This is a genomic window from Streptomyces sp. R35, assembly GCF_041053035.1.
Lineage (GTDB): Bacteria > Actinomycetota > Actinomycetes > Streptomycetales > Streptomycetaceae > Streptomyces > Streptomyces lutosisoli.
Genome location: NZ_CP163440.1, coordinates 4,384,296 through 4,499,638, shown reverse-complemented (window position 1 = coordinate 4,499,638; position 115,343 = coordinate 4,384,296). Strand labels below are relative to the sequence as shown.

82 protein-coding genes, 3 rRNA genes, 1 other RNA gene and 1 pseudogene (2 of these 87 cut by a window edge) are annotated in these 115,343 nt (G+C 69.1%); 47 read left to right on the top strand and 40 right to left on the bottom strand.

Features of this window, described 5'->3' with window-relative positions:
- The 4 genes from AB5J50_RS20540 to rrf form a co-directional block, all read left to right on the top strand.
- Nucleotides 1-177 carry the end of a stage II sporulation protein M gene (locus tag AB5J50_RS20540; protein WP_327429195.1) on the top strand. Its footprint begins 831 nt before the window's first position, so only the last 177 of its 1,008 coding nucleotides appear in the window; the start codon falls outside the window, past its left edge; its stop codon occupies nucleotides 175-177.
- A 608-nt stretch (nucleotides 178-785) separates the two neighbouring features.
- A 16S ribosomal RNA gene (locus AB5J50_RS20535) occupies nucleotides 786-2,311 on the top strand.
- Nucleotides 2,312-2,626: 315 nt separating this feature from the next.
- Nucleotides 2,627-5,746, top strand: a 23S ribosomal RNA gene (locus AB5J50_RS20530).
- An 86-nt stretch (nucleotides 5,747-5,832) separates the two neighbouring features.
- Nucleotides 5,833-5,949: ribosomal RNA gene (gene rrf, locus AB5J50_RS20525) — 5S ribosomal RNA — on the top strand.
- Together the 16S, 23S and 5S rRNA genes form the textbook arrangement of a ribosomal RNA operon.
- Nucleotides 5,950-6,060: 111 nt before the next feature.
- Here the strand turns inward: rrf and AB5J50_RS20520 are convergent.
- From AB5J50_RS20520 to AB5J50_RS20500, 5 genes are read right to left on the bottom strand one after another with little or no spacing between them, the layout of a single operon-like run.
- Complete coding sequence (locus tag AB5J50_RS20520; protein ID WP_369259902.1) at nucleotides 6,061-7,371, bottom strand: DUF58 domain-containing protein; 1,311 nt, start codon at nucleotides 7,369-7,371, stop codon at nucleotides 6,061-6,063.
- Nucleotides 7,371-8,360, bottom strand: a complete 990-nt coding sequence (locus AB5J50_RS20515; protein ID WP_327429193.1) for a MoxR family ATPase — start codon at nucleotides 8,358-8,360, stop codon at nucleotides 7,371-7,373. Before AB5J50_RS20515 ends, AB5J50_RS20520 begins: the two co-directional genes overlap by 1 nt.
- The gene (locus AB5J50_RS20510) at nucleotides 8,360-9,583 is read right to left on the bottom strand and encodes a DUF4350 domain-containing protein (RefSeq protein ID WP_369259901.1); all 1,224 of its coding nucleotides are present in this window, start codon (nucleotides 9,581-9,583) and stop codon (nucleotides 8,360-8,362) included. The genes AB5J50_RS20515 and AB5J50_RS20510 overlap by 1 nt, the downstream gene beginning before the upstream one ends.
- Nucleotides 9,580-10,326, bottom strand: a complete 747-nt coding sequence (locus AB5J50_RS20505) for a DUF4129 domain-containing protein (protein ID WP_369259900.1) — start codon at nucleotides 10,324-10,326, stop codon at nucleotides 9,580-9,582. Before AB5J50_RS20505 ends, AB5J50_RS20510 begins: the two co-directional genes overlap by 4 nt.
- Before the next feature lie 4 nt (nucleotides 10,327-10,330).
- Nucleotides 10,331-11,695 carry a glycerophosphoryl diester phosphodiesterase membrane domain-containing protein gene (locus tag AB5J50_RS20500; RefSeq protein WP_369259899.1) on the bottom strand — a complete coding sequence of 455 codons (1,365 nt, stop codon included), beginning with the start codon at nucleotides 11,693-11,695 and terminating at the stop codon, nucleotides 10,331-10,333.
- A gap of 140 nt (nucleotides 11,696-11,835) precedes the next feature.
- Here AB5J50_RS20500 and mtnA point away from each other — a divergent pair, with 140 nt between their 5' ends.
- The 7 genes from mtnA to AB5J50_RS20465 all read left to right on the top strand — a co-directional run bounded on the left by mtnA (nucleotide 11,836) and on the right by AB5J50_RS20465 (nucleotide 20,769).
- Nucleotides 11,836-12,975, top strand: a complete 1,140-nt coding sequence (gene mtnA, locus AB5J50_RS20495; RefSeq protein WP_369259898.1) for an S-methyl-5-thioribose-1-phosphate isomerase — start codon at nucleotides 11,836-11,838, stop codon at nucleotides 12,973-12,975.
- An 8-nt stretch (nucleotides 12,976-12,983) separates the two neighbouring features.
- A complete protein-coding gene (gene mtrA / locus AB5J50_RS20490) occupies nucleotides 12,984-13,673 on the top strand; it encodes a two-component system response regulator MtrA (protein ID WP_150136091.1) in 690 nt (229 codons plus the stop codon).
- 1 nt (nucleotide 13,674) lies between these two features.
- Nucleotides 13,675-15,765 (top strand): MtrAB system histidine kinase MtrB, encoded by a 2,091-nt coding sequence (gene mtrB, locus AB5J50_RS20485; protein ID WP_369259897.1) that lies wholly within the window; start codon nucleotides 13,675-13,677, stop codon nucleotides 15,763-15,765.
- Complete coding sequence (locus tag AB5J50_RS20480; protein WP_369259896.1) at nucleotides 15,755-17,599, top strand: LpqB family beta-propeller domain-containing protein; 1,845 nt, start codon at nucleotides 15,755-15,757, stop codon at nucleotides 17,597-17,599. Before mtrB ends, AB5J50_RS20480 begins: the two co-directional genes overlap by 11 nt.
- A 233-nt stretch (nucleotides 17,600-17,832) precedes the next feature.
- Entirely contained in the window at nucleotides 17,833-18,807 is a 975-nt protein-coding gene (locus AB5J50_RS20475) for a ComF family protein (protein ID WP_369259895.1), read from the top strand.
- Between the two features lie 283 nt (nucleotides 18,808-19,090).
- Nucleotides 19,091-19,816 (top strand): ribosome-associated translation inhibitor RaiA, encoded by a 726-nt coding sequence (gene raiA, locus AB5J50_RS20470; RefSeq protein WP_327429185.1) that lies wholly within the window; start codon nucleotides 19,091-19,093, stop codon nucleotides 19,814-19,816.
- A 206-nt stretch (nucleotides 19,817-20,022) separates the two neighbouring features.
- On the top strand, nucleotides 20,023-20,769 hold the full coding sequence (locus tag AB5J50_RS20465; RefSeq protein WP_327429184.1) for a response regulator transcription factor: 747 nt from the start codon (nucleotides 20,023-20,025) through the stop codon (nucleotides 20,767-20,769).
- 100 nt (nucleotides 20,770-20,869) lie between these two features.
- On the opposite strand, the gene AB5J50_RS20460 is transcribed toward AB5J50_RS20465, so the two are convergent.
- Together AB5J50_RS20460 and AB5J50_RS20455 are read right to left on the bottom strand one after the other, a co-directional pair.
- Nucleotides 20,870-22,045, bottom strand: a complete 1,176-nt coding sequence (locus tag AB5J50_RS20460; protein WP_369259894.1) for a winged helix-turn-helix domain-containing protein — start codon at nucleotides 22,043-22,045, stop codon at nucleotides 20,870-20,872.
- Between the two features lie 353 nt (nucleotides 22,046-22,398).
- Nucleotides 22,399-22,983 carry a GNAT family N-acetyltransferase gene (locus AB5J50_RS20455; protein WP_369259893.1) on the bottom strand — a complete coding sequence of 195 codons (585 nt, stop codon included), beginning with the start codon at nucleotides 22,981-22,983 and terminating at the stop codon, nucleotides 22,399-22,401.
- Between the two features lie 242 nt (nucleotides 22,984-23,225).
- On the opposite strand from AB5J50_RS20455, the gene secA reads away from it, so the two are divergent.
- The gene (gene secA / locus AB5J50_RS20450) at nucleotides 23,226-26,066 is read left to right on the top strand and encodes a preprotein translocase subunit SecA (protein WP_369259892.1); all 2,841 of its coding nucleotides are present in this window, start codon (nucleotides 23,226-23,228) and stop codon (nucleotides 26,064-26,066) included.
- A 257-nt stretch (nucleotides 26,067-26,323) separates the two neighbouring features.
- On the opposite strand, the gene AB5J50_RS20445 is transcribed toward secA, so the two are convergent.
- Nucleotides 26,324-26,974 (bottom strand): Rv3235 family protein, encoded by a 651-nt coding sequence (locus AB5J50_RS20445; protein ID WP_369259891.1) that lies wholly within the window; start codon nucleotides 26,972-26,974, stop codon nucleotides 26,324-26,326.
- 622 nt (nucleotides 26,975-27,596) lie between these two features.
- Between AB5J50_RS20445 and AB5J50_RS20440 the strand changes: the two genes are divergently transcribed.
- Together AB5J50_RS20440 and AB5J50_RS20435 are read left to right on the top strand one after the other, a co-directional pair.
- Nucleotides 27,597-28,112, top strand: a complete 516-nt coding sequence (locus AB5J50_RS20440; protein WP_369259890.1) for a hypothetical protein — start codon at nucleotides 27,597-27,599, stop codon at nucleotides 28,110-28,112.
- 137 nt (nucleotides 28,113-28,249) lie between these two features.
- A complete protein-coding gene (locus AB5J50_RS20435) occupies nucleotides 28,250-28,915 on the top strand; it encodes an HAD family hydrolase (RefSeq protein WP_369259889.1) in 666 nt (221 codons plus the stop codon).
- A gap of 169 nt (nucleotides 28,916-29,084) precedes the next feature.
- Here AB5J50_RS20435 and AB5J50_RS20430 read toward each other — a convergent pair whose 3' ends face one another.
- On the bottom strand, nucleotides 29,085-29,651 hold the full coding sequence (locus tag AB5J50_RS20430; protein WP_327429176.1) for a DJ-1/PfpI family protein: 567 nt from the start codon (nucleotides 29,649-29,651) through the stop codon (nucleotides 29,085-29,087).
- A 757-nt stretch (nucleotides 29,652-30,408) separates the two neighbouring features.
- Between AB5J50_RS20430 and AB5J50_RS20425 the strand changes: the two genes are divergently transcribed.
- The 4 genes from AB5J50_RS20425 (at nucleotide 30,409) to AB5J50_RS20410 (ending at nucleotide 40,185) form a co-directional block, all read left to right on the top strand.
- Complete coding sequence (locus tag AB5J50_RS20425; RefSeq protein ID WP_369259888.1) at nucleotides 30,409-35,349, top strand: NAD-glutamate dehydrogenase; 4,941 nt, start codon at nucleotides 30,409-30,411, stop codon at nucleotides 35,347-35,349.
- A 177-nt stretch (nucleotides 35,350-35,526) separates the two neighbouring features.
- Entirely contained in the window at nucleotides 35,527-36,066 is a 540-nt protein-coding gene (locus AB5J50_RS20420) for a GtrA family protein (protein ID WP_369259887.1), read from the top strand.
- Between the two features lie 37 nt (nucleotides 36,067-36,103).
- Nucleotides 36,104-39,031 carry a CDP-glycerol glycerophosphotransferase family protein gene (locus tag AB5J50_RS20415; protein WP_369259886.1) on the top strand — a complete coding sequence of 976 codons (2,928 nt, stop codon included), beginning with the start codon at nucleotides 36,104-36,106 and terminating at the stop codon, nucleotides 39,029-39,031.
- A complete protein-coding gene (locus AB5J50_RS20410; protein ID WP_369259885.1) occupies nucleotides 39,028-40,185 on the top strand; it encodes a glycosyltransferase in 1,158 nt (385 codons plus the stop codon). Before AB5J50_RS20415 ends, AB5J50_RS20410 begins: the two co-directional genes overlap by 4 nt.
- 166 nt (nucleotides 40,186-40,351) lie before the next feature.
- Here AB5J50_RS20410 and AB5J50_RS20405 read toward each other — a convergent pair whose 3' ends face one another.
- A complete protein-coding gene (locus AB5J50_RS20405) occupies nucleotides 40,352-41,173 on the bottom strand; it encodes an ABC transporter ATP-binding protein (protein ID WP_327435048.1) in 822 nt (273 codons plus the stop codon).
- A 4-nt stretch (nucleotides 41,174-41,177) separates the two neighbouring features.
- Nucleotides 41,178-42,098, bottom strand: coding sequence for an ABC transporter permease (locus tag AB5J50_RS20400; RefSeq protein ID WP_327429171.1), 921 nt, complete (start codon nucleotides 42,096-42,098; stop codon nucleotides 41,178-41,180).
- Nucleotides 42,099-42,258: 160 nt separating this feature from the next.
- Here AB5J50_RS20400 and AB5J50_RS20395 point away from each other — a divergent pair, with 160 nt between their 5' ends.
- Nucleotides 42,259-42,909: a TetR/AcrR family transcriptional regulator gene (locus tag AB5J50_RS20395; RefSeq protein WP_369259884.1), complete on the top strand. Its 651-nt coding sequence runs from the start codon at nucleotides 42,259-42,261 to the stop codon at nucleotides 42,907-42,909.
- 76 nt (nucleotides 42,910-42,985) lie between these two features.
- Here the strand turns inward: AB5J50_RS20395 and AB5J50_RS20390 are convergent, their stop codons facing one another.
- Entirely contained in the window at nucleotides 42,986-43,177 is a 192-nt protein-coding gene (locus AB5J50_RS20390) for a hypothetical protein (protein ID WP_369259883.1), read from the bottom strand.
- Nucleotides 43,178-43,371: 194 nt separating this feature from the next.
- Between AB5J50_RS20390 and AB5J50_RS20385 the strand changes: the two genes are divergently transcribed.
- Together AB5J50_RS20385 and AB5J50_RS20380 are read left to right on the top strand one after the other, a co-directional pair.
- Nucleotides 43,372-44,550 (top strand): histidine kinase, encoded by a 1,179-nt coding sequence (locus AB5J50_RS20385; RefSeq protein ID WP_369259882.1) that lies wholly within the window; start codon nucleotides 43,372-43,374, stop codon nucleotides 44,548-44,550.
- A 46-nt stretch (nucleotides 44,551-44,596) separates the two neighbouring features.
- Nucleotides 44,597-45,244, top strand: coding sequence for a response regulator (locus AB5J50_RS20380; protein WP_369259881.1), 648 nt, complete (start codon nucleotides 44,597-44,599; stop codon nucleotides 45,242-45,244).
- Nucleotides 45,245-45,263: 19 nt separating this feature from the next.
- On the opposite strand, the gene AB5J50_RS20375 is transcribed toward AB5J50_RS20380, so the two are convergent.
- Genes AB5J50_RS20375 through AB5J50_RS20365 form a run of 3 tightly spaced genes read right to left on the bottom strand, consistent with a single transcriptional unit; the run spans nucleotide 45,264 to nucleotide 47,619 of the window.
- The gene (locus AB5J50_RS20375; RefSeq protein WP_369259880.1) at nucleotides 45,264-45,953 is read right to left on the bottom strand and encodes a class I SAM-dependent methyltransferase; all 690 of its coding nucleotides are present in this window, start codon (nucleotides 45,951-45,953) and stop codon (nucleotides 45,264-45,266) included.
- Nucleotides 45,954-46,011: 58 nt separating this feature from the next.
- Nucleotides 46,012-46,953 (bottom strand): ADP-ribosylglycohydrolase family protein, encoded by a 942-nt coding sequence (locus tag AB5J50_RS20370; protein ID WP_369259879.1) that lies wholly within the window; start codon nucleotides 46,951-46,953, stop codon nucleotides 46,012-46,014.
- Nucleotides 46,954-47,001: 48 nt separating this feature from the next.
- Nucleotides 47,002-47,619, bottom strand: a complete 618-nt coding sequence (locus AB5J50_RS20365) for a TetR/AcrR family transcriptional regulator (protein WP_369259878.1) — start codon at nucleotides 47,617-47,619, stop codon at nucleotides 47,002-47,004.
- 118 nt (nucleotides 47,620-47,737) lie between these two features.
- Between AB5J50_RS20365 and AB5J50_RS20360 the strand changes: the two genes are divergently transcribed.
- Nucleotides 47,738-48,667: an oxidoreductase gene (locus tag AB5J50_RS20360; protein WP_369259877.1), complete on the top strand. Its 930-nt coding sequence runs from the start codon at nucleotides 47,738-47,740 to the stop codon at nucleotides 48,665-48,667.
- A gap of 38 nt (nucleotides 48,668-48,705) precedes the next feature.
- On the opposite strand, the gene galE is transcribed toward AB5J50_RS20360, so the two are convergent.
- The 3 genes from galE to AB5J50_RS20345 all read right to left on the bottom strand — a co-directional run bounded on the left by galE (nucleotide 48,706) and on the right by AB5J50_RS20345 (nucleotide 52,693).
- A complete protein-coding gene (galE, locus tag AB5J50_RS20355; protein ID WP_369259876.1) occupies nucleotides 48,706-49,686 on the bottom strand; it encodes a UDP-glucose 4-epimerase GalE in 981 nt (326 codons plus the stop codon).
- Nucleotides 49,687-49,767: 81 nt separating this feature from the next.
- Nucleotides 49,768-51,363, bottom strand: a complete 1,596-nt coding sequence (locus AB5J50_RS20350) for a glycosyltransferase family 2 protein (protein WP_369259875.1) — start codon at nucleotides 51,361-51,363, stop codon at nucleotides 49,768-49,770.
- A gap of 55 nt (nucleotides 51,364-51,418) precedes the next feature.
- On the bottom strand, nucleotides 51,419-52,693 hold the full coding sequence (locus AB5J50_RS20345) for a glycosyltransferase 87 family protein (RefSeq protein ID WP_369259874.1): 1,275 nt from the start codon (nucleotides 52,691-52,693) through the stop codon (nucleotides 51,419-51,421).
- A gap of 173 nt (nucleotides 52,694-52,866) precedes the next feature.
- On the opposite strand from AB5J50_RS20345, the gene AB5J50_RS20340 reads away from it, so the two are divergent.
- Nucleotides 52,867-54,444, top strand: a complete 1,578-nt coding sequence (locus AB5J50_RS20340; RefSeq protein ID WP_369259873.1) for a glycosyltransferase family 39 protein — start codon at nucleotides 52,867-52,869, stop codon at nucleotides 54,442-54,444.
- A gap of 90 nt (nucleotides 54,445-54,534) precedes the next feature.
- On the opposite strand, the gene AB5J50_RS20335 is transcribed toward AB5J50_RS20340, so the two are convergent.
- Nucleotides 54,535-55,062 (bottom strand): MarR family winged helix-turn-helix transcriptional regulator, encoded by a 528-nt coding sequence (locus tag AB5J50_RS20335; RefSeq protein WP_369259872.1) that lies wholly within the window; start codon nucleotides 55,060-55,062, stop codon nucleotides 54,535-54,537.
- 124 nt (nucleotides 55,063-55,186) lie between these two features.
- Between AB5J50_RS20335 and AB5J50_RS20330 the strand changes: the two genes are divergently transcribed.
- Nucleotides 55,187-55,600 (top strand): organic hydroperoxide resistance protein, encoded by a 414-nt coding sequence (locus tag AB5J50_RS20330; RefSeq protein WP_327429158.1) that lies wholly within the window; start codon nucleotides 55,187-55,189, stop codon nucleotides 55,598-55,600.
- 100 nt (nucleotides 55,601-55,700) lie between these two features.
- Here AB5J50_RS20330 and AB5J50_RS20325 read toward each other — a convergent pair whose 3' ends face one another.
- The 9 genes from AB5J50_RS20325 to AB5J50_RS20285 all read right to left on the bottom strand — a co-directional run bounded on the left by AB5J50_RS20325 (nucleotide 55,701) and on the right by AB5J50_RS20285 (nucleotide 73,708).
- Nucleotides 55,701-57,293, bottom strand: a complete 1,593-nt coding sequence (locus AB5J50_RS20325) for a hypothetical protein (RefSeq protein ID WP_369259871.1) — start codon at nucleotides 57,291-57,293, stop codon at nucleotides 55,701-55,703.
- Nucleotides 57,294-57,443: 150 nt separating this feature from the next.
- Nucleotides 57,444-58,781: a hypothetical protein gene (locus AB5J50_RS20320; protein ID WP_369259870.1), complete on the bottom strand. Its 1,338-nt coding sequence runs from the start codon at nucleotides 58,779-58,781 to the stop codon at nucleotides 57,444-57,446.
- 80 nt (nucleotides 58,782-58,861) lie between these two features.
- Entirely contained in the window at nucleotides 58,862-61,072 is a 2,211-nt protein-coding gene (locus AB5J50_RS20315) for a CDP-glycerol glycerophosphotransferase family protein (RefSeq protein WP_369259869.1), read from the bottom strand.
- A 1-nt stretch (nucleotide 61,073) separates the two neighbouring features.
- Nucleotides 61,074-63,263, bottom strand: a complete 2,190-nt coding sequence (locus AB5J50_RS20310) for a CDP-glycerol glycerophosphotransferase family protein (protein WP_369259868.1) — start codon at nucleotides 63,261-63,263, stop codon at nucleotides 61,074-61,076.
- Between the two features lie 163 nt (nucleotides 63,264-63,426).
- Nucleotides 63,427-65,694, bottom strand: a complete 2,268-nt coding sequence (locus AB5J50_RS20305) for a CDP-glycerol glycerophosphotransferase family protein (protein ID WP_369259867.1) — start codon at nucleotides 65,692-65,694, stop codon at nucleotides 63,427-63,429.
- 174 nt (nucleotides 65,695-65,868) lie between these two features.
- On the bottom strand, nucleotides 65,869-66,777 hold the full coding sequence (locus AB5J50_RS20300) for a carbohydrate ABC transporter permease (RefSeq protein ID WP_369259866.1): 909 nt from the start codon (nucleotides 66,775-66,777) through the stop codon (nucleotides 65,869-65,871).
- A complete protein-coding gene (locus AB5J50_RS20295; RefSeq protein ID WP_369259865.1) occupies nucleotides 66,774-68,117 on the bottom strand; it encodes a carbohydrate ABC transporter permease in 1,344 nt (447 codons plus the stop codon). Before AB5J50_RS20295 ends, AB5J50_RS20300 begins: the two co-directional genes overlap by 4 nt.
- A gap of 7 nt (nucleotides 68,118-68,124) precedes the next feature.
- Nucleotides 68,125-69,549, bottom strand: a complete 1,425-nt coding sequence (locus tag AB5J50_RS20290; protein ID WP_369259864.1) for an ABC transporter substrate-binding protein — start codon at nucleotides 69,547-69,549, stop codon at nucleotides 68,125-68,127.
- A 361-nt stretch (nucleotides 69,550-69,910) separates the two neighbouring features.
- Entirely contained in the window at nucleotides 69,911-73,708 is a 3,798-nt protein-coding gene (locus AB5J50_RS20285; RefSeq protein ID WP_369259863.1) for an FHA domain-containing protein, read from the bottom strand.
- Between the two features lie 465 nt (nucleotides 73,709-74,173).
- Here AB5J50_RS20285 and AB5J50_RS20280 point away from each other — a divergent pair, with 465 nt between their 5' ends.
- The 4 genes from AB5J50_RS20280 (at nucleotide 74,174) to AB5J50_RS20265 (ending at nucleotide 79,811) form a co-directional block, all read left to right on the top strand.
- Nucleotides 74,174-75,919: a serine/threonine-protein kinase gene (locus tag AB5J50_RS20280; protein WP_369259862.1), complete on the top strand. Its 1,746-nt coding sequence runs from the start codon at nucleotides 74,174-74,176 to the stop codon at nucleotides 75,917-75,919.
- 223 nt (nucleotides 75,920-76,142) lie between these two features.
- A complete protein-coding gene (locus AB5J50_RS20275; protein ID WP_369259861.1) occupies nucleotides 76,143-77,387 on the top strand; it encodes a serine/threonine-protein kinase in 1,245 nt (414 codons plus the stop codon).
- Between the two features lie 364 nt (nucleotides 77,388-77,751).
- On the top strand, nucleotides 77,752-78,858 hold the full coding sequence (prfB, locus tag AB5J50_RS20270; protein WP_369259860.1) for a peptide chain release factor 2: 1,107 nt from the start codon (nucleotides 77,752-77,754) through the stop codon (nucleotides 78,856-78,858).
- 326 nt (nucleotides 78,859-79,184) lie between these two features.
- Entirely contained in the window at nucleotides 79,185-79,811 is a 627-nt protein-coding gene (locus tag AB5J50_RS20265) for a hypothetical protein (RefSeq protein WP_369259859.1), read from the top strand.
- A 102-nt stretch (nucleotides 79,812-79,913) separates the two neighbouring features.
- Here AB5J50_RS20265 and AB5J50_RS20260 read toward each other — a convergent pair whose 3' ends face one another.
- Nucleotides 79,914-80,105, bottom strand: a complete 192-nt coding sequence (locus AB5J50_RS20260) for a hypothetical protein (protein WP_028805018.1) — start codon at nucleotides 80,103-80,105, stop codon at nucleotides 79,914-79,916.
- Between the two features lie 414 nt (nucleotides 80,106-80,519).
- On the opposite strand from AB5J50_RS20260, the gene ftsE reads away from it, so the two are divergent.
- From ftsE to ssrA, 5 genes are all read left to right on the top strand, one after another.
- Nucleotides 80,520-81,209 (top strand): cell division ATP-binding protein FtsE, encoded by a 690-nt coding sequence (gene ftsE / locus AB5J50_RS20255; RefSeq protein ID WP_081217588.1) that lies wholly within the window; start codon nucleotides 80,520-80,522, stop codon nucleotides 81,207-81,209.
- Nucleotides 81,210-81,242: 33 nt separating this feature from the next.
- Nucleotides 81,243-82,163 carry a permease-like cell division protein FtsX gene (gene ftsX, locus AB5J50_RS20250; protein ID WP_369259858.1) on the top strand — a complete coding sequence of 307 codons (921 nt, stop codon included), beginning with the start codon at nucleotides 81,243-81,245 and terminating at the stop codon, nucleotides 82,161-82,163.
- A gap of 67 nt (nucleotides 82,164-82,230) precedes the next feature.
- A complete protein-coding gene (locus AB5J50_RS20245) occupies nucleotides 82,231-83,430 on the top strand; it encodes a S41 family peptidase (RefSeq protein WP_369259857.1) in 1,200 nt (399 codons plus the stop codon).
- Nucleotides 83,431-83,513: 83 nt separating this feature from the next.
- Entirely contained in the window at nucleotides 83,514-84,047 is a 534-nt protein-coding gene (smpB, locus tag AB5J50_RS20240; RefSeq protein ID WP_369265455.1) for an SsrA-binding protein SmpB, read from the top strand.
- 112 nt (nucleotides 84,048-84,159) lie between these two features.
- Nucleotides 84,160-84,547: a transfer-messenger RNA gene (gene ssrA, locus AB5J50_RS20235) on the top strand.
- 79 nt (nucleotides 84,548-84,626) lie between these two features.
- Here ssrA and AB5J50_RS20230 read toward each other — a convergent pair.
- The 6 genes from AB5J50_RS20230 to AB5J50_RS20205 form a co-directional block, all read right to left on the bottom strand.
- Nucleotides 84,627-87,509, bottom strand: coding sequence for a glycoside hydrolase family 3 C-terminal domain-containing protein (locus AB5J50_RS20230; protein ID WP_369259856.1), 2,883 nt, complete (start codon nucleotides 87,507-87,509; stop codon nucleotides 84,627-84,629).
- Between the two features lie 119 nt (nucleotides 87,510-87,628).
- Nucleotides 87,629-88,642 carry a LacI family DNA-binding transcriptional regulator gene (locus tag AB5J50_RS20225; protein WP_327429140.1) on the bottom strand — a complete coding sequence of 338 codons (1,014 nt, stop codon included), beginning with the start codon at nucleotides 88,640-88,642 and terminating at the stop codon, nucleotides 87,629-87,631.
- Nucleotides 88,643-88,644: 2 nt separating this feature from the next.
- Nucleotides 88,645-90,894, bottom strand: coding sequence for an alpha-xylosidase (gene yicI / locus AB5J50_RS20220; protein WP_369259855.1), 2,250 nt, complete (start codon nucleotides 90,892-90,894; stop codon nucleotides 88,645-88,647).
- Between the two features lie 11 nt (nucleotides 90,895-90,905).
- Nucleotides 90,906-91,727: a carbohydrate ABC transporter permease gene (locus tag AB5J50_RS20215; RefSeq protein WP_327429138.1), complete on the bottom strand. Its 822-nt coding sequence runs from the start codon at nucleotides 91,725-91,727 to the stop codon at nucleotides 90,906-90,908.
- Nucleotides 91,724-92,689 carry a carbohydrate ABC transporter permease gene (locus AB5J50_RS20210; protein WP_369259854.1) on the bottom strand — a complete coding sequence of 322 codons (966 nt, stop codon included), beginning with the start codon at nucleotides 92,687-92,689 and terminating at the stop codon, nucleotides 91,724-91,726. Before AB5J50_RS20210 ends, AB5J50_RS20215 begins: the two co-directional genes overlap by 4 nt.
- Nucleotides 92,686-93,981 (bottom strand): ABC transporter substrate-binding protein, encoded by a 1,296-nt coding sequence (locus AB5J50_RS20205; RefSeq protein ID WP_369259853.1) that lies wholly within the window; start codon nucleotides 93,979-93,981, stop codon nucleotides 92,686-92,688. Before AB5J50_RS20205 ends, AB5J50_RS20210 begins: the two co-directional genes overlap by 4 nt.
- 298 nt (nucleotides 93,982-94,279) lie before the next feature.
- On the opposite strand from AB5J50_RS20205, the gene AB5J50_RS20200 reads away from it, so the two are divergent.
- Nucleotides 94,280-94,720 (top strand): hypothetical protein, encoded by a 441-nt coding sequence (locus AB5J50_RS20200; protein WP_369259852.1) that lies wholly within the window; start codon nucleotides 94,280-94,282, stop codon nucleotides 94,718-94,720.
- Between the two features lie 22 nt (nucleotides 94,721-94,742).
- Here the strand turns inward: AB5J50_RS20200 and AB5J50_RS20195 are convergent.
- From AB5J50_RS20195 to AB5J50_RS20185, 3 genes and pseudogenes are all read right to left on the bottom strand, one after another.
- A pseudogene (locus AB5J50_RS20195) lies at nucleotides 94,743-95,078 on the bottom strand (winged helix-turn-helix domain-containing protein); the annotation flags it as partial.
- 104 nt (nucleotides 95,079-95,182) lie between these two features.
- Nucleotides 95,183-95,515: a hypothetical protein gene (locus tag AB5J50_RS20190; protein ID WP_369259851.1), complete on the bottom strand. Its 333-nt coding sequence runs from the start codon at nucleotides 95,513-95,515 to the stop codon at nucleotides 95,183-95,185.
- Nucleotides 95,516-95,640: 125 nt separating this feature from the next.
- A complete protein-coding gene (locus AB5J50_RS20185; protein WP_369259850.1) occupies nucleotides 95,641-97,035 on the bottom strand; it encodes an MFS transporter in 1,395 nt (464 codons plus the stop codon).
- A gap of 83 nt (nucleotides 97,036-97,118) precedes the next feature.
- On the opposite strand from AB5J50_RS20185, the gene AB5J50_RS20180 reads away from it, so the two are divergent.
- From AB5J50_RS20180 to AB5J50_RS20135, 10 genes are all read left to right on the top strand, one after another.
- Nucleotides 97,119-98,135, top strand: coding sequence for a LysR family transcriptional regulator (locus AB5J50_RS20180; RefSeq protein ID WP_369259849.1), 1,017 nt, complete (start codon nucleotides 97,119-97,121; stop codon nucleotides 98,133-98,135).
- A gap of 684 nt (nucleotides 98,136-98,819) precedes the next feature.
- The gene (locus AB5J50_RS20175; RefSeq protein ID WP_369259848.1) at nucleotides 98,820-99,782 is read left to right on the top strand and encodes a hypothetical protein; all 963 of its coding nucleotides are present in this window, start codon (nucleotides 98,820-98,822) and stop codon (nucleotides 99,780-99,782) included.
- Nucleotides 99,782-102,004, top strand: a complete 2,223-nt coding sequence (locus AB5J50_RS20170) for a glycosyltransferase (protein WP_369259847.1) — start codon at nucleotides 99,782-99,784, stop codon at nucleotides 102,002-102,004. The genes AB5J50_RS20175 and AB5J50_RS20170 overlap by 1 nt, the downstream gene beginning before the upstream one ends.
- Nucleotides 102,001-103,332, top strand: a complete 1,332-nt coding sequence (locus tag AB5J50_RS20165) for an acyltransferase (RefSeq protein ID WP_369259846.1) — start codon at nucleotides 102,001-102,003, stop codon at nucleotides 103,330-103,332. The genes AB5J50_RS20170 and AB5J50_RS20165 overlap by 4 nt, the downstream gene beginning before the upstream one ends.
- A 228-nt stretch (nucleotides 103,333-103,560) precedes the next feature.
- Nucleotides 103,561-104,217 carry a hypothetical protein gene (locus tag AB5J50_RS20160; RefSeq protein WP_369259845.1) on the top strand — a complete coding sequence of 219 codons (657 nt, stop codon included), beginning with the start codon at nucleotides 103,561-103,563 and terminating at the stop codon, nucleotides 104,215-104,217.
- Nucleotides 104,205-105,248, top strand: coding sequence for a hypothetical protein (locus AB5J50_RS20155; protein WP_369259844.1), 1,044 nt, complete (start codon nucleotides 104,205-104,207; stop codon nucleotides 105,246-105,248). The genes AB5J50_RS20160 and AB5J50_RS20155 overlap by 13 nt, the downstream gene beginning before the upstream one ends.
- Before the next feature lie 127 nt (nucleotides 105,249-105,375).
- On the top strand, nucleotides 105,376-105,699 hold the full coding sequence (locus tag AB5J50_RS20150) for a hypothetical protein (protein WP_369259843.1): 324 nt from the start codon (nucleotides 105,376-105,378) through the stop codon (nucleotides 105,697-105,699).
- The gene (locus tag AB5J50_RS20145; RefSeq protein ID WP_369259842.1) at nucleotides 105,696-107,042 is read left to right on the top strand and encodes a putative T7SS-secreted protein; all 1,347 of its coding nucleotides are present in this window, start codon (nucleotides 105,696-105,698) and stop codon (nucleotides 107,040-107,042) included. Before AB5J50_RS20150 ends, AB5J50_RS20145 begins: the two co-directional genes overlap by 4 nt.
- A 91-nt stretch (nucleotides 107,043-107,133) precedes the next feature.
- Nucleotides 107,134-107,757, top strand: coding sequence for a hypothetical protein (locus AB5J50_RS20140; RefSeq protein WP_369259841.1), 624 nt, complete (start codon nucleotides 107,134-107,136; stop codon nucleotides 107,755-107,757).
- A gap of 19 nt (nucleotides 107,758-107,776) precedes the next feature.
- Complete coding sequence (locus tag AB5J50_RS20135; protein WP_369259840.1) at nucleotides 107,777-108,466, top strand: hypothetical protein; 690 nt, start codon at nucleotides 107,777-107,779, stop codon at nucleotides 108,464-108,466.
- A 337-nt stretch (nucleotides 108,467-108,803) separates the two neighbouring features.
- Here AB5J50_RS20135 and AB5J50_RS20130 read toward each other — a convergent pair whose 3' ends face one another.
- Both AB5J50_RS20130 and AB5J50_RS20125 read right to left on the bottom strand, forming a co-directional pair.
- Nucleotides 108,804-108,998 (bottom strand): DUF397 domain-containing protein, encoded by a 195-nt coding sequence (locus AB5J50_RS20130; protein WP_369259839.1) that lies wholly within the window; start codon nucleotides 108,996-108,998, stop codon nucleotides 108,804-108,806.
- Between the two features lie 12 nt (nucleotides 108,999-109,010).
- On the bottom strand, nucleotides 109,011-109,865 hold the full coding sequence (locus tag AB5J50_RS20125; protein WP_369259838.1) for a helix-turn-helix transcriptional regulator: 855 nt from the start codon (nucleotides 109,863-109,865) through the stop codon (nucleotides 109,011-109,013).
- 225 nt (nucleotides 109,866-110,090) lie between these two features.
- On the opposite strand from AB5J50_RS20125, the gene AB5J50_RS20120 reads away from it, so the two are divergent.
- The 3 genes from AB5J50_RS20120 to AB5J50_RS20110 form a co-directional block, all read left to right on the top strand.
- Nucleotides 110,091-110,543: an ATP-binding protein gene (locus AB5J50_RS20120; protein ID WP_369259837.1), complete on the top strand. Its 453-nt coding sequence runs from the start codon at nucleotides 110,091-110,093 to the stop codon at nucleotides 110,541-110,543.
- Nucleotides 110,544-110,685: 142 nt separating this feature from the next.
- Nucleotides 110,686-110,997, top strand: coding sequence for a hypothetical protein (locus AB5J50_RS20115; protein WP_369259836.1), 312 nt, complete (start codon nucleotides 110,686-110,688; stop codon nucleotides 110,995-110,997).
- Nucleotides 110,998-111,004: 7 nt separating this feature from the next.
- On the top strand, nucleotides 111,005-115,343 hold the 5' portion of the coding sequence (locus AB5J50_RS20110) for a DUF6531 domain-containing protein (RefSeq protein ID WP_369259835.1). The gene runs 92 nt beyond the window's last position; the window shows 4,339 of its 4,431 coding nt (coding positions 1-4,339); its start codon is at nucleotides 111,005-111,007; its stop codon lies off the right edge, out of view.

Below are 115,343 nucleotides of genomic sequence, written 5' to 3'. Positions count from 1 at the left end.
GAAGGCTTTGTCACGCCGTCCGGTCTCCCCACTTGGGCCCGTATCGGCATCGGAATCGCTGCTGAACTGGCCTTTCTCGCGTACGTCTATGTCTTGGGCGGTCGCGCGGCACGCGCCGGCGACACCGGTGACGTCGACGAGTCCGAGCGAAGCGCCACACTCCCGACGGCCGCCTGATGTGCGCGCACACCTGCTGACCTGCTAGTCTCCTCTTCGCCCCACAAGAGCCGTTGACACGGAGCTGGTGGGGAGGTAGATTCGAACAGTTGCCTAGAACTGGACATGTCCGGTGGCACAGGTTAGTGTCTACCTGCTTCCTGAAACAATCGACACTTCGATTGCGGAGAAGCCACTCCCGATGTTTCAGAAATGGATGCCGGTCAATCCGGCCCAAGACTTCTGATAAAGTCGGAACCGCCGGAAAGGGAAACGCGAAAGCGGAAACCTGGAAAGCACCGAGGGAAATCGGACCGGAAACGATCTGATAGAGTCGGAAACGCAAGAACGAAACAAAAACAAAGCAAGACCGAAGGGAAGCGCCCGGAGGAAAGCCCGAGAGGGTGAGTACAAAGGAAGCGTCCGTTCCTTGAGAACTCAACAGCGTGCCAAAAATCAACGCCAGATATGTTGATACCCCGTCTCCGGCCGATCGGCTGGGGCGAGGTTCCTTTGAAAAAGTCCTGCCGGGCACTGCCTGGTAGGCGCACAGCGAGGACGCTGTGAACCTTCCGATTATTCCTCGGGAGGTTCCGCTCTCGTGGTGTCCACCCGATTACGGGTAAACATTCACGGAGAGTTTGATCCTGGCTCAGGACGAACGCTGGCGGCGTGCTTAACACATGCAAGTCGAACGATGAAGCCCTTCGGGGTGGATTAGTGGCGAACGGGTGAGTAACACGTGGGCAATCTGCCCTTCACTCTGGGACAAGCCCTGGAAACGGGGTCTAATACCGGATAACACTCCTGCCCGCATGGGTGGGGGTTAAAAGCTCCGGCGGTGAAGGATGAGCCCGCGGCCTATCAGCTTGTTGGTGAGGTAGTGGCTCACCAAGGCGACGACGGGTAGCCGGCCTGAGAGGGCGACCGGCCACACTGGGACTGAGACACGGCCCAGACTCCTACGGGAGGCAGCAGTGGGGAATATTGCACAATGGGCGAAAGCCTGATGCAGCGACGCCGCGTGAGGGATGACGGCCTTCGGGTTGTAAACCTCTTTCAGCAGGGAAGAAGCGAGAGTGACGGTACCTGCAGAAGAAGCGCCGGCTAACTACGTGCCAGCAGCCGCGGTAATACGTAGGGCGCAAGCGTTGTCCGGAATTATTGGGCGTAAAGAGCTCGTAGGCGGCTTGTCACGTCGGGTGTGAAAGCCCGGGGCTTAACCCCGGGTCTGCATTCGATACGGGCTAGCTAGAGTGTGGTAGGGGAGATCGGAATTCCTGGTGTAGCGGTGAAATGCGCAGATATCAGGAGGAACACCGGTGGCGAAGGCGGATCTCTGGGCCATTACTGACGCTGAGGAGCGAAAGCGTGGGGAGCGAACAGGATTAGATACCCTGGTAGTCCACGCCGTAAACGGTGGGAACTAGGTGTTGGCGACATTCCACGTCGTCGGTGCCGCAGCTAACGCATTAAGTTCCCCGCCTGGGGAGTACGGCCGCAAGGCTAAAACTCAAAGGAATTGACGGGGGCCCGCACAAGCAGCGGAGCATGTGGCTTAATTCGACGCAACGCGAAGAACCTTACCAAGGCTTGACATACACCGGAAACGGCCAGAGATGGTCGCCCCCTTGTGGTCGGTGTACAGGTGGTGCATGGCTGTCGTCAGCTCGTGTCGTGAGATGTTGGGTTAAGTCCCGCAACGAGCGCAACCCTTGTTCTGTGTTGCCAGCATGCCCTTCGGGGTGATGGGGACTCACAGGAGACTGCCGGGGTCAACTCGGAGGAAGGTGGGGACGACGTCAAGTCATCATGCCCCTTATGTCTTGGGCTGCACACGTGCTACAATGGCAGGTACAAAGAGCTGCGAAGCCGCGAGGCGGAGCGAATCTCAAAAAGCCTGTCTCAGTTCGGATTGGGGTCTGCAACTCGACCCCATGAAGTCGGAGTTGCTAGTAATCGCAGATCAGCATTGCTGCGGTGAATACGTTCCCGGGCCTTGTACACACCGCCCGTCACGTCACGAAAGTCGGTAACACCCGAAGCCGGTGGCCCAACCCCTTGTGGGAGGGAGCTGTCGAAGGTGGGACTGGCGATTGGGACGAAGTCGTAACAAGGTAGCCGTACCGGAAGGTGCGGCTGGATCACCTCCTTTCTAAGGAGCATCTAGGCCGCCAAGCTTGCTTGGTGGTCCAGGGCCATTACGTCGGCACACGTCCGACGGTGGTTGCTCATGGGTGGAACGTTGATTATTCGGCCGGTTTCACGGGTCGGAGGCTGCAAGTACTGCTCGCAAGAGTGTGGAAAGCATGATCTCCGGACGGGAGTTGGTCGGGCACGCTGTTGGGTGTCTGAAGGTACGGCCGATACGGCTGCCTTCAGTGCCGGCCCCGGTAAAAATCTGCTTCGGTGGGTTGTGACGGGTGGTTGGTCGTTGTTTGAGAACTGCACAGTGGACGCGAGCATCTGTGGCCAAGTTTTTAAGGGCGCACGGTGGATGCCTTGGCACCAGGAACCGATGAAGGACGTGGGAGGCCACGATAGTCCCCGGGGAGCCGTCAACCAGGCTTTGATCCGGGGGTTTCCGAATGGGGAAACCCGGCAGTCGTCATGGGCTGTCACCCATACCTGAACACATAGGGTATGTGGAGGGAACGCGGGGAAGTGAAACATCTCAGTACCCGCAGGAAGAGAAAACAACCGTGATTCCGGGAGTAGTGGCGAGCGAAACTGGATGAGGCCAAACCATATGCGTGTGAGACCCGGCAGGGGTTGCGCATGTGGGGTTGTGGGATCTCTCTTTCACAGTCTGCCGGCTGTGAGGCGAGTCAGAAACCGTTGATGTAGGCGAAGGACATGCGAAAGGTCCGGCGTAGAGGGTAAGACCCCCGTAGTCGAAACATCAACGGCTCGTTTGAGAGACACCCAAGTAGCACGGGGCCCGAGAAATCCCGTGTGAATCTGGCGGGACCACCCGCTAAGCCTAAATATTCCCTGGTGACCGATAGCGGATAGTACCGTGAGGGAATGGTGAAAAGTACCGCGGGAGCGGAGTGAAATAGTACCTGAAACCGTGTGCCTACAAGCCGTGGGAGCGTCGGATATGTGCTTGCACATATCTCGTGACTGCGTGCCTTTTGAAGAATGAGCCTGCGAGTTTGCGGTGCGTTGCGAGGTTAACCCGTGTGGGGAAGCCGTAGCGAAAGCGAGTCCGAATAGGGCGATTCAGTAGCGCGCTCAAGACCCGAAGCGGAGTGATCTAGCCATGGGCAGGTTGAAGCGGCTGTAAGAGGTCGTGGAGGACCGAACCCACCAGGGTTGAAAACCTGGGGGATGACCTGTGGTTAGGGGTGAAAGGCCAATCAAACTCCGTGATAGCTGGTTCTCCCCGAAATGCATTTAGGTGCAGCGTCGTGTGTTTCTTGCCGGAGGTAGAGCACTGGATAGGCGATGGGCCCTACCGGGTTACTGACCTTAGCCAAACTCCGAATGCCGGTAAGTGAGAGCGCGGCAGTGAGACTGTGGGGGATAAGCTCCATGGTCGAGAGGGAAACAGCCCAGAGCATCGACTAAGGCCCCTAAGCGTACGCTAAGTGGGAAAGGATGTGGAGTCGCACAGACAACCAGGAGGTTGGCTTAGAAGCAGCCACCCTTGAAAGAGTGCGTAATAGCTCACTGGTCTAGTGATTCCGCGCCGACAATGTAGCGGGGCTCAAGCGTACCGCCGAAGTCGTGTCATTGCAGCAATAGGGCCAACGCCCGCTGTGATGGGTAGGGGAGCGTCGTGTGCGGGGTGAAGCCGCGCCGGAAGGCAGTGGTGGACGGTTCACGAGTGAGAATGCAGGCATGAGTAGCGATACACACGTGAGAAACGTGTGCGCCGATTGACTAAGGGTTCCTGGGTCAAGCTGATCTGCCCAGGGTAAGTCGGGACCTAAGGCGAGGCCGACAGGCGTAGTCGATGGATAACCGGTTGATATTCCGGTACCCGCTGTGAAGCGTCAAACATTGAACCAGGCGATGCTAAGTCCGTGAAGCCGCCCCGGAGCCTTCGGGCAAAGGGGAGTGGTGGAGCCGACGGACCAGACCTGCAGTAGGTGAGTGATGGGGTGACGCAGGAAGGTAGTCCATCCCGGGCGGTGGTTGTCCCGGGGTAAGGGTGTAGGCCGTGCGATAGGCAAATCCGTCGCACATGAGGCTGAGACCTGATGCCGAGCCGATTGTGGTGAAGTGGATGATCCTATGCTGTCGAGAAAAGCCTCTAGCGAGTTTCATGGCGGCCCGTACCCTAAACCGACTCAGGTGGTCAGGTAGAGAATACCGAGGCGTTCGGGTGAACTATGGTTAAGGAACTCGGCAAAATGCCCCCGTAACTTCGGGAGAAGGGGGGCCATCACCGGTGAGAGGACTTGCTCCTTGAGCTGGGGGTGGCCGCAGAGACCAGCGAGAAGCGACTGTTTACTAAAAACACAGGTCCGTGCGAAGCCGTAAGGCGATGTATACGGACTGACGCCTGCCCGGTGCTGGAACGTTAAGGGGACCGGTTAGTCACTCTTCGGGGTGGCGAAGCTGAGAACTTAAGCGCCAGTAAACGGCGGTGGTAACTATAACCATCCTAAGGTAGCGAAATTCCTTGTCGGGTAAGTTCCGACCTGCACGAATGGCGTAACGACTTCTCGACTGTCTCAACCATAGGCCCGGTGAAATTGCACTACGAGTAAAGATGCTCGTTTCGCGCAGCAGGACGGAAAGACCCCGGGACCTTTACTACAGTTTGATATTGGTGTTCGGTTCGGCTTGTGTAGGATAGCTGGGAGACTTTGAAGCAGGCACGCCAGTGTTTGTGGAGTCGTCGTTGAAATACCAGTCTGGTCGTGCTGGATGTCTAACCTGGGTCCGTGATCCGGATCAGGGACAGTGTCTGATGGGTAGTTTAACTGGGGCGGTTGCCTCCTAAAGAGTAACGGAGGCGCCCAAAGGTTCCCTCAGCCTGGTTGGTAATCAGGTGTTGAGTGTAAGTGCACAAGGGAGCTTGACTGTGAGACCGACGGGTCGAGCAGGGACGAAAGTCGGGACTAGTGATCCGGCGGTGGCTTGTGGAAGCGCCGTCGCTCAACGGATAAAAGGTACCCCGGGGATAACAGGCTGATCTTCCCCAAGAGTCCATATCGACGGGATGGTTTGGCACCTCGATGTCGGCTCGTCGCATCCTGGGGCTGGAGTCGGTCCCAAGGGTTGGGCTGTTCGCCCATTAAAGCGGTACGCGAGCTGGGTTTAGAACGTCGTGAGACAGTTCGGTCCCTATCCGCTGTGCGCGTAGGAATATTGAGAAGGGCTGTCCCTAGTACGAGAGGACCGGGACGGACGAACCTCTGGTGTGCCAGTTGTCCTGCCAAGGGCATGGCTGGTTGGCTACGTTCGGGAGGGATAACCGCTGAAAGCATCTAAGCGGGAAGCCTGCTTCGAGATGAGTATTCCCACCTCCTTGAGAGGGTAAGGCTCCCAGTAGACGACTGGGTTGATAGGCCAGATCTGGAAGCCCGGTAACGGGTGGAGGTGACTGGTACTAATAGGCCGAGGGCTTGTCCTCAGTTGCTCGCGTCCACTGTGTTGGTTCTGAAACCACGAACAACCGTCGTAGCTATGCCACGGCTCCGGTTGACAGTTTCATAGTGTTTCGGTGGTCATAGCGTGAGGGAAACGCCCGGTTACATTCCGAACCCGGAAGCTAAGCCTCACAGCGCCGATGGTACTGCAGGGGGGACCCTGTGGGAGAGTAGGACGCCGCCGAACAAATTTTAGAGAAAACCCCCGTACCGGGAAAACGGTACGGGGGTTTTCTGCGTTCTGGATCATTTAATTCAGGGGGCCTCTTGGACAAGAGGCCCCCTTTTTTATGCGCGCCTACAGGCGCCCCGCCGCCTTGAGTGCCAGATACGCGTCCGCGAGAACCGGCGCCAGTTCGTCCGGGGTCGCGTCGACGACCGTGACGCCATGGCGCTGAAGTTGTTCGGCCGTGCGGTGGCGTTCCGTCTGGGCCTGGGCCGCGGCTGCTGCCTCGTACACCGCCTCGGTGTTTCCCCGAGCCGCCGCCATGTGGGCGATGTGCGGATCGGCCACCGATGCCACCAGAACCGTATGGCGCTGAGTGAGGAGGGGGAGTACGGGAAGCAGGCCCTCCTCGATGGGGGCCGCGTCGAGGCTGGTCAGCAGGACGATCAAGGAGCGGCGTGGGGCCGTGCGAAGTGCTGTGGCGGTGAGGCCGCGGGCGTCCGTTTCGACGAGTTCCGGTTCCAGGGTCGCCATCGCGTTGACCAGGGATGGGAGGACGTCGCCTGCCGCACGTCCCTGGACGAGGGCGCGTACTCGGCGGTCGTAGGCGAGGAGGTCCACGCGGTCGCCGGCCCGGGAGGCCAGGGCTGCCAGGAGCAGAGCCGCGTCCATGGAGGCGTCGAGGCGGGGGGCGTCGCCGACGCGGCCCGCCGAGGTGCGGCCGGTGTCGAGGACGAGGAGGATGTGGCGGTCGCGTTCGGGGCGCCAGGTGCGCACGGCGACCGTGGTCTGACGGGCGGTTGCCCGCCAGTCGATGGAGCGGGTGTCGTCGCCGGGGACGTACTCGCGAAGACTGTCGAATTCCGTGCCCTCGCCGCGGGTCAGCACGCTGGTGCGGCCGTCGAGTTCACGCAGGCGGGCCAGTTTGGAGGGGAGGTGCTTCCGGCTGGTGAAGGGCGGCAGGACGCGTACCGTCCAGGGAACTCTGTGGCTGCCTTGGCGGGAGAAGAGGCCGAGGGGGCCGTACGAGCGGATGGTGACACGGTCTGCCTGGCGGTCGCCGCGGCGGGTGGGGCGCAGGCGGGTCGTCAGGCGTCGGCGCTCGCCGGCGGGGACCGTGAGGCGGTGGCGGGAGGCGGCGACTTCCGTGCCGGGTTCCCAACTGCTCGGGGGCCAGGCGTCGCGGAGGTGGGCGCGCAGGGGGCGGCTGGACGGGTTGGTGACGGTCAGGGTGATGTCGGCGGTTTCGCCGAGGCGTGCGGAGGTGTCGCCGGAGCGGGTCAGACCGAGGCGGCGTACGGGTGCTGCCAGAGCGGCGTCGCAAGCGCAGGCCAGTGCCAGGGGGGCGTTCACGGCGAGGATGCCCGTCCAGCTCGGCTCCCAGATGCCGACGGGGAGGGCGCCGAGGGCCGCGAGCAGGGCGGCGCGTCCGGTGAGTGCCATCAGCGGGGGACAGGGACGTGAGCGAGGATCGCGTTGATGACGGAGTCGGCGGTCACGCCCTCCATCTCGGCCTCGGGGCGGAGTTGGATGCGGTGGCGGAGTGTCGGGAGGGCCAGGGCCTTTACGTCGTCGGGGATGACGTAGTCGCGGCCCGTCAGCCAGGCCCACGCGCGAGCCGTGGCGAGGAGCGCGGTGGCGCCACGGGGGGAGACGCCGAGGGTGAGGGACGGCGATTCGCGGGTAGCGCGGCAGATGTCCACTACGTAGCCGGTGATTTCGGGGGAGACCGCTGTCTTGGCGACGGCCGCACGGGCGGCTTCCAGGTCGGCGGGGCCCGCTACGGGGCGTACGCCGGCGGCGCGAAGGTCGCGTGGGTTGAAGCCCTCGGCATGGCGGGTGAGGACGCTGATCTCGTCCTGGCGGGAGGGCAGAGGGATCGTCAGTTTGAGGAGGAAGCGGTCCAGTTGGGCCTCTGGGAGAGGATACGTTCCCTCGTACTCGACCGGGTTCTGGGTGGCGGCGACCAGGAAGGGCTCCGGGAGCAGGCGGGGTGTGCCGTCGACCGTGACCTGGCGTTCTTCCATCGCTTCGAGGAGGGACGACTGGGTCTTGGGCGGGGTGCGGTTGATCTCGTCGGCCAGCAGGAGGTTCGTGAAGACCGGGCCGGGCTGGAAGGAGAACTCGGCGGTGCGGGCGTCGTAGACGAGGGAGCCGGTGACGTCGCTGGGCATCAGGTCCGGGGTGAACTGCACGCGCTTGGTGTCGAGTTCGAGTGCGGATGCGAGGGCGCGGACGAGCAACGTTTTGGCGACTCCGGGGACTCCTTCAAGTAGAACGTGTCCGCGGCAGAGGAGGGCGACGACTAGGCCGGTCACGGCGGGGTCCTGGCCGACCACGGCTTTGGCGATCTCGGCGCGCAGGGCCTCCAGGGAGGAGCGGGCGGTGCCCGGATCCCCGGCGTACCCGGCGTTGTCAGTGGTCGGATCCATCATGAACGGCGTACCTCTCTTTCGAGGGCGTCGAGTTGGTCGGCGAGGGAGACGAGGGCCGCGTCGTCGCGGGGCGGCGGCCCGAAGAGGAGGTTGTGGAGGGCCTGGCCGTCGCCTTGGAGGTGGGCGGACAGGGCGGGGAGAAGGGCTTCGGGCGCGTGCGCCTGGGCGGGGGGTACACCGACGAGGGGGGCGAGGCGGGTGCGGGTGGTGGAGCGCAGGGCTGCCGCGGCGCGGTCGCGGGCGTTGGCCTTGCGGTAGAGGCGGGCGCGGCCTTCGACGGTTTCGGAGGCGCGGATCGCGACGGGGAGGCGTTCGGGCACGAGGGGGCCGAGTCGGCGTGCCCGCCAGAGGGCGGCCAGGGCTGCCGCGATGAAGAGCTGCAGCGTGCCCCAGAGCCAGCCCGAGGGGAGCAGGTCGAAGAAGCTCTGGTCGCCCGCGTCGGTGGCCGAGGTGTCGGAGAGCGAGGGGAGGTACCAGACCAAGTGGGAGCGGGAACCGAGCAGTTGAAGGGCGAGCGAGGCGTTGCCCTGCTCGTCGAGGCGGTCGTTGTAGAGGATGTCGGGGGCGCCGAGCACGACGGTGTCGCCGCTTCCCGAGGTCGCCGGGATACGCAGGAGCGTGGGCAGGCCGTCGCTGAGGTAGCAGGCGTCGGCGTCGATGTTGGTGGCGGTGTAGCGGACGCCGCCGGTGTCGGCGCTGCCCGCTCGCGCGGCGGCGGGCAGGGAGCAGCCGGGGGAGAGCGTCGAGTCGAAGCTGACCGCGGGGTCGGCGGTGACTCCGGGGGCGAGGGTGCCGAGGGAGGGGGATCCGGGGGAGATCAGGATCGTCCGGCCGTCGGAGTTCTCTGTCGCCGTGTGGAGGAGCGTCTGCTGACGTTTGGTCAGCAGGTCGGGGGCGGCGATCAGGATGGTGGTGTCGGAGCCGGCCGCGGCGCGGGCCTCGTCCAGGGTGGTGACCACGCGCGTGGAGACCCCTCGGTCGGCGAGGAGTTCGGCGACGGCGCGGCTTCCGTAGGGATCGGCGGAGCGCGGGTCGAGGCGACCGTGCTGGGCGCCCGAGCGGATTGCGGCGATCGCGATGGCGGCCACCAGCAGGATCACGAGCGCGAGTACGACTCCTCGGGCGCGGGTCCACAGCTGGCGGGCGGTGGGCGAGGCCGAGGTGGATGTGAGGGGTGGGGCCTCGGGTTTCCCGGTTGCCTCAGTCGCCTCGGTCGTCATGAGGCGGCTCCCTGGCGGGCGTTGTGGGCCGTGCTGTGGGCGCTGTTCGCGAGTACGGGTTTGGTGCGTTCCAGGTCGCGGTCGAGCTCGGTGAGGCGATGGTACGTGTGCGAGTCCGCCGCTCGTCCGCCGTATGTGACGTCGTCGAAGTCCCGGGCCGCGGCGCGCAGTCGGTCCGTGTGGGCGGGCAGGGTGCGGCTTGCTTCGGCGGCTGCCTCGTCCGCCGTGCGGCCGGGGCGCGGGTCGAGGAGAGCGCGCTCTTCCAAGGAGCGGACGACGGCGCGCATGCGTTCCTGGACGGCCTGGTTCCAGTGGCCCTGGGCGGCGTGCGCCTCGGCGGCCGCGCGGTGTTCGGCCGCGCTTTTGGGGCGGTCGTCGAAGAGCGCGGCGGACGACGTGGGTGTGCGGCGCGGGGTGCCCAGGCGCCACCACAGGGCGGCGACGACGGCGACTACGGCCAGCAGGATGACGAGAAGTCCGAGCGTTCCGCCGGGTGTTGCTGCGGAGGCGGCGCTGAACAGCTTGCCGACCCAGTCCCAGAAGGCGTTCAGGGCGCGCTGGAGCAGGCTGGGGTCGTTCTCGTGGTACATCCGCTTGGACAGCTCGCGCTTGGCCGCCTCCCGCGCGGGGTCGCGCGGCGTGGTCACCGGTGGCTCGTCGCCGCGCGGCAGCGCGAGGACAGCTGTGGCGCCGGTGTGCGGCAGTGCCAGTACTGCTGTGAGAACTCCCCCCGCCGGGCTCACCGCATCAGCTCCCCGGAGTGGTGCCGGGGGTGTCGGAGCCGTAGTCCTGGACTCCGGCGGCGCGGGCCAGGTCGAGGTCGAGGGCCTCGCGGCGGATGCGCTGGTCGATGTAGAGGAGCACGGTGACGCCGGCGGTGATCGGGAAGGTGAGCATGGATCCGATCACCGAGCCGACGCCGCTGACGATGAGGAACGTCCAGCCGAGGCTGCCGCTGCCGCTGCTGAGGAGGCCGGTGACGCCATCGCCGCTCAGGGCCGCGGCGAGGAAGGCGAAGGGGATGACGACGATCGACGCCACGATGTTGGCGATGATCGTGGCGAGCAGCTGAATGCCGAAGACCCGCCACCAGGAGCCGCGCACGAGCTTCGCGGAGCGGCTCATCGCCTTCAGGACGCCCTGCTTCTCCAGCATCAGGGCGGGAGAAGCGAGCGAGAAGCGGATCATCAGCCAGAGCGCGACGACGCCCGCGCCGAGTCCACCGATGACGGCGAGCGTGATGCCCGCGTCGCCGGCGCCGGCCACCGCGGCGAGTACGCCGGGCAGAGTGCCGACGGCGACGACCGCGACGGCGATGAGCGGCAGCAGGAAGGTCAGCCCGAACAGCTTCGGCAGCTGAGGACGGGCATCACGCCAGGCCTCCGCCGTGGTCACCGACTTGCCGAGCACCGCGCGGCTGGTCACGGATGTGAGCAGGGCCGTCGCGACGATGGTGCCGAGCAGGGTGATGAGCAGGACTACACCGGAGTTCAGCAGGGTGTCGCCCAGGGCGCGGCTCAGCTCACCGACGGTGGCGCTCGGGTCGTTGAGGGCGTCCGTGCTGGCGCTGTCGTCCAGGACGAAGCCCTGGAGCAGGATGACCGCGATCTCCGTGACGACCGCGACAGTCAGCGAGATGCCGAGGACAGTGCGCCAGTAGGTGCGCATCGTGGAGACCGCGCCGTCGAGGATCTCGCCGACGCCGAGCGGGCGGAGCGGGATGACGCCGGGCTTGGCAGCGGGCGGCGGGCCACCCCAGTTGCCTCCCCAGCCGCCGGGACCGATGGGGCCGCCGTATCCGCGACCCGGGCCTCCCCAGCCTGTGTACCCGCCGCCCTGGGCTCCGTGGCCGCCGTGGCCGCCGGGGGGCCGGCCGCCCCAGCCCGGGCCGGGCGGAGGTGGTGGCGGGGCCTGGCCGGGGCCCTGCGGGCTGGGAGCGGACCACTGACCGGGCGGGGGCTGCTCCTTGGACCATTTCGACGGCGGCTCCGGCTGGTCCGTGCCGCCCTGGTCCGAGGGCTGCTCCGTGGGCTGCGCGGCGCCGGAGGAGTCCGGCTCCTGCCCGTCGGAGGGGGCAGATCCGGGCGAGGCCCAGCCCGGAGTGTCTTTCATCGTCGCTCCTTCACGGTGCCCGTCCGCCGTCGCGGCGGCAGGTTGGCAGCCATCGTGCCACGGTGCGCCCGGCAAGGGACCGGCCGCCGTATGGGCTGCGCACCTTCAATTGTCCGCCGGGTACGGGGCAGACTGGGCGGATGGCTGATCAGTACGCGCAATCCCGTGAGGACAGCGGGCGCACGGAGATACCGACGATCCGCTGGGACGAGCCACCCGAAGGCCCCGTGCTGGTCCTTCTCGATCAGACACGGCTGCCCACCGAGGAGGTCGAGTTGGTGTGCACGGATGCGCCGGCGCTGGTGGAGGCGATCCGCACGCTCGCCGTGCGCGGGGCGCCGGTGCTCGGCATCGCCGGGGCGTACGGCGTCGCGCTCGCCGCCGCGCGGGGCTTCGACGTGGACGAGGCCGCGCGTGCGCTGGCCGGTGCCCGGCCGACCGCGGTGAACCTGGCTGTCGGCGTACGCAGGGCGCGGGCGGCTTACGGTGCCGCGCTCTCCGGTGGCGGCGATCAGCAGCAGGCCACCGCGGCGGCGCTCGCCGCGGCGCGGGCGCTGCACCGGGAGGACGCCGAGGCCAGCGCGCGGATGGCGGAGCTCGGGCTTGCGCTGCTCGACGAGCTGCTGCCGGGCGGCGGACACCGGGTTCTGACGCACTGCAACACCGGCGCGCTGGTGTCGGGCGGGGAAGGAACGGCGTTCGCGGTGGCGCTCGCGGCGCATCGGGCGGGGCAGTTGCGGCGGCTCTGGGTGGACGAAACGCGGCCGTTGCTGCAAGGTGCTCGCCTGACGGCCTACGAAGCGGCGCGCAACGGAATGGCGTACACCTTGCTCACGGACAACGCGGCGGGCTCGCTCTTCGCGGCCGGAGAGGTGGACGCGGTGCTGATCGGGGCCGATCGGATCGCGGCCGACGGTTCGGTGGCGAACAAGGTGGGGAGCTATCCGCTCGCGGTGCTGGCCCGGTATCACCATGTGCCGTTCATCGTGGTGGCGCCGGTGACGACGATCGATCTGGACACCCCGGACGGAGCGTCCATCGAGGTCGAACAGCGCTCAGGTCATGAAGTGACCGAGGTCACAGCACCTCAGGCGGCAGGAGCGGAAGCGGGAGGCGGGATACCGGTGGCACCCCTGGGGACCCAGGCGTACAACCCGGCGTTCGACGTGACGCCGCCGGAGTTGGTGACGGCAATCGTCACCGAAGAGGGCGCCGTGTCGCCCGTGACGGCTGAGGCGCTTGCCGAGCTGTGTGACAGGTCACGCCAGGTAACGATTTAGTTAATGGGATGATGTCGTTTATGAAGGGACGAGTCCTTGTCGTCGATGACGACACCGCACTGGCCGAGATGCTCGGCATTGTGTTGCGTGGTGAAGGTTTTGAGCCGTCTTTCGTAGCCGACGGCGACAAGGCGCTGGCGGCTTTCCGTGAGACCAAGCCCGATCTGGTGCTCCTGGACCTGATGCTTCCCGGCCGGGACGGTATCGAGGTGTGCCGCCTGATCAGGGCGGAGTCCGGGGTTCCGATCGTGATGCTCACGGCGAAGAGCGACACCGTCGATGTCGTGGTCGGCCTCGAGTCGGGTGCCGACGACTACATCGTGAAGCCGTTCAAGCCAAAGGAGCTGGTGGCACGGATCAGGGCGCGGCTGCGCCGATCGGAGGAGCCGGCGCCCGAACAGCTGGCCATCGGAGACCTCGTCATCGACGTGGCCGGTCACTCTGTGAAGCGGGAGGGGCAGTCGATAGCGCTGACGCCGCTGGAGTTCGACCTGCTGGTCGCGCTGGCCCGCAAGCCGTGGCAGGTGTTCACGCGTGAGGTCCTGCTGGAGCAGGTGTGGGGCTACCGCCACGCGGCGGACACCCGCCTGGTCAACGTCCATGTCCAGCGGCTGCGCTCCAAGGTCGAGAAAGACCCGGAGCGGCCGGAGATCGTGGTGACCGTCCGTGGTGTCGGTTACAAGGCCGGACCGAGCTGACATGTCCCGGGACAGTGCCGCTTCGGCGCCCGGTGAGCCGGGGGTCCGTTCGGGGCGGCCTGTCGGCCGGAAAATGACGGGCTCCCACTGGGGACGGTTCATGGAGGGCGGGCTGCTCCAGGGCGGAGTCCAGGGCAGCCCGGTCCTTCGGCTGTTCATGCGCTGGGTGCGCCGTCCGCTGCTGCCCGTGATGCGGCTGTGGCGGCGCAACATCCAGCTCAAGATCGTCGTCACGACGCTGCTGATGTCGCTGGGTGTGGTGCTGCTGCTCGGCTTCGTCGTGATCGGGCAGGTGCGCAACGGACTGCTGGACGCCAAGGTGAAGGCGTCGCAGAGCCAGGCCACGGGTGGCTTCTCGGTGGCCAAGCAGAAGGCGGACGCCGCCGCGACGGCGAACGGCGCCGACGGCTCGACCGCGGACGGCCGTCAGTCCAAGAATGTCAGCCAGTGGATGGGCGACCTCGTGGAGTCCCTCTCCAGCGGTGGCCAGGGCGCTTTCGACGTGGTGACCCTCAGCTCGACCGCGGCCGGCAACGGCGGCGCCGGGCTCGCACCGCGCTACTCGGGCCAGGTCGATCCGACGGTCAGCGTGCCGCAGAACCTGCGCACCCGTATCGACGGCAGCACGCTGGCGGCTCAGAGCTACACCCGTGTCGTCTACCGGGACGGCAGGGAAGCGCAGCCGGCGCTGGTCATCGGCAAGCAGGTCAACGACCCCAACGGAGACCCGTACCAGCTCTACTACCTCTTCCCGCTGACGCAGGAGGAGAAGTCGCTGAGCCTGGTCAAGGGGACGCTCGCGACCGCCGGACTGTTCGTCGTGGTGCTGCTGGGGGCCATTGCCTGGCTCGTGGTGCGCCAGGTCGTCACGCCCGTGCGGATGGCGGCGGGGATCGCCGAGAGGCTGTCCGCCGGACGCCTCCAGGAACGTATGAAGGTCACCGGCGAGGACGACATCGCGCGGCTCGGCGAAGCCTTCAACAAGATGGCGCAGAACCTCCAGCTGAAGATCCAGCAGTTGGAGGACCTGTCGCGGATGCAGCGGCGGTTCGTGTCCGATGTGTCGCACGAGCTGCGTACACCGCTGACGACCGTGCGGATGGCTGCCGATGTCATCCATGACGCGCGAGTGGACTTCGACCCGGTGACCGCGCGGTCCGCGGAGTTGCTGGCCGATCAGCTGGACCGGTTCGAGTCGCTGCTCGCGGACCTGCTGGAGATCAGCCGCTTCGACGCGGGCGCGGCTGCGCTGGAAGCCGACGCGATAGACCTCCGAGAAGTCGTACGACGGGTGGTCAGCGGGGCCGAGCCGCTCGCCGAGCGCAAGGGCACGCACATACGCGTCGTCGGTGACCAGCAGCCGGTGGTCGCCGAGGCGGATGCCCGGCGGGTGGAGCGGGTGCTGCGCAATCTCGTCGTCAACGCCGTGGAGCACGGCGAGGGCAAGGACGTGGTGGTCAAGCTCGCCTCGGCGGGCGGGGCGGTCGCGGTCGCCGTGCGCGACTACGGCGTGGGCCTCAAGCCCGGCGAGGCGACGCGGGTGTTCAGCCGCTTCTGGCGGGCCGACCCGGCACGCGCGCGTACCACCGGCGGCACGGGTCTTGGGCTGTCCATCGCCCTGGAGGACGCGCGGCTGCACGGCGGCTGGCTGCAGGCGTGGGGAGAGCCGGGCGGCGGTTCGCAGTTCCGGCTGACGCTGCCGCGGACGGCGGACGAGCCGCTGCGGGGGTCGCCGATACCCCTGGAGCCCAAGGACTCACGGCGTAATCGTGGACTTAATGACGCCGGTTTGCCGGACGGCGGCGGTGGCAAGCTCGCCACTGTGCCGGTGCAGCAGCCCGCGGGAGGGGCTGTGCCGCCTCCGATGCCGCCGCGTGTGCCCATTGGGCCGCGACTGGCCGGGGTGTCGCCCACGGCCGATCCGACGGCTCTGCCCGGCAACGGCGCGCGCGTGGTGCCACGACCCACCGGGGCCGCACGACGGGCGGACGACGCGTCCGCCGCGGGCGGGGAGCGGACCGTGGAAGGGCACGGGACGGACGCCGGGCAGCCGGAGGAGCTTGGACAAGGGGAGGCATTTCGTGGGCGCTGACCGCGAGGGGAGCGGCCGCAGACGTCCGGTGCGCTTGGCGGCGTACGTAGGTTGCGGTGCCCTGCTGCTGGCCGGGTGCGCCTCGATGCCGGACAGCGGGGATCTGCGCGACGTCGAGTCCACGCCGAGGCAGGACTCACAGGTCCGCGTCTTCGCCATGCCGCCGCGTGAGAACGCCTCGTCCGCGGAGATCGTGCAGGGCTTCCTGGAGGCGCTAACCAGCGACGACCCGCAGTACGAGACGGCGCGCAAGTACCTGACGGCGAGCGCCCGCAAGACGTGGGATCCGGACGCGTCCACGACAGTTCTCGCGGACGCGCCGGACCCCGAGCCGGCACACGCGGGGACCGGGGAAGACACCGACGAGGGTTTCTTGTACCGGCTGAGCGGCGGCAAGGTCGCCACGGTCGACGCGCAGCACGCGTACGCGCCGGACGACGGCTCGTACAACAGGACGGTGCATCTCACGCGGCTGAAGAACAGCAAGCAGTGGCGCATCGACGGGCTGCCGCAGGGCGTGGTGATGGGCAAGTCCGACTTCCAGCGCAACTACGTGTCCGTCAACAAGTACTACTACGCGTCGAACGTGACCTCCGGGACGGGCGCACCGCTGGGGACCGTCGCCGATCCGGTCTATGTGCGCGAGCAGGTGGACCCGATGACGCAGATCGTCCGGGCGCTCCTGAAGGGGCCCACACGCTGGCTGGACCCGGTGGTCACGTCAAGTTTCCCCTCGGGGACGGAGCTGAAGAAGGGCGTCGAGTCGTTGTCGCCCGACGACCGGAACCGGGTCACGGTGCCGCTGAACCGGAAGGCGGACCATGTCGGCCGGTCCCAGTGCACCAAGATGGCGGCCCAACTCCTCTTCACCTTCCAGGATCTGACGCCCACAGGTGTGGTCGAGGTGGAGCTGCAGAAGTCGGACGGCTCGCAGCTGTGCGTGGTCACCGATGTCCAGGCCAAGAGCATCGCCTCGCACGGTACGGGGCAGCGTCCCGAGTACCAGTACTTCATCGACGACCGGCAGCGGCTCGTGCGGATGCCCAGCGCCAACAGCGACAAGAAGCCCGAGTCGGTGCCCGGTGCGCTGGGCGAGGGCGACAAGAAGCTGCGGTCGGCCGCGGTGTCGCGGGACGAGAGCAGCGCGGCCGGCGTGTCGGCCGACGGGAGTTCGCTGTACGTCGGGTCGCTGGTGTCGGGCGGCTCGCTCGGCGAAGCGGTGCTGCACAGCCAGGGCAAGACGGCGGACGACCGGCTGACGACGCCCAGCTGGGACGCGCAGGGCGACCTGTGGGTGGCCGACCGTGACCTGAAGAACCCCCGGCTGCTTCTGCTGCAGAAGGGCGCGGGCGAACCGCTGGTGGTCCAGACTCCGAACCTCGACGGGCGTGTCGAGGCCGTGCGGGTGGCCGCCGACGGGGTGCGGATCGCGCTGATCGTCGAGAAGGACGGCGAGAGCTCGCTGCAGATCGGGCGCATCGTGCGCGACTCCCAGGCCGGTGAGCGGCCCGCCGTCTCGATCATCGAACCACGTTCCGTGGCACCCCAGCTGGAGGAGGTCACGGCCATGTCGTGGGCCGGGGACAACCGGCTCGTGGTCGTCGGAAGCGAGAAGGGGGGCGTCCAGCAGATGCGGTACGTCCAGGTCGACGGCTCCACTCCGGTGGGCACCGCACCTTCCGCGCTGACGGGCGTCAAGGAGATCGCCGCGTCCGAGGACGAGCGGCTGCCGCTGGTGGCGCACTCGCTCGAGGACGGGATCGTACGGCTGTCGTCCGGGGAGCAGTGGCAGAAGGTGGACAAGGACGGGACGGCGCCGGTCTATCCCGGGTAGGACCTGCTCGTTTCCCCTGGTTTTCTCGGTTTCCCTGGTTTTCCCTGGTGGGCCCGCCTCTCTCGTGGGGTGGGCCCACTTGCCTTTCCGGGGCAGGGACGGCCCGCCTCTTGTGTCGGCGTGCCCGGTGCGGGACTGCCGTGAGGACAGCGGTAACTAGTTGTCCACAGGGAGTTGTCCAGAGTTATCCACAGGGGTGGCCGGGCGGCCCGTGCGTTGGCACAGTGGTGGGCATGCGGGGGTGGTGGCAGGACCTCACCGATCTGGTGCTGCCGGCCGAGTGCGGAGGCTGCGGGAGGCCTCGCACGGTGCTCTGCCCTGAGTGCCGTGCCGCCCTGACCGGGGCCGCACCGTGCCGGGTGCGACCGGTGCCGGAGCCGTCCGGGCTGCCGGTGGTGCACGCGGCGGCTCCGTACGAGGACGAGGTGCGGGCCGTGCTGCTCGCCCACAAGGAACGGGGCGCGCTGGCGCTCGCGGCGCCGCTCGGAGTGGCCCTGGCGGGGGCTGTGCGGGCGGGGCTGGGGTACGTACGACGTCCTGGTGCGGACGGACGGCTCACGGCTCCGGAGGGGCGGCTGAGGCTCGGGAAGGGGCAACTGTGGGGCGAGGGCGACCGGGCCGGGGCCGGCGGACAGCGGCCATGGCGCGAAGACGACCGGTTCGGTGGCGGTGAGCAGCTGTCGTCGGGGAACGGCCGGCTGCCGCTGGGGGCTGCCGGTGGAGTCGAGCGAGGGCCCGTGCTGCTCGTTCCCGTGCCGTCGTCGCGGTGGGCGGTGCGGGCGCGGGGGCACGACCCGGCGCGGCGGATCGCGCTCGCGGCGGCGGGTGAGCTGCGGCGTACGGGGACGCCGGCCCGGGTGCTGAGCGTGCTGCGACAGCGGCGTGCAGTGGCCGACCAGTCGGGGCTCAACTCCCGGCAGCGGCTGGACAATCTCGCGGGCGCCCTGGAGGTGGCTGCCGGGGGTGCCCGGCTGCTGGCGGGCGGCGGCCTGGTCGTGCTCGTGGACGACCTGATGACGACGGGCGCCTCGTTGACGGAGGCGGCGCGGGCCGTACGGGCCGTGGAGGCAAGGGGCGAGGGGGCGGATCCGACAGAAGTGGTCCCACGAATGGCGGGTACGGGTGAAGTCGGAGACACCGGCTGCGCCACGGTCTGCGCGGCTGTGATCGCAGCACCGCCAGACTCCTTCGAAATAAACCGGAACTGACTGAGAACTTGCATCGTTGCAGGTAATGAGAGGGTCAATTCACCTGAACGGAGGTACGTCGCAGTAGAGGGTGACGACATCCGTCCGGGCGAGATATGTTCGGTTGTGAGGCAATGGCGCAGGCCGTACCTTCGAACATCTCAATGCTGTGCTGCGGGTTTTCAGCAATCACCCGTGTCGGTGGGGTGGAGATCTTGCCCATGGGGGAGGAGGAGGTGAAAGTCACCGAGTCCGAGGTTCCGGGACTCACCGGAGCCTGGTGCAAAAGGGAGATGCTCCGCCAGTGGAGCGGGGCTATCCGGGAACGGAGTTCTGCGTGGACATCGTCGTCAAGGGCCGCAAGACCGAGGTGCCCGAGAGGTTCCGCAAGCACGTGGCCGAGAAGCTGAAGCTGGAGAAGATCCAGAAGCTCGATGGCAAGGTGATCAGCCTCGACGTCGAGGTGTCCAAGGAGCCCAACCCCCGACAGGCCGACCGTTGTGACCGAGTGGAGATCACGCTCCGCTCCCGCGGTCCGGTGATCCGGGCGGAGGCAGCGGCGAGCGATCCGTATGCAGCACTCGACCTGGCCGCGGACAAGCTCGAAGCCCGGCTGCGCAAGCAGCACGACAAGCGCTATACCCGCCGTGGCAACGGCAGGATCTCGGCCGCCGAGGTCGCCGACCACGTCCCGGGTGCCGCGACGCTGAACGGCAACGGCAGCGTCGTCCACGACGAGGAACCCGACAGCGTGCCGACCAAGAGGATCGGCTCCCTCGAGGTCATGGGCGAAGGCCCCCTCGTCGTCCGTGAGAAGACCCACGTGGCTGCCCCGATGACGCTCGACCAGGCGCTCTACGAGATGGAGCTGGTCGGGCACGACTTCTATCTGTTCGTCGACTCGGAGACGAAGGAACCGAGTGTCGTCTACCGACGGCATGCGTACGACTACGGCGTCATCCACCTCAACACGGACCCGATGGTCGCCCAGGCCGGAGCGGATGCGCCGGGCGGTGCGCTCGGCGGCTGACCCTCCCCGGTGACAGCTGAGTCGGTGCCCCTGGAGCGCGTGTGCGCCCCCAGGGGCACCGGTGTGCGACCACTTCGCAACCCGCTCTGTCACCGCACTGTCGTCCGGGCATGAAATCATGGCCGCACCGGCTCCAACCGGTGGGCCGTTGCCTTGGGTTGGCGATGGCACAGGAACACAGGCCACGGCCTTCAGGGGGAGGAACGATGGCGGACAGCTTCGGACCGATGCGTGACGACGATGCCGACGACGGCGTCGTCGGCATGGGCCCGGACGCGGGCTCCCCACGCAAGGAGCCCATCAGGGTCCTTGTCGTGGACGACCACGCCCTCTTCCGCCGCGGTCTGGAGATCGTGCTCGCGGCCGAGGAGGACATCCAGGTCGTCGGTGAGGCGGGTGACGGGGCGGAGGCGGTCGACAAGGCGGCCGATCTGCTGCCCGACATCGTGCTGATGGACGTACGCATGCCGAAGCGTGGCGGCATCGAGGCGTGCACCTCCATCAAGGAGGTCGCCCCCAGCGCGAAGATCATCATGCTGACGATCAGCGACGAGGAGGCCGACCTCTACGACGCGATCAAGGCTGGTGCCACGGGTTATCTCCTCAAGGAGATCTCCACGGACGAGGTGGCCACGGCCATTCGCGCGGTGGCCGACGGGCAGTCGCAGATCAGCCCCTCGATGGCGTCGAAACTCCTCACCGAGTTCAAGTCGATGATCCAGCGGACCGATGAGCGGCGGCTGGTGCCCGCGCCGCGACTCACCGATCGTGAGCTGGAGGTTCTCAAGCTCGTCGCGACCGGGATGAACAACCGGGACATCGCCAAGGAGTTGTTCATCTCCGAGAACACGGTGAAGAACCACGTGCGCAACATCCTGGAGAAGCTGCAGCTGCATTCCAGGATGGAGGCCGTGGTGTACGCGATGCGGGAGAAGATCCTGGAGATCCGCTAGCCGCTTGGCCGAGTCGGCTGTCGTACTCGGCTGAGGTGCTCGACTGCTTTGCTCGGTCCCTCGGTCCCTCGGGCCGTCGGTAGGTCGGCCTCGGCCGTGGTTACGCGAGGGCGCGCGACAGCTCCCTTGTCAGGGGGTCGCGCAGCTCCGGGGCGTCCACTCGTTCCAGGCGTACGTTTGTGCAGTCCACCCAGCTTGCGGCCTCCAGCAGGGCCTGGGCCACCGCCGGGACCGCCTTGGGGCCGTCCAGGGTGACCTGCTTGGCGACCAGGGTGCGGCCCTCGCGGGCGGGGTCCACGCGGCCGACGAGATGGCCGCCGGCCAGGACCGGCATCGCGAAGTAGCCGTAGATCCGCTTCGGCTTGGGTGTGTACGCCTCCAGGCGGTGGGTGAAGCCGAAGATGCGCTCCGTGCGGGCCCGTTCCCAGATGAGTGAGTCGAAGGGTGACAGCAGCGTCGTACGGTGGCGGCCGCGCGGGGCCGTCTCCAGGGCTGCCGGGTCGGCCCAGGCCGGTTTGCCCCAGCCCTCCACCGTCACGGGGACCAGGCCCGAGTCCGCGATGACCGCGTCGACCTGCTCGCCCTTGAGGCGGTGGTAGTCGGCGATGTCCGCGCGGGTGCCGACGCCGAGGGACTGGCCCGCGAGGCGGACGAGGCGGCGCAGGCACTCCGTGTCGTCCAGCTCGTCGTGGAGCAGCGCCTCGGGGATGGCGCGCTCGGCCAGGTCGTACACCCGCTTCCAGCCGCGGCGTTCCGTGCACACCACCTCGCCGTACATCAGGGCGCGCTCGACGGCGACCTTGGTGCCCGACCAGTCCCACCACTCGCTGGTCTTCTTCGCGCCGCCCAATTCCGTGGCTGTGAGGGGGCCTTCGGTGCGGAGCTGTTTGATGACCTGGTCGTAGGTGCCGTCCGGCAGGGCGTGGTTCCAGTGCGGGCGGGATCTGTAGGCGCGGCGGCGGAAGGCGAAGTGGGGCCACTCCTCGACGGGGAGGATGCAGGCCGCGTGGGACCAGTACTCGAAGGCGTGTGTGTCGGTCCAGTAGGCCTGGTCGACCGTTGTGCGGCCTACTGCGCCGAGGCGGGCGTACGGGATGAGTTCGTGGGAGCGGGCGAGGACGGAGATGGTGTCGAGTTGGACCGCGCCCAGGTGCCGTAGGACTCCGCGGACGCCGGACTTGCGGTCCGGGGCGCCCAGGAAGCCCTGGGCCCGGAGGGCGATGCGGCGGGCTTCGTCGGTGGAGAGCTCGGTGGTGGGACGCGGGAGACTCGTCATGCCCACACGGTAGGCGGTGCCACTGACAACGGGGTGGGGCTGGGGTTTGGGGGGCATGGCAGGGGTGGGCGGTGGGTTCTTGGGAGCCGGTGGCTGTGTTGCCCCACGGGGTTTCGCCCCCGCCGCCCCTACCCGTCCCATCCCCCAGGGGCTCCGCCCCTTCGACCCCGGGGGTGGGTTCTTTGGGTGCGGGTGGTGGGGGCTGGGCGCGCCCACGCGGCGGAGCCGCATATCGACACAGCCCCGCGCCCCTTCTGGGGGCTGCGCCCCCAGACCCCCGCATCCGGCCTGAACGGCCTTGTCCTCAAGCGCCGGACGGGCTGGGTGGGGATTGGGGTGGTGCGGGCTTGTCCTCAAACGGCGGACGGGCTGGGTGGTGCCGGCAAATACGGGGCCGTCGACGGCAGGCCCAAGTCCGACGGGAGCAGAGAGCCCACCCAGCAGTCTCGGCGGACGCCTTTGTTGTTGAGGGCGGAGCGGAGGGTGCCTTCCAGGGTGAAGCCGGCGCGTTCGGCGACGGCGCGGGAGGCGGTGTTGCCGACCTCGGCGCGCCATTCGACTCGGTCGACGGACAGGTCTGTGAAGGCCCAGCGGGAGACGGCGACGGTGGCTTCGGTGGTGTAGCCGTTGCCGCGGTGTTGCTTTGCCGACCAGAAGCCGACCTCGCCGACGCCGAGGGAGCGCATGGTGAGGGCGAGCATGCCGACCAGTTCCCCGGAGGGGAGGAAGACCCCGAAGGTGAACATGGAGCCGTCCGCCCAGCCGTCGGGCACCATCTGGTCCGTAAAGCTCAGGGCGTGCTCGCGGAGGTAGGGCGACGGGATCGTCGTCCAGCGCTGGATGTCGGGATCCTGGACGGCGTCGTACACGGTGTCCGCGTCGTGCGGGCCCACGGTGCGCAGGGCGAGACGGTCGGTGGTCAGGGTGACGGGGTCCATCGGCCGATTCTGCTCGGGCAACCGGAAGGGCGCCATTCCTTTGCTGTGAGTGAGATGACCGTTACTTTTCGAAGCGGGAACGCGGCACCTTCAGCAACCCCTGTCCGTTGTCTTAGTGGCTGTCACAGGCAGACCTCCCGGCGCGGTGTGGTCCTCGCTTACGATGGCCGTTGCTCAAGCTGCTATTGAACTGTCATTGAAACCGACCGTCCCAGGCCCGACCGGCAAGGAGACAAACCCCCGTGTCCGTCCTCTCGAAGATCATGCGTGCAGGCGAAGGCAAGATCCTGCGCAAGCTGCACCGCATTGCGGACCAGGTCGCCTCCATCGAAGAGGACTTCGTCGACCTCTCCGACGCCGAGCTGCGGGCCCTCACCGATGAGTACAAGCAGCGGTACGCCGACGGCGAAAGCCTCGACGACCTGCTGCCCGAGGCGTTCGCGACCGTCCGTGAGGCGGCCAAGCGTGTCCTGGGCCAGCGCCACTACGACGTGCAGATGATGGGTGGCGCCGCGCTCCACCTCGGCTACGTCGCGGAGATGAAGACCGGTGAGGGCAAGACGCTCGTCGGCACCCTGCCCGCTTATCTGAACGCCCTCTCCGGAGAAGGCGTCCACCTCATCACGGTCAACGACTACCTGGCCGAGCGCGACTCCGAAATGATGGGGCGCGTCCACAAGTTCCTCGGACTCGAAGTCGGCTGCATCCTCGCCAACATGACGCCGGCCCAGCGCCGTGAGCAGTACGCGTGCGACATCACGTACGGCACGAACAACGAGTTCGGCTTCGACTACCTGCGCGACAACATGGCGTGGTCGCAGGACGAACTGGTGCAGCGCGGCCACAACTTCGCGATCGTCGACGAGGTCGACTCCATCCTCGTCGACGAGGCCCGTACGCCGCTGATCATCTCCGGCCCGGCCGACCAGGCCACCAAGTGGTACGGCGACTTCGCCAAGCTGGTCACCCGCCTGAAGCAGGGCGAGGCGGGCAACTCCCTCAAGGGCATCGAGGAGACCGGGGACTACGAGGTCGACGAGAAGAAGCGCACCGTCGCCATCCACGAGCCCGGCGTCTCCAAGGTCGAGGACTGGCTGGGCATCGACAACCTCTACGAGTCGGTCAACACCCCGCTTGTGGGCTACCTGAACAACGCCATCAAGGCCAAGGAGCTCTTCAAGAAGGACAAGGACTACGTCGTCATCGACGGCGAAGTCATGATCGTCGACGAGCACACCGGCCGTATCCTCGCCGGCCGCCGTTACAACGAGGGCATGCACCAGGCGATCGAGGCGAAGGAAGGGGTGGACATCAAGGACGAGAACCAGACGCTCGCCACGATCACCCTGCAGAACTTCTTCCGCCTCTACAAGCGCCACGACCAGGACGGCAAGGAACTGCCCGGCCTCTCCGGCATGACCGGTACGGCGATGACCGAGGCCGCCGAGTTCCACCAGATCTACAAGCTCGGCGTCGTCCCGATCCCGACCAACCGGCCGATGGTCCGCAAGGACCAGTCCGACCTGATCTACCGCACCGAGGTCGCGAAGTTCGAGGCGGTCGTCGACGACATCGCCGAGAAGCACGAGAAGGGCCAGCCGATCCTCGTCGGTACGACGTCGGTCGAGAAGTCCGAGTACCTCTCGCAGCAGCTGAGCAAGCGCGGTATTCAGCACGAAGTGCTGAACGCCAAGCAGCACGACCGGGAGGCGACGATCGTCGCCCAGGCCGGCCGCAAGGGCGCTGTCACCGTGGCCACGAACATGGCCGGCCGTGGTACGGACATCAAGCTCGGCGGCAACCCCGACGACCTCGCCGAGGCCGAGCTGCGCCAGCGCGGCCTCGACCCCGAGGAGCACATCGAGGAGTGGGCCGCCGCGCTGCCCGCCGCCCTGGAGCGCGCCGAGAAGGCCGTGAAGGCGGAGTTCGAGGAGGTCAAGGAGCTCGGTGGGCTCTACGTCCTCGGCACCGAGCGCCATGAGTCGCGTCGTATCGACAACCAGCTGCGCGGTCGCTCCGGCCGTCAGGGCGACCCGGGCGAGTCCCGCTTCTACCTGTCGCTGGGCGACGACCTGATGAGGCTCTTCAAGGCCCAGATGGTCGAACGCGTGATGTCGATGGCGAACGTCCCCGACGACGTGCCGATCGAGAACAAGATGGTCACGCGCGCGATCGCGTCCGCCCAGTCGCAGGTCGAGCAGCAGAACTTCGAGACCCGTAAGAACGTTCTGAAGTACGACGAGGTCCTCAACCGGCAGCGCGAGGTCATCTACGGCGAGCGCCGCCGCGTCCTGGAGGGCGAGGACCTGCAGGACCAGGTCGTGCACTTCATGGACGACACGATCGACGCGTACATCTCGGCCGAGACCGCCGAGGGCTTCGCCGAGGAATGGGACGTGGACCGGCTGTGGGGCGCCTTCAAGCAGCTCTACCCGGTGAAGGTCACGGTCGACGAGCTGGAAGAGGCGGCCGGTGACCGTGCCGGTCTGACCGCCGAGTTCATCTCCGAGTCCATCAAGGACGACATCCACGAGCAGTACGAGTCCCGTGAGGGGCAGCTCGGCTCCGAGATCATGCGTGAGCTGGAGCGCCGGGTCGTGCTGTCGGTCCTGGACCGTAAGTGGCGCGAGCACCTCTACGAGATGGACTACCTCCAGGAGGGCATCGGCCTGCGCGCGATGGCGCAGAAGGACCCGCTGGTCGAGTACCAGCGCGAGGGCTTCGACATGTTCTCCGCCATGATGGACGGCATCAAGGAGGAGTCCGTCGGCTACCTGTTCAACCTGGAGGTCCAGGTCGAGCAGCAGGTCGAGGAGGTCCCGGTCGAGGACTCCGCGCCTTCCCTCGACAAGGCGGACGTCGTCACGGCGGGTGCGCGTCCCGAGATCCGTGCCAAGGGGCTCGACGCTCCCCAGCGTCCCGACCGGCTGCACTTCTCCGCGCCGACCGTGGACGGCGAGGGCGGCATCGTCGAGGGCGACTTCGCCAGCGACGACGACGACGTCGTGCGCTCCGAGGCGGACGGCCTTACGCGCGCGGAGCGCCGCAAGCAGCAGAAGGGCGCGCGTCGCCGCAAGAAGTGACGGTCGCCGCGCGCGGGCGGTAGCTCCGCCACCGCGCGGTACCCATCGATGACGTAGTGAGGGCCGGGCACCTTCGGGTGCCCGGCCCTCGGCGTTGTCCGGCTGCGGCTCGGCTGTCCGGTGTTGCCCGGGCAGGGGCTCTCAGGCGTGGGCTGCCTGAGTGATGCCTCTCAGGCGTGGGCTCCCTGAGTGGGGGCTCTCAGCCGTCGGCCGCCTGAGTAGGGCTCGCAGGCGTCGGCGCCTTCCTGGGCCGGTGCTCAGTCGTCGTCCGCGCGGGGCATGCGGGGGCCGCCGAGTTCCACCGCCGTGCAGCGCCAGCGGAGGTCGGGGCCCTGTTCGAGGCGGAAGGCCATGGCGCGCAGCTGCTCACCGGCGCCGATGCGGGCGAAGGCTTCGATCGCGCCGGGGCGCGGCTCGTAGTAGCCGATGTCGCGGACGACCGGCCGGGTGCCGCGGGCACGCAGAGGGCCGCGTTCGGCGAGCCAGGCCAGTTCGTCGTAGGCGCGTCCCACGGTGTGGCGCAGCATGCAGTGGACGGGGCGTTGGCCGCTCAGTACGGCGAGCAGGCGGTCGGCGAAGAGGTCGGTGGGGCGGGGCTGGGGCGCGGGCCTGCGGAAGCCTTCGGCGGGGGCGGTGAGGGTCGGGGCTCCGCCGCCCGGTGACGGCGGCACGGTGGCGTCCCTGGGCGGGAGGAGAGGGCTGCCACCGGGGGCCGCGGAGCGCAGCGGGCTGTAGGCGGGCGTCGTACGGGCAGGGCTACGGGCCGGTGCTCCCGGCGCGCGACCTCCTGCCGGTGCCGTCGGCGGTCGGCTTCGCGTCGGCGCCCCCGGCAGGCGACCTCCGCCGGGTCCGGCCGGCGAGTGACCTCCACTCGGCCCTACCGGCGGGCGGCCTCCACTCGGTCCCATCGCCGGGCGGCCTCCACTCGGCTCCATCGGCGGGCGACCTCCACTAGGCCCTACCGGCCGGAGGGTGCCGTCCGGTGCGCCTGGCGGGAGGGTGCCGGGCGGTGCCGTCGCCCGGCCGGTCGTGGGCGGCGTCGTTCGCGAGGTGGCCGTGCCGGGGCGTGGCGGTGGGCTGTCGACCGGGGGCCTGGCGGGGATGCCCGCTCCCGGGGCGCGTGGCGGGGTGCCCGGGCGGCGGGTGTCCTGGCGGCCGGGCGGGCGGCTGCCCGGGAGGCGCTTCGTCCTGGTCATCACCTTGTTCATGTGGCGTCCCCGCTCGCTGGGGCCCGGCAGATACCGGGCGGTAACTTTCGTGTTGGGGATCTTGTACGAGGCGGGAGCGGGCCTCCGCAAGGACGCCGGACGCGCGCCGGAGCGGCCGGGGAGTTCACCTATCAGGGTGGCCCGGAGGTTCGGGAGCCTTGGCGGGAGCGGGGTGTACCGGGTGAATCCGGGGCGCGGGGTGGACGCCACGGAGGGGGCGGCCGGGGATTCGAAAGGGGACGCCCGCACGTATCCTGAAGGCCCTCCCGGGAGGCGCGCCACCGCCCTCCTCGGAGCCCTCCGACTACGAAAGCGGCCAGCCATGCGCGTCTACGTCCCCCTGACCCTCTCCGGTCTCGCCGAGGCGTACAAGACGGGGGAGCTGGAAGCGGGCCCGTTCGTCGCGTACGCCGTCACGCCCGCGTTGCGTGAGTGGTACCTCTCCGACGACATCGAGGAGCTCGAGTACGCGGCGCTGAACCGTGCCGCGCTGGCCTCGCTGCGGCTGCTCGCGGTCGATCCGGGGGTGGTGCGGCGGCGGGTCGTCGTCGCGGTCGACGTCCCGGACGGGGCCGCGGTCGCCGATCCCGACCGGGGGCTCGATCCCGCGGCGCTCGGTGAGGTGCGGGTCTCCCAGCCCATGCCTCTGTCCAAGGCGGCCGCCGTGCACGTCGACTCGACCGATGCCGAGGCGGATGTCACCGCCGCGGCCCAGGCGCTGGGTGCGGCGGACGTCGGGGACGACGACGCCCAGTTCATCGTCGACGGGGCCGAGGACCACGAGCTGCTGTGGTTCGCCACGCAGGAGATTCCCAACCTGGTGGGACTGGGGGACTGACCGGCTCCCGCCTCCCCACTTCCGACCGGCTCCCGGCTGCTCGCGGCCCGGCGCGCACCCACCCCGGCACTCCAGGCGCCCCCAGGTATTTCCAGGCCCCATGGGGCGTTGTCAGTGGCGGCGGGTACGTTCTTGGTATGGGGACGAACGAATCTGCGCACATTGTGTGGGACTGGAACGGCACGCTGTTCCACGACAATGACGCGATCATCGGGGCGACGAACGCGGCGTTCGCCGAGCTGGGGCTGGAGCCGATCACGCTGGAGCAGTACCGGGCGTTGTACTGCGTGCCCGTGCCGAAGTTCTATGAGCGGCTGATGGGGCGGCTGCCGACGGACGCCGAGTGGCAGGTCATGGACGAGACCTTCCACCGCTACTACTCGGAGCACCGGATAGCGTGCGAGCTCACCGAGGGTGTGCCGGCGCTGCTCGCCGAGTGGGGGTCGGCGGGGCGCAGTCAGTCGCTCCTCAGCATGTACGGGCATGACGAACTGGTCCCGCTGGTACGTGGGTTCGGGATCGAGCCGCATTTCATACGGGTCGACGGGCGGACCGGCCCCTCCGGCGGCAGCAAGGCCGAGCACATGGTGCGGCACCTGAGCGCGCTCGACGGTGTGCAGCCGTCCCGCGTGGTGGTGATCGGCGACGCGGCCGACGACGGGATCGCCGCCCGGCATGTGGGTGCGCGGGCGGTTCTCTACACCGGCGGTTCCCACAGTCGCGCCAGCCTGGAGGAGGTGGGCGTGCCCGTGGTGGACAGCCTGGCTGAGGCGGTCGAGGAGGCCGAGCGACTCGCGGCCTGAGCGGAGCCGGAGGGTGACTGGTGGCCTGAGCGGTGGTCTCGTCCCGGTGTGCGGCGAGGCAAGTTACCGCCGTCTCGTCCCGGTGTGCGGCGAGGCAAGCTTCCGCCGTGTCGTTCCGGTGGCGTGGCGGGCCGTCCCCGTGGCCAGGACGGCCGCCACCCCTGTCGAGTCAGGTCACCGGAGCCTTCGCGCGCAGCACCGTCAGGAACTCGCGCATCCAGCCGGAGTGGTCCGGCCAGGCGCGCGCGGAGACCAGGGTGCCGTCGACCACCGCCTCGGCGTCCTGGAAGGTCGCGCCGGCCGCCTGCATGTCGAGTTCCAGCGCGGGGTAGGCCGTGACGCGCCGGCCGCGCAGGGCGTCGACGGCCGCCGTCAGAAGGGGGCCGTGGCAGATCTGGGCCACGGGCCTGTCCGTGTCGAAGAAGGACTTGAGGATCTTGCGGAGCTCGGGGTCGTTGCGGAGGTATTCCGGCGCTCGGCCGCCGGGGATGACGACGGCGACGTAGTCGCCGGGGTCGACCTCCGAGAACGCGAGGTCCGCGGGCCAGGTGTAGCCGGGCTTCTCCGTGTACGTGTCGAAGCCGGGTTCGAAGTCGTGGACCACGAACTGGAGCTGCTTGCGGGTGGGGGCGGCGATATGGACCTCGTAACCCTCTTCGCGCAGGCGCTGGTAGGGGTACAGGACTTCCAGTGATTCCGCCGCGTCACCGGTGACGATCAGGATCTTCGCTGTCATGTCGCTCCGCTCCCGTCAGCTGTGCTTGCGCCTCCGTTGGCCGTCCCGGTCAACGTGCCTCCGCGGGCGGGGCTTGCCAAGGGGCCGTGCGCTTTCCAGTATCCGACGTGGGTGCCGAGCGCGGGAGAGTGCACCGGCCGGAAGGCGCACCGGCCGGCGTACGCCGGGCGCCGTCTTCCGCGGGACGGGCGCCACCCTCCCCGCGGCCCCGCGGGCTCAGGACCCCCAGTACCCGGATGCTCACGCCCACGGCAGTGCCCGGACGCTCACGCCCACGACCGTGCGGGACTGCACGTGTCCGCCCGTTTCGTCCCTGTGCATACTGTCAAAGTTCCACCCCCGGTTTTGTACACATACGGCTCATGACGACCCCCGGGTAGGGGGCGATAGCCTTGTGGCGTGATCAGCGCGATATCTCGCGGGGGCATTGTCGCCCCTGCCCTGCGCCCGGTGAGCACGGACCACATCCGTGACCGGGCGGCGGTCGCTGATCTTCGTGGGCGGGACGGGACGGCGAACGCGGCACACGCGGCACACGCACTCCGGACGCCGAGGACACCCCGGGAACGGACGTCGCCGAGAGCAGCGTCACAGTCTTCAGGGGCGCCGAAATTGGCCGATAACCCACCGCTCATCTCACCTTGCGGCATAGCGTCGGAGCAGACCGGACACCCCGCGTCTCGGCGTTACGTCGGAAGCGAAGAGACCGTACTTCCTTCAACGTCACGCAACGGCGCGCGACAGGAGCCAGAGGACAATGCAGACCAAGCTGGACGAAGCAAAGGCCGAGCTGCTCGAACGGGCCGCCCGGGTAGCTGAGAACAGCCCGGTCGGGGGGCACCTACCGACTGGGACGACGGGCGAGGGCACACCCGACCGGGACACCGTGCTCGCGTTCCTCCAGCGCTACTACCTGCACACCGCCCCGGAGGACCTCACCGACCGAGACCCGGTCGATGTCTTCGGAGCCGCCTTCTCGCACTACCGGCTGGCCGAGAACCGCCCACAGGGCACGGCCAACGTGCGGGTCCACACCCCGACCGTCGAAGAGAACGGCTGGATGTGCAGCCACTCCGTCGTCGAGGTCGTCACCGACGACATGCCTTTCCTCGTCGACTCGGTCACCAATGAGCTTTCGCGGCAGGGGCGCGGCATTCATGTCGTGATCCACCCGCAGTTCGTCGTACGGCGTGATCTGACCGGCAAGCTCATCGAGGTGCTGCCCGGCCGGCCCTCCGCCGAGGAGCTTCCGCACGACACCCACATCGAGTCCTGGATCCACGTCGAGATCGACCGCGAGACGGACCGCTCCGATCTGAAGCAGATCACCGCCGATCTGCTGCGGGTCCTGTCCGACGTCCGTGAGTCCGTCGAGGACTGGGAGAAGATGCGCGACTCCGCGCTGCGCATGGCGGAGGAGCTGCCCAAGGAGCCGACCGCGGACGACCTGCGCGACCAGGAGGTCGAGGAGGCCCGTGAGCTGCTGCGCTGGCTCGCGGACGACCACTTCACCTTCCTGGGGTACCGCGAGTACCAGCTGCGCGACGACGACTCGCTCGCCGCCGTGCCCGGCACCGGACTCGGCATCCTGCGCTCCGACCCGCACCACGCCGGCGAGGACAGCCACCCGGTCAGCCCGTCCTTCGAGCGGCTGCCCGCCGACGCCCGCGCCAAGGCCCGTGAGCACAAGCTGCTGGTGCTGACCAAGGCCAACAGCCGGGCGACCGTGCACCGGCCGTCCTACCTCGACTACGTCGGGGTCAAGAAGTTCGACGAGCACGGCAACGTCATCGGGGAGCGGCGCTTCCTCGGGCTCTTCTCGTCCGCCGCGTACACCGAGTCCGTGCGGCGCGTCCCCGTCGTACGCCGCAAGGTGGACGAAGTCCTCAGGGGTGCCGGGTTCTCGCCCAACAGCCACGACGGGCGCGACCTCCTCCAGATCCTGGAGACGTACCCGCGCGACGAGCTCTTCCAGACGCCCCCCGACGAGCTGCGCGCCATCGTCACGTCCGTGCTGTACCTCCAGGAGCGGCGCCGGCTGCGGCTCTACCTGCGCCAGGACGAGTACGGGCGTTACTACTCCGCCCTCGTCTACCTGCCGCGCGACCGCTACACCACCGGCGTACGCCTGCGGATCATCGACATCCTCAAGGAAGAGCTCAACGGCACCAGCGTCGACTTCACGGCCTGGAACACCGAGTCGATCCTGTCCCGGCTGCACTTCGTGGTCCGCGTCGAGCCGGGCACCGAGCTGCCGCAGCTGTCCGACGTCGACAAGGACCGCATCGAGGCGCGGCTCGTCGAGGCCGCCCGTTCCTGGGCCGACGGCTTCGCGGAGGCGCTGACCGCCGAGTGCGGCGAGGAGCGTGCCGCCGAACTGCTGCGCCGGTACGGCAACGCGTTCCCCGAGGGCTACAAGGCCGACCACAACCCGCGCGCCGCCGTCGCCGACCTGGTCCACCTCGAAGCGCTCACGCGCGACCCGAACAAGGACTTCGCGCTCAGCCTGTACGAGCCGGTGGGCGCCGCGCCCGGCGAGCGCCGTTTCAAGATCTACCGCACCGGCGAGCAGGTCTCGCTCTCCGCCGTACTGCCCGCCCTGAACCGCATGGGCGTCGAGGTCACCGACGAGCGGCCGTACGAGCTGCGCTGCTCGGACCGGACAACGGCCTGGATCTACGACTTCGGGCTGCGCCTGCCCAAGTCCATGAACGGCAACGGCGACTCCCTCGGTGATGACGGCCGTGAGCGGTTCCAGGAGGCCTTCGCCGCCACCTGGACCGGGCAGGCCGAGAACGACGGCTTCAACGCCCTCGTGCTGAGCGCCGCGCTGACCTGGCGGCAGGCGATGGTGCTGCGCGCCTACGCGAAGTACCTGCGTCAGGCCGGTTCCACGTTCAGCCAGGACTATATGGAGGACACCCTCCGCAACAACGTCCACACCACCCGGCTGCTCGTCTCGCTGTTCGAGGCGCGGATGTCGCCGGACCGCCAGCGCGCCGGCGTCGAGCTGACCGACGCTCTGATGGAGGAGCTGGACGCGGCGCTCGACCAGGTCGCGTCCCTGGACGAGGACCGGATCCTGCGGTCCTTCCTCAACCTCATCAAGGCGACCCTGCGCACCAATTTCTTCCAGGAGACGGTGCGCGCCACGCCGCACGAGTACGTCTCCATGAAGTTCGACCCGCAGGCCCTCCCGGACCTTCCGGCGCCGCGGCCGGCGTACGAGATCTGGGTGTACTCGCCGCGTGTCGAGGGCGTGCACCTGCGGTTCGGCAAGGTCGCGCGAGGCGGCCTGCGCTGGTCCGACCGGCGTGAGGACTTCCGGACGGAGATCCTCGGCCTGGTGAAGGCGCAGATGGTGAAGAACACCGTCATCGTGCCCGTCGGCGCCAAGGGCGGCTTCGTCGCCAAGCAGCTGCCCGACCCGTCCGTGGACCGCGACGCCTGGCTGGCCGAGGGCATCCGCAGCTACCGGACGTTCATCTCCGCCCTGCTCGACATCACCGACAACATGGTCGGCGGGGAGGTCGTGCCCCCGGCGGACGTGGTCCGGCACGACGGGGACGACACCTACCTCGTCGTCGCCGCCGACAAGGGCACCGCGACCTTCTCGGACATCGCCAACGAGGTCGCGGAGAGCTACAACTTCTGGCTCGGCGACGCCTTCGCCTCCGGCGGCTCGGCCGGTTACGACCACAAGAAGATGGGCATCACCGCGCGCGGTGCCTGGGAGTCCGTGAAGCGGCACTTCCGGGAGCTGGGCGTCGACACCCAGACGCAGGACTTCACCGTGGTCGGCGTCGGCGACATGTCCGGTGACGTGTTCGGCAACGGCATGCTGCTCAGCGAGCACATCCGGCTGGTCGCGGCCTTCGACCACCGGCACATCTTCATCGACCCGCACCCGGACGCGGAGACCTCGTACGCCGAGCGTCGCCGCCTCTTCGAGCTGCCGCGCTCGTCGTGGGCCGACTACAACAGCGAGCTGATCTCGTCCGGCGGCGGTGTCTTCCCGCGTACGGCCAAGGCCATCCCGATCAACGCGCATGTCCGCGAGGCCCTCGGCATCGAGTCCGGCATCGCCAAGATGACCCCGGCCGACCTGATGAAGGCCATCCTCCAGGCGCAGGTCGACCTGCTGTGGAACGGCGGCATCGGTACGTATGTGAAGTCGCACGCCGAGTCGCACGCCGATGTCGGCGACAAGGCCAACGACTCGATCCGCGTGGACGGCGCCGATCTGCGCGTCCGGGTCGTCGGCGAGGGCGGCAACCTGGGTCTGACCCAGCTCGGCCGGATCGAGTTCGCCCAGCACGGCGGCAAGATCAACACGGACGCCATCGACAACAGCGCGGGCGTGGACACCTCCGACCACGAGGTGAACATCAAGATCCTGCTCAACGCGGTGGTGGCCAACGGCGATCTGACCGTCAAGCAGCGCAACAAGCAGCTCGCCGAGATGACCGACGAGGTCGGCGCCCTGGTGCTGCGCAACAACTACGCGCAGAACGTGGCGATCTCCAACGCCCTCGCCCAGTCCCCGAGCATGCTCCACGCCCAGCAGCGCTTCCTGCGCCATCTGGTGCGCGAGGGTCACCTCGACCGGGCCCTGGAGTTCCTGCCCACCGAGCGGCAGATCCGTGAGCGGCTCAACGCCGGGCAGGGTCTGACCGGTCCGGAGACGGCCGTCCTGCTGGCGTACACGAAGATCACGGTCTCCGACGAGCTGCTCGCCACCTCGCTGCCCGACGACGCGTATCTGCAGAGCCTGCTGTTCGCGTACTTCCCGACCGCGCTGCGCGAGAAGTTCCGTGAGCAGATCGAAGCGCACGCGCTGCGCCGCGAGATCGTGACGACCGTCCTGGTCAACGACACGGTCAACACGGGCGGTACGAGCTTCCTGCACCGCCTCCGCGAGGAGACCGGTGCCTCGCTGGAGGAGATCGTCCGGGCGCAGACAGCGGCCCGCGCGATCTTCGAGTCGAGCAAGGTGTGGGACACGGTGGAGGCGCTCGACAGCATCGTCGCCGCCGACGTCCAGACCCGGATCCGGTTGCACTCCCGCCGGCTCGTCGAGCGCGGCACGCGCTGGCTGCTCAACAACCGGCCGCAGCCGCTCCAGCTCGCCGAGACGATCACCTTCTTCAGTGACGGTGTCGAGCAGGTCTGGTCGGAGCTGCCCAAGCTGCTGCGCGGCGCGGATCTGGAGTGGTACCAGCAGATCTACGACGAGCTGACGGGCGCCGGCGTCCCGGACGAGCTGGCCACCCGCGTGGCCGGGTTCTCCTCCGCCTTCCCGACGCTGGACATCGTCGCCGTGGCCGACCGCACGGGCAAGGACCCGATGGCCGTCGCCGAGGTCTACTACGACCTCGCCGACCGTCTCGGCATCACCCAGCTCATGGACCGCATCATCGAGCTCCCGCGCGCCGACCGCTGGCAGTCCATGGCCCGCGCGTCGATCCGCGAGGACCTGTACGCGGCCCACGCGGCGCTCACCGCGGACGTCCTGTCGGTGGGCAACGGCACCTCGACTCCCGAGCAGCGCTTCAAGGCCTGGGAGGAGAAGAACGCGGCGATCCTCGGGCGGGCCCGCACGACCCTGGAGGAGATCCAGGGCTCGGACTCGTTCGACCTGGCGAATCTCTCGGTGGCGATGCGGACCATGAGGACGCTGCTGAGGACGCATTCGTAGTTCGCACGTCTCGTACGTTTCGTATGTCTTGTACGTCTCGTACATCTCGTACATCTCGTACGTCGATGGGGGCGCCCCCGGTCTTGATGGCCGGGGGCGCCCCCGTTTTCTTGTCGATCTCTGGGAGAAATCGAGCCTGGAATTTACCGATTACTGATAAAAGGGACAATTGTGACTGTGAATCTCTCCGAGGAGCGGACCCGTGTGGGCCGCCAGGCCCTCGCGCCCCCGCAGGCTCCCGCGCCCCGTCAGGCTCCCGCACCGGCGACCGTCCCGCCCGTCACCCCTTCCGGGGTGCTCGCGCGGATTCGGCGGATCGCCCTCGAAGTGGCCAAGTTCGGGGTCGTCGGCGGCAGTGGAGTCGCGGTCAACTTTCTGGCCTTCAATCTTCTCCTGCACGGTCTCAAGTGGGCCCCGATGGCCGCCACGGTCATCGCCAGCTGCGTCGCCATGGCGACCAACTACCTCGGCTTCCGGTTCTTCGCTTACCGCGACCGGGCCTCGCGCACCCGGCGGCAGATCGCCCTGTTCTTCGTCTTCAGCGGCATCGGGGTCGCCATGGAGAGCGCGCTGTTCTACGTCGGCTACCACGGCCTGGGGATGAGCGGCCCGCTCGGCTCGAACCTGGCCAAGGCGGTGTCGATCGTGCTCGCCTCGGCCTTCCGGTTCCTGGTGTACCGGACGTGGGTGTTCGAGCAGGCGAAGCACGGCCGGTAACGAGCCGTCGCCGAGGGTTATGTCTAGTATTAGTGGGATGAATGTGGATCAGCGCCGCCCGCCTGCCGTATCCGAGGCCGTGCCCGCAGAATCCGAGGCGGTACCGGACGTCTCCGTGGTCGTCATCGTCTACAACGACGCCGCCCGGCTCCCCACGGCCGTGCGCTCCGTCCTCGGACAGACGCTGCGCAGCGTCGAGATCGTCATCGTCGACGACCGCAGCACGGACGGCTCGTACGAGGTGGCGCGGGGGCTGGCCGCCGAGCACCCCGACCGTGTGCGCGCCTTCCAGCTGCCGGAGAACAGCGGCGGCTGCGGCGCCCCCCGCAACCATGGCGTCCGCCAGGCCCGCGGCGACTACGTCCTCTTCCTCGACAGCGACGACGTACTGGAGCGCAACGCCTGCCGCAACATGCTGGAGGCCGCCGAGACCACCGGCGCCGACCTCGTCGCCGGCCTGTGCGTGCGGGTGCACGTGGACTCGCGCACGGGCAAGGAGGTCAAGTGGTACCCCTGGCTGTACGAGCGCACCCGCACCCTGGAGTCGATCTCCGAGCTGCCGGACCTGCTGGTCTTCGACACCCTGTCCACGAACAAGTGCTACCGCAGGCGGTTCCTGCTGGACGCGCGCCTGGAGTTCCCGGTCGGGATCCACTACGAGGACCTGCTCTTCTCCGCACAGGCGTACGTGGCCGCCCGCCGCATCACCCTCATCCCCAACCGGGTCTACGACTGGCGGGTCGTGGAGAAACCGGCGGAGGCGGCGGCCAGGTCCATCAGCAACCGGCGTGACGAGATCGCCAACTTCACGCACCGCATGGAGATCCACCGCCGGGTCGACCGGCTCCTCGCCGACAACGGCCTGCTGGAGCTGAAGTTCGCCAAGGACGTCAAGTGGCTCAAGCACGACCTCGTGCTGCATCTGCGCGAACTGCCCTTCCGTGACGCCGCCTACCGGCAGGAGTTCGCGGAGATCGCCCGCGCGTACCTGGAATCGATCGACCGCGCCGCCTTCGACGAGACCGAGCCCATCCACGCCATCTGCGCCTATCTCCTCCAGGTGGGCGACTGGGACAACCTGCTCCCCGCCGTGGACACGCTCACCAACCGCGACAAGATCTCCTCGCCGCTCGTCGAGCGCGACGGCCGCGTGTACTGGTGCGCCGAGCACCTGGACGACCCCTTCGGCCGGCATGTCCTGGACGTCACCGAACTCGGCCACCACGCCAAGCCGGTCGAGAAGATGTTCCTGCGCAACGAGCTGACCTCCTACGAGGAGTCCGAGGAGCCCCGCGGAAAGGTGAGGCTGGCCGGGCGGATCACCAACCCGCTCGGGGTCGTCCCGCCCGGCGCCGGGCTCGCCGGGGAGCTGGAGTTCTACGCCCGCCGTCCGGGCGTGCGCTTCCAGACGTTCCGCTTCCCGGTGGCGAGCGTGCGGCACGAGGGCCGGTCCATCGCCTGGGAGACCTCGGCCGACCTCGCGGCCATCAGACCGCTGGGCATCGTGGACGCCGTGTGGGACGTACGACTCCACCTCGACGTCGACGGCGTACGCACGACGACCCGGCTCACGGTCGCCGCACCCGACCTGGCCGCCGGCTCGTCGCCCGTGCGGCCCCGGCTCACCCGTCTGGTGGCCGACCGCATCGAGCCGATGGTCTCCTCGCGCGGACACCTCTCCTTCCGGCTCGCCCCGGACAAGAAGGCGAACGAGTTCGTCCGGCGGGGTGTGCACGGCCGGGCCGCCACGCTCGCCAAGTCCGGCTACCGCAAGGCCAGGGCGCTGCGCAAGCAGCTCACCTCCGGTGACACCAAACTCAGGCTGTACCACGAGGTGTTCAGCCGGCTGCCGGTCAGGAAGGGCCTCGTCGTCTTCGAGAGCCACCTGGGCCGGCAGTACAGCGACAGCCCCAGGGCGATCTACGAGGAGATGCGCCGCCAGGGCCTGGAGTTCGAGGCGGTGTGGGCGTACGCGGACAGTCCGGAGGGCTTCCCGTCCGACGCCACCCTCGTACGCCGCTGGTCGGTGCCCTATCTCAAGGCGCTCGCGCAGGCCGAGTTCTGGGTCGACAACCAGAGCTACCCGCTGAAGCTCACCAAGCGGCCGCAGACGACGTATCTCCAGACCTGGCACGGCTCCGCGCTCAAGCGGATGGGCTTCGACGAACCCGGGTGGAAGGTCAAGTCCCGTGCGGAGCAGGCCGGGCAGCAGCGCAACCTCGACCGCTTCGACCGGTTCCTGATCCGCTCCGAGCACGATGTGCGCACCCTCGCACGGGCGTTCCGGCTCCAGGAGCGGACGCTGCTGCGGGTGGGCTACCCGCGCAACGACGCGCTCGTCCGGGCCAGGGAGCGGGAGGAGTCCACCGGGCGTCGTGAACGCGGGTCACTCGCCGCCGAGTTGGGCATCCCCGAGGACAAGCAGATCCTGCTGTACGCCCCGACATTCCGGCAGCGCGGCGGCGCGGGACAGCGGCGGTTCGAGCTGCCCTTCGACGTGGAGCGCTTCGCCGACACCTTCGGCGACCGCTACGTCCTCCTCGTCCGCTCTCACTACCTCAACCACGTCGTCCTGCCGCCCTCCGTGCGCGGCCGCGTCGTCGACGTGACGGCGCACCACGACATGACCCCGCTGCTCGCCCTCGCCGACGGCCTGATCACCGACTACTCCTCGGTGATGTTCGACTACGCCCTCCTCGACCGGCCGATGTTCTTCTTCGCCTACGACTACGAGGAGTACGTGCACGAGGGCCGCGGGACCTACTTCGACCTGTTGGAGAGGGCGCCCGGTCCCGTCGTACGCACCGAGGACGAACTGCACACGTCCCTCGGCTCGTTGGAGGAGCAGGCGACCAAGTACGCGGCCCGGCGGGAACAGTTCACCGCCGAGTTCGGCGAGTACGACAAGGGCACCGCGGCCCGGAGCATCGTCGACCAGTTCTTCGCGCAGTGGAGGCGTGGATGACCGAGTATCCGCAGCGGGACATCTTCTTCGTCTCCAACAGTGTCGACGAGCTCGGCGGGGTGACCAGCTGGTCCCACCAGATGGCCCGCCTCTTCACCGAGAACGGCCACCGCGTCCACGTCGTCGGCATCACCGAGCCCGCCGTCGTCCAGGAGCTGGGCGAACTCCCGTACCCCACCACGACGTTGTACGACGTCCACCCGCCCCGCGTGGGCTCCGCGCGCGGCCTCAAGGGGCGGCTCAACGTCGCCGAGCGGAAGCTGCGCGCCGCACGCGCGGCGGGCATGCGGGAACAGGCCGCCAAGCTGACCGCGCTGTTCCGCGCCGCGCACCCCGGTGCCGTCGTGATCGTCACGCAGGTGTGGGCCATGGAGTGGGTGGAGCTCGCCGACACCACCGGCCTGACCGTCATCGGCATGAGCCACGAGTCGTTCCAGTACTGCAGGAAGACCTCGCGCTTCCGGCGGGTGCAGAAGCACTACAAGGACGTCGACCGGATGCTGGTGCTCACCCGCGAGGACGCCGACCGGTGGATCGGGCAGGGCATGAACAACGCGTCCTTCATGCCGAACCCCATCCCGTTCATGCCCGGCGTGCCCTCGCCGCGCACCGAGAACGTCGTCGTCAGCGTCGGCCGGCTGCACGACCAGAAGGGCATCGACATGCTCCTCGACGCCTGGGCCGAGGTCGTGCCGAACCACCCCGACTGGCGGCTGCGTATCTACGGCTCGGGCGAGGACGAGGACGAGGAGATCCTGAAGAAGCAGTGCACCGTCCTCGGCCTCGACGACTCCGTCGACTGGATGGGCCGCACGAGCGACGTCCCGTCCGCACTGCGCGACGCTTCCGTCTTCGTCCTGCCCTCCCGCGGCGAGGGCTTCCCCCTCGCCCTCATGGAAGCCATGGCCACCGCCCTCGCCTGCGCCGCCTTCGACTGCGCCCCCGGCGTCCACGAGATCATCCACGACGGCGAGGACGGCCTCCTCGCCACCCTCGGCAACACCGGCGAACTCGCCCGCCGCCTCGACACGTTGATGTCGGACAAGGCCTTGCGGGACACGATGGGCGACGCGGCGCGCACGAACATCCAGCGCTACAGGGCGGAGGAGATCGTGCGGAGGTGGGAGGAGTTGTTCGCCTTCTTGGAGAGGTAGGAGATTTTCAGGAGCTCCGGGGCCTGAGGTCTCCGCCCCACTGAGGCGCGCCCCAAAGGGGCGCGGGGCTGTGACATTTGCGGCTCCGCCGCGTGGGCGCGCTCAGCCACGAAACAACCCGCAGCCGACAACGCACAGTTCCCCGCACCCCCTACTTCGCCCAGGCCTACTTCCCGGTGAACTTCTCGTACTCCTTCAGCACATCCTCCGTAGGCCCGTCCAACCGCAGTTCTCCCCGTTCCAGCCACAACACCCGGTCACACGTATCCCGGATCGACTTGTTGTTGTGGCTCACGAGGAACACGGTCCCCGCACTCTTCCGCAGCTCCCGAATCCGAGCCTCAGAGCGCTTCTGGAAGGAGCGATCCCCCGTCGCGAGGGCCTCGTCGATCATCAGCACGTCGTGGTCCTTGGCCGCCGCGATGGAGAACCGGAGCCGCGCCGCCATCCCGGAGGAGTACGTCCGCATGGGCAGCGTGATGAAGTCGCCCTTCTCGTTGATGCCGGAGAAGTCGACGATCTCCTGGTAACGCTCCTTCACCTGCTCGCGCGACATGCCCATGGCCAGTCCGCCGAGGTAGACGTTCCGCTCGCCGGTGAGGTCGTTCATCAGGGCCGCGTTGACGCCGAGGAGCGAGGGCTGGCCGTCGGTGTAGATCTTGCCGTTCTCCACGGGGAGGAGGCCCGCGACCGCCTTGAGCAGGGTGGACTTGCCCGAGCCGTTGGTGCCGATCAGGCCGATGGCCTCGCCCCGGTACGCCGTGAAGGAGACGCTCTTGACGGCGTGCACCTTGCGCACCCCGGCCGCCTTCTCGGTCTGCTTGCGACGCAGGATGCGGTTGAGGGCGGCGGTGGCGCTGCCCCGTCCGGCGCCCGTGCCGTTGACGCGGTAGACGATGTCGACGCGGTCGGCGACGACGGTGGGGACACGCGCCTCGGGGGCGTTCGCGGAGGCGCCCGCCGGGGCGTCCTCGTACGTCTTGGTCATGATGTCAGCCACGTCCGTACGTCTCCTCGGCCTTCCAGAAGTAGATGAAGCCGCCGACCCCGGCGACCAGCGCCCAGCCGATCGCCAGCGCCCACACGTGGTGCGGCAGCTGGTGGGCGTGGAAGCTGTCGATGAGGGCGAAGCGCATCAGGTCGATGTAGACGGCGGCCGGGTTGCCTTCAAGCGCGACCAACGCCCAGTGCGGCATGTGGCTGTGCTTGACCGTCGCGGCGATGCTCCACATGACACCGGAGACGTACATCCAGGTGCGGAGCACGAACGGCATGAGCTGCGCGATGTCCGGCGTCTTGGCGCCCATCCGCGCCATGACCATCGCCACGCCCGCGTTGAAGACGAACTGCAGCACCAGCACGGGCACGGCGAGCAGCCACGACGCGCTCACCGGAACGCCGAAGCAGAGCAGGATGACGACCAGCGCGGCCATCGAGAACAGCAGCTGCTGGAGTTGCTGGATGGCGTACGACACCGGCAGCGCGGCCCGCGGGAAGTGCAGGGCGCGGACCAGGCCGAGGCTGCCGGAGATCGCCCGGGTGCCCGCCATGATCGAGCTCTGGGTGAAGGTCCAGATGAAGACGCCGGTGACCAGGAACGGGACGAAGTCCGGCACGCCGTGCTTGGTGCCGAGCAGCACACCGAAGATGAAGTAGTAGACCGCCGCGTTCAGCAGCGGGGTCATCACCTGCCACACCTGGCCGAGCTTCGCCTGGCTGTACTGGGCGGTGAGCTTGGCGGTGGCGAAGGCGGTGATGAAGTGGCGCCGCGCCCACAGCTCGCGGACGTACGCGGGCAGGGTCGGACGGGCGCCGCTGACAGTGAGGCCGTACCGGGCGGCGAGCGCCGCGGCGTCGTCGGTGGGGGAGCCCGGTGTCGCTGTCGGGGGCGGTGTGTGGAGGACCTGGCTCACATCCGCTGCTTTCGCTCGGGGGGTGGAGTGCGCGGGGTCCGTCCTTGACGTTTCTTACGTCGTCCTTGCCGTCTTCTTACGTCGGGACGGGACCGTATCGTCGCAACGGGAGCGTAGGCCTTCTGGCCGTCGGAACGCAACCGTTTCGTCGTAACGGCCTATGCTGGTCCGCATGACGACGAACGCCGATGCGCCCGCGCCTCCCGAGGGGAAGCCGCCGCGCCGCCGGGCCCCCGCCGGGGCGGCCGTCCTCCGGGAGGACGTGACCGAGGCCATCCGCGCCGCCGTCTTCGAGGAACTCGCGGCCGTCGGCTACGCCCGGATGTCCATCGAGGGCATCGCCCGCCGTGCGGGTGTCGGCAAGACCGCGGTGTACCGGCGCTGGCGCTCGAAACTCCACCTGGTGCTCGACCTGGTCTCGGCGGTCGCGGTCCAGGGGCTGCCCGCCCCTGACACGGGCTCCCTGGAGGGCGACCTGCGCCTGCTGTACGAGGTCACCTCGCGCGCGCTGCGCCACCCCGTCGCCGGCCAGATCATCCCCGACCTCCAGGCCGAGGCGGCCCGCAACCCCGAGATCGCGGACGCCATGCAGAAGGCGCTGCGCGAGGGTCAGCAGGGGGTCGCGAGCGGGATCGTCGCGTCGGCGGCAGCGAGGGGTGAGGTGCGCGAGGGCATCGACCTCGAACTCGCGCTCGACCTGATGTCCGGGCCCCTGTACTGGCGGGCGGTCGTGGTCCGCGGGCCGAAGCTGCCGAAGGGGTATCTGGCGAGCCTGGCCAGGGCGACGGCGGCGGCGCTCAAGGCGCTCTGACCGGTTCCGGGTGCTCCGACCGGTTCCGGTCGTGATCTTCTCGGCCGGCCATCTTCCTGGTCAGCCATCTGCCTGGTCAGGCGGCGTGCTGCCCCTGCTTGCCGCCCTTCAGGAGGCTGACGCCCGCCCCCAGCGAGACGACGCCCATGCCGACCGCGGTCATGACGCCCTGCGAGCCGTCGACCACGAACGGGGCCGCCGCGGCGACGACGAGGTTGAACAGGAACAGGAACCAGAGAACGGGCTTCGAGGACATCAGCGACTTCATGGCAGGTTTCCTTCTGGGACGGGGCCCTGCGGGCGGGCCGTGAACCCCGAGTACGGGTCTCGGAGAGCGGTGAACTTCCGAGATCAACGATCCCGTCGTACGGGCGCCGTTTCGAGGGAGTGCGCTGCCGAAACGGGGGTGCAGCCCGCTGCACCATGGGCCCCGGGGGTGCCGGGTCGCCTAACCTGAACGCCATGCGGACGACAGTGCGACAGGCGTGGCGGGCGACGGTGCACCTCGTCCTGGCCGCCGTGCTGTCGTTCGCCACGATCATCTTCATCACCGTGCTGATGATCACGGTCATCGCCACGCTCGCCGTGGTCGGCGCCGCGATGCTGCCCGAGACGGTGCTGGTGATACGGCGGATCGCCGGGGCCAAGCGGCGCATGGTGGCCGACTGGACCGGCCAGGAGATCCCCGAGGCGTATCTGCCCATCAAGGGGCGGCTCCGTGAGCGGCTGCGTACGGCGGTCCGTGACCCCGGCACCTTCACCGACCTGCGCTGGATGATCGCCCACTACTTCTACGGTTTCCTCGGCGCCCTCGCGCTGCCGCTGTGGCCGGTCGGCCTGGTCGTCGACGGCGTGTGGCAGGGACTGCTGGGCCGTGAAGCCGTCGTACTGCCGCTGATCAGCCGGCTCGCCGACCTCGACGCGCGGTGGTCGACCGCCCTGCTCAAGCCCTCGCCCAAGGCGCGGCTCGTCGAGCGGGTCGAGGAGCTGACAGAGACCCGGGCGGGCGCGGTCGCCGCGCACGGCGCCGAACTGCGCCGTATCGAACGGGACCTGCACGACGGCACACAGGCGCGCCTGGTCTCCCTCTCGATGCGGATCGGCCTCGCGAAACGGGCGTACGACCGTGACCCGGATGCCGCGCGCAAACTCCTCGACGACGCCCAGGACCAGGCCGAGGCCGCCCTGACGGAGCTGCGGCACGTGGTGCGCGGTATCCATCCGCCGATCCTCACCGACCGGGGCCTGGCGGGTGCGGTGCGCGCGCTCGCGGCGAGCAGCGGGCTCGACGTCACCGTGCGGGTGGACGGCGGTTTGGAGGACCGTTCGGAGGGCGCCCCGGAGGGCGGCGCGAGGCCTCCGGCGGCCGTCGAGGCGGCGGCGTACTTCGTGGTGGCCGAGTCGCTGACGAACGCGGTGAAGCACAGCGGGGCGGAGCGGGCGTCGGTCGAACTGGCGCGGCTCCCGGCCGGGTTGAGGGTGGTCGTACGGGACGAGGGACGGGGCGGCGCTGACGAGGCGGGCGGTTCCGGACTGCTCGGCATGCAGCGACGCGTGGCCGCGCTCGACGGAACGTTGATGGTGACGAGCCCCGTCGGGGGGCCGACGGTGATCGAGGTGGAACTGCCGTGCGTGTGGTGACGGTGACCGAGGCCCTCATGGGGGCAGAAACAATGGGTGGGCTGCCGTGCGTGTGGTGATCGCCGAGGACAATGCCCTGCTGCGAGAGGGCCTGGTGCTGCTGCTCACCTCGGCCGGGCACGAGGTGGTGGCCGTCGCGGGCAGCGGGCCCGAGGTGCTCCCGGCCCTCCTGGCGCACCGCCCGGACATCGCCGTCCTCGACGTCCGGATGCCGCCCGGCTTCCGCGACGAGGGGCTGCGCGCGGCACTCGCCGCCCGGGCGGAGATCCCCGGGCTGCCGGTGCTGGTGCTCTCGCAGTACGTCGAGGAGTCGTACGCGGCCGAGTTGCTCGGCGGTGGTGCGAGCGGGGTCGGCTATCTGCTCAAGGACCGCGTCGGCCGGGTCGACGAGTTCCTGGACGCGCTGGACCGGGTCGCGGCCGGCGGCACGGCCCTGGACCCCGAGGTCGTCACCGAACTCCTCACCCGCCGCCGGGACTCACCCCTCGACTCGCTGACCCCGCGCGAACGCGAGGTCCTCAAACTGATGGCCGAGGGCCTCGACAACGCGACCATAAGCAAGACCCTGGTCCTCTCCGACAGCGCCGTCAGCAAGCACATCGGCAACGTGTTCACCAAGCTGGGCCTGCCGCCGACCGACAGCGGGCACCGGAGGGTGCTGGCGGTTCTGGCGTACCTGAACAAGGGCCTGTGAGGTCGCCCAGCCCCTTCGGTCAGTCCTTCACGGCCAGGAAGCCGAACAGGTCCGGGACCCCGCCGGGGCCCGCCTCGGCGGTGCGCACCAGCCGGAGCCCGGCCGCCGTCGTGGCGTTGAGCAGCTCCGCGAGCGGGAGGTGCCAGGCGCCGACACGGGCCCGGACACCCGCCGGGTTCCACGCCTCGAAGCTGCGGGACCGGTCGGCGTACCGCTCGTCGAGCAGCACCCTGGGCCGGTCGCTCCAGTCGGCGAACGCGCCGATGAAACACGGATGCACCCCAAGGTGCACGAACCGCCCACCGGGCCGCAGCACCCGCGCGACCTCCCTCAGCACGGCCGCATAGTCGGGCACGTCGGTGTGGGCCAGCACGCACGCCACGGCGGGCACGGAGCCGTCACCGAACGGAAGCGCCGTCGCGTCCGCCTGCGCGACGGGCAACTTCCGTACCGCGTGTCGCAGTTGACCGCCCGAGAGATCCACACCGACCGGCGTCCACCCGAGCCCGCCCAGCGCGGGCGCATGGGCCCCCGTGCCGCAGCAGACGTCCAGACACATCCCTTCGCCGGTCCCCAGCAACGCCACGATCGTGGCGTGCACCCGCTCGATGTACGCCCCGGCCGTGCCGGCCGACATGAAGTCGTTGTACCAGTCGGCGTGTTCGTCGTACGCCGGTGTCGATCCCGTCCCCGTCGCCTTGGGCCCCATGACGCCGATGCTGGGGACGCCGCCCATGGCCGTGCCGAGTTGTTCGCTCAGGGCATGGTCACTGGGCCAGCCGGCGGGCAAGGTCGGCGAGTTCGGGTGCCCGAAGGACCCGTTCGCCGGAGCCCGGCAGGGGTACATGGAGCGGCTCGGACCACCGCTCCGGAATGGCGTCCGCCCCGTACACGGCACCCGCGAGTCCGCCCGTCACCGCCGCAACGGTGTCCGTGTCGCCGCCGAGGTCGATCGCGGCGCGTACGGCGGCTTCGTAGGAGTCCGTTGTCCGCAGGGCCCATACGGCGGAGCCGAGGCAGGGCCATACGGCGCCGTTGAACTCGGTGGCCTGATCCGGGTGCCAGTCGGGGGCGAGGACGGTGGCGTAGCGGGCGCGATGGTCCGGGTGGACGAAGTCGAGCGCTTCCGGGATCGCGGTGAGGGGGTCCCGGCCGTCCAGTGCGACGCGGATCAGCTCGTGGAAGAGTGCCGTGCCCTCCCAGGCCGCCCGGTCGCCGTGGGTGAGGGCGGCGAGCCGGCGGGCGGCGGTCATGGTGACGGTTCGTCCGTGCGGGGCGAAGTACACGGCGGAGGTGGCCGCCCGCATCAACGAGCCGTTTCCCGCCGCTCGCTGGCTGACCTGGAAGTGGAGGGCGGCGGCCAGGTCCCAGGGGTCTCCGCTGCCGAGCACGGCCTCCGTCTGCAGGCCGATGTCCTTGGGATCGGCTGCCGCCCACTGCTGGAACCTGCGGAAGATGTCGGGGAGTTCGAGCCCGTCGTGCTGGAGCAGGGACTCGCCGACCAGTACGGCCATCTGCGTGTCGTCGGTTGCTTCACCGGGGTCCCAGCCGCCGCCTCCGCACATCTCCCCGCCGTACCCGGGCGTCGGGAAGCGGGCCGTGAACGCTCCTTCGGGGCCGAACTCGAAGGGGGCGCCGAGGGCGTCGCCCACCGCGGAGCCGAGGACGGTGCCGAGTGCCGCATCGAGGGCCGTGCTGGGGGCGGTCATTGAGGGAGCGTACGGGGGCTGCGCCGGTCGCGCTGTGGGCGCTGCCGCTCAGGCCCGCCCCGGTGCGTCCGGTGCGCAGCCGCGGAGGGTGTGGGCGATGACGTACTCCAGGTCTGTGTTCAGGGTTGCGGAGGGGAGAGTGCCGGATACGGCGAGGGCGGCGAAGCCGTGGAGGGTGGTGAAGAGAGGGGTGGCGATGCTGGCGACGGGGCCCTCGCGGACCTCGCCGCGGCGCTGGCCGTCCTCGATCAGGTGCAGGCCCAGTACCGACATGCCCTGGGCGGCCTTGATCAGGGCATCGGAGGCGGCCGGGTCGTGCTTGATGGAGAACATGAGGTCGAGGAGTTCCGCGTTGGCGGTGGCGAAGCCCACGTAGGCGCGGGCCAGGGCGCCCAGGCGGTCGGCGAAGGACTCGTCCGCCGTCTCCTGGGACGCGGCCAGCGCTTTGCCGAGGCGGTCGAAACCGGCCTCGGCCAGCGCGTCCAGCAGGGCCTGCTTGTCCTTGAAGTGGCGGCTCGGCGCGGCGTGGCTGACGCCGAGGTCGCGGGCCAGTTCGCGCAGGGACAGGGCGGCCGGACCCTTCTCCTTGAGCGTCTCCTCGGCGCGGGTCAGCAGCGCGGCGCGCAGGTCTCCGTGGTGGTAACGACGTGTCTGGCCAGTCTGCATAGCGGTCAGTGTAGTGCACATGTGTCCACCGGCTACATTGTTGGCGGCGTCACTATTGTTGGCGTCGTCATCATTGTTGTCGTTGACAGCATTGTTGTCGACGCCTACATTGAAACGCATGGCCAAGCAGCAGCAGTGGAACGCAAGCGACATCGACGACCAGACCGGCCGTACGGCGGTCGTCACGGGCGCCAACAGCGGGCTCGGCATCGCCACCGTCGAAGCCCTCGCCCGGGCCGGTGCCCACGTGGTACTCGCCGTACGGGACGTGCGGCGAGGCGAGGCGGCCGCCGGCACCGTGAAGGACGTCAAGGGGAGTGTGGAGGTGCGGCGGCTCGATCTGGCCGACCTCTCCTCCGTACGGGAGTTCGCCGCTTCCTGGACCGGCGACCTGGATCTGCTCATCAACAACGCCGGAATCATGAACATCCCCGAGGCCCGCACCAAGGACGGCTTCGAGATGCAGTTCGGGACCAATCACCTGGGCCACTTCGCCCTGACCAACCTGCTGCTGCCGTACGTGACCGACCGGGTGGTCACCGTGGCCTCCGGGGCCCACAAGATCCCCAGCAGCAACCACATGCACTTCGACAATCTCCACCTGACCGGCGGCGCGTACTCGCCCATGACCGCCTACAGCCAGTCCAAGCTCGCCAATCTGCTGTTCACCCTGGAGCTGCAGAGCCGTCTCGCCTCCGAGGGGTGGCCCGTGCGGGCCCTCGCCGCGCACCCCGGCTGGGCCGCCACCAACCTCCAGGGCCACGACGCCAGCGTGTTCCGGCGGGCCCTGATGGCGGTGGGCAACCGGTTCTTCGCCCAGGACAGCAAGGCGGGCGCCCTGCCCACGCTGTACGCCGCCACCCAGGATCTGCCCGGAGCCAGCTACGTCGGCCCCGACGGGTTCGCCGAGATGCGCGGCGGGCCGACGCTCGTCGGCCGCTCGGCCGCGGCCAGTGACCCGGTGTCCGCCGTCCACCTGTGGAGGGCTTCCGAGGAGCTGACCGGCGTCACCTTCCCCCAGCTGAGCGAGGCGAAGGCGGCTCTCTAGAAGCCCCTGGAAGTACCTGGCGTTCCTGGGAGCGCCCCTTAGTCGCGCGCCGCCCCCGGATGCAGGCGTACCCACCCCGCCCACGCCGACGTGATCATGTCCTGGACGTCGTACTTCGCCTTCCAGCCCAGCGCGGTCGCGATGCGGTCGGCGGAGGCGACCACCCGGGCCGGGTCGCCGGGGCGGCGAGGGGTGGTGACCGGGGGACGGTCGTAGCCGGTGAGGGCGTTGATGCGGTCGATCATCTCGCGGACCGAGACGCCTTCGCCGCGGCCGATGTTGAGGGTGAGGTCGGTGCCCGGGGACGCCTCCAGGGCGCGGGCCGCGGCCACATGGGCCTCGGCCAGGTCGACCACATGGATGTAGTCCCGGACGCACGTCCCGTCGGGGGTCGGATAGTCGTCACCGAAGACGCGTGGCGGGGCGTCCTCCGTGAGCTTCTCGAAGACCATGGGGATCAGGTTGAAGACACCCACGTCGGCCAGTTCCGGTGTCGCCGCCCCCGCCACGTTGAAGTAGCGCAGCGACGCCGTGGACAGGCCCGTCGCCCGGCCCGTCGCGCGGACCAGCCACTCGCCCGCCAGCTTCGTCTCGCCGTACGGGCTCATCGGCACGCACGGCGTCTCCTCCGTGACCAGGTCCACATCCGGCATGCCGTACACCGCCGCCGAGGACGAGAACACGAAGGAGCCGACCCCCGCGACCGTCACCGCCTCCAGCAGGACCCGCAGGCCCTCGACGTTCTCCCGGTAGTAGTGCAGCGGGAGTTCCACCGACTCGCCGACCTGCTTCTTCGCCGCCAGATGGACGACACCGGTGACGGCGTGCTCCTTCAGCGTCCGGGCCAGCAGATCGGCGTCCAGGGTCGAGCCGACCACCAGCGGCACTCCGGACGGCACCCGCTCCACGATCCCCGTGGACAAGTCGTCGTAGACCACGGCCTGTTCGCCCGCGTCGAGCATCGCGCGGACGATGTGCGCCCCGATGTAGCCGGCGCCGCCGGTGATCAGCCAGGTCATGTGCGGTCGTCCCCTCGTCGGTGAGTCCGTGGTGGTGGTGTGCGGTGGTGCGTGGTGGTGCGTGTGGCGGTCGGTCGCGTATCAGTGAAGCAGGCGGCCGAGCCGGCGGCGTACGACTTCGGTCATTCCTCTCCAACCGGACGCCGTGCGCAGCGCCAGCGCCCCCGCGTGCGTGCGGTACGGCTGCACCAGCAGGACCCCGTGGCGGGCGTCCGGGATCGCGCGGCGGCGCAGCAGGCCGGGGCCCGTGAGCGCGTGCGCCGTGGCCTCGCGGCTCGTGCCGTCGCGGAAAGCGAGCTTCAGCCGGAGGTCCCAGATGCCCGCGCCCAGCGCCGACAGGTCCACCGGCGTCCCGGCGGTCCAGAGGTCCCCGTACCGGTCGGGCACGAAGACCGCTGTGCCGCGCCCGCCCACCCGGCCCTCCTCCCGGTGCACGAACTCCACCTCCACCGACGCCGGACCCGCCTCCGCCATCCGCCCGTACAGCTCGTGCAGACGCAGCCGCAGACGGGTGCCACGCGCGCGTGGCCGCAGTTCCGCGTCGACGGAGGCCGGCATCAGATGCGCGGGGCGGACGAGGAAGTGGTCCAGCGTCACCTGGGGGAGGTCGTGCGACCAGATGGGTGTCCCGTCGGAGGCGCGCGCGTACGGCGGGAGCAGCCTGGCCGGGCGGGCCGCGAGCTCCTTGAGGCGGGGCAGATCACGGGGCGCGGGTGAGGCCAGCAGCACGCGGGCGACGAGGCGGCCGGGGGCGGTCGGGTTCACGGTGAAGTCGGTCGCGTCGAACGTCGACAGGTGCGCGCGCGTGAGCTCCCACCACGCGCTGCGGTACTCGGGACCGCGCAGCTCCAGTTCGCGCGTGTACATCCGCAGCTCGTGGTCGAGGAACTTGGCGTGCACGGCCTGCGCGAGCCGCTTCTCACCGGCGCCCAGCAGGATCTCGTACGCCGCCTGGTTGGCCTCGGTCCGCGCCCGCCAGTTGTCGATGTCCGCCCGGTCGAGCGAGATCGACAGCCGGGCCGCGTCGCGCCGCACGTGCCAGACGTACACCGTGTCGGGGATCAGCGCGATGCGCGGTCCGGCGGCCAGCACGCGCGCGGTGAAGACGAAGTCCTCGTAGCGGAAGCGGCCCTCGGGGAAGCGGATCCCGTGCTCGCGCAGGAAGTCGGTGCGGTACAGCTTGTTGACGCAGAGGGTGTCGTGCACCAGGCGCGCGCGCCGTGCGGGGTGCGGGACCAGCGCGGGGCGCGCGTACAGGGCGCGCTCCCATGGGACTTCGCGCCCCGAGGGCAGCTCGCGGCGCACGCAGAGCCCGGACGCGACCGGCGCGCGCTGCTCGCGCGCCGCGCCCAGCAGGGCGTCCACCGCGCCGGGCGGCAGCACGTCGTCGCTGTCCAGGAACATCACGTACGGGGCTGTCGTGGCGTCCATGCCGTCGTTGCGGGGGCTGCCGCAGCCCCCGCTGTTGACCGCCCGGCGGATCACCCTCAGACGCGGCTCCCCGGCGGCCAGGCCGTCGAGGAGGTCCCCGCTGCCGTCCGCCGAGCAGTCGTCCACCGCGATGACCTCACGGACCGCCGGGCCCTGCGCGAGCGCCGAGCGCACCGCGTCGGTCACATGGGAGGCGTCGTTGTACCCGATGACGACGACGCTGACCTGCGGGGAGTGAGGGTTCATGGGATCCACGTGCCGGAACGGTAGGTGTTGCCTGTAATTTTCCGTTAAGAGGTACTTAGTGTCTCGTCGGGAAGACGGCAGGAATGGGGTGAGCGTTCCGCCCGGGCGCGTCCGATTTCGCCCCATCTGTCACGGAGTGGCCATCTGCCGCAGGGTGGCCCGACCGCCACAGCCGCGCGAACGACAGCCCGGCGGCCGTCGCCAGCAGACCATTGCGCACGAGCATCAGCAGGCAGCCCGCCCAGGTGCTGTGGACGACCTCCCCGTACAGGCCGGGATACGCGACCGAGCTGACCGCTGCCGCCGCCACGACCAGCGCGGCCACCAGACGCTGCGTGGTGTGCCGCGAGGTCAGGCACACGGCGCACAGGCCGAGCAGCCACACCATGTACTGGGGGCTGATCACCCGGCTCGTCACCGTGAACAGCAGCACGGCGGCGAGCGCCGCGTCGTACGGAGTCGCCGGAGTCCAGTGCCGCGCCCGCACCCGCCACAGCAGCAGCAGCCCGAACGCGGCGACCGTCAGGGCGAGCGAGACGGCGGCGACCGTGGAGACGTACGGGCCCACGAACTCCATCGCGCCGTACTGGTAGTGCACCGTCCCCGGCCACCCGGCGCGGCGTGCGAAGCCCAGCACCGTGCCCCCGAGCGACTCGATCTGCACGCCCCGGCCGCCCTGCTGGCGCAGGAAGCCGAAGGGGTTGCTGAAGACGGCCGCCAGGAGGGTGAGCAGCGCGCCCGCCATGACCGCCGCCGACGTCCAGGCCTCCCGTGTCGTACGGCCCCGCGGAGTGCCGATCAGTGCTAGCGCGGGCCAGACCTTCACCAGGGCCCCCATCGCGGCGAACGTTCCGCACGCACGCGTGGAGCGCGACAACGTCAACAGGGAGATGACGGCGAAGGCGGTGACCTCGACGTCGTACCGGGCGAGCGGGATGTGCAGGAGCAGGGGGAGCGCCAGCGTCCACAGGGCGGCGCCGTGCGGGCTGCGGCCCGGGCCCCTGCCCGCGCGCGCGAGGGCGACGGTGATCACGGCGTCCGTGGCGAGGGTGAGCGTCACGAAGGCCGTGAAGTACGTCAGCATCGGCAGCAGCGCCGGCGCGAGCAGCACCGGGCCCGCGCCCGGCGGGTACTGCCACATGCGGTCGTCCGCCGGAAACGCGCCGTGCGACAGGACGCCGTACCAGCGGAAGTACAGCTGGCCCACCTCCTTCGAGACCCCGCCCCGGCCGAGCGGGGCGAGCTCGTCGTGGGCGAGCATCCACAGCATCAGCGAGCGGGTGGCCAGCCAGGCGGCGGCGAGGGCGAGCGGGCGGCGATGTTTCTTCATAGGGCTCGTCAAAGGACTCTTCAAAGGACTCAACAAGGAAGTCATCAAGGAAGTCATCGGGGAACTCTCCAGGCGCTCATCAAGCCCGGATCGTAAGCCGCATGGATGGGTCATGTGGGTTGATACGCCGTCAATACCCTTCCAACGTTGGTTAATAGCAAAAAATCGGTCTCATGGTGAGTGTGTGGGTGAGGCGGTCGGGGGCCGGGCGTCCGGAGGCGATGGCGGTCCTGGCGGTCCTCCTGCCCGTGCTCGTGATGCTCGCGGTGGGGCTCTGGGGACTCGACCGCGGTGGCATGTGGCGCGACGAGGGGGTGACCTTCCAGGTCGCGCGGCGTTCGGTGCCGCAGATCTGGCAGCTGCTGCACTCCGTCGACGCGGTGCACGGCCTGTACTACCTCCTGATGCATCCCGTCCTCGCCCCGCACCCCGGCGAGGTCGCCCTCCGGCTCCCCTCGGTCTGCGCCGCCGCCGCGACCGCGGGTCTCGTCGCCGCCCTCGGCGTCCGGCTGTGCCGCCCGCGGGTCGGCCTGTGGGCGGGGCTGCTGTACGCCGTCACGCCCATGACCGGGCACTTCGCGCAGGAGGGCCGGTCGTACGCGCTCGTCGCGGCCGGAGCGGCGGCAGCGACCTGGCTGCTGGTGCGGGCCATGACGGTCCCCCCTGCTCGTACAAAGCCGAGGACTTGGGGGAGGGCGGCGAGCCGGCACTGGTGGGCATACGGAGCGGCGGTCGCCGTCACGTGTCTGCTGCACGAGCTGGCGGTGCTCCTGCTGTTCGCGCACGCGGGGACACTGGTGCTCGCGCGGGTGCCGGCGCGGGTGTGGCGGGCGTGGGGGTGCGCGGCAGGAGCCGTGGTCCTGGCGCTGGTGCCGCTCGCCCTCGTCTCGCACGCGCAGTCCGCGCAGGTCGCGTGGTTGCCGCGGCCCGGCCTCGGGAGCGTGGTGCGACTGCTGTCGGCGTTCACGGGCCCGGCACGGCTGGTGGTCGTGCCGCACCTGGTCCTCATCGCCCTCGCCCTGTGGCGGCCCTTCGCGCGGCGGGGCGAGCTGTCGCTTCAGGCGGTCGCCCTGCCCCTCATGGTCGTCCCGCCGGCTTTGCTGATGGCCGTCTCGCAGTTCTGGCCGTTGTACGACGACCGCTATGTGCTGTACGCCCTCGCCGGGGCACCACTGCTCGCCGCGGTGGGCGCCGAACGGCTGGTGAGCCTGCTGCCCCGGCTGCGCCTCACCGTCCCCACCGGAGCGCGCGTCACCCTCGTCGGCGCCCTGGCCGTCATCCTCGGCTTCGCCTTCCAGCTCCCCCTCTTCCGCCTGGACCGCACCCCCGGCCACGGAGCCGACAACCTCGCCACCGTCTCCGCCACCGCGGGGCGTGAACTGCGCCCCGGCGACCCGGTCCTGTTCCTGCCCTCGATCGTGCGACGCTCGGCACTGACGTACCCGAACGGCTTCCGCGGAGTCCGCGACGTCGCCCTGAGCGCCCCGGGCCCGTCCTCCGGAACCCTCTACGGACAGGAGGCGTCCCCCTCGGAACTCCGCCGCCGCCTCTCCCGCCTCGACCACGTCTGGCTCGTCGCCGAACCCTTCGCAACCCGCCCGACCTGGACCCCGGACAGCCCCACGGAACGCCTCAAACTCACCCTGGTGGAGGAGGAGTTCGTCCCCCTCCAGGAGATCACACGAGGAGGCGTGACCCTGCGCCTGTACATCCGCAGGCCACCACGCGACGGTGAGACGAGCGCCCCTTAAGGGGCGCGGGGCTGTGACATTTGCGGCTCCGCCGCGTGGGCGCGACAAGCCCCCACCGGCCGTCAGCCGACGAACTACCCTTCCAGCGGACTACAAGCACCCTGGAGTCGACTCCAACGCCGCCTCATCCAGCGCCACAGTCAACCGATCCAGCCGAGCCCGAAGCTCCCGGATCTCCTCAAGACTCGCCCCCGTCGCGGCAGCGATCCGCCGAGGCACGGCCAACGCCCGCTCCCGCAGGGCAACGCCCTCATCGGTGAGATGGACGTGCACAGACCGCTCGTCCCGCACACTCCGCTCCCGCCGTACAAGCCCCGCCGCCTCCAGCCGCTTGAGCAGCGGCGACAGCGTTCCGGAGTCGAGCCGCAGATGCTCGCCGAGCTTCTTCACGGGCAGCTCGCCGTGCTCCCACAGCACCAGCATCACCAGGTACTGCGGATAGGTGAGCCCGAGGTCCTTGAGGAGCACGCGGTAGACGCCGCCGAAGGCGCGCGACGCGGCGTTCAGGGAGAAACAGATCTGCTCGTCGAGACGGAGGTAGTCCCCGTCGGGCGGGACCGGGGTGCTCGGGGTACTCGCGGAGCTCGGCGTGCTCGGGGTGGTGGGCGTTGCGGTCATGCGACCAGGGTAGCTCTTGTCCGCCATTAAGTTGTGCACAATTGAATTGCGTGCTCTAATTGTGGTCGTGAGGCGGTCGGACCGGCCGCCCCGGCAAGACTCAGACCTGAGAGGGATGGTCCCCATGGACGCGCTCTACACCGCTGTCGCCACCGCCACCCACGGCCGCGAGGGCCGCGCCGTCAGCTCCGACGGCAAGCTCGACCTCCAGCTGGCCATGCCGGTGGAGCTGGGCGGCAACGGGCAGGGCACCAACCCCGAGCAGCTCTTCGCCGCCGGTTACGCCGCGTGTTTCGCCAGCGCCCTCGGCGTCGTCGGCCGCGCCGCGAAGGTCGACGTCAGCGAGGCCGCGGTGACCGGCGAGGTCGGCATCGGCAAGCAGGGCGAGGGCTTCGCCCTCAAGGTGACGCTGCGCATCGAACTGCCCGAGACCGTCGACGAGACCACCGGCCGCAAGCTGGTCGAGCAGGCGCACCAGGTCTGCCCCTACTCCAACGCGACCCGCGGCAACATTCCGGTGGAGCTGGTGGTCGAGTAGTCCGGGACCTTGTAACCAGGCCACAGCACCCCGCGCCCCTTAAGGGGCGCGGGGAACTGCGCGACAAGCCCCCGCCGCCCCGCAGCCTCGATAGAACCGGTCACCCCCCACCCCGAGGAGCGACCCGAGCAAGCACCTCCCCGGTAGACCGACTCCAGGCCACCACCGTCGCTTCCGGCGGCACCTTCCGCCACCGGGTAAGCAACAGCCACCGCACGTGATACCGCCGTACGACATCGGCACGCTCACCCGGCGTGGACCCCGGGTCGAGATAGCCACGAACGGCGGACAGCCGCCGCAACCGCTCCCCTTCGTCGAGCGCCGGATCAGGCCAGGCAGGCGCGGCAAGATCGGGCCCGTACCCCGCGATCAGGTGGACGGAGTAGTACCCGTCCGTGATGACGGCCTCCCCCGGCTTGATGTGCTGCGCGGCCCACGCGTACGTCGGCCAGCGCGGTGGCTGGTCGAAGCCGACCGGGTCGAGCGAGCGCGGCACCACCGCCCCGGCCTGCACGGTGAGGAAGCCGACGCAGGCCCCGGCGGCCGCCGTCCAGCCCAGCAGCCGGCGCCCGGACCTCCAGGGGCGCGGCGCCGCGAGCTCCACGCCGAGTGCGAACTGCAGCGGCACCAGCGTGAGCCCCAGGATCCTGCCGTACGTGTAGTGCCCGCCGGCCCAGCCGTACGCCACCGCCGCGCTCTCCAGTGCGAACATCAGCACCAGCGGATCCCGCCACCAGTGCCCTTCGTCCTGCTTCGCACGCCAGGCCCGCAGCCACAGCGCGGGCACCCCGATGAGCGCCAGCCAGAAGTGCCCGGGCATCCCCTCGTACAGCCGCTCGTGCATCGCGTCCACGCTGCGGTTCCCGGTCAGCGCGAGGACGTCGAAGTACGGCCAGCAGTACGCGACCAGCAGTGCCGCCGCACCGGCCAGCGTCCACCGGCCCACGACCGCCGCCCGCCACCGGCTCTGCCACCCGGCGACGAACGCCACCGCCCCGAGCACCGCCGCGATGGAGGTGATCGGGTGCACGAGCAGGATCAGCCCGTACAGGGCGCCGACCCCGGCGTACCCGGAGAAGCTCCTGAGCCCGCTCGGGCCGACGTACCGGACGAGTCCGCCGATGCCTCCCGCGCGCCTGCCCGTCAACGCCCAGGCCCAGAAGGCCAGTCCGATGGCGAACGTCGACGGATAGCCGAGGTTCCCCGTCAGCGACATCAGCCCGAGATAGCCGCTCCACCAGGCCCGCTCGGTGCCCCACAGCAGCACCATCGCCAACAGCCCGAGAACCGGGGCCCATGGGCGAGGCGTCAGTACGCGCACGAAGCGGCCGATGCCGGTCAGCAGGACCAGCAGGTTGAGCGGGCCACAGAGCCGTACGACCGCCCAGCCGCTCAGACCCGTCAGCCGGGCGAAGGCTCCCTGCGCCACGGCGTACGGCGAGTAGTAGGGGCTGCCCGCGCCGGGCAGGTCCGCCATCGGGTGGCGTGGGTGGAGCAGATGCGCCTTGAGGCGCTCGACGACCGCCGCGTGCTGGCCGGCGTCGCAGCACAGCGGGACGCGCCAGTAGGCGAGCGAGATCACCACCCAGAACAGGGCGCCGAAGAACTGGTACGGGGTCGGGCGCCAGTCGGCCCCGCCGCGCAGCGCGGTGGCGCCACGCATGGCCCGCCGGACGAGGACGTCGGCGCTCATCGGGCGGAGGACGGGCAGGCGTGGGTGGCGGAGGGGAGGCGGGGGCTGGGGGAACTGGGGCAGCCGGGGGAGGGGTGGCACGGCTGAGTTGCGGGTTGCGGCATTTGCCGTATATTCCCGCCAAGGTCAACGGCCTAGCCGTTAGTCACCTCATCGAGCGACCTCAGAGGCATCGGAGACATCGGTGTCCCTCCGAACCGGACCCGGCACCGCACCCGGCACCGGACCCCGCACCGCACCGCCCACGGGACGCACCCGTGGCCGTACGACCTCCTCCAGCAGCAGCGGAAGCCCCACCGCCGGCAGCAGCCACACCAGGACGATCAGCCGGTCGCCCCAGATGTTGATGTCGGGGTGCCCGGCCTGGTTGAGGACCCCGGTGAACGCGGCCGCGAGCAGGAAGCCGGCGAAGGCCGGACGGCGGCGCAGCGCGCCCCACGCGGCGGCCAGCACGGCCGTCAGGAACAGCGGTTCCCAGAGCCGGCGGCGCAGCCACTCCACCCAGAAGTCCCACTCCAGGTGGAGGAACTCCGGCCACACCCGGGTGCGGTCGGGGCTCGAGAAGTGGGCCGTGAGCAGGTCCTGGAGGCTCTCGGACTCCGACGGGTAGTGCAGCACTTTCGCCAGCAGGACGGTGGCCACGGCCCCGCCGCCCGCCACCACCGCGAGCGTCCGCAGCGGACGGTCGAGTCCCTGCCAGGGCTGCCGGAACCCCGCGCGCCGCGCACCGATCACCGCGCACGCGCCCGCCAGGCACAGCCCGAGGAACAGCGCGTGCGAGTGCTTCACCGTGAAGAGGACGGCCAGGGACCCGCCGACCAGCCGGGTTCCGGCCCGCGCGCGGCCCTCCAGGACCAGTGCGCAGCCCCACAGCGCCGCCAGGGTCAGCGTCAGCAGCAGGCCCTCCGTCATCGGGCGCATGGCCGTCGTGCCGCACGGCAGGGCGTAGAAGAGGGCCTGTCCGGTGAGGGCCGCGCGGGTGGAGACGCGCAGGGTCCGCAGGACGAGGAAGGCGAGGACCCCTCCGGCGACCGTGATGACGACGCTCGACGCCCACAGACCCCACTTCACGCCGAGGACCGTGATGAAGGGGACCAGCAGCGCCGGATACCCCGGCCGCACCTCGAAGATCCGCATGAAGCGCGGCGGCATGAACGGCACGGTGTGCCCCGCCGTCTCCCCGGCCCGCAGCCGCTTCGACACCCCCCGCCACTGGTCGCGCCGGCACTCCTCCATGACCCGCCGGGTGGGGCTCGGCCCGTGGAAGTTCAGCACGTTGACGCTCTGGTTGCGGCGCGCGATGGACGCCTTGCCCTCGCAGGCGTACTCGATCGTGATCGCGGCGGCGTCGTGCTTGCTCTCGCCGCGCAGACTCAGCGCGTACGAGAGGTAGTTCTTGGTGTCGGGGGTGTCCCGGCCGCTCACGTTGGCGAGCTGGAGGACGGCGAAGACGGCCGCGACGACGATCACCCAGGTGCGTGTTCTCACGGGCGTTCTCGTGGCCGTCGTCATGGCCGTCGTCATGGCCGATCTCACGGCTGTCGTCAGGGCCGTTCGCACGCTGACGCTCACGACGAGGCGAGGACGTCGTGCCCCGCCTGCGCGGGTACCGGGACGGTGGGGACCGGCTCGTCGAGCTTCTCGCCGAGCATCAGCGTCCGCACCACACGCTCGGCCGCCCGCCCGTCGTCGAACTCGCAGAACCGCGTCCGGAACCCGGCCCGCAGCCGCGCCGCGTCCGCGTCCTGCCACGCCCCGGACGCGAACAGCCACGCCAACTCCCGGTAGGAGGCGGCCACATGACCGGGCGCGTCGGCGGTGATGTCGAAGTAGGCGCCCCGGCTCGCCGCGTACGCGCCCCAGTCGTCCGTGTGCAGCACGATCGGCCGGTCGAGGTTGGCGTAGTCGAACATGAGGGCCGAGTAGTCCGTGACCAGCACGTCGGAGGCGAGCATCAGGTCCTCGACACGCGGCTCGTCGGTCGCGTCCAGCAGCACGCCGCGCCGGTCCAGTTCGGCCAGGCCCATCCCGCGCGCATGGCCCTCCGCGAGCGACGGATGCAGCCGTACGACGAGGGTGTGGCCCTCGCCGAGATCGTCGGCGAACCGGGCCAGGTCGATACGGTCGATGTGGCCGCCCCGGACGTAGTCGCGGCGTGTCGGCGCGTACAGCACCACTCGGTTCCCGGCCGGGATGCCGAGGCGGGCCCGGATCGCGGCGCCGTCCTCGGGCCGCGCCCGTACGAGGACGTCGTTGCGGGGGCTGCCGGTGCGCAGCGAGGTGAAGTGGCAGGGGTAGGCGCGGTCCCAGACCAGCTCGGAGTGGCGGTTGGCGACCAGGCTGTAGTCCCAGCGGTCGGCGCGGCGCAGCATCTGCGGCACGTCGAAGCCGTGCCGGGCGCCCGGCTTGTCCAGCAGGTCGGCCGCCATGTACTTCAGCGGGGTGCCCTGGTGGGTGTGGATGTGGACGGTCCCGGGGCGTTTGACGAGGGCGCCGGGCCAGTTGACGTTGTTGACGAAGTACGTGGCCCGCGCGGTGACCTGGCGGTAGCGCGGGGAGTCGAGGAGCACATGCTCGACCCCCGGTGGCAGCAGCGCCGCCTGCTCCTCGTCGCGGACCACCCACACGCCGCGAATGTGCGGGGCGATCTCACGCGCCTTCTCGTACACGGCCGCCGGATCGCCGAGCACCCCACGGTGCGAGAACGCCGAGTACACCGCCAAGTCCGGGTCCAGAGCCCGGTGTTCGTACACGGCCGACCAGCCGCGCTGGGCCCGCGTGACGGCCGCCCTGCGCGCCTGCTGCCCGCGCCGGCCGAGCTCCCTGCCGAGCCGGCCCGCCTGCCGCCGGACCCGGTAGCGCGCGAACCCGCCTTCCAGTACCCGCAGTTCGGGGGGAACGGGCCCGCTCTTGTGCTTGCGGAAGAGCGCGGCGGTGAGCCGGAAGAACTCGCCCTTGTCGGACTCGGGCAGCCGGTCGGGCTTGGAGAGGATGTCCAGACAGTGCTCGCCCATCTTGCGGTGCAGATAGGGGCGCCAACTCGCCAGTGCGGGGCGGGAGTCCACGAACGCGAAGACCCGCTCGTACTGGTCGTGGATGTCGAAGTGCTTACGGCTGGTGGTGGACAGGATGTTGCCCTGGCGGCGCTGGCGGTAGTTCAGACAGATCCGGTCCAGCGCGGCGATCCGCTCCGCGCTGAGCATCACCGGGAACGTCCAGGGCGTGTCCTCGTAGTACCCGGGCGGGAAGGCGAAGCCCTCGCGCAGGACGAACTCGCGGCGGTAGACCTTGTTCCAGACCACCATCAGCAGTTCGAGGATCTCCGGGTGCCCGGCGGCCGTGAACGTGCCGTCACCGGCCTCCGCGAGCACCCGCGCCAGGGCGTTCCTGCGGGTGCCGCCCCACCAGTAGGTGCGCGCGTAGTCGAAGACCAGCACATCGGGGTCGGCGGTCTCGTCCAGCCGGTCGGCCATCGCGCGCAGGGCCCCCGGCGTGAGCGTGTCGTCGCTGTCGAGGAAGAAGAGGAAGTCCCCGGTGGCGTACGGCATTCCGGCGTTGCGGGCCCGGCCGAGCCCGACGTTCTCCGGGAGGTGCAGCACCCGTACGCGCGGATCGCGGGCCGCGTAGCCGTCGAGGATCGCGCCGCAGCCGTCCGGCGAGCAGTCGTCGACGGCGATGACTTCGAGGTCCGTGTACGACTGCTCCAGGACCGAGTCGAGGCACTCGCGCAGAAAGCCCTGCACCTTGAAGACGGGGACGATGATGCTGAAGCGGGGCACGTCAGCTCCTTACGAGGGTGGACGCGGCGGGGGCCGGAAGACGCTCGGCGAGCGGGATCACCGGGGGGATCGCCTCGGGCGGCTCGCCCAGGAGCACTCTGCGGACGACCCGCTCGGCGGCCCGCCCGTCGTCGAACTGGCAGAAGCGCTCACGGAACGGCGCCCGGAGGGCTCGTGAGGTCGCGTCCGCGTACGCGCCCTCGGTGAAGACCCGGGCCAGCTCCTGCGGGGTGCGCGCCACCGGCCCCGGCGGCGCCTCCATCACGTCGAAGTAGACGCCCCGGGTCTCCCGGTAGATCTCCCAGTCGTCCGCGTACACGACGATCGGGCGGTCGAGGTTGGCGTAGTCGAACATGATCGACGAGTAGTCCGTGATCAGCGCGTCGGCGGCCAGGCAGACGTCCTCGGAGGAGCGGTGCCCGGTCACGTCGATGATCCGGCCGCTGCTCTTTCCACGGCCCTCGTCGTAGAAGTAGTGGGCGCGCAGCAGGACGACGAAGTCCTCGCCGATCTCCTCGCAGAACGCCTCCAGGTCGAGCCGCGCCTCGAAACCGGTGCTGTAGTCGCGGTGCGTGGGCGCGTACAGCAGGGCTGTCTTTCCCTCGGGGACACCCAGCCGCTCGCGGACACGGGCCACGTCCTCGGCGGTCGCCGTGTAGTAGACGTCGTTGCGCGGATAGCCGTAGTCGAGCGACTCGTACGTGCCCGGGAAGGCCCGCTCCCACATCTCCGTGGAGTGCCGGTTGGAGGAGAGGTTGTAGTCCCAGCGGTCCACCCGGCTCAGCAGCTTGGTGAAGCTGCCGGTCGCGGCGGCCACCACCGGGTACGTCGACTGGTCGACGCCCATCTTCTTCAGCGGGGTTCCGTGCTGTGTCTGGACGTGCACGCTGCCCGGGCGTTTGACGACAGCGTCCGCGAAGTTCGCGTTGTTGATGAGGTACTTGGCGCGGGCCAGCACCTCCCAGGAGCGGCGGCTGCCGATCACCGCGTAGTCGATGCCCTTCGGCAGCGCGTCCACCGCCTCCGGCTCCACCAGGAACACCGAGCGGATGTGCGGGGCGAGTTCGCGGGCCCTGGCGTGGATCGCGGCCGGGCTGCAGGCGTAGCCGCGGCCCCAGTACGCGCAGTACACGGCGAGGTTCTCGTCGAGCGGGCGGCGCAGCTGCGCCGCGTAGCGCGCGCGGGTCCGCAGCATCCTCGGGCGCGGCACCCGCTGCGCCGCCTTCGCCGCCGCCTGGTTGGCGCCGCGCAGCGCCCGGAACGCGCTGTAGGCGCCGGTCGCGAGCAGCCGGTGCTGCACGCCGAGACTGCCCGCCGGCGGCTGGAAACCGGCCGGGCGGTACAGCCGGTAGAGCCTGCTCGCACGGCGGAAGAAGGCCCGGCGGCGGCGCGCGGGCACCCGCGTCGGATGGGCCGCCGTCTTCAGCACGAGGGCGAAGAGCTGCCCGAACAGCGCGTGCGCCTTGGCGGCGGACACGGCTTGCCCCGTGGTCCGGCCGGTGGCCCGGCTCTGCTCGGCGGCACGGGCGAGCACCAATTCGACTTGGTCGAGGAGTTCGAAATGGTGCTCACCCGGCGTATTGAGCCGACTCCCCTGGCGGCGCAGGTGATGCCGTACGCAAACCGAGTGCAGCACCGCCGCCCGCTCGGTCGCGAGGGTCACCAGACCGCCCCACCCGGCGTCCGTGAAGTGCCCCTCCGGGAAGGTGAGTTGGTGCTCTGCGAGGAAGGTGCGAAGGTAGGCAGCGCTCCACGCGGGTACGTGTACGCCGACGACCTCCGGGTCCTTGTCGAGCGGGGGCGTGCTCGACTCGCCCTCCCACCAGTGCACCCGCTCGTGCCCGAAGTACAGGACGTCCACGTCGGTGCGGAGCCCCGCGTCCAGGGCGCCCAGCGCGCCCGGTACCAGGACGTCGTCGCCGTCGAGGAAGAGCAGATACGTGCCGTTCGCCGCGCCGATCCCGGCATTGCGCGCCGCGCTCAGCCCGCCCGACGGGGGCGAGTGGACCGGTGCGACCCGGGCGTCCCGCGCGGCGTATGCGGCGGCGACCGCCCCGGCCGGGGAGTCCGGCGCGTCGCAGACCGGGATCAGCTCGAGGTCGCCGAAGGACTGGCTGAGGACCGAGTCCAGCGCTTGGGCCAGTCGCCCGGCGACTCCATGGGTGGGCACGATGACGCTGAAGCGGGGCATTCTGCTCTTTCTCTCAGGGAGCGTTCTCTCCGGGGAGAGCCCGCTCAAGGGGCGCTGAGCCGGCATTTCATCGCCCGGATCGCCCAGGCCGCCCGGTGGGCCGCCAGGTGGTGGGCCGGGCCGGCGTGGGCCGCGAGGGACTGGAGGGCACGCGGATTCCGGTTCAGAGGTGCTCGGTGAGGGGGACGGCACCGCCGGGCGCGGGCACCGTCGCGACGGGCGCCGTCGGGCGGGCGTCCACGGCCGACGGAACGGGGTGCCGTTCGGCGAGCGGGATGAACGGCGGCAGTCCGGCCGTCTCGCCCAGCACCACGCGCCGCACGACGCGCTCGGCGGCGCGCCCGTCGTCGTACGGGCAGAAGCGCTCGCGGAACGCGGCCCGCAGCTGCGCCGAGCGCGAGCCGCGCCAGTGCCCCGTCGCGAAGATGTCGATCAGTTCGTCCTCGCTGCGCGCGACCGCGCCCGGCGGGAAGGCGCGCAGGTCGAAGTAGGTGCCGCGGGCCGCCTCGTACGCCTCCCAGTCGTCCGCGTGGACGACGATCGGGCGGTCCAGGCCCGCGTAGTCGAACATCAGGGACGAGTAGTCGGTGATCAGGGCGTCCGAGGCGAGGCACAGCGACTCGATGCTCGGATGGCCGGACACATCGATCAGCCGGCCGCCCGCGGCGCTCGTGAGCGGCGCCTGGTACGAGTGGTGCGCGCGGGTCAGCACCACATAACGCGGGCCGAGTTGGCGCAGGACGCGCTCCAGGTCGAGGGGGCGGCGCTGGGTGCGGCGGTAGTCGCGGTACGTCGGCGCGTACAGCACGGCGACCGCGCCCTCGGGGATGCCGAGCGACTGGCGCAGCCGGGTCACGTCCGCCGAAGTCGCCTGCTGGAACACGTCGTTGCGGGGGAGGCCGTACTCCAGCGTCGTGAACCCGGAAGGGAAGACCCGCTCCCAGACCAGGGTGGAGTGGCGGTTGGCCGACAGGCAGTAGTCCCACTTGTCGACGCTGCGCAGCAGCTCGGCGAAGTCCGTGTCGCGCGCGGCCGCCGGACGGTCCTGGAGGTCGAGGCCCATGAACTTGAGCGGGGTCCCGTGCTGTGTCTGGATCATGATCTGGCCGGGGCGCTTCACCAGCCGCCGGTCGAAGTTGACGTTGTTCACCAGGTACTTGGAGCGGGCGAGCGCCGTCCAGTACCCGGCCGTACCGGGCCGCAGCCTGAGCGTCGACGCCGGGATCGTGTGGTGGTGCTCGGGGTGCGCGATCCACGCGGTGCGGACGCCCGGCGCGTACGTGCGGAACGCGGACTCCAAGGCGCCCGGGTTGCAGCCGTGGCCGCGCCCCCAGTAGCTGGAGAACACGGCACGGTCGGCGCGCAGCGGGAGGCGGAGCTGGACGCGGTAGTGGAGTTGCAGCGCGGCGCCGCGTGCGGTGCGGAGCAGGGCGGTGGCCAGGCGCACGGTTCTCTTCTGCGTGCGGGACAGGAAGGACAGCAGACGGTACGTGCGGTAGGTGCCCAGCCTCACCAGCGCGTGCCGCACGCGGGTGCGCAGGCGGACGGGGGCGCCCGGCGTGCGGTAACGGCGGTAGTGGGAACGGGACTTGCGCAGGAACTCGGCCCGGGAGCCGCGCGGCAGCCGGCCGCGCTTGAGGAACACCGTCGAGAAGTGGTCGATCATGCGGCGGAACAGGACCGGGCGCCAGTGGGCCAGCTCCGGGTGGGTGTCGATGTGCGCGAACACCCGGTCGTACTGCCCGAAGATGTCGAAGTGCTTACGGCTGCTGGTGCCCAGGATGCTGCCGTGCCGCCGCTGGCGGTAGTGGACGCAGACCCGGTCGAGGGTGGCGATCGTCTCCGCGGACATCAGCACCGGATAGGTCCAGGGCGTGTCCTCGTAGTACCCGGCCGGGAAGGCGAAGCCCTCGCGCTCGACGAACTCCCGGCGGTACGCCTTGTTCCACACCACCATCAGGACCCTGAGCAGCCCCGGCCGGTCGTCGAGCCGGAACGGCGCCGGGCCCTCCTCCGTCAGCTGCCCCGCGAACTGGTTGCGGACCGCCTCGCCCGACCAGTAGGTGCGCGCGTAGTCGTAGACCAGGACGTCCGGTTCGGAGGTCTCCTTCAGCCGGTCGGCGATCGCGCGCAGCGCGTCCGGGGTGAGGCTGTCGTCGCTGTCCAGGAAGACCAGATAGTCGCCCGTGGCGTGCTTCAGGCCCGCGTTGCGGGCGCGGCCCAGACCTACGTTCTCCGTGAGGTGTACGGCGCGTACGCGGACGTCGCGGGCCGCGAATTCGTCGATGATCGCGCCACAGGCATCGGGCGAGCAGTCGTCGACGGCGATCAGTTCGAGGTCCGGATAGGACTGTTCCAGAACGGATTCCAGGCACTCGTGCAGGTATGCCTGAACCTTGTACGCGGGGACGATGACACTGAACCTGGGCAACGGACATCCATGGGTCGGCGCGGGCATACCTGCCCGGGAACGGCCGAAGGGGTGACTTGGTTACGCCAGATGTGGCATACGGGGGACACGCGGTGAACGCGCCGGTACGTTCCGGTGACGGCGAGGAGGGGCGTGCCGGTGCCGGCCCGCCCCTCAAACGCCTTGTGCGCAGGGCTATTTCACCGCGCCGGCCATCACCCCGGACACGAACTGCCGCTGGAACGCGAAGAACACGGCCAGCGGGATCACCATCGAGATGAAGGCGCCCGGCGCCAGTACGTCGATGTTGTTGCCGAACTGGCGTACCTGCGTCTGCAGTGCGACCGTGATCGGCTGGCTGCCCGAGTCGGAGAACACCAGCGCGACCAGCATGTCGTTCCACACCCACAGGAACTGGAAGATCCCGAGCGAGGCGATCGCGGGACCGCCGAGCGGCATCACGACACGTACGAACAGGCGCAGTTCACCCGCGCCGTCGAGACGGGCCGCCTCCAGGAGCTCCCGCGGGATCTCCGCGAAGAAGTTCCGCAGCAGGAACACCGCGAAGGGCAGACCGAAGCCCACGTGGAAGAAGACCACACCGGTGATCGACCCGAAGATCCCGATCTTCCCGAAGAGTTCGGCGATCGGGATCAGCGCGACCTGCACGGGCACGACCAGCAGGCCGACCACGCCCAGGAACCACCAGTCGCGGCCCGGGAACTCCATCCACGCGAAGGCGTAGCCCGCGAGCGAGCCGATGACGACGACGAGGAGGGTCGCCGGGACCGTGATCAGCACCGTGTTGACCAGCGAGTGGGTGATGTCGCTGTTCTCCAGAAGCTTTTGGTAGCTGTCCACGGTGAGCTGCGAGGGCTCACTGAAGACCTTCCACCAGCCGCTCGCGCTCATGTCCTGCGGCTTGCGCAGCGAGGACACCAGCAGCCCGATGGTCGGCACCAGCCAGAACAGGCCGACGAGGAGCAGGAAGACGCGTACGATCCCGCCGCTGACCCCGCTCGCGAGCCGGGAGCCGAGTGACTGCTTGGCCTTGACGACGGTGACGGGCGCCGCCTTCCTGGGACTTCCGGCATCCGTGGTCATCGCCGCACCTCCCGCCTCAGCCGCCGGACATTGAAGAGCATCACAGGGATCACGAGCAGCAGCAGGAACACCGCGATGGCGCTCGCGATGCCCGGCTGGTCCTCGGCGAAGCCCTTGCGGTACAGCTCCAGGGCCAGCACGTTGGCGTCGTCCTGGGACGAGCCCGGCGCGATGATGAAGACCAGGTCGAAGACCTTCAGGACGTTGATCATCAGGGTGACGGCGACGACCGCGAGCACGGGCGCGAGCAGCGGCACGGTGACCCTTCTGAAGACCTGCCACTCGTTCGCGCCGTCGACCCGGGCGGCTTCGAGCAGCTCCCGCGGCACACCCGCGAGCCCCGCAGCGATCAGCACCATCGCGAAACCGGCCCACATCCAGATGTACGAGCCGATGATGGCCGGGGTGACCAGCGACGGGCCGAGCCAGTCGAGTCCGTTGTACGGCTCCTTGAAGTTGCTTGCCGGGAGCCGGAGTTGAGCCCCGTCGGCCTTGGCGGAGAGGGTGAAGGTCCCGTCGTCGCGCACCTTCGCCGATTCGACGACCTTGCCGCCCTTCACGGCCTCGACCTTCATCCCCGCGTAGCCGAGCTCACTCGCGTCCACCTGGCCGAGCTTCCCGACGCCCTTGCCGCGGGTGAAGTCCTGCCAGGCGGTGCCGGTGACCTTGCCGGGCTCGGCCTTGGCCTGGACGGCCTTCTTGGCACTGCCGGGCATCTGGTCGGGGGCGACGCCGACGAGCGGGAGGGTGACGGACTGCCCGGCGTGGACGGGGTTCTTGGTGAGGAACCCGCCACCTTGGGCTTCGAGTGGTGACTGCCGCCCCGGGTGGGCCTTCGGGAACGCGGACGACTCGGCGAACGTGTCGTGCACCCCCACCCAGACGGCGTTGGCGACGCCCTTGTCCGGGTCCTGGTCGTACACCAGCCGGAAGATGATGCCCGCGGCGAGCATCGAGATCGCCATCGGCATGAAGACGACCAGCTTGAACGCCGTACCCCAGCGCACCCGTTCGGTGAGTACGGCGAAGACGAGCCCGAGCGCGGTCGCGACGGTCGGCGCGAAGACGACCCAGATGATGTTGTTCTTGAGCGCGGTACGGATGCCGTCGTCGGTGAACAGGGCCTTGTAGTTGTCGATTCCGGCGAACCCGTCGCCGGACTGGTTGGAGAAGCTGCGGACGACCGAATACCCGATCGGGTAGACCACGAGCGCGCCGAGCAGCACCAGGGCGGGCAGCAGGAAGAGCGCTGCCACGGTTTTGCGGGTGCCGGTCACGCTCTTGTGCCGTGGTGCCGCGGGAGGAGCCGAGCCGGCCCCTCCCGCCGTTGCCGACGACATCGCCGGATCAGCCCTTGTACGCCGCGGCCGCGTCCGCTTCGAGCTTCGCCTGCGCCCCTGCCACGTCCTTCGGGTTCTTCAGGAAGTCCTGGAGGTCCTTCCACTCACCCTTGCCGGGCGTACCGCCGAAGGCCTGCGGGGCCTGGTCGGACATGTCGAAGCGGAAGTCGTCGCCGGCGGCGATCAGGGCCTTCGCCATCGACTGCTGGACGGCGTTCGGGTAGGCGGAGTTGGCCACACTCTTGTTGGGGGAGAGATAGCCGCCGAGCTTCGCCCAGATCGTCGCCGCGTCGGGCGAGGCGAGGAAGGTGAGCAGCGCCTGACCGGCCTTGGACTCCTTCAGCAGGACGGCCGCGTCGCCGCCGCTGACCACGGGGGCGCTGCTGCCCACCGCCGGGAACGGGAACACCTTCGCGTCCGTGCCGATCTTCGCCTTGGTCTCCGCGATGTTGACGCCCACGAAGTCGCCCTCGAAGACCATGCCCGCCTTGGGCTGGTCGCCGCCGGTGAACGTCTGCGTCACGGACGCCGGGAACTCCGTCTGCAGTGCGCCGTCCGCGCCGCCCGCGATGTAGTTCTTGTTGCCCCACAGCTGGGCGAGCGTGGTCAGGGCGTCCTTCACGGACGGGTCCGTCCACTTGATCTTGTGCTGGGCGAGCTGGTCGTACTTCTCCGGCCCTGCCTGGGAGAGATAGATGTTCTCGAACCAGTCGGTGAGGGTCCAGCCGTCCGCGCCGCCCACGGAGACGGGGGTGACACCGGAGTCGTAGATGGTCTGGGCGGCGGAGAGGAAGTCCTTCCAGGTCGCGGGTTCCTTGGCCCCCGCGTTCTCGAAGACCTTGGTGTTGTACCAGACAAGAGACTTGTTGGCGGCCTTGAAGTAGACGCCGTACTGCTTGCCGTCGACCTTGCCGAGGTCCTGCCACCCTTGCGAGTAGTTCTTGGTGAGCTGGGCCTGGGCGCCGCTGCCGACCGGCTTCGCCCACTTCTTCTCGACGGCCTGCTTGATGGCACCGACCTGCGGAAGCATCGCGACGTCCGGTGGAGCGCCGCCCGCGATCTTCGAACCGAGGAAGTTGATGATCGGGTCCTGCGCGGGTACGAAGGTGACCTTCGCACCGGTGCGCTTCTCGAACTCCGCCAGCACCTTCTTGAAGTTGGCCTGTTCGGGGCCGGTCCACACGGCGGCGACTTCCAGACTGGCGCCGTCGAGCTTGGGAAGGCTGACGGTGCCGCCGCTGCCGGCGCTGCTTTCCGTGCCGTTGCTGTCCTTGTCGCTCTTGTTGTCGCCGCCGCAGGCGGTGAGGGTGAGGGCGCTGGCGATGACGGCGGCTGCGGCGGCTTGTGCGGCTCTGTGTGACCTGTGCGTGGGGTTACTGGTGGAGTGATTGGGCGACTTGGGCGACCTGCGTGTACGAAGATTGCTGCGCATCACTGCCCCGTTCTTCGTTCCTCGTCGAACGTACGGGAGCTGTCCCGTGCGATCTGGTCTACGCCCGTGTCTGTGAGGGCGGCAAGAGCGCCAGCGGTGTCAAGTGAGCGATCGTGATTGGGTCGTGACGTGGGGACTACGCCCCCAGACCCCCGTTGAAAAGATTGCGCAGTTCCCCGCGCCCCTAAAAAACTGCCGGCCCGCCCCGGGTGCCTTTAAGGGGCGCGGGGCTGTGACATTTGCGGCTCCGCCGCGGGGCGCGACAAGCCCCCACCCACCCGCAGCCAAAGAACCGGCCCACGGGGTCTGGGGCGGAGCCCCAGAAGGATGGGACGGGTAGGGGCGGCGGGGGCGAAAAACGCTACAACAGCGAGGGCACCTCGGTCGCGGAGACGGAGCGAGCCGCTCGTTCCAGGGCGCTGGCGAGGAGGGCCAAGTCCGTGGGCCCGTTGCCGAGTTCACGTACGGGGCGGCGGGCCGGAGGGTCGCCCATGCGGTGCCATTCCAGGGGGACGACGGTGGGGCGGAGGGTGGCGGTGCGAGGGATGCGTCCGGTGACCCGACCGCCCTGGAAGGGCGTGTCCCGGCCGTCGCCCCGCAGGAGCCGGCCCCGCCCGGGCCCGGGTTCGTCCGGCCCCGCCCCCGGCGACGCCGCGTCGAGCGCGATACGCAGCGCGGCGGACCGAGCCAGCTCGGACCCCGCCGTACGCCCATCGACCCCGGCCGCCGCCACCAGGTGCACCCCCAACCGCTCCCCCTCACGGGCAACGGCCTCCAACGCCCGCACGACCGACCCCGCCGAGGGCCGCCCGGGCGACCCCAACGCCGGAGAGAGCAGCGCGTCCAGATCATCGACCACCACGACCAGCCGGGCGAGCGGCGGCCCGGGCTCCGTACGCTCCCGCGAAGCCGCAGGCCGCAACCGCATGGTCGAACTCGGCGGCGCGTCGAGATCCGCGGCACCGGACGACGACGCACCGGACACCATGCCGGACGAAGCCGACTTGGCCGAGCGCTGAGCCACGATCCGGCCGGGCACCTCGCGCCGGGTGTGCCACTCCACGAAGTCGAGCCGCCCGAGCAGCTCGGCCCGCCGCTTCAGCTCGGCACTGAGAGCCTGGGCGAACTCCCGCATCCGTATGGGGTCGTTGGCGGTGAGGTGGGTGGTGACATGCGGGAGATCCGTACAGACCTGGAGGCCCTCGCCCCGCCCCGCGCCATTGCCCCCGATACCGTCCCGCCCGTCTATCAGGACGATCCCGAGCCGGTCGGGCCGCTCCGCCGCGGCGAGGGACGCGGCGATCGAGCGCAGCAGTTCCGTACGGCCGCTGCCCGACGGTCCCTCGATCAGCAGATGCGGGCCCTCGGCCGGGAGATCCACGGCGACGGGCCCGCGCGGCCCGGCGCCGAGGACGGCCCGGGCGCGCCCACCGAGCGCTTCCGTGTCGTCCGCCGCGTCCGCCCAACGTGCCATCAGGGAGGCGGGAGTGGCTCGTGCGAGTCCCAACTCGTCGAGCAGGCGGGACATGGGGGGCAAGGGTGCGGACACGCGCGCGTGCCGGTCGCCGTATGCGCCGTGCGTGCCGTCCGTGCGCAAGGGTGCGAGGGCCCGGGCGAACCGCTCGGCCCACGCGACCGACACGGCGTCGATCGCGGCGACGGTGCCGTGGCCCACGGGACCGCGCGGCCGGTGTCCGGTGAAGCCGGGGTGGGTGTGGCCGCTGTGCGGCGAACCGCCGTCTGCGGCCCCGGTGTTCGGGGAGCCCGTGTAGGCGGGGCCGGGGCGCGTCGAACCACCGTGGGCCGGTCCGCCGCGTGGGGATCCGCCGTGACTGGGCTCGCCGTGGGGCTGTCCGGCGGCGCTCCCGCGCGCGCGGTCCATGGATTCGGCTCGCGTGGACCCTCCGAGTCCGCCCCGGCCGGCCCCCGCAGCGTCACCCTGTCCGTGCCGTGTGGCTCCCCTCGGTGGGGAGCTCGCAGGGCCGCCGGGCGCGATCCGCATCAGCCGCAGTGCCGTGGCCACGTCTCCGCTGAGCAGGGCGACCGCCCCGCACTCCCGGAACGCGGGCGACGCCTCGCATGCCGCTTCGTACGTCTCCGTCACCGGTGACGCGGGCGACGCCGCCGAGGTCTCGGCGAGGCACACCACATGGATCCCGGCCCGCGCCCCTTCGTGCGCCAGCCGCACCACGGCCTCGCGTACGTCGGCGCCTCCGGGGTCCCCGTCCACGACCATCACGGTGTACGGCCCGTTGAAGCCCGCGTCCGCAGGGTCCTCGTCCCGTGCCCAGGAGGGCCGCCGGGCCCCGCCGCGCAGATCGGTGTCCTGGCGATCGTTCCGGGCCTGCGTGCCGCCGACGTTCCGGGCCTGCGTGCCGCCGACGCCGAAGGCGTTGAGCGGGGCGGGACCGCCCGCCGTGCCGCCCGTTTCCGTCAGGTGGTCCTCCAGGCGGCGGAGGAGTTCGTCCGTGCGGGCCGCCGCCTGTTCGCGGTCGTAGGCGAGGAGGAGGCGGCAGTCCTGGCCGTGGGTGGGGCGGACGTGGGGGAGCCAGCCCAGCCAGGACCACTCGGCGGTGCGCTCCTGGACGGTGCGGGAGCGGTCCGTGCTGATCAGGACGATTTCGAGGGCGTCGGGGGAGTGCAGCGCGGCAAGCTGGGCCACCACCGCGCGGGCCAGGCCCGCGAGGCGCGGACGCGGTCCGGCCAGGCCCAGCGCGCCGGCCTCCCGCAGCCCCGCGGTGACCGGCACCGCGGGCAGCAGGCCCGAACCGTCGGGCGCCGCCCGGTCGGCCGTGCCCAGCCGCACGGTCAGCGCCTCCGGATGACCGGGGCCGCGCTCCCACAGCCGAGGTCCCGGCCCCAGCGCGGTGAGCAGCAGCGTCGCGGGGTCGGGCCAGCTCTCCGGGGACTGGGGCACCGTGGGGAGGGGGTCCTCCGCCGCGGCTTCCTCGTCGTCGTACGGGTCCTGTCCGGCTCCCGTCGGTCCACCGCGTCCGCCGGTCAGCCGCCGGGCCCACGCGCCGATCCCGCCACGCCTGCGCACGCCCGGCGGGACGTCCGTGCCCCGCTGGGGAGTGCCCTTGCGGGTGCTTCCGGTTCCCGGGGCGGAGGCGTCGTCCGCGGTCCCGGCCGGAGGTTCGCCGTGTCCGGCGGGCGCGGAGGTGGCGTCGGGTCCGGCGCCGTCGCGCGGCCGGGTCTCGATGCGGGGTGCCCCGCCCTGTTCGGGCACCACGGACGGCGCGGGAGAGGGCCTGCCGGACGGCGCGGTGTGCGGGTCGGCCGGACCGCGCTCCTGCGCCCCGCCCGGGACTCCTCCCGCGGCTCCCCACTCCGCCGATCCGTAGGCGTGATGCGTGTCACCGGCGGGCGGCGGGACCGCGGTGCCGCCGGGTTTCCCGGCGGCCGGGGTCCGGGCGGCGCCCCCCACGCGCGCGTGGGGCACGGTCGCGGCCGGTGACGTCGGCCCCGGGCGCGCGGGGCCGCCGTCACCCCGCGTTCCGGTGCCGGGCCCGGCACCGGCGGTCACGCGCACGTGGCCCTCCCCGTCCGGCGTCGTCCCCAGGGCCCCCGTGGCCCCGGGCGGAGTCAGCCGCAGTGCGGTCTCGCCGACCCTGAGGAGCGCACCCGGAGCGAGGCGGACCGGGCGGGTGCCGACGCGGGTGCCGTCCAGCGTCGTGCCGTTCGTGGAGCCGAGGTCGGCGACCGAGACGCGGCCCTCGGGGGTGACCGTGACCGCGCAGTGCAGGCGCGAGACGTCGGGGTCGTCCAGGGGCACGTCCGCGTCGGCGGAGCGGCCGATGTGGATCTGGCCGCCGTGCAGGAGGTGGACGCCGCCGGCGTCGGGGCCCGCGACCACATGGAGCTGGGCGGCGCCGTCGTCCACGTCGGGGCCGGGCTCCGCGGGGCTGCCCAGGGACAGCACGGCACCGTCCGTCAGGGGCGGTTCGCCCAGCGTGCAGCGCTGCGCGTCGAGGCGCTCCGCACCCGCGTACAGCACGACCTGGCTGTCACTCCCGCCGACCGCCGAGGCGAGCCCCGACGCGACCGCGGCCAGCGCCGTCCCGGCGGGCGCGGTGACCAGCACATCGCAGGCCGCGGCTCGCCCCCGCGGCTCCGGGGGCGAGCCCAGCGGGTCTACGACGGTCAGCCGGATCTGCATCGCCGTCAGCGGTCCCTTCCGCGCAGGTGTCCGCGACGAGGACGAGGCTGCGCTGTGGTCCCCCCACCGCAGATTCCCCCACCGCACACGGGCACGTCGGCCAGTACTGAAGGCATCCTCGCACCTGCCACTGACAACACGCCCGGCACCCACCCGTAAGTGATCTTGATTGGTCGGCTCTGCCCGTAAAAGTGCCTGCCCCGTGCCCGACCGGTGCCCGCTTGAGATCAGTCACGCCCGCACTCCGGCAACCAACGACCCCGGCCGAGCGTCTTTCCATCGAACATGTACGGGAAGGCGTACGTAACCGCTTATGCGGAACACAACCGCCTGTGGGACCCATGGGAAGCACAGAAAGACAACAGCCCAGTGCCCTGTACGGCGGCACTACAGTGGGTCGGAACACCTGTACCACGGTGATCACGATGGATGGACCAGGCAAGCAAGCAACAGGGAGCGCATGACGTGCGGCCGGTAGGGAGCAAGTACCTCCTTGAGGAGCCGCTGGGGCGCGGCGCCACAGGCACCGTCTGGCGAGCCCGCCAGAGGGAGACCGCGGGCGCCGAGGCGGCCGTGGCCGGGCAGCCCGGCGAGACCGTGGCGATCAAGGTCCTCAAGGAGGAGCTCGCCAGCGACGCGGACATCGTGATGCGGTTCCTGCGGGAGCGCTCCGTGCTGCTCCGGCTGACCCACCCGAACATCGTGCGCGTACGGGACCTGGTCGTCGAAGGCGATCTGCTCGCCCTCGTCATGGACCTGATCGACGGGCCCGACCTGCACCGCTACCTGCGCGAGAACGGGCCCTTCAGCCCCGTCGCCGCCGCCCTCCTCACCGCCCAGGTCGCCGACGCGCTCGCCGCCAGCCACGCCGACGGCGTCGTCCACCGCGACCTGAAGCCCGCGAACGTCCTGCTCAAGCAGGACGGCGGCCAGATGCACCCGATGCTGACGGACTTCGGCATCGCCCGGCTCGCCGACTCCCCGGGCCTCACCCGCACCCACGAGTTCGTCGGTACCCCCGCCTATGTCGCGCCCGAGTCCGCGGAGGGGCGTCCGCAGACGTCCGCCGTCGACATCTACGGAGCGGGCATCCTGCTGTACGAGCTGGTCACCGGGCGTCCGCCGTTCGGCGGCGGCTCCGCCCTCGAGGTGCTGCACCAGCACCTGAGCGCCGAGCCGCGCCGCCCTTCGACCGTCCCGGACCCGCTGTGGACCGTCATAGAACGCTGTCTGCGCAAGAACCCGGACGAGCGGCCGAGCGCGGAGAACCTCGCGCGCGGGCTGCGCACCGTCGCCGCGGGCGTCGGTGTGCACGCGAACGCAGCGCAGATCGCCGCCGCCGACGGCGTGGGGGCCCTCCTCGCCCCCGACCCGGCCCCGGCGGCCGTCCCGGGCATGCCCGGAGCCGCCGACCCCACCCAGGTGCTGCCGCACGGCGCGGGCGCGTACGACCCGAACGGCGCGACCAGCGTCCTGCCGCACACCGGTGACGCCGACCCCACCTCCGTCCTCCCGCACCGTGGCGCGGCCGATCCGACCGCCGTCATGCCGCCCGTGCCGCCGCACCAGCCGGGCGGGCAGCCCGGCCAGTTCGGCCAGCCCGGCCAGGCCGAGGACCCGCATCCCTGGCAGAACCAGCTGCGCGCGGCCCGCGACCGCAACGAACAGACGCAGGTCCAGTACCTCGACCCGAACGAGGACCCGCTGCGCCGCCGTCCCCAGCGGCAGGTCTCACGCCCCCAGCAGCGCCCTCAGCAGCAGCGCCCGCCGCAGGGTCAGCAGCCGCCGCCCGGGTACGGGTATCCGCAGCAGCAACAGCCGCAGCAGTACGCGCCTCAGCAGCCTCAGCAGTACGCACCGCAGCAGCCCCAGCACCAGCAGCCGCAGCGGTACGCCCCCGCGCCCCAGCAGCAGCCTCAGCCGCAGCGGTACGCGCCGGCGCAGGAGCCCCAGCAGCCCGCGCCGCGACAGCCGCGCGAGCCCCGTCAGCGCGGCGCCAACCCCATGAAGATTCCGGGGCTCGGCTGCCTGAAGGGGTGCCTGTTCACCATCGTCATCATGTTCGTCGCCGGGTGGCTGATCTGGGAGTTCAGTCCCCTCCAGGACTGGATCGGCTCGGGCAAGAGCTACTTCGCCCAGCTGAAGGACTGGTTCGACACCGTCAGCGGCTGGATCGGCGATCTCGGCGGGGGCGGCTCCGCCGGCAACTGAACCTCGGGGACGACTGTCCCCGGGGACCTGCTCCTGGAGACCTGTCCCTGGGGACAACTGCCCCTAGGGACAGCTGACTCTGGAGATTTGTCGACACCTGACGGGTGATTTCCGTCCCCGGGGTAAGGATCGGCTCGTCGGACGCGTAGTTTTGTCGGCTGGGGGCCGGGGGTCACCCCCGGGACGGCGCAGCAGCGACAACCACGCGTCTGTAGGAGCAGTCTTGGCACGCAAGATCGGGAGCCGGTACACCGCGAACCAGATTCTGGGGCGGGGCAGCGCCGGCACGGTGTGGCTGGGCGAGGGGCCGGAGGGGCCCGTCGCCATCAAGCTGCTGCGCGAGGACCTCGCGTCCGACCAGGAGCTCGTCGGGCGTTTCGTCCAGGAGCGCACAGCGCTGCTGGGCCTCGACGACCCGCATGTGGTCGCGGTCCGCGACCTGGTGGTGGACGGGAACGACCTCGCGCTCGTCATGGATCTCGTACGGGGTACGGATCTCCGCACCCGGCTCGACCGGGAGCGGCGGCTCGCCCCCGAGGCCGCGGTCGCGATCGTCGCGGATGTCGCGGACGGGCTCGCGGCCGCGCACGCCGCCGGGGTCGTCCACCGGGACGTGAAGCCCGAGAACGTCCTTCTCGACATGCAGGGCCCGCTCGGCCCCGGCGGATCGCACCCCGCGCTGCTGACCGACTTCGGTGTGGCGAAACTCATCGACTCACCTCGCCGGACCCGCGCCACGAAGATCATCGGTACGCCGGACTATCTCGCGCCCGAGATCATCGAGGGGCTGCCGCCGCGGGCCGCCGTCGACATCTACGCGCTGGCGACGGTGCTGTACGAGCTCCTCGCCGGCTTCACGCCCTTCGGGGGCGGACACCCGGGCGCGGTCCTGCGCCGCCATGTCACCGAGACCGTGGTCCCGCTCCCCGGCATCCCGGACGAGCTGTGGCAGCTGATCGTGCAGTGCCTGGCGAAGGCGCCGGCGTCGCGGCTGCGGGCGTCGGAGCTGGGGGCGCGGCTGCGGGAGCAGTTGCCGTTGCTGGCGGGGATGCCGCCGTTGGACGTGGACTCGCCGGACGCGGAGTCGGAGGACGGGGACGAGGCGTACGAGGAGGCGGCGGAGCCGTCCGCTCCCGCCTCGGCGCGGGTTCGGCGGGGGGCTGTGCCGTTGGTGTCCGGGGCCGCACCCGACTCCAACCGGGACACCCATACGTCGATGAGGGTGCCCGGGCCGGACGAGCTGGCGGGGGGTGCTCGCGGGACGGCTCGCGCGCCGCGGGCCGCGGGGGCTCCCCGGCCGGGGTCGGCCCGGCATCGGGCCTCCGCCCGGCGGCGGCGTATCACGCTGGGGGCGGCGGCTGTCGCTCTCGTCGCCGCGGTGGGGCTCGGTACCTGGCTCGCCACGTCGGGCGACGACGCCGACGCGACCCCCCAGGACACGAAGAACTCGGCACCGGCCTCACCGTGAGGTTTCTCGCCCCCGCCGCCCCTACCCGCCCCATCCCGTTTCTGGGGGCTGCGCCCCCAGACCCCGCTGGGTTGTGTGTCGGCTGCGGGGCGGTGGGGGTTGCTCGCGCAGTTCCCCGCGCCCCTGAAAGCGGGGCTTCGCCCCGCAATCCCCCGCCCGCCCCGGGGTCTTTCAGGGGCGCGGGGAACTGCGCAATCTTTTGGACCAGCCCCCACCCACCCGCAGCCAAAGAACCGGCCCACGGGGTCTGGGGCGGAGCCCCAGAAGGATGGGACGGGTAGGGGCGGCGGGGGCGAAGGACGGGCTGCCGGCCCCGTAGGGGCGAGGGGCGAGCCCCGCTTGTCGTAGCCGTTACGCTGGAGGCGTGGCAGTCGTCGATGTATCCGAAGAGCTCAAGTCCCTCTCCTCGACCATGGAGTCGATCGAGGCCGTCCTGGACCTCGACAAGCTGAGGGCAGATGTCGCCGTGCTCGAGGAGCAGGCGGCCGCGCCGTCCCTGTGGGACGACCCGGACGAGGCGCAGAAGATCACCAGCAAGCTGAGCCACCTCCAGGCGGAGGTCAGGAAGGCCGAGGCGCTGCGCGGGCGTATCGACGATCTGAGCGTGCTCTTCGAGATGGCCGAGGAGGAGGACGACCCGGACACCCGTGCCGAGGCCGAGTCCGAGCTCACCGCCGTCAGGAAGGCGCTGGACGAGATGGAAGTCCGGACGCTGCTCTCCGGGGAGTACGACTCCCGTGAGGCTGTCGTCACCATCCGTGCCGAGGCCGGCGGCGTCGACGCCTCCGACTTCGCCGAGAAGCTGCAGCGCATGTACCTGCGCTGGGCCGAGCGCCACGGCTACAAGACGGAGCTCTACGAGACCTCGTACGCGGAAGAGGCGGGGATCAAGTCCACCACCTTCGCCGTCCACGTCCCGTACGCGTACGGCACGCTCTCCGTGGAGCAGGGCACCCACCGGCTCGTGCGCATCTCGCCGTTCGACAACCAGGGGCGTCGCCAGACCTCCTTCGCCGGTGTCGAGATCCTGCCCGTGGTCGAGCAGACCGACCACATCGAGATCGACGAGTCCGAGCTGCGGGTGGATGTGTACCGGTCGTCGGGCCCCGGCGGTCAGGGCGTCAACACCACCGACTCCGCGGTGCGGCTGACCCACCTTCCCACCGGCATCGTCGTGTCGTGTCAGAACGAGCGGTCGCAGATCCAGAACAAGGCCAGCGCCATGAACGTTCTGCAGGCCAAGCTTCTTGAGCGGCGCCGGCAGGAGGAGCAGGCCAAGATGGACGCCCTCAAGGGCGACGGCGGCAACTCCTGGGGCAACCAGATGCGTTCGTACGTCCTGCACCCGTACCAGATGGTCAAGGACCTGCGCACCGAGTTCGAAGTCGGTAACCCGGAGTCCGTGTTCAACGGCGAGATCGACGGCTTCCTGGAGGCCGGAATTCGCTGGCGCAAGCAGCAGGAGAAGTAGGCGGGCATTGCGCGGACGCATTCGCGCCCCATTGACGCCTCTTTGTCGACAAGGCAACTGCCGCCCATCGGGCGGCAGTTGCCTTTTGTGTGAGGGTTGTCTGGGTTTTACGTCACAGTCACATGTCCTCACGGCAGGCAAATGATGTTGATCCGGACATCGCGTACGCAACGACCTTGACGTTGCTTTGAAAACTGGGAAGGGTAACGGGTGGCATGCGTATCTCTGGGGCGCATGTGAACCGGGGGGCTTGAGAAAAGCCACCTGTGACGCCGTGGCCCCGGGCGCTGCTCCATTGACGATCAGCTACTGGGGGTAGCAGGCAGATGACCAAGAAGACGCGGATCCGTGTGGCACGGATAGCCGCCGGTGCGGTGATTGCCGCCGGTGCTTCGCTGACCGCGGCGGGTGCCGCCTCGGCGCTCGACCTCAATGTCGGCATCGGTGTCAACGCGGGCGACGAGGACCCGAGCCCGACTCCGACCGAGACCGGCATCCCGACGACGCCCACGGACCCGACCACGGACCCGGCGCCCACCGAGACGGCCCCGACCGACCCGCCGAGCACCGACCCGGAGCCGACGGCCACCACGCCCACCGACGACCCGACGGAGCCCACCGAGGAGCCGACGGAGCCGACGGAGGACCCCGACCCGACCGCCACGACCGAGCCCTCGGACGGCTCCACCAGCGGCTCCGGCTCCACCGGCTCCACCGGCGGCAACAGCAACACCGACCCCGACGGTGGGTCCTCCACCCAGGAAGAGGGCTCCTCGGCCCTCACCGACACGGGCTCGGACACCTCGGCCCAGGGCAAGAGCGACGGCGAGCTGGCCGAGACGGGTGCCGGTCAGACCGCGTTCCTGCTGATCGGTGCCGCCACGATGATCGCCGGCGGTATCGGCTTCCGCCTGCTGCCGCGTCTCGCGGGCGGCCGCGGCGCCGCTGCGTGACGTACTGACGTACATGTGCGTGAGAAGGGCCCGGAGCGCTTGCTCCGGGCCCTTCTCGTGTCACAGGTGGGGCTGAGTGCCGTAACGCGGCCTTCGTGGGTCTCACACCGTCTGGTGGGCCACCAGCGCCAGAGCCGCGATCAGCACGGCCAGCAGGGCGATCAGTGCCATGGGGTTCAGGCCGGCGAAGGGGCTCTCCTGCTGGAGTCGCTCCCGGTTCGCGCGGCAGACGGGGCAGCGGCCCTCGCTCACAGGCGCCGCGCAGTTAGCGCACACCAATCGGTCGTACGTCATGCGCTCGCCCTCCTTGCGCCGTCTCGGCGTACACAACGCTCTACTTAACGCTGCGGGGAACGCAACCGTTCCCCTTCCACTGTGCCAGGTTCCACGGATTTCGGCGCGGTTCGCCTTATCCTGCCCTGCGCTCCGCGGGTTAGGCCGGGCGCTCTGGGTGGGGTGGGTGGGCTCGTCTCGCGGCTGGCGGCCGGTGGGGGCTGGTCGCGCAGTTCCCCGCGCCCCTTCGGGGCGCTCCACTGGGGTCGTTTCCAAGCGCCGTTCAAAGCCCTATACAAAACCCTGTACAAAGCGCTGTACGAAGATCTGCACAAATACGTACAAGCCCCGTGCAACCCCTACCAGCGCCTGCGCTTGCGTGCTCGGGTCGCGTATGGTCACGCACACCTACCCCCGGCGACCCGTGGTGCATCCGTGATCCGATTCGACAACGTCTCCAAGGTCTACCCCAAGCAGACCCGGCCCGCTCTCAGGGATGTCTCCCTGGAGGTCGAGCGCGGAGAGTTCGTGTTCCTCGTGGGGTCCTCCGGCTCCGGAAAGTCCACCTTCCTGCGGCTGATCCTCCGCGAGGAGCGGTGCAGTCACGGTCAGGTGCACGTCCTGGGCAAGGACCTCGCGCGCATCTCCAACTGGAAGGTGCCGCAGATGCGGCGCCAGCTGGGGACCGTTTTCCAGGACTTCCGGCTCCTGCCCAACAAGACGGTCGCCGAGAACGTGGCCTTCGCGCAGGAGGTCATCGGCAAGTCGCGCGGCGAGATCCGCAAGTCCGTGCCCCAGGTGCTCGACCTCGTCGGTCTGGGCGGCAAGGAGGACCGGATGCCCGGCGAGCTGTCCGGTGGTGAGCAGCAGCGTGTGGCCATCGCGAGAGCGTTCGTGAACCGGCCCAAGCTCCTCATCGCCGACGAACCGACCGGAAACCTCGACCCGCAGACCTCCGTCGGCATCATGAAACTGCTCGACCGCATCAACCGGACGGGCACGACCGTGGTGATGGCGACCCACGACCAGAACATCGTGGACCAGATGCGCAAGCGCGTCATCGAGCTGGAGCAGGGCCGTCTCGTCCGCGACCAGGCGCGCGGCGTCTACGGCTACCAGCACTGATCATCGTCCACGGAAAGGTCTGAAGAAGACGCCATGCGCGCCCAGTTCGTTCTGTCGGAGATCGGTGTCGGTCTCCGCCGCAATCTGACCATGACCTTCGCGGTCGTCGTCTCGGTCGCCCTCTCGCTCGCCCTGTTCGGCGGTTCGCTCCTGATGAGCGACCAGGTGAGCACGATGAAGGGCTACTGGTACGACAAGGTCAACGTCTCGATCTTCCTCTGCAACAAGAGCGATGCCGAGTCCGACCCCAACTGCGCCAAGGGCGCGGTGACTTCCGACCAGAAGAAGCAGATCCTCGCCGACCTGGACAAGATGTCCACGGTCGTGCAGAAGGTCACCTACGAGTCGTCGGACCAGGCGTACAAGCACTACAAGGAGCAGTTCGGCGACTCCCCGCTGGCCAGCTCCCTCACGCCGGACCAGATGCAGGAGTCGTACCGCATCAAGCTGAAGGACCCGGAGAAGTACCAGGTCATCGCGACCGCCTTCGACGGGCGGGACGGCGTGCAGTCCGTGCAGGACCAGAAGGGCATCCTGGACAACCTCTTCGGGCTGCTCAACGGCATGAACTGGGCCGCGCGGGCCGTGATGGCGATGATGCTCGTCGTCGCGCTCATGCTGATCGTCAACACCGTGCGCGTGTCCGCCTTCAGCCGACGGCGTGAGACCGGGATCATGCGGCTCGTCGGCGCCTCCGGGTTCTACATCCAGGCGCCGTTCATCATGGAGGCCGCGGTCGCCGGGCTCATCGGCGGTGGTGTCGCCTGCGGCTTCCTGCTGATCGCCCGCTACTTCATCATCGACCACGGTCTGGCCCTGTCCGAGAAGCTGAACTTGATCAACTTCATCGGCTGGGACGCCGTGTTGACGAAGCTGCCGCTCATCCTCGCGACCAGTCTGCTGATGCCCGCGCTGGCCGCGTTCTTCGCGTTGCGCAAGTACCTGAAGGTGTGACGCATGCCAAGGGGGCCGTACTGCCAACCGGCGGTGCGGCCCCTTGCGTTGTCCTAGACTCACCGCCATGTCAGGTCGTGACCTGTTCTGTGAGCCCCGCCGCATCCGCCGCGGGGCCGTCCTGACATTGGTGTTCGCGAGCGTCCTCGTCGCCGGTGCGGCGACCGGATCCTTCTCCGACCCGGGACCGAAATCCGCTTCCTCACCCTCTCCTTCACCCTCCTCGCTTCCTTCTTCCGCGGCTCGTTCGACGGCCGCGAGCCACCACGAGGACGTCGCGGAGGCCGCCGCCGAGGCGATGGCCGACGGCAAGTCGCCCATGGAGGCCGCCGAGCGTGCCGTCAGCCGCAGTGGCGACCGCTGGGGTGCGGTCTACTCCCAGGGCGACTACGAGGAGTTCGAGGAGGCCCTCGACGGCCAGTACACCGGCGTCGGGCTGTGGGCCCGGCGCGAGCGTGACGGACGTATCGAGGTGACCCGCGTCCAGACGGGCTCGCCCGCGGCGGCCGCCGGGATCCGCAAGGGCGACCGGCTGCGCAGTGTCGACGGCGAGAAGGTGGACGGCCGGCCGGTCACCGAGGTCGTCTCCTTACTGCGCGGCGACGCGGACGACGCGGCCGCCGGTACGGAGGTCTCCCTCGGCCTGGAGCGCGGCACGCGCGCGTGGAGCGAGACACTGCACCGGGCCAGGCTGTCCACGGACTCCGTGACCGTCCGCAAGCTCGCCACCGGCGTCACCGTGATCACGGTCGCCGCCTTCACCAAGGGCGTCGGCGACGCTGTACGGACCGCCGTCGACCAGGCCCCCGAGGGCCGCGGGATCGTCCTCGACCTGCGCGGCAACTCCGGAGGCCTGGTCACCGAGGCCGTCACCGCCGCCTCCGCCTTCCTCGACGGCGGTCTCGTCGCCACCTACGACGTGGACGGACAGCAGCGCGCCCTGCACGCCGACCCCGGCGGTGACACGGCCAGACCCCTGGTCGCGCTCGTCGACGGCGGCACGATGAGCGCGGCCGAGCTGCTCACCGGAGCCCTCCAGGACCGTGGCCGCGCGGTCGTCGTGGGCTCCAGGACCTTCGGCAAGGGCTCGGTCCAGATGCCGAGCCGGCTGCCCGACGGCTCCGTCGCCGAGCTGACCGTCGGGCACTACCGCACCCCCTCCGGACGCGGTGTCGACGGCCGGGGCATCACCCCCGACCTGGAGGCGGACACGCAGTCCCTGGAGCGGGCCGAGACCGTGCTGAGCGGGCTCGGCGACGCGTCGTAGCCGACGATTCGCGGGGCCTCCGTAATCACCTTTCCCTCCGGCCCCCCTGTAGTGCGAAAATGGCCAGCACTATGAGCAAGGGAATGTATGTACCGAAGGAGTCCCAGCCCAAGCAGGGCGGGGCGGGCTCCGGCAAGACCAAGGACGGCAAGCGCAAGATCGTCGCCCAGAACAAGAAGGCACGGCACGACTACGCGATCATCGACACCTACGAGGCCGGGCTCGTCCTGACCGGCACCGAGGTGAAGTCGCTGCGCCAGGGCCGCACCTCGCTGACCGACGGTTTCGTCCAGATCGACGGGGGCGAGGCGTGGCTGCACAACGCCCACATCCCCGAGTACAGCCAGGGGAGCTGGACCAACCACTCCGCGCGCCGCAAGCGCAAGCTGCTCCTGCACCGCGAGGAGATCGACAAGCTGGCCTCGAAGTCCGAGGAGACGGGTCACACGATCGTGCCCCTCGCCCTGTACTTCAAGGACGGTCGCGCGAAGGCCGAGATCGCGCTCGCCCGCGGCAAGAAGGAGTACGACAAGCGGCAGACCCTGCGTGAGAAGCAGGACCGGCGGGAGTCGGACCGCGCGATCGCGGCGGCGAAGCGGAAGCAGCGCGGCCAGTAGGCGCTGCCCCGCGGGAATAGGCTGGCATCGTCGTGCGTTGGTCACGTACGATGGCAACTGCACCTCACAGCGGGTGCGTGGATCTTTTTGGTCCAGCTTGAAAAATCAACATGGGGATGATCGGTTTCGACAGCGGCTGTCGAAGCAGGGGAAGCGAGCCGAGGAAGCGGCAATGATCTCGTAAACCATATGTCGCAACCAATAATCGCCAATTCTAAGAGCGATTCCCAGTCCTTCGCCCTCGCTGCCTAATAACAGCGACTGAAGGACCCTAAAAGGGTGTCAGCCCGGGAGTGTTCCCGACCCGGATCCTGGCATAATCTAGGGAACTAAACCGCCGAGCCCGGTCACGGGGTTCGGTGGGAAATCAAACAGTGGCTGGGCCCGTCGGAGACTTGTTCGCGAGATCTCCGGGGCCGAGAAAATCACAGCGAACTGCGCTCGGAGAAGCCCTGATTCTGCACCGTTGGACGCGGGTTCGATTCCCGCCATCTCCACTCATCCCATGTGGGTAAAGCCCCGCTGCCTCGGCAGCGGGGCTTTTTCCTTTCCCTGACTCTCCCTGGCTTTCGGTGACTTTCAGCGCAGTGAGAAGGTCGAAAGGCGCAGACCCTCGCTCAGTACCAGATACACGTCCTGGCGGCCCTTCGCCGCCTGGGAAAGGCCGGCCGTCACCGTCTTGTAGTCGTACGCGGATGACGTGCCGTCCGTGTGCGCCGTGCCGACCAGGGTTCCGGTGGGCGATCCGAGGCGGACCTCGACCGTGCCGGCGGAGGTCCCGGCCACCTGCGCGGTGAAGCGTGACGCCCCCGAGCCGAGCGCGGCGTCGCTGAACCTCAGCCAGGCGCCGTCGCCCGACGACCCCACCGCCGTGCCGCGTGCCTTCGACTCGTCGACCAGCCGGACGTCCGCGTAGTCGTCGAAGTTCTCCGCCCGCGTCACCTTGGCGAGATCCCGGGCCGGGATCGTCTCGCCCTGTGCCGTCAGCGTCGTACGGGAGCGGATGTCGGAGGAGGAGGCGCCGGCCAGGACGTCGTAACTGCCGCTCTCCACCACCCACTTGGAGCGCGTGACGTCCCAGTGGGCGAGATCCTTCGTGCGCAGCCTCAGCTTCACCGTCTTGGTCTCGCCCGGCTCCAGCGACACCCGGGCGTAGGCCTTCAGCTGCTTCAGCGGCTGTTTGTCGCGGGACACCCGCTGGTGTGTGTAGAGCTGGACGACCTCGTCGCCGGCGCGCTTGCCGGTGTTGGTGACGGCGATCTCGTAGCCGCCGTCCACGTGCTTGAGCGCGCCGTAGCGGAACGAGGTGTACGAGAGGCCGTAGCCGAAGGGGTAGAGGGGCTGCCCCTTGAAGTACTGGTAGGTGCGGTCGGACTTGATGATGTCGTAGTCGAGGATCGACGGGAGGTCCGACTCCGACTGGTACCAGGTCTGGGTGAGGCGGCCCGCCGGGTTCGCGTCGCCGTAGAGGAGGTCGGCGAGGGCGTTGCCGGTCTCCTGGCCCGCGTGGGTGGTCCACAGGAGGGCGGGGGCGTCCTTCTGGAGGGAGCCGAGGGTGGTCGGGTAGCTGTTCTCGACGACCACGACCGTCTTCGGGTTGGCCGCGTGCACCGCCTTGACCAGGGCTTCCTGCGAGGGTGCCAGGCCCATGTCGGTGCGGTCGTGGTCCTCGCGGCCGTTGATCGACGGCATCGAGCCGACCACGACCACCGCCGTGTCCTTGCCCTTCACCGCGGCCACGGCCTCGTCGACACCGCTGCGGACGACGTCCTTGGCGTAGTGGGCGGCCTGCTCCTTGGCGACCAGGCCGAGGGTGCCGTCGTCGCCGGTCGGGCCGAGGTAGACGGGGTTCGACCACCAGGACTCGCCGGTCTCGTATCCGGCGTACCGGAGCAGGTAGCTGCCGTCGTCCTGCTTCTCCAGCTTGAACTGCTGCTGCACGAACCAGCCGTTGGGCTGGACCTGGTCGTTGACGAAGTTCGACCAGTTGTAGCCGACGTACTTGCCGTTGGCGGCCGAGCGCAGGGTCACGATGCCGGAGCCCCAGTCGAACACGTCGAACTGGGACGTCGTGCCGGTGTCCGTGCTCTCCTTCAGGGCCGCTCCCGTGTCGGAGGTTCCCGCCGTGACGTACTTCCCCGTCGCGGTGTCCTTCAGCGCGATACGGTCCGCGCCCTCGCTGCTCGCCACCGACGCGCCGAGTTTCGTCTCGATGCCCTGCTTCGGGGTGACCGCGTACGGGAGTGTGCCCGAGTACCAGTCGGTGTAGAGGGTGTCGGCGAGGGGGCCGACGACGGCGACGTTCTTCGAAGTCGACTTCAGCGGGAGCGAGTTGTCGTTCTTCAGGAGGACGGCCGCCTCCGTCGCCGCCTCACGGGCCAGCCTCTGGTGGGCCGGGCTGTTGATCACGGACGTGTCGATGGAGCCGTACTTCCCGCCGTTCGGGTCGAATTCGCCGAGCCGGACGCGGATGGCGAGGATGTGGGAGACGGCCGTGTCGACGTCGGATTCCTTCAACAGGCCTGTGGACAAGGCGGAGTTGATGGCGGTCGTGGTCGGGGCCGAGTCGGCGCTGTTGTCCGTGAAGCTGTCGATGCCGGCCTTCAGTGCGGCCGCGTCGCCCTCGGCGAGCGTGGGGTAGTAGTTCTGGGTGCCGGGGAGCAGGTTGCCGGGGGCGAAGGCGTCGGTGACGTTGAGCAGATCACGCGAACTCCAGGACCGTACGACGTCGTTCAGGTCCGGATTGACCGTGTCGGGGCGGCCGTTGACCAGGTTGTAGGAGGACATGACGCCCGTCGCCGCGTCCGCCGCGATGGCCGGCTTGAACGCCGCTTCGTCGTACTCGTGCTGCACGCGCGGGCGCAGGTCGGAGGACGTGGTCGCGCGGTGCACCTCGTTGTTGTTGGCGAGGTAGTGCTTGAGGGTGGGCGCCGTCTTGAGGTGGTCGGGGTCGCCGCCGGTCAGGCCGTCGCCGTACGCCGTGGAGATCGAGCCGGTCAGGTACGGGTCCTCGGAGTAGCCCTCCTCGTTGCGTCCCCAGCGCGGGTCGCGCAGCAGGTTCACCACCGGCGCCCAGAGGTTGAGGCCCCAGCCGTCCGGGCGCTCCTGCTGGAAGCCGCGCGCCTCGTCGCCGACCGCCGAGCCGACCTGCTCGATCAGCGCCGGGTCCCAGGTCGAGGCGAGCCCGACGGCCTGCGGGAACACCGTGGTCTTCCCGAGCCAGGCGACGCCGTGCAGGGCCTCGGTGCCGGTGCGGAACGCCTGGATGCCGAGGCGGGGGATCGCGGGCTCGTACTGGTGGAGGAGGGAGACCTTCTCGTCGGGGGTCAGTCTTCCCAGGAGGTCGTCGACGCGTTCGGTGACGGGGAGCCGGGGGTCGCGGAACGGATAGGGGTACGAGGAGGCGGTGGCGGGGCCCGTGGCGGTGGCCAGGCCCGCGATCAGTGCGAGGGCCACGGTCACCAGGGCCGCTGTTCTCGGTCTTCCGACCGTTGTCCTCGGCCCTGCGGCCGCCGTTCTGGGTCTTCCGGGTGCGGTTCTCGGTCCTCTTCTCTTCTTGCCTTTCCTCATGACACGGCTCCTTAGGAGGTCAGCGTGCGCGGTGCGGTGCTGGCCCGCTCCGTCATCCGGGGAGCGAGCAGGGTCGCCTCCGGTACGGGCGTGCCGTCGAGCTTCTTCATCAGCAGCTCCACCGCCTGCGCGCCCACTTCGGCGGACGGGATGGCGATGGAGGTGACAGGGACCCGGACGCCCTCGGCGAGTTCGTCCGGGCAGATGGCGGTGACCGACAGATCGCCGGGGACCCGCAGACCGAGCTGCTCGAAGGCGTCGATCAGCGGCTCCAGGACCGGCTCGTTGTGCACGACGACACCGGTCAGCGCCGGCTGTTCGCGCAGCAGTTGCTCGGCGACCCGGCGGGCGGCGGCGGGCGAGGCCTCGCAGGGGTGCACGGAGGACGCGAGTCCGCCCCGGTCGGCGGCCGCCGTGAACCCCTCCACCACGCGCTGGGCGAACGCCGTCCCCCGCACATACACCTCCGGCGGCGAACCGACCAGCGCCACGACCCGGTGCCCGAGCCCGGCAAGGCGCTCGACGCACAGCTCGCCGGCCGCCTTGAAGTCGAGGTCGATGCAGGTCAGCCCGTCCGGCTTCGCGGGGAACCCGATGAGCACGGAAGGCCGGTCCAGTGCGCGCAGCAACGGCAGCCGGGCGTCGTGGAGTTGTACGTCCATCACGATCAGCGCGTCCACCAGCGCGGTGTCCGCGACCCGCCGCAGCCCGTCCTCGCCCTCCTCCTGGGTGAGCAGCAGGACGTCGTGGTCGTGCCGCCGCGCCGCCGTCACCACCGACACCGCGAACTGCATCACGACCGGCACATGGATGCCCGCCCGCAGCGGCACCACCAGCGCCAGGACGTTCGACCGGCTGCTGGCCAGCGCCCGCGCGCCCGCGTGCGGCCGGTAGCCCAGCTCGCGGATGCTCGCCTCGATGCGCTGCCGGGTCTCCTCGGAGATCGGGCGCTTGCCGCTGAGGGCGTAGGAGACGGTGCTGGGGGACACCCCGGCGTGCCGTGCCACATCGGTGATCTTGACCATGCTCAGTTCAACTCCAACGACAGGAAGCCCGTCCCGGCCTTCGCCCGCACCTCACGCCCGCCCGCGGCCAGCCCCCAGGGCGCCGAGGGATCACTGGACGAAGCCCGCAGGGTGTCCCCCTCACGTACGACGGTGAAGGTGATGCCGCCGACCGGCACCGTCACCTGCGCGCCCCGCTCCAGGCCGTACGCGCGCAGGGTGACCCCCTCGGCGTGGTCGTAGTCGGGCCGGTCGTCCACAGCCCCCACCGGGATCACCGCGCCCGGCCGGACGAGGAGCGGCACGCTCAGGAAACCGTGCCGCTCGCGAACCCAGCGCGGCCCGGTCACCGTCTGCCCGCTCAGGAAGTGGGTCCAGGTCCCCTCGGGCACGTAGTACGAGACATCGCCGTCGTCGCTGAAGACGGGCGCGACCAGCAGATCCGGGCCGAGCATGTACTGCCGCTCCAGATGTGCGCACCCGGGGTCGTCCGGGAACTCCAGCACCATCGCCCGCATCATCGGCACGCCCTCCGCGTGGGCGGCGCGGGCAGCCTCGTACAGATAGGGCATGAGGCCGAGCTTCAGCCGGGTGAACAGCCGCAGGACGTCCACGGCCTCCTCGTCGAACAGCCAGGGCACGCGGTACGAGGACGATCCGTGCAGCCGGCTGTGCGACGACAGCAGCCCGAAGGCGATCCACCGCTTGAACAGCGCGGGCGTCGGCGTCCCCTCGAACCCGCCGATGTCATGGCTCCAGAACCCGAACCCCGACATGCCGAGGCTCAGCCCGCCGCGCAGCGACTCGGCCATCGACTCGTACGTCGCCTCGCAGTCGCCGCCCCAGTGCACCGGGAACTTCTGACTGCCGGTCGTCGCCGAACGCGCGAAGACGACGGCCTCGTGCTCGCCCCGGTGTTTGCGGAGCACATCGAAGACGGTCTGGTTGTAGAGGTAGGTGTAGTAGTTGTGCATCCGCTCGGGGTCGGCGCCGTCCGCGTACGCCACATCCACCGGGACCCGCTCGCCGAAGTCGGTCTTGAAGCAGTCGACGCCCTGCGCGAGCAGCGCCTCCAGCTTGGCCGCGTACCACTCCCGGGCGGCCTCGCTCGTGAAGTCGACCAGCGCCATGCCCGGCTGCCACAGGTCCCACTGCCAGACACTGCCGTCGGGCCGCTTGAGCAGATGCCCGAGGGCCCGCCCCTCCGCGAAGAGCGGCGAACGCTGCGCGATGTACGGATTGATCCATACGCAGATCCGCAGCCCCTTGTCCTTCAGCCGCGCCAGCATCCCCTCCGGGTCGGGGAACACCCGGGGATCCCACTGGAAGTCGCACCAGTTGAACTCGCGCATCCAGAAGCAGTCGAAGTGGAAGACGGAGAGCGGGAGTTCGCGCTCCCGCATCCCGTCGATGAAGGACGTGACGGTGGCCTCGTCGTAGGAGGTGGTGAAGGACGTCGACAGCCACAGCCCGAACGACCAGGCGGGCGGGAGGGCCGGACGCCCGGTGAGCGCGGTGTACTTGCGCAGGATGTCCTTGGGCGTCGGGCCGTAGATGACGTAGTACGTCAACTGCTGTGTCTCCGCGCTGAACTGGACCCGGGAGACCGCCTCCGAGCCGACCTCGAAGGACACCCGCCCCGGGTGGTCGACGAAGACCCCGTACCCCGCGTCCGTCAGATAGAACGGCACGTTCTTGTAGGCCTGTTCGGTGGCCGTGCCGCCGTCGGCGTTCCACATGTCGACGACCTGGCCGTTCTTGGCGAGTGGCCCGAACCGCTCGCCGAGACCGAACACCTGCGTCCCGACGCCGAGGTTCAGCTGTTCGCGCAGATAGTGAGCGCCGGTGGCGTCCCGCATGATGGCCATGCCCTTGGGGCCGCTGGTGGTGAGGGTGTGGCCGTCGGCGAGGAAGTCGACGTGCCAGGGGGTGGTGCGGGCGACCTTGAGGGAGAGCGCCCCGGCAGTGAGGGTCGCGTGGTCGTCGTCGTACTCCGCGACCGGAGTGAACTCGGCCGTCCGGAGCTCGAAGTGGGGCCTTCTCGGCTCCTCGCCCTGGAAGTGCGTGAACGTGACGCCGATGACGTCGGGCATCGGCGCGTGCGCGCTGATCGTCACGACCGGTCCCTTCAGCAGGTCGCCGCGGTGGCGGATGGGCTGCGTCGGCGCGTGGATCTCCAGGGTTCCCTGGGTCGCGCTGACATCGAGGACCTCGACCGGGTGGGCGGCGGTGACGCCTTCGCGCAGCAGCCAGTAGCCGTCGGTGAACTTCACTTTCGTACCCCTTACTTCACTGCGCCGACGGCGATGCCGCGGGTGAGGGTCCGCTGGAAGACGAGGAAGAAGACGAGGGCGGGGAGGACTCCGAGAAGGGCGGCCGCGTTGGTCATCGTGGCGTCCATCAGGCGCTGGCCCTGGAGGACGCCGAGTGCCACCGACACCGTCTGGTTGTCGTTGGAGATCAGCATGACCAGGGGCAGCAGGAACTCGTTCCAGGTCCAGATGAAGAAGAAGACCAGGAGCACGCCGATCGTGGGGCGGCTGACGGGGACCACGATCCGCCACAGCACCTGCCACTTGTTCGCCCCGTCGATCCGGGCGGCCTCGATGATCTCGCGGGGGAACTGGCCGAGGACGGAGGACAGGAGATAGGTCCCGAAGGCCGCCTGGATGACGGTGAACACGATGATCACGCTGAGCCGGGTGTCGTAGAGGCCCGCCTGCTTGCTCAGGTAGTAGACCGGATAGACCAGCGCCTCCTGCGGCAGCATGTTCGCCAGGACGAAGAAGGCGAGCACCCAGGTGCGGCCCTTGATCCGGCCGATGCCGATCGCGTACGCGTTGAGGACGGAGAGGACGGCGGCGCCGATCGCCACCGAGCCGGAGATGAGGATCGAGTTGATGAGCTTCTGGCCGAAGTCCACGCGCTGCCAGAAGTCCTTCAGGCCGTCGAGGTAGAGGCCCTTGGGGAGGCTGAGCGGGCCGTGCGCGGAGTACTCGGCGGGGGACTTGACCGCGTTGATCGCGACGATGCCGAACGGCAGCACCATGAAAAGGGCCGCGATCACCAGGGCGAGGAGAACCGGATAACGACGCAGGGCGGTCATGTGCGGAGTCCTTCCTCGGCGTCCTCGGCGCGGGTCTGGAGCTTGAGGCCGATGAGGGCCAGAGCGAGGATGATCACGGTCAGCACGGTGGAGATCGCCGCGCCGTAGCCGACCTGCGTCTTCTCGAAGAAGGTGGTGAAGGAGAAGTAGGAGGGCACGTCGGTGGCACCGCCCGGGCCGCCCTTCGTGAGGACGTACACCGCTCCGAACACCTTCAGCGCGGCGATCGTGCACCACAGCAGGACGACGTAGATCTCGGGCCTGATCTGCGGCAGCGTGATGTGCCAGAAGCGCCGCCACCAGCCCGCGCCGTCCAGCTCAGCGGCCTCGTACAGCTGCGGATCGACTCGCTGGAGCCCCGCCATGAAGACGACGAGCGGGAAGCCGATCTGCACCCACACCATCACGCCCATGACGCTGTAGAGGGCGATGTCGGGGTCGCCGAGCCAGTCCTGCTGGAGCGATCCGAGGTGGACGGCCTTCAGCAGTTCGTTCAGGGAGCCGTTGTCGGGGGCGAGGATCCAGCTCCAGACGATGCCGGCGACGGCGATCGGCAGGACCTGGGGGAGGTAGAAGCAGGCACGGAGGACGGCGGCGGTCTTCGTCCCGAAGTGCTTGCCGACGAAGTCGAAGAGGGCGGCGGCCAGGACGAGTCCGAGGACCGTCGGTACGGCGGCCATGGCGAGGACCATGAAGAGGCTGTGCCGGAACGACGCCCAGAACTCGGAATCGTCCAGCAGCTCACGGTAGTTGGCGAGCCCGGACCACTTCGGGCTGCCGACGCCCTGCCAGTCGGTGAAGCTGACGCCGGTGTTCATCAGGAACGGGACGACGATCACCGTGAGGAAGGCGAGGAAGCCGGGGAGCAGGAAGAGGGCGTAGGAGTTGCGGGGGCGGCGCGGGTGCCTCACGTCGTGCTGTGTGTGGACCACCCGGCCGCCCCGCTCGACGGTGACCGTCATGTCTTCGGTGCGCCCTTGTCGTACGCCTTCTGCAACGCGCTCAGATAGGCGTCCGGCTTCTCGCTCCCGGTGATCAGCTTCTGTGTCTCCGAGACGAGGACGTCGTAGAAGCCGGCGACCGGCCAGTCGGGATAGAAGGCCAGACCGTCCTTCCCCGAAAGGGTGTTGAAGTTGGCGATGAGGGTCTTGGCCTGCGGGTCGGTGATGGCGGCGGGGTCGGCGGCCACCGGGACTCCGCCCTTGTTGCCGAGCAGGTTCTGGATCTTCTTCGACATGGTGATGTCGATGAAGTCGTAGGCGAGATCCTTGTTCTTGGCGCCCTTGGGGACGACCCAGATGTTGCCGCCGGAGCCGAGGGTGAGGCCCGTGTCCGGCCAGAGGAAGGTGCCCCAGTCGAACTTGTTCTCCGTCTTGAAGCGGCCGTACCACCAGCTGCCGGAGAACAGGATCGGGCTCTTGCCCTGGATGAAGGAGACGCCCGCGTCCTCGGCCTTCGTGCCGCTGGACTTCTTGCTGATGTAGCCCTTCTTCACCCAGTCGGCGAAGGTCTCGGCGGCATACGTCCAGGCGGCGTCGTGGAAGTCGGTCTTGCCCTTGTACAGCTCGTACGAGTCGACCCACGCGCGGTCGGCCTTCGACAGGGCCAGCTGGTAGAGGTACTGCTGGGCCATGTACTCGGCGCCGGCGTTCGCGAGCGGGGTGATGCCCTTGGCCACGAACGTGTCCATGGCGGCGGTGAGTTCGGCAAGGCTGGTGGGCTCGGCGATGCCGTACTTCTTGAAGAGGTCCTTGTTGTAGAACACCATCGTGTACTCGGCGTAGTTGGGCACGCCGTACCACTTGCCGGAGCCCATGACCCCGTTGGCGTCGTACTGGCTGATGGTCCGCACACCGCCGCTGATCTTCTTGTCCCAGCCGCGTTTGGTGGCTTCGGGGGTGAGATCGGTGAGGAGCCCCTGCTTGGAGAGGAGCCCGGCGGTCGCGTTGCCCTTGTTGTACTCCATGATGTCCGGCGCGTCACCGGAGTTGAGGACCATCGGGGCCGTCTTCTGGATCTGCTCGAAGCCCTTCTCCTCGAACTTCACCTTCACGCCCGGATGCGTCGCCTCGAACTCCTTGATGGCCTCCTTCCAGGCCGCGCCCATCGCGCTGTCCGGCCCTTCGTAGTGCCACAGTTTCAGCGTCTTGCCGTCCGAGGAACCACTGCCCGAGTCGCCGCATGAGGCCAGCAGCAGGGTGCCCACCAGGGCCACCGCAGCCGTCGCCACCACACGCCTTCGTGTCGTCGACATCCATTGCCTCCAGGGGAGTTGGATGGGTTTCGGGGCCGTCACGCAGCGTTCATCGAATCGTTTCGATGCGTGACGTCGAAGCGCTTCGACGGGGGAAGGTATGTGGGGGCTGTGAGCGCGTCAATGGGGTGCGTCGGAATTGGGGCGGGGGTTCGACGGGTCGGACGGCGGGGGCCCCATCGGAGAGCCCGCAATGGTCTGGACGATTAACTCTGCATGATCGAAGATCAGTTCGGGGAGACCGCTGGGGGCCCGGGCCGGATGATCAGCCGCTGAAGCGGCAGGGATGAGGAAGTCGATGTTTTCGATACCCGAGTCCGGGTGGTGGATGATCGCGGTCGTGGCGACGGGGTTCTTCATGATCGCCGTACCGGCGCCGGCCAGCGGGATGAAGTACCAGGACGATCCACGGCGCACGCCGGAGCGGCAGGCCAGGCAGAGAAAGTGGATGTTCTACCTCGGGGGTCCCGTGCTCTTCGCCGCCCTCCTGGGGGCGAACCTGCTCCGGCCCGGTCCGGCATCACCGATCCTGTTCATGTACAGCGTCGTGATCGTCTCCGTCCCGATCGCCGTCGCCCCGGTCCGCGGCCGGCTGATCAAGCAGTCCCTCGCCCAGCAGCAGAACCCTGGCACCAAGGTCAAGCTTGACCGGCTCACGGCGGTCTGGATCTACGGTTTCCTGTCCGTGGTGATGCTGGGGGTCGTGGTCGCGGTGATGGCGGCGACATACGGCAAGTGACACTGACGTACGGCAAGTGACACTAGAGACCCACGCGGTACCCCACACCCGGTGTGGTGGTGATGACCGGCGGGTCTCCGAGCTTGCGCCGCAGGCGGCCGATGGTGACCGTGACGGTGTTGGTGAACGGGGCGGCGTGCTCGTCCCAGACCTGCTCCAGCAGGTTCTCGGCGCTGAGGAAGGCGGGCGTGGCGCGCAGCGGTGCCTCCAGCACCCCGAATTCCTTGACCGACAGGTCGAGTTGGCGCCCGTCGCGGGTGACCGTGCGCCGCAGCGGATCGAGCTCCACGCCGGCCGCGCGCAGGATCCGGGCCCGCGCGGCGGGCTGGCGACGGGCCAGGGCGCGGATGCGCAGGACCGCGAGGAGGCAGACGGCGACGAAGAGCGCGAACGCCGCCTCCGGCACCAGCAGGGCCATGTCTCGCCTCAGCATTCCAGGTCCGGACAAGGCCATGTCTCGCCTCAGCATTCCAGGTACCAGTCGGCGGTGCCCGGGCCGAGGGACAGGACGAAGGCGGCGAGGAGGAGGCGGACGGTGACGAGGGTCCAGGCCAGCACGCGTGCCGGGCGCGTGCCGCGAGCCATCAGGAGCCAGGTCGCCGGAAGGGAGAACAGGACCACCCAGGCCGCGTAGAAACGGCCGTTCATGGTGGCCCGGTCGCAGTAGACGTGCCCGCTCGGCCGCCAGAGGAGGAGCGCGGTGGCGATGGCGAGGATCCCCTCAAGGCCGAGGGGGAGCGCTCTTCGGAGGGGCAGTCTTCGGAGCGGGAGCGAGGATGGGCTGATGTCCTTCACGTGCGCATGGTGTGGCACTTACCTGTGAAGGGGCGTGGGTTGAAGCGGCGTGGGCGGTGATGAGGGGCGTTGCCTGGTTCGGAGTGCGCGGTGATGAGGGGCGTTCCTTGGTCCGGCGTGCGTGCTCAGCGGCGTACGACCTGGCGCCGTACCGCCCGGCGCGCCGCGCCCGCCGCGGAGATCGCCAGTGCGAGTGCCGCCGCCGCGACCGGAACCCCGTACCCCGCCGTCGTCGACAGGTGCTCCACCACCCACCCGCCGGTCGCCGAGCCGCAGGCGATCCCACCGAGGATGCCGGTCACCGCGAGGGTCATGCCCTCGTTCAACCTGCCCTCGGGGGTGCGGTGTTGGACCAGGGTCATGCCGGTGACCATGGTCGGGGCGGTGGCCATCCCGGCGACGAGCAGGGCTCCCGCGAGGGCCAGGAGGGAGCCCGTCAGGGAGGCCGCGAGGAGCGGCAGGGTCATCAGCAGCGTCATGGCGGCGACGCACAGCGGGTATCGCCGTTCGGCGGGACCGGCCGGCTTCAGGGCGCCGTACAGCAGACCCGCGACGCATGAGCCCGCCGCCTGGAGGGCGAGGACGGCGCCCGCGGCCGACTTGTGACCCTGCGCGTCGGCGAACGCGATCGTGACGACCTCCATCGAGCCGAACACCGCGCCCATGGCGAGAAACCCGAGGAGGAGAGGGGGCATTCCGGTTGCGCGGGCAGGGGACTTGGACTTTTCCGACTGCTCCGAGTCCTCCGACTTCTTCGTACGTCGCTGGGGCGGCGGTTCCGTCGAACGCTGGGCGGCGAAGACCAGCACGCCGGTCATCATCAGGAGGTCCCCGACCAGCGTGCCCGCCTCCGGGAAGAAGGCCCCGCACAGGAAGGCCGCGAACACCGGGCCCAGCATGAAACACAGTTCGTCCGCGGCCTGTTCGAAGGAGTTCGCGGTGTGGATCGCCGCCGGGTCGCCCTTGAAGAGGTGGGCCCAGCGGGCGCGTGACATGCCACCCATGTTGGGCGTCGTGGCCGTGGCGGCGTACGCGGCGAAGAGCGTCCAGTCGGGCGCGCCGTAGTGCACACACAGCACCAGCGCGATGTCACCGAGCAGGGCGAACGCCGTGGCGGGCACGGCCGCACGGGCCTGCCCGTACCGGTCGACGAGACGCGCGGTCCAGGGGGCGACCAGCGCGGTCGCCGCCAGACCTGTCGCCGTGACGGCACCGGCGAGCGCGTACGAGCCCCGCGAACCGGCGATCATGATGACCGCACTCACGCTGAACATGCCCATGGGGAGCCGTGCGATGAGGTTGCCGAGGGTGAAGGCGCGGGCGCCGGGCTGGGCGAAGAGGCGGTGGTACGGGGTGCGGTGGCGGCGCCGGGTATCGGTGGTCGCCGTCTGGTTGTGCGGGCTGCGGTGCGTGCTCGCTTCGCGGTCGTGCGGGCGGAAGGCGGTGGCCACCAGGGTGTCGCCGGTGACGGTGAGGAAGGGCAGGGGGGATTGCCCCTGCTCGGAGGGCTGTTGCGGCATGGACCAACCCTCGCGCCGGGCGGGGCGGGTGGTCCAACACTTACTCCATGGTGATTGACGCACCTGGGTTGTAGATTCGCGCAATGCCTGGTCAACAGCGTCTCGAAGGCCACCGCGACAGTCGCCTCGACGGCCACATCGACCCCCGCCTCCTGCGCGCCTTCCTCGCCGTCGCCGACGAACTGCACTTCACGCGTGCCGCCGCCCGGCTGTACGTCGCTCAGCAGGCCCTGAGCCGGGACATCCGGCGGCTCGAACGGGATCTGGGGGCGGAGCTGTTCGTGCGGACCACCCGGCAGGTGGCGCTGACGGCGGACGGCGAGCGGCTGTTGCCGTACGCGCGGAGTGTGCTGGAGGCGCAGGAAGCGCTGCTGGCCGCGTTCGCGCGAGGCCCGCGCGAACAGCGGCCCCTGCTCGTCGACGTCAACTCCCCGGGGCTCATCTCCAGCCGCGTGCTGGAGCGCGCCCGCGAACTCGCCCCCGGCAGCGAGCTGATGGCCCGCTTCGAGAGCGGACTCACCGGCGCGGCGGGGGAGTTGCTCGCCGGGCGGCTGGACGCGTCGTTCGGGCGGTTCGCGGGGCTCGACCCGGTGGTGCGAGCCAGGCTGGAGCACCAGCCCGTACGGTACGAGCCGATGGCCGTCATCCTGCCCGAGGACCATCACCTCGCCGCCCTGGACGCGGTGCCGTTGGCCGCACTCGCCGGCGAGACCGTGTACGCGGGTGCGGGAAACCCCAGCACACTGGAGTGGACCGACCTGGCGCGTCGCCTTTTCGAGGGCCGGGGCATCGCGCTCGCGCCGCCCGCGCCGGTGGCCGTCGGTCCCGAGGAGTTCCGGCGGATCATGGCCAAGAAACGGAACCCCGTCCTCGCCGTGGTGGACTTTCCGGCCATGCCTGAAGCCGTGTTGAGGCCCCTTGTCGACCCCGTTCCCCTGTCACCCGTGTCACTGGTGTGGCGGAAGGGACTGGTGCACCCAGGGATCGATGCCCTTCGACGAGCCGCGGTCGAACTCGCCAACGAGGAAGGGTGGTTGCGACGCCCTGAGGAGGGGTGGATTCCGGCCACCGATTCACTCGTCATGGTGAGTCACAACTAACACTCGAGTACACGTGCCCTCCACCTGCGCTACATTCGTCGTCCGGGCGCAGCGTGATAAACGTGATAAAGGGGGGCGCTCGGATCGGGTGGGGGCCCGGTCTGGACGGCAAATGAGAAGTGCCCGGAGTCGTCGCGCACCCGAGAACTGTCCCGTGGGGGGATGTGCGTGCGCGTGAAAAACTGGCGGAAAGACGCCCAACCGGATCAACGAAAAGTTGATCAGCGAGGTGGGCGTGGAGCTGATCCGTCACCTTTACAAGGAGCCGATCCGCCAGCTTGGCAAGGAACCGATTCGGCAGCTTGGCAAGGAACCGATTCGCCGGCTTGGCGGGGATCTGATGCGTCGGCTCGGCGAGGCGCCGAGGAGTCGCGGAGAGGATCCGAAGAGTCCCGGAGGGGATCCGAAGAGTTACGGCGGGGGACTGAAGAACCCCGGCGAGGATCTGAAGGGCCGTCGCGGCGGGGAGTTGACGAGCCGGGGGGCGTCGTCTGGCCGGAGGCCGACCGTAGAACGGCGTCCTGGCATCGGGCCGGGCGGAGCTCCGGGCGTGACCCCGGGCGTGACCCCGGGCGTGACCCCGGGCGTGACCCCGGGCGTGACCCCGGGCATGGGCCAGAGCGTGGCCCCGAGTGTGACCCACGCCAGGAGCCGGAGTCCGAGTCCTTAGGCCAGGCTTTCGGCTTGGGCCAGGCTTCCGGCGCGAGCCGCGGTTACGGTACGGCCTCCCAGGCGAACGACACCTCCGGTGCGGAGCGCCCGCACCGCGGCCACCTGGGCGAACAGCCTTCCTGGGAGCGCCCGGACGACCCCGGCCACACTCACGATCCGAACGAGGTGACGGTCCAACTCGACGGTGCGGGACGTCAGTTGGGCGACCGGCTGGTCCAGCAGGCCAGGGGTGCCCCGGGCGCCCAGGAGGGCGGCTCGGACGGACCGGTGTTCGTCGACGAGTCGGGCCGCCGCAGCCGTAGATTCCGGCGGCTCGGCATCCTTGTAGGCATCGCCTGCGCGGTCTACGCCGTCGTCATCGTCGCCACGCTGCTGTCGGGCAACTCCAACGCGCCCTGGCTTCCGGTGCCGGGACAGCAGGACGATCAGCCGGCCGGCAAGGTCGACTCGTCGCCGCTGCCCGCCGAGCCGGTGTCCCCGTCCGGTACGGGCCGCGCCTCGCCGGGTGCGAGCGCGACGGGCGGGGACGGTACGACGCGATCGCCGGGCGTGAGTACGACGCCGGATGCCTCGGGCAGTTCCGCCACTCCGGGGAAGTCCACGGCCCCCGAGCCCTCGGCGTCCGCCACGACCAAGCCGAACCCGGGCACCAGCACCACCAAGGACCCGGCCCCGGGCCCCGACCCGACCGACCCGGTGGTCAACCCGCCGGACCCCAGCCCGTCCGACAGCGGTGTCACCACGGCCGACCCCTCGGGGAGCCCGGTCACGGACGGATCCGGCTCCGGAAACGTCGCGGACGGCGCGGCATCGCTGGTCGAGCAGGCCTCGCTGGAGCCCGAGCGGCCGATCACCACCGGCTCCTCGTCCTCTTCCTCGGACGCCTCTTCCTCGAACGCCTCTTCTTCGGACTCGTCTTCCGCGGGCTCTGCCACCTCGGGCTCTTCCTCCTCGTACCTGGAGAGCATCCTCTGATGGCATCCCGCACCAGCCGTCACGGACCTGCACCCGCACCGAGTGCGCGGCGCCGCGAGGTCCCCCATGCCGCCCGGCGCCGCCGCGTGCCCATGCGCTTCCTGCTGCCCTCGCTCATCCTCGTCGCGCTGATGGCGATGCTGATGCTGCGCGGCTACGTACACAGCGAGATCCTCGCCGACCACCGCATCCAGCCCGAGGCGGCCACCGACAAGGTGCCGGAGAAGATCCTCGAGGGCGGCCCGGTCATCGACACCCGCAGCGGCCGCACGACCAGCCTGAACGTGCCCGACCACCGCCTGGTCCTCACCTTCGACGACGGCCCGGACCCCCGGTGGACGCCCAAGGTGCTCGACGTACTGCGCGAGCACCACGCCCACGCCGTCTTCTTCGTCACCGGCACCATGGCCTCGCGCTACCCGGAGCTGGTGCACCGCATGGTGGCGGAGGGCCACGAGGTCGGCCTGCACACCTTCAATCACCCCGATCTCTCCTACCAGTCCAAGAAGCGCATCGACTGGGAGCTGTCCCAGAGCCAGTTGGCGCTCGCGGGCGCGGCCGGCATCCGTACGTCTCTCTTCCGCCCTCCGTACTCGTCCTTCGCGGACGCCATGGACAACAAGTCCTGGCCGGTGACGGAGTACATCGGTACGCGCGGCTACATCACCGTCGTCAACAACACCGACAGCGAGGACTGGCAGAAGCCCGGCGTCGACGAGATCATCCGCCGTGCCACGCCCAAGGGCGGCAAGGGCGCGATCGTCCTGATGCACGACTCCGGCGGCGACCGCCACCAGACGGTGCAGGCGCTCGACACGTTCGTGCCCCAACTCCAGCACCAGGGCTACGAGTTCCAGAACCTCACCGAGGCGCTTCGCGCGCCCAGCGCACACACCGAGGTCACCGGCCTCGACCTGTGGAAGGGCAAGGCCTGGATCTACCTGGTGCAGGCCTCGGACGGGATCACCGACGCCCTGGTCGTGGGCATCGCGGTGACCGGCGTCCTCGTCTTCACCCGCTTCGGCCTGATGCTCCTGCTCTCCGCCGCACACGCCCGCCGGGTCCGCAAGCCGGACTTCCGCTGGGGCCCGGCCCCGATCACCGGACCGGTGTCGGTGCTGGTCCCCGCGTACAACGAAGCGAAGTGCATTGAGAACACCGTCCGCTCCCTGATGGCGAGCGAACACCCCATCGAGGTCATCGTCATCGACGACGGTTCGAGCGACGGCACGTCCCGCATCGTCGAAGACCTGCGCCTGCCGAACGTACGCGTCGTACGCCAGCACAACGCGGGCAAGCCCGCGGCCCTCAACCGGGGCCTGGCGAACGCCCGTTACAACATCATCGTGATGATGGACGGCGACACCGTCTTCGAACCGGCGACGGTACGAGAGCTGGTCCAGCCCTTCGCCGACCCGTCGGTCGGCGCGGTCGCGGGCAACGCGAAGGTCGGCAACCGCGACTCCCTCATCGGCGCCTGGCAGCACATCGAGTACGTGATGGGCTTCAACCTGGACCGCCGTATGTACGACATCCTGCGCTGCATGCCGACGATCCCGGGCGCGGTAGGGGCTTTTAGGAGGTCCGCTCTCGAACGCGTCGGCGGCATGAGCGACGACACGCTCGCCGAGGACACGGACATCACGATGGCCATGCACCGCGACGGCTGGCGTGTCGTCTACGCCGAGAAGGCGCGGGCCTGGACGGAAGCCCCGGAGACGGTCCAGCAACTCTGGTCCCAGCGCTACCGCTGGTCGTACGGCACGATGCAGGCGATCTGGAAGCACCGGCGCGCGCTGGTCGAGCGCGGCCCGTCGGGCCGCTTCGGCAGGGTGGGCCTGCCGTTGGTGTCACTGTTCATGGTCCTGGCACCGCTACTGGCCCCGCTGATCGACGTATTCCTCCTCTACGGAGTGGCCTTCGGCCCGACCCAGAAGACGATCACCGCCTGGCTGGGCGTGCTGGCCATCCAGGCGGTGTGCGCGGCGTACGCCTTCCGTCTGGACAGAGAACGCATGACACACCTGATATCCCTCCCCCTCCAACAAATCCTCTACCGGCAGTTGATGTACGTGGTTCTGCTCCAGTCCTGGATCACCGCCCTCACCGGAGGCCGCCTGCGCTGGCAGAAACTGCGGCGCACGGGCGTGGTGGAGGCACCGGGCTCGATCCCGCGGCAGCGGGCGGAACGCGGTGGAAAGGATCGGAGGCCGGTGGGATGACGACGCACGAGTACGCGGCGGGGGCGACGCCGACGCCGCCGCTGGGAGCACCGAGGGCAGTAGCTGAGCCGGCGGCCGATCAGAAGCCGGAGGGCCGGAAGCCGGGCGGCGGCCGTGACCGCTACTTGGACCTCCTCCGTTCGATAGCCCTGGTCCGAGTGGTCGTGTACCACCTGTTCGGCTGGGCATGGCTGACGGTCGTCTTCCCCTCCATGGGGGTGATGTTCGCGCTGGCGGGCTCGCTGATGGCACGCTCGCTGAGCCGCCCGGCGTGGGGCGTGATCAGGGGCCGCGTCCGCCGATTGCTGCCCCCTCTGTGGGCGTTCAGCGTGGTGGCCCTGGCGCTGATGTTCGCGGGCGGCTGGAATCCGGTGAAGGACCCGGACCACGGCGGCACCTGGGGCGTGGTGGACCTCATCAACTACATCATCCCGATCGGCGCGCCCCCCTTTCCCTGGCACATAGGCTCCAAGTCTGGCCTGCTGGAGGACACTTGGGCGGTGCAGGCAGCGGGCCCGCTGTGGTACCTGCGGGCGTACCTATGGTTCGTGGTGGCGTCCCCGCTGCTGCTGTGGGCGTTCCGCAAGGTGCCGTGGGCCACGCTTCTGGCCCCCCTCGCCCTGACAGCCGTCTTCGGCACCGGCCTGGTCACCATCCCCGGCGAAACGGGCAACGCCGTCTCGGACTTCGCGGTCTTCGGCGGCTGCTGGGTCCTGGGCTTCGCCCATCACGAGGGCGTACTGGCGAAGGTCCCCCGCTACGTGGCCGTCTCTTGCTCGGCCCTCCTGATGGCCTTCGGCCTGTGGTGGGCGTCGGGCCACCTGGGCCCCGACGGCTGGGACCTGAACGACATCCCCCTGGCCCAGGCCGCCTGGTCCTTCGGCTTCGTCGTCATCCTGCTCCAGTACAGCCCGTCCTGGCAGGAGCTACCGGGCCGCCTGGCCCGCTGGGACAAGCTGGTCACCCTCTCCAACAACCGCGCCGTCACGATCTACCTCTGGCACAACATGCTCATCATGGCCACGGTTCCGATCATCGACCAGGCGTACAACTTGCCGTTCATGCAGAGCGATCGGGCGGTGGGGGTGCTGGACTCGTCGTACATGGTGTGGATGTTCTTGCTGGTGTGGCCGCTGATTGGGCTGACGATCGTTGCGTTTGGATGGATCGAGGACATCGCGGCGAAGAGGGGGCCGAGGCTTTGGCCCAACGGGGTGCGGGGGAAGGGCACGAGCACAGGCAAGGGGAAGGGCACGGGCAAGACGCAGGGCCGGGGGCGCGCTCGTGATGGGCGGGCGGGAGCGGGGGCTCACCGAGGGCGGGGCTGAGGAAGCCTGAAGGTAGGGCGTCGTTGGCCTTTGCGGTGGCCAATGCGGTGACGCATCCCACCCTCCAATATCACTCAATCGAAGGTTCCAGACCTTGATTTGGGCAGGCTCTATGGTGCTATGCCCGACTTACACCACCCCTTGACGTAATTCGCTCTGGTGTCGTCACACGGGCCCCCGATAGCGTATTGCTGCCCTCCCGAACCCCACGCCGCACAGGAGCCTGCCTTGAACCGCCGTCCCCGCCTGCTTGCTACAGCCGCCGTCGGTGCGACGGCGGCACTGCTTCTGACCGGGTGTGGTGGGGGAGGCGGTGGATCGAAGGGGAACGACAAGATCGCTGGGGCGGATACGGGGGGTGAGACTTCGGCTTCGCCGAGCGCGAGTGCGACGGAATCCGCGGAGCGGCCGAAGATTGAGCTGCCGTCGGATCTCACGTACACCTTCGAGTGGCCGAAGACGGGTGACGAAAGCAAGGACGCCGTCCTGAGTGACAGCGAGCAGTTCATCAAGGCTGTAGACATGGCCATCGCCGAGCAGGACCCGCTTCACAAGGCGTACCGCTTCTACTCCGAAGGCACGGCGGCGGCTGGGAGTCAGAAGTTCATCCAGGAGTTCGTGGACTACAAGGACCGCATCACCGGCGCAAAGCGGTACTACAACGCCAACGTGAAGATCAATACTGATGGAACAGCGGGCTTTGTCTACTGCGAGGACCAGAACAAGGCCTACAACAAGAGCTTGAAGACCGGCAAGACCGAGGTGACTCCGAAGTCGAAGGACAACTACGTCCTCTACAACAGCCGACTCCGGGTCAACAAGCAGGGCGTCTGGATCACCGAGAAGCTGACATCGCAGCGGGGGAGCACCGCATGCCAGTCCTGAAGTACAGGAAGACCGGAGTAGTTGCCTTCGCTGCTTCCGCGGCCCTACTCCTGTGCTCGACTCAAGCGTTCGCAGGATATGGCCATGGCGGCAGCACCAACGGCTCGGATACCAGCGCATCCGGTAAATCCGACGGTAACGGCGGCGTGTCTGCGACAGCTGGAGCCGTTGTCTTCGACCTCTCCAAGAACGGCTCAGGCGAGTCGGCAGGCCCGGTGACGTCCACCACCACATGGACCCCGCCCGCGTGCTACTACGCCCCCAAGTACACACCGGCCCAGCTGCAGAAGTACCTGGAGCCCATCTGGGAGGCCGGGTCGACGGGCCCCCAGTGGGACCTGGAGCAGCGCAAGAAGTACGTGGACGGCGATCCGTACAAGGACTTCAACAAGGCCAAGGCGGGCAAGGGCTATTGGTGGGACTCCTACGTCACCAAGGGCCGCGAAGGTGACCCGGGCGCGCTCGATTGCGACGAGTCCATCTTCTGGGTGGACACGGGCGACGCCCCGCCGGCGAACATCCCGGAGGCGATCACGCCCAAGATGCTGGCCCAACTCGCGTACGCCGAGATACGCGTCCCATCGACAAAGGTGGACCTCGCCCCGGCTGGCACCACCAAGGTGAACCTCCCGACGTGGGCCTGGCTGGACACGGCAAAGTTCAAGCCGGTGTCCGTCACCGCACGGGTGCCCCTGCTCGACGTCTACGCGACAACCACCGCGGAACCGGTCTCCCTGAAGATCGAGCCGGGCACGGACGACGCCACGACATACCCGGCATCCGGCGTCTGCGAGTTCAACAACGGCCAAATCGGCGAGGCGTACGCCAAGGGCAAGTCGGACGAAACCCCGCCCTGCGGCGTCAAGTACCTGCGCTCGTCGGGCGATGGCTCGTACAAGCTCAAGGCGACCATCACCTGGAAGATCCACTGGACGGGCACCGGTGTGACCGAGGCGCAGAACCTGCCGGAGGGCACGTTTGGGGCCACCCAGGACGTCGTCGTCCAGGAAATCCAGTCCGTCAACCGCTGACCGTGGCCACGATCCGTGTCCGGTAAGTGCCCCCCTAAAGAGGGGAGCACTCCACCGGACGCCACGAAAGATCGCCGACGTCGTTCCTCTCCATGGTGCAGGTGCATCGGGAGAGGGGAAGGGGAACATGGCGGAACGGCTGGCCGTGGACGGCGACGAGCTGGCGCACTTCATGAAGCTGCTCAGGAAGTCGACCGACTCGCTGAAGGGGCTGCGCAAGGCGCTGGAGGACGCGACTGTCACGGGCCTGGGTACCGATGATCTCGACACCGCCTGCGAGGACTTCCAGGACGACTGGAAGTACGGCACCGACCAGATCGGTGAGCAGACCGAAGATCTCGCCAAGATCATCGGAAAGAGCAGAGACAGCTACCGCGAGGTGGACAAGGCGCTGGAGGAGGCCCTGAAGAAGTCCAGGGCCGGCAGGGGCAAGAGCGGGGCTTCGAAGTGACCTACCCGCCCGGCGATTCTGGCGCGGCCCTCGACCCGCAGTCCCGAGCGGACCGCAACAAGCCACAAGGCCTCAAGTCCGCCCCGCACATCCCGAACCCCGACTACCCACACCTCGGCTTCAACCCGGTGCCGGGGAGCACCGAGACCGTAAGTGGCTTACGCAAGAAACTCTCAGGCTGCGCGAAGGTTCTCGAAGAGACGCACGGCCTTGTCACCAAGTTGATGGACGGCAGCTACTGGGAGGGCGACGCGGCGGTTGCCTTCCGCGAGCAACTCGACGGCGGCCCCCTGCCCCTGAACCTGAAGAACGCCGCGCACTCCATCCGCAAGGCAGCCAAGCAACTCGACCGCTGGGAAGGTGAACTCGACGACTTCCAGCGCCGTGCGAAGCGACTCGAAGAGGACGCGAAGGAAGCGCAGGCCGCCGTGGACCGGGCAAAGGGCCACGCCAGCACAGCGGGCGCCAGCCCCGACCTGGACAAGAACACGAAGGGCGCCAAGCACGACGAGGCGCAGAGGGCCCTGACCAAGGCAAACACGGCGGTGGACGACGCCGAGGACGCGCTCGAGAAGATCCGGAGCAAGGCCCGCAAGCTTGCCGACGAGCATGAGCATCAAGCCCGGCACCGGGCAGGCAAGATCCGCGACGCCACGAAGAAGCTGGTGCCACACGAGCCGGGTTGGTTCGACTCGGCACTCGACTGGCTCGACGAGAACCTGCCGGACATCCTCAGCACTGCGGCGGCCGTCATCGGGCTTGTGGCCCTGTTCGTCGTGTCGGGCGGGACGGCAGCCGCCGTACTGCTGCTTGCCGCTGCCGCGTTGAGCGCGACGTCGCTGACCTGGCGGATCGCCAGGGACCCCACAGTTTGGGCGTCGCTGAAGGATGGCCTTACCAAAGGCGAGCTCGACACAGATTTCTGGAGCAATTTCGTCACTGTGGGAGGCGATGCTCTTGGCATGGTGCCGGGCATCGGAGCCGTGGGGAAGGGTGCCGCGGCGGCCATGCGGGCGACTGGCGAGGCGGGGGAGGCCATCACGATCGGCCAACGAGTGGCTCGATTCGGAAGCAGCACCATGGAGCATGCGAAGGCCATTTCCGAGCTGGACAACGCCCTGCTCGGCTTTACGATTCGGGGCGCTCGGGCGGCCCAGGTCACCAGAGCAGTCGAGGTCACCTCAGCCTCGGTCGGTGTGGCCACCGCGGGCTTCGGCCTGGTCATGACCGCTGTGGACACCGATGACGACGGGATCAAGGACGGCTCCGTGGCAAGTATCGACGGAGCACGGCTCGGCCTGGACGTCGGTGGGACCTTCGATGTCGCCCGTCACGTCTTCTGAGTCCCGAACAGAGAGAGTTCATTGCATGCAACCCAGCGAATACCCCACGGCTTGGGACCATCCTGCGACCCGACGGGCCTGGATCCAGCACATGATCGTGATCATCCTGCGGCTGGTGGGCTGGATCGCCGTTTGGGTCGGCCTACTGGCTTTATTGGTGGGGTTTCTGTCTCCTGGCTTCACCCCTCTCTTCGTCCCTTTGCTGGGCTACGCAACCTTCCGCGCCGTACTCCAGCTCCCCTACTTCCGTTCCTCCATCTACATCCAGCGTGTCCTCTGGCAATACCCCTGGCAGCTCCTAACCGACGTCCCCCACGGCCGGAACAAGCACCCCCAGGTCCAAGAGGACGAGATGTGGTTCGAGTTCCCCAACCCGGAGAAGCCCGAGGAGCAAATCCCCCTGCTGTTCCTCGCGAACATGCGCACCTTCTGGTGGATGCGGCGCTTCGGCACTGCCCGCACCAAACCGGAGCTGAAAGCACAGATCGAGCCGCTCTGGTTCGCCGGCGACCCCCGCTTCATCGCCGTCGTTGCCGCCACCAGCCGCCGTGGCAGCGCCCCCAGACGGCTGCACCTCCTCTACCAGCGCACGGCCACAGGCCGCCGGGGTATCGAACCGACGGCCTGGAACGCGAGCCCCGCCGCCCTTGAGCGCGCCCGCCGGGCTGGAGCCCACGTGCCCGACTCGGCGCCCTCGCAACCGCACCCGTACTGACCGCACCGGACAGGACCCCATGACCACGGCCCCCCACTTCGTTGTCGCCGACTCAGCCAGGGACCCGGACGCCGACATCTGGTTCGCAGAGCCGGAAGGCTTCACCCCCATCCCCCTCGGGGCCCTGCTGACCCCGCCCGGCTCTCCGGACGCCGACCATCTTCGAGCCGTGCTCGCGCCGTTTCTCGACGCGGCGCCCGACGAGAAGGCGCGCCAGGAGTTCATTGCCCAAATGGCACGGGGGAGGCAATTGCTGGGTGCTCTGAGCGAGGTCGGCACCGTCCACTGCTCAATCGGCCTGCATCGCGACGACATCGACGACGCGGGCAACGCCAGCGGTCAGCCCCTGCTCTCCCTCTTCACCCTCTCCTGGCGAGACACGGCCGTGGCTGCCCGTTCCGTCACGGCTGCCCGTGCCGTGTCCGCCGCTGAGGGCCACACCCACGTCGAGTACTTCGAACTGGCCTGCGGGCCCGCCACGTTCAGCGAGACCGTACGTACTCCCGCAACTGAGAGCGGCCTCCGCCAGTGGCCACTTCTCCAGATCCACGCCCATCTGCCGCACCCGGACTGCACGCGCCTGGTCGTTCTCACCCTGAGCACGACGGCCGTGGCCCGCCGCGAGCAGTACCGTGCGATCCTCCGGCAAATCGCCGGAACGGTGGGCTTCGACAATCCGCTGGAACCCGGTATGGGCGAGGTGCGTTGACCGTGGAAGCTGGTGGAAAGGGGGCCACCGGCGGAGGGGACAGTACGAAGTGCTGGGATGATCTGCCTGGCGCACCATGGTGGGCCTTGTCCTCAGGCTCCTCGTCGTACCTGGGGACGGCTGGCCTCGGCGTCACTCTCGCCGTAGTTCCTTGGGCGAAGGGGTTCGTCCACGTACACGACCGACTCTTCACGTTCCGCGCCGCAGCGAACCGCCGGGGCGTCGCCTCGTGAGGCTACCTTCGGGCGTTTGGCAACTTTGTGCCAGCGGGGGGTGTGAAGCGGCCTGTTGATTCGGTGACCGGGGCGTCACGGGGTGGCACAAATCTGCCAATTAGTCAGGCGCTGCGTATGAGCGGGTGAGTCTTGAGGCTTCTTATCAGCTCGTGGAGGCCGGCGCGGGTCGTAGCGAGGACGGCGTCAGGTTCGTCGCTTTCGCGGAGGCGGATGGTTCCGTCAGAGACGCCGGCGACGTACACACAGTTCGAGCCGTCTCCGCTGTACGTGGACTTCTGCCAATGGATGGTGTGCACAGTTGGTCTCTCTCACGTGTCCTGGATGAGGCGGTGAATGAAGTCGCGTGACGTGGCTGGGCTGAGGGCACACGACTCCATGCGGTCCAGCACGGAACGGTACTTACTCAACTGTGCTTCCGCGTCGAGGAATTCACAGGCGCCGTGGTGTGAGTCCAACTGGACCGTGTCGAGCTGTGGGACAGGGCCCTCGACGTAGTCGAACGACTGGCCCGTGGTCGGGAAGCCGTCTGTGCCGAAGGGGACGATTCTGACCGTGACATGGGGCAGTTCGCTCATGTCGATCAGGTGCTTGAGCTGGTCGCGGGCGACGAGAGGTCCGCCGAAGCCCATACGCAAAGCCGTCTCGTGGACGATCGCCGAGTATGGGGGAGGGCTCTCCTGGTGCAGGATGCCCTGTCGCTTGATGCGGTGCGTGAGGCGGTGCTCGATCTCGTACTGCCGCATGGGCGGGGCCACTTGCCGGAAGAGAGCGCGTGCGTGGTCCGTGGTCTGCAGCAGGGCTGGGATGTGGACGATGACCGCCGCGCGCAGCCCGGCGGCGTGGTGCTCGAGTTCGGCGAGGTCGATCAGTGCGGCGGGCAGGTGCTCGCGGTACGGCTCCCACCAGCCACGAGTCCGACGTCCTGTCATCGCGGCCAGAACGTCGACGAGGTGATCGTCCGAGCAGTCGTACACGTTGGCCATGGAGCGGACCCGGTCGGCGCTGACGGGTGTGCGGCCTGTCTCGATCATGCTGACGCGCGCCTGGTTGACGCCGAGCAGCTCGGCGGCGGCGGTGGCCGTGAGCCCGGCCCGTTCACGGAGCTTGCGAAGCTCGGAGCCGAATCTCCGCTGCCGCAGCGTCGGATTGCTGGTGGGCGGCAAAGTGCTTCCTTCCTGGCCGCGACGCGGCGTCCCTCTCCCTCACGCGAGTGAAGACTGGATTCTTCCAGCGCAAAAGGTTAGAGCCATCTAACCATCTGCTCTACGGTAGCCACATGTCGCTCAACTGCCCACGCCCATAAGCCGGAAGCGCACCAACCCAGGCATTGCCGCCGCAGGGCACCGACGTTGAGCGAGCCCAAGTCCCCTTCCTCCCTGGAGGTGTTCATGGTCACCGTAGCCCTGCCCGATACCTGGGTGTACGCACTCCGCCTGCCCCATGACCCCCGAGCCGCACGCGTCGCACGTATGACCGTGCGGGCCGCGCTCGATGGGCACGGCATGCATGAAGTTCTCGACGTGATCGAGCTGTTGACGTCTGAGCTGGTCGCCAACGCCTATCAGTACGCGAAGGGCCCCGCCTCCCTACGGCTGACAGCGCTCGGCGGCGGACGGCTGCGGGTGAGCGTGTGGGACGCGAACCCGTACATCCCGGCGCCCTTCGACGAGCTACCCGGCACCAAGCCGCGCCCGGCCCCGGTGGACGCAGTCAGTGGGCGCGGGCTGCTCCTCGTGCAGGCGTGGGCGGACTCGTGGGGTGGGGACGTGCTCGGGCCGGGTGCGGGAAAGCTGCTCTGGTTCGAGATCGGGGGACTCGGCCACGGAGGTCGGGCGGCGTGAGCACGGGCGAGCGGCGAGCCCTCAGTGCATAGGACGGCGATCTTTACTCCCCCTTGGTGCCCGCCATACCGACCCAATAGCCCCCCTCACTACGGTCGTTGGGTTGGCATGTGCACAGAGTGAGCTACGGGGGCTGGACCGCATGTCGGACCTGAAGAAGGAAGCGGAGTCGCTGGACAAAGCGGCCACCGCGTTGCGCAAGGTGTCGCATCACACCAGTAAGCCGTTGCACGAGTTCAAGGCGGAGTCGGACGACCTGGGGGCACTCGGCAAGCTGGGGTCCCTGCTGAACGCGACGGACGACATACGCGACGGCATGCACAAGCTCGCCAAACTCACGCACGCCCTCGACGAGGAGTGGCAGGCCGAGGCGAAGCTGATGGGCGAAGTCTCGGACGCCTTCGACCTCTTGGACGTACTTCTGGCCGCTGCGGCTCGCGGCAAGAAGGGCTGAGCCGCTCGTGGTCAGTCTCAACCCGCTGCACTACATCAACAAGTACAACCACATGTTCGGCGACACCCTGGCCAGTCAGCTGGAGTTCCTGGGGATCACGGATCCGGCGGTGGATCCGGACGGGGTGCGTGAGATCGCCAAGAAGTGGCGGGCTCTGGCCACCGGGCTGGAGGATGCCAGCGGCGACGCCGAGCGGGCGCTGGCGGGCCTGGTGTGGGAGGGCAAGACCGCCAAGGCCTTCCACAAGCGGGCCAAGGAGACCCGTAAGCACGCCACCGACATGGCGCACGCCCTGCGAAAGGGCGCGAAGGCGCTGGACAAGTTCGCCGACCAGGCGCACGAGTTGATCTCCGAGATCGGCGTGATGCTGGAGGAGATCGAGGAGTTCGAGCTGGCGGGCCTGGCGCTGGACGTTCTCACCGGCGGGGCTTCCACCGTGGTGGCCACTCTGATGTCTACTGAACGCGCATTGAAGGTCGTCGCGCTGGTCGGCCGGATCGAGGAGGAGGGCACTGCCCTGGGCTCCGTGATCCGCGGGCTGCTGGAGGTCATCCGCGGCCTGGAGCGGGCGCTGAAGGCGCTCAAAGACATCAAGGCGGTCGCTGCGGTCGGCAAAATGGCTAAGGATGGCATGGAGTTCTCCGCCTTTGCCACCGCGCTGGAGGACCCGGGCGCCTTCAAGGACCCGAGCAGACTGGCTGGACTGCTCACCGAAGGTGCCCTGATGGGGATTGGCGGAGGACTGCTTGGCAAGGGGCTGAAGCGGCTCAAGCCCAGTGACCTTTCCGCACTGGCCAAGTCGTTGGGCCTGGGAGGATCCGACCTCTCCAAGCTCAAACTGGAGCCCGCCGAGGGCGACAAACTCGCGGCCGAGATCCGCGCGGCAGAGAAGGAACTGAAGCTCGACCCCATCGACGTAGCCACTGGCGACATGCTGCTTCCGCAGACCGATGTCCAGCTACCCGGTGCTCTGCCGCTGCTCCTGGAGCGCACCCACATTTCGTCGTACCGGTGGGGCGGTTGGTTCGGCCCCTCCTGGGCTTCCACCCTCGATCAGCGGCTGCAAGCCACCGACGACAGCATTACCTATGCCACCGCGGACGGCGCCCGGCTCACCTACCCGCTCCTGGAATCCGGAGCCGGGGAGCCCGTCCACGCCGGTACGAACAAGGCGCTCCCTATGAGCTGGGATACGGAGACGGACGGCGCGGTTCGGGTGAGCGATCCAGCATCCGGCGTCGCGTACTTGTTCCACACACCGCAGCCCATCGACGATGGTGAGGCCGTTGATCTCCCTCTACAGGCGATCGTGGACGGCAACGGGCAGCGCATCATCATCAGGTACGCCGACGATGGCACCCCAACGGAGATAGTTCACCCCGGGGGGTACCGTATTGCCCTGGATCGTCATCCCACCTTGCCCCGTATTTCGGCCCTGCGCCTGCTCGACAACGAGCACCCGGACGGTCGCGGAACGACCCTCGTGTCGTATGGATACAGCGAAGAGGGCCACCTCACAGAGGTTCTGAATTCCTCCGGCCTGCCTACGCGGTTCACCTACGACGAGGCGGGCCGGATCACCTCCTGGACCGACCGCAACGGATCCGCCTACCACTACATCTATGACGAACGCGGCCGCGTTGTCCGCACCGACGGCAGTGGCGGATTCCTAGCAGGGACCCTCAGTTACGACGACGCAACCCGCACGACGACGGTCACCAACTCCCTCGGCCACACGACCCGCTACGAGCACAGCCGGTCGTACCGCCTGATTCGTGAAACCAGTCCACTCGGTCACACCAGGCATCAGGAGTGGAACGCGGAGCATCAACTGATTGCCGTCACGGACGAGCAGGGCAACACCACACGTTGCAGCTACGACGATCACGGGCGAGTGCTGTCCGTCGTGGGGCCGAACGGGACCGAGACACGGTGTGCGTACAACGAATCCGGTTTGCCCGCAGTGCTGACGGGACCGGGTGGGGCCACATGGCGTCAGGAATACGACGAGCGCGGCAACCGCACCGCAGTCTCGGATCCCGCAGGAGTCACAACCTACTTCACCTATAACTCGTCAGGACACCGGACATCCGTCACTGACCCATTGGGCAACACCACGCATCTACGTTGCTCCTCTGCGGGACTTCCCTACGAGGTCATCGACCCGCTCGGCGCAGTGACCCGGTACGAGCGGGATACTTTCGGGCGCACCTCCGCCATCACGGACGCACTCGGGAACGTCACACGGTTCGAGTGGACGGTAGAAGGCAAACTCGCGCGTCGTACATCACCCGACGGCAGCAGGGAGTCGTGGGAGTACGACGGCGAGGGCAACTGCGTCACGCACATGGACTCCGGCGGTGGAGTCACGCACTTCGAATACACCCACTTCGATCTCGTTGCGGTCCGTACCGATCCCGACGGCACGCGCTACGAGTTCACTCACGACACCGACCTGCACCTCATAAGGGTTACCAATCCGCAGAATCGTTCCTGGAATTATGAGTACGACCCAGCCGGCCGCATCAGGTCCGAGAAGGACTTCGACGGCCGCATCCTCAGCTACACCTACAGCCCCGCCGGGCACCTCACTTCACGCACCAACGCCATGGGACAGGTCACACGCTACGAGCATGATGTGCTCGGCCGGACCCTTCGCAAGGACGCTGACGGTGCGGTCACCACCTTCGAGTACGACAGCACCGGACTGCTCATCCAAGCGGCCAACTCCCACGCGACGCTGACACTGGAATACGATGCCGCGGGCCGTGTGGTCGCTGAATCGGTCAACGGTCGAACCAGCACGTACACATACGACGTCGCTGGGCGTCGAACGAGCCGCACGACGCCCAGCGGGTTCACCAGCTGTTGGAACTATGACGCCGCGGGCCGTCCCACGACTCTGCTCAACGGTGCGGGACGCACTTTGGCCTTTGAGTACGACACGGCGGGACGCGAATTGGCCTGCCGCATAGGCGAGATCGCCAGGATGGCGAACACCTTTGATGAACAGGGGCGCTTGACCGGTCAATCGGTTCTCGCCACTGGCGGATCCACCGTCCAGCACCGGAGATACAGCTATCGGGGCGACGGCAGTCTGGTGGGTATCGACGACCAGTTGAACGGCCCCCGCCGGTTTGACGTCGACATCGCGGGCCGCATCACCGCCAGCCACGCCCGGGGGTGGAGTGAACGCTACGTCTACGATGAGCTGGGCAATCAGACCGATGCAGACTGGCCCTCCATACATCCCGGCCATGAGGCCATAGGCGGCCGCGCCTACCAGGGGACACAGATCACCCGAGCGGGAAGTGTTCGTTACGAGCACGACGCCCAGGGCCGTATCACCCTGCGTCAGAAATCCCGTCTGTCCCGCACGCCAGACACCTGGGGTTATGGATGGGATGCCGAGGACCACCTCGTGTCGGTCAGGACGCCGGACGGCATTTCCTGGCGTTATCTCTACGATCCGTTCGGCCGCCGTATCGCCAAGCAGCGCCTCGCCTCTGATGGCACGACCGTCGCGGAACAGACCGACTTCGCGTGGGACGGCACCACCCTTTGCGAACAGACTACTCAATCGGCCGAGTTGACTTCGCCAGTTACTGTGACGTGGGACCACAATGGTGTGCGGCCCATTGCTCAAACCGAACGTATCATCACCACGGATACACCCCAGGTCGAGATTGACTCGCGTTTCTTCGCGATCGTCACCGACTTGGTGGGCACGCCCACCGAACTGCTTGGTGAGGACGGGGACTTCGCCTGGCGTGCTAGGAGCAGTCTGTGGGGTATCACCACGTGGTCTTCCCGGAGCACCACTTATACCCCTCTGAGGTTTCCGGGCCAATACTACGATCCCGAATCAGGTCTCCACTACAACTATTTCCGGCACTATGACCCCGAGACTGCCCGATACCTCAGCCAGGATCCGCTCGGCCTGGCTCCTGCAGGCAACCCGCGTACCTATGTTGTCAATCCTTACACGTGGATCGACGAACTCGGCCTCGCGCCAGGGACATGCCCGCTCACGGGTCAGCAGATCGATCCAAAGGGCTATACATCACTATTCGAAATGGAACTCGACAGGGCGGACTTCGGAAAGAGCCGCAAGGTTCATTTCAGTAGGGCAAACACGGCACTCGATGACGCGATCAAAGCAGATCCCGAACTGGGTGCTTATCTGGAGCAGTTCTCGCCAGGGATTGCCGGCCAAGTAAGTTCAAAGGGCGGGAGGAAGGTGCCGGTCGGGCACACCTGGCAGCATGAGCCGGCGGCCAACGCCGGCGGTCGCCAGGGAGTCATGCGGCTGGTCCCTACCTATCAGCACACTCCTGGTACGCCTT

Bases quoted from the DNA above. Each gene is read 5' to 3' on its own strand.
- AB5J50_RS20350 (WP_369259875.1), bottom strand. From the start codon at position 51,363: ATGAACCCTCACTCCCCGCAGGTCAGCGTCGTCGTCATCGGGTACAAC.
- AB5J50_RS20465 (WP_327429184.1), top strand. From the start codon at position 20,023: ATGGCGGACAGCTTCGGACCGATGCGTGACGACGATGCCGACGACGGC.
- AB5J50_RS20180 (WP_369259849.1), top strand. From the start codon at position 97,119: ATGCCTGGTCAACAGCGTCTCGAAGGCCACCGCGACAGTCGCCTCGAC.
- AB5J50_RS20410 (WP_369259885.1), top strand. From the start codon at position 39,028: ATGACCGAGTATCCGCAGCGGGACATCTTCTTCGTCTCCAACAGTGTC.
- AB5J50_RS20265 (WP_369259859.1), top strand. From the start codon at position 79,185: ATGACCAAGAAGACGCGGATCCGTGTGGCACGGATAGCCGCCGGTGCG.
- AB5J50_RS20345 (WP_369259874.1), bottom strand. From the start codon at position 52,693: ATGAAGAAACATCGCCGCCCGCTCGCCCTCGCCGCCGCCTGGCTGGCC.
- AB5J50_RS20510 (WP_369259901.1), bottom strand. From the start codon at position 9,583: ATGACGACCGAGGCGACTGAGGCAACCGGGAAACCCGAGGCCCCACCC.
- mtrB (WP_369259897.1), top strand. From the start codon at position 13,675: ATGTCCCGGGACAGTGCCGCTTCGGCGCCCGGTGAGCCGGGGGTCCGT.
- AB5J50_RS20460 (WP_369259894.1), bottom strand. From the start codon at position 22,045: ATGACGAGTCTCCCGCGTCCCACCACCGAGCTCTCCACCGACGAAGCC.
- AB5J50_RS20415 (WP_369259886.1), top strand. From the start codon at position 36,104: ATGAATGTGGATCAGCGCCGCCCGCCTGCCGTATCCGAGGCCGTGCCC.
- AB5J50_RS20375 (WP_369259880.1), bottom strand. From the start codon at position 45,953: ATGGGGCCCAAGGCGACGGGGACGGGATCGACACCGGCGTACGACGAA.
- AB5J50_RS20370 (WP_369259879.1), bottom strand. From the start codon at position 46,953: ATGACCGCCCCCAGCACGGCCCTCGATGCGGCACTCGGCACCGTCCTC.
- AB5J50_RS20310 (WP_369259868.1), bottom strand. From the start codon at position 63,263: ATGCCCCGCTTCAGCGTCATCGTGCCCACCCATGGAGTCGCCGGGCGA.
- AB5J50_RS20115 (WP_369259836.1), top strand. From the start codon at position 110,686: ATGTCGGACCTGAAGAAGGAAGCGGAGTCGCTGGACAAAGCGGCCACC.
- AB5J50_RS20395 (WP_369259884.1), top strand. From the start codon at position 42,259: ATGCTGGTCCGCATGACGACGAACGCCGATGCGCCCGCGCCTCCCGAG.
- AB5J50_RS20300 (WP_369259866.1), bottom strand. From the start codon at position 66,777: ATGACCACGGATGCCGGAAGTCCCAGGAAGGCGGCGCCCGTCACCGTC.
- mtrA (WP_150136091.1), top strand. From the start codon at position 12,984: ATGATGTCGTTTATGAAGGGACGAGTCCTTGTCGTCGATGACGACACC.
- AB5J50_RS20330 (WP_327429158.1), top strand. From the start codon at position 55,187: ATGGACGCGCTCTACACCGCTGTCGCCACCGCCACCCACGGCCGCGAG.
- AB5J50_RS20260 (WP_028805018.1), bottom strand. From the start codon at position 80,105: ATGACGTACGACCGATTGGTGTGCGCTAACTGCGCGGCGCCTGTGAGC.
- galE (WP_369259876.1), bottom strand. From the start codon at position 49,686: ATGACCTGGCTGATCACCGGCGGCGCCGGCTACATCGGGGCGCACATC.
- AB5J50_RS20290 (WP_369259864.1), bottom strand. From the start codon at position 69,549: ATGCGCAGCAATCTTCGTACACGCAGGTCGCCCAAGTCGCCCAATCAC.
- AB5J50_RS20295 (WP_369259865.1), bottom strand. From the start codon at position 68,117: ATGTCGTCGGCAACGGCGGGAGGGGCCGGCTCGGCTCCTCCCGCGGCA.
- AB5J50_RS20200 (WP_369259852.1), top strand. From the start codon at position 94,280: ATGTTTTCGATACCCGAGTCCGGGTGGTGGATGATCGCGGTCGTGGCG.
- AB5J50_RS20185 (WP_369259850.1), bottom strand. From the start codon at position 97,035: ATGCCGCAACAGCCCTCCGAGCAGGGGCAATCCCCCCTGCCCTTCCTC.
- AB5J50_RS20140 (WP_369259841.1), top strand. From the start codon at position 107,134: ATGATCGTGATCATCCTGCGGCTGGTGGGCTGGATCGCCGTTTGGGTC.
- AB5J50_RS20500 (WP_369259899.1), bottom strand. From the start codon at position 11,695: ATGAAAGACACTCCGGGCTGGGCCTCGCCCGGATCTGCCCCCTCCGAC.
- ftsX (WP_369259858.1), top strand. From the start codon at position 81,243: ATGCGCGCCCAGTTCGTTCTGTCGGAGATCGGTGTCGGTCTCCGCCGC.
- AB5J50_RS20455 (WP_369259893.1), bottom strand. From the start codon at position 22,983: ATGGACCCCGTCACCCTGACCACCGACCGTCTCGCCCTGCGCACCGTG.
- AB5J50_RS20225 (WP_327429140.1), bottom strand. From the start codon at position 88,642: ATGGTCAAGATCACCGATGTGGCACGGCACGCCGGGGTGTCCCCCAGC.
- AB5J50_RS20120 (WP_369259837.1), top strand. From the start codon at position 110,091: ATGGTCACCGTAGCCCTGCCCGATACCTGGGTGTACGCACTCCGCCTG.
- AB5J50_RS20135 (WP_369259840.1), top strand. From the start codon at position 107,777: ATGACCACGGCCCCCCACTTCGTTGTCGCCGACTCAGCCAGGGACCCG.
- AB5J50_RS20390 (WP_369259883.1), bottom strand. From the start codon at position 43,177: ATGAAGTCGCTGATGTCCTCGAAGCCCGTTCTCTGGTTCCTGTTCCTG.
- AB5J50_RS20360 (WP_369259877.1), top strand. From the start codon at position 47,738: ATGGCCAAGCAGCAGCAGTGGAACGCAAGCGACATCGACGACCAGACC.
- AB5J50_RS20520 (WP_369259902.1), bottom strand. From the start codon at position 7,371: ATGGCACTCACCGGACGCGCCGCCCTGCTCGCGGCCCTCGGCGCCCTC.
- AB5J50_RS20515 (WP_327429193.1), bottom strand. From the start codon at position 8,360: ATGGATCCGACCACTGACAACGCCGGGTACGCCGGGGATCCGGGCACC.
- AB5J50_RS20340 (WP_369259873.1), top strand. From the start codon at position 52,867: ATGGTGAGTGTGTGGGTGAGGCGGTCGGGGGCCGGGCGTCCGGAGGCG.
- AB5J50_RS20210 (WP_369259854.1), bottom strand. From the start codon at position 92,689: ATGACGGTCACCGTCGAGCGGGGCGGCCGGGTGGTCCACACACAGCAC.
- AB5J50_RS20335 (WP_369259872.1), bottom strand. From the start codon at position 55,062: ATGACCGCAACGCCCACCACCCCGAGCACGCCGAGCTCCGCGAGTACC.
- AB5J50_RS20285 (WP_369259863.1), bottom strand. From the start codon at position 73,708: ATGCAGATCCGGCTGACCGTCGTAGACCCGCTGGGCTCGCCCCCGGAG.
- AB5J50_RS20215 (WP_327429138.1), bottom strand. From the start codon at position 91,727: ATGACCGCCCTGCGTCGTTATCCGGTTCTCCTCGCCCTGGTGATCGCG.
- AB5J50_RS20425 (WP_369259888.1), top strand. From the start codon at position 30,409: ATGCAGACCAAGCTGGACGAAGCAAAGGCCGAGCTGCTCGAACGGGCC.
- AB5J50_RS20405 (WP_327435048.1), bottom strand. From the start codon at position 41,173: ATGACCAAGACGTACGAGGACGCCCCGGCGGGCGCCTCCGCGAACGCC.
- AB5J50_RS20170 (WP_369259847.1), top strand. From the start codon at position 99,782: ATGGCATCCCGCACCAGCCGTCACGGACCTGCACCCGCACCGAGTGCG.
- AB5J50_RS20205 (WP_369259853.1), bottom strand. From the start codon at position 93,981: ATGTCGACGACACGAAGGCGTGTGGTGGCGACGGCTGCGGTGGCCCTG.
- AB5J50_RS20385 (WP_369259882.1), top strand. From the start codon at position 43,372: ATGCGGACGACAGTGCGACAGGCGTGGCGGGCGACGGTGCACCTCGTC.
- AB5J50_RS20435 (WP_369259889.1), top strand. From the start codon at position 28,250: ATGGGGACGAACGAATCTGCGCACATTGTGTGGGACTGGAACGGCACG.
- AB5J50_RS20440 (WP_369259890.1), top strand. From the start codon at position 27,597: ATGCGCGTCTACGTCCCCCTGACCCTCTCCGGTCTCGCCGAGGCGTAC.
- AB5J50_RS20155 (WP_369259844.1), top strand. From the start codon at position 104,205: ATGCCAGTCCTGAAGTACAGGAAGACCGGAGTAGTTGCCTTCGCTGCT.
- AB5J50_RS20325 (WP_369259871.1), bottom strand. From the start codon at position 57,293: ATGAGCGCCGACGTCCTCGTCCGGCGGGCCATGCGTGGCGCCACCGCG.
- AB5J50_RS20430 (WP_327429176.1), bottom strand. From the start codon at position 29,651: ATGACAGCGAAGATCCTGATCGTCACCGGTGACGCGGCGGAATCACTG.
- AB5J50_RS20365 (WP_369259878.1), bottom strand. From the start codon at position 47,619: ATGCAGACTGGCCAGACACGTCGTTACCACCACGGAGACCTGCGCGCC.
- AB5J50_RS20150 (WP_369259843.1), top strand. From the start codon at position 105,376: ATGGCGGAACGGCTGGCCGTGGACGGCGACGAGCTGGCGCACTTCATG.
- AB5J50_RS20445 (WP_369259891.1), bottom strand. From the start codon at position 26,974: ATGGGACCGAGTGGAGGCCGCCCGCCGGTAGGGCCGAGTGGAGGTCAC.
- smpB (WP_369265455.1), top strand. From the start codon at position 83,514: ATGTATGTACCGAAGGAGTCCCAGCCCAAGCAGGGCGGGGCGGGCTCC.
- AB5J50_RS20165 (WP_369259846.1), top strand. From the start codon at position 102,001: ATGACGACGCACGAGTACGCGGCGGGGGCGACGCCGACGCCGCCGCTG.
- AB5J50_RS20475 (WP_369259895.1), top strand. From the start codon at position 17,833: ATGCGGGGGTGGTGGCAGGACCTCACCGATCTGGTGCTGCCGGCCGAG.
- AB5J50_RS20245 (WP_369259857.1), top strand. From the start codon at position 82,231: ATGTCAGGTCGTGACCTGTTCTGTGAGCCCCGCCGCATCCGCCGCGGG.
- mtnA (WP_369259898.1), top strand. From the start codon at position 11,836: ATGGCTGATCAGTACGCGCAATCCCGTGAGGACAGCGGGCGCACGGAG.